Raw genomic sequence first — 115,343 nt, 5'->3', positions numbered from 1 at the left:
AAACCTGATGCCGGATGGGCAGGTGCATAACTACCTGTACCACGGCGATGATAACCTGAAGTTTAGCGATGTATCTGCAAGTAACGATATGCAGGATGCTTCTATCTCTGCCGGCTCGGTAGCGGTGGATCTGGATAACGATGGCGACCTGGACCTGGTGACCAATAATATGGATGAGGCGGCTTACATCTACCAGAACACCACGATGGAGAACTGCGGGGACGATAAACCGTTGTTCCTCAAACTCAGTGTAAAATATACCAAAGCCAACCCGGATGGTATCGGCACAAAGCTGTACCTGCGCTCCGTTAAACAGGTAGACCATCAGGAGATCCAAACCAGCACGGCTTATGAAAGTACGCAGGGCAATAACCTGTTGTTTACCTTTTTACCCGGCGATAAGCCGGTAGAACTGCTGGTGCTTTGGCCAGACAACAGCTATCAGATCATCAAAAACTTTTCGCCGGGTAAAAAAGCGGTCATCGCTTATGATAAAGGCAAAACACAGGTAGCCGCTGATGTTGCCGGGCTTATTAACAATTATATAAAAGCTAAACAGCAGTTTAGCTACGCACCTGTTTCTGCACGGGTTTTAGCTGCCATAGCACCTTTTGAAACGCCCGATTTTAATTATTACAACCTGCTGCCGCACACTTATTTGCCGCATACGCCCGCCATTGCGGTTGCCGATGTAAATAAGGACGGGATAGAAGATATTTACGTGGGGGGCATAGCGGGCGAAGAGAAATATATTTTGGCCGGGGATAAGGCCGGGAAGTTTACAAAAATAGCCGTAGATGCCTTTACACCGGCTAAAGAGCAGGGAGATATAGAGGCACAATGGGCAGATGTAAATAACGATGGCCTGCCAGACCTGGTGGTGATCAACACCAACCATCCTTTTATCGAGATGGAGAAGGCCGTGCAGCCACGCTTGTACCTCAACAGGGGGAATTATAAATTTGAGTATAAGGCCTTGCCAAAAATAAACACCCTGGCATCAAAAATACTGGCTTATGATTTTGATGGCGATGGCTTAAAAGACCTGTTTTTTAGCAGCAGCATCAATTTTAGGGATTATACCATGGCGGCAACATCGGCCGTACTGCTCAATAAAAATAACGGCAATTTTGCGCTTGCGGCAAAGGCCGATTACGCCGAACTGAAAAGTATCCGTTTTATCACCAACATTTCTACAGCAGATATTGACCATAACGGGGCAGATGATATCATCATTAGCTCGGAATGGCAGCCGGTACAGATCTTTTTGAATAAGGGTAAAAGGCTGGTGAAATTCTCGTTGCCGCTGCTGGATAATGAGAAGGGCTGGTGGCAGGCCGCAACCATTACCGATGTGGATGGCGATGGCAAGGCAGACCTGATTGCCGGTAACTGGGGCGAAAACAATAAATACAACGTAAACAGCAGGCAGCCCCTGTATGCTTATAATAATGATGTGGATGACGATGGTAAGAACGATCTGATCGTATCTTATTTTTATAAAGATAAATACTATCCGTTCCGGCCTAAAAACGATCTGGAGCAGGAGTTGCCCTATCTTAAAAAGGAGTTTTTAAGCTTTCAGAAAATGGCAGATAAAACCACCGATGAGATCTTTAAGGATAATATTAAGCAGGATGGCCGCCTGGAAGCCAACCAGTTTGCCAGTGTTTTTATCAGCGATATCCTGAATGCCAAAACAGTAAAGCCGCTGCCATACCTGTATCAGCAGGCACCTATCCGTAACATTATTGCGCTTAACAATACCCGCGGCGATGTTTTACTGAACGGTAACTTTTGGGGCGTGGTGCCTTACGAAGGCAAGTACGATGCCTTAGGCCTGGTTACCACCCATTACGATAAGCAAACCAAACAAATGGCTACGCCCGAGTACTGGATAAACGGTATGATAAACCCGCAGGAGATAACGCATCTTTATCCATATAAAACCGCAGCAGGTACCAGCTTTATCATAACCACTTATGATGGCAGACTGATGCAATTAACCAAATAGTAACCTTAAAATATGGGCCAGAATATGCGGGTTACCCATTTTGCCGTATCTGGCTGGGCAAGCCTGTTGGTAACCAGCACCTCATAAGGCATAGCCGGTGATATTAAATGATGGGCCTTTTGGTAGTTTTTGAGCTGGGTATAGGCATTTAAAATAGTTTTTGGGCCGCCTTTAACGGTAGCATCCAGCAAATTGCCGCCTTTAACCAGTTTATTGATCACCATATTTTTGCCGGGTGTAATTACTTTGTTAACAGGAATGGCAACCATTACCTGGTAACCATCTGCCTCGCCCTGATGAACGTTAAGCATGGGCGAATCTAAACCGGTTGCGTTTTGCGCTTTAATTTGCTGCCTAAGCTTGGCTACCAGGCTATAAACAACCCCGGGCGTAGGGTAATCATGTGTGCCGGTAGTTGAAGCCAGCACTACAGGGTTTTGTATTTGCGATATCTTTACATCCATGCCATATATATTGCTATCGGTTTGCATGAATTTTTTAAACCCTTTTAATAAAGTATCAATATCTGTTTTAAGGCTTTTAACCTTTATAAATTCGGCCACCCGCGTAAAAGGGTTTAGGCTGCTTTGGGTTTCGTTGGTCCAGGTTACTTCGCACATGCCATCCCCGGTTGCGGCGTAAGTAATGTGGCTGTATAGTGTAATGTTATCCCGCTTTATAGCCGCTTTCATTTCGCTGTTGGTGCCTTCCAGCAAGGTGTAGCGGGCGGTGTTAAATATATAAAGGTTGCTATCGGCGGGGGTATGCTGCCCCGGCCACCATTTTGCCCATAGCGCCTCACTAACTAAAAATCTTGCTACGTTAACATCGGTAGCATCTATTTCTATTGCCTGGCTGGTTTTTATTTTTTGAGGGATAATAAAGTAAACGCTTATCAACGCTAAAAATAACAGGCCTAATATAATAAGAACAGGTTTTTTCATAATATCACAAATCTTCTCGATGCAAAATAAAACAGAAAGCGAAGGGTATTTTGCCGTGCAAAAGTAAGTATTTAAGCGGGTTAAAATCAAACAATATATGTGCTTACCTATGGCTAAAAATCCTTACATTAGCCAGTGATTCAATAAAAACGATGGCCCAGGCACTCTGTTTTTTAAGCCAATTTTAAATTTATGAACCGTTTCCTGTTTTTGCTTGCAGGTGCACTTTTTGTATTTGCATCCTGTAAAAAAGCCGACTACCAAAAAGTTACCCACAACCCCGAGCTTTATCGTGTTACCGTAAAAAAACTGAATGATATTGTACTGGAAAATAATTTCCCGCCGGTTATTGCATCCCGTAATTATGTGTATGCCAATATTGCCGCCTATGAGGTTATTGCCGCCGGCGACCCAAAACATTACCGATCTTTAGCCGGGCAGATAAAACATTTGCCCAAAGCCCCCCAGCCGGATAAAGGCAAAGAGATTGATTTTCAGTTCGCTTCCCTGTTGGCCTTTTGTTATGTGGGCAATGCGGTTACCTTCCCCGAGGGCAGCATGTCTATATACGTTGATGAGCTGAAGCAAAAAGCAAAGGATGCGGGGATGCCCTCGGATGTGTTCGATAACTCGGTTGCCTACTCGGATAGCGTGGCCAAATACATCCTTAACTGGAGCAAAAAAGATAATTACGCGCAAACGCGGTCGGCCAGCAAATACACGGTTAACCGTAAGGATGGCCGCTGGATCCCTACGCCGCCGATGTATGCCCAGGCGCTGGAGCCGCACTGGGGCGAGATCCGCCCGATGGTGTTAGATTCGGCATCACAGATCCCCGCCCCCGAGCCGCCGCCGTACAACATGACGGATAAAAACAGCGTGTTTTATAAAAGCCTGATGGAGGTAAAAAAATTGGGCGACAGCCTCACCGCCGATCAAAAAAATATGGCCGATTTTTGGGACGATAATGCTTTTAAGCTGAATGTGATAGGCCATGCATCATTCGCTACCAAAAAGTTTGGCCCCGCCGGCCACTGGATGAATATTGCCGGCATTGGATCCCAGCTTACCAAGGCCGACTTCGGCACAACGGTTGCAGCCTACACCCAGGCATCCATCGCCTTGTTTGATGCCTTTATCAACTGCTGGTATGTAAAGTATAAATCTAACAGTGTGCGGCCCGAAACCGTGATCACCAAGCTGATAGACCCCGAGTGGCGCCCACGGATCCAAACCCCGCCCTTCCCGGAATATATTAGCGGCCATGCGGTAATATCTGCTGCCGCTGCCGAGGTGCTTACCCACGCTTTTGGCGATAACAGGGCCTACACAGATTCTTCTGAATCGGAGTTTGGCATTCCTGCGCGTACCTTCCCCTCGTTCAGGGCGGCTGCGCAGGAGGCGGGCTTATCGCGCGTTTATGGTGGTATCCATTATAAAAATGCCTGTGTAGCGGGCAATATGTCGGGCCGCAGGATAGGCGATCTGGTGAACGAAAAACTTAAACTGAAGATAAAGTAACCACACTTTTATGAGAAGAGCAGCTACCCTGTTTGTATTAGCAATTTTATTTGCTGCCGCGCATGTATCGGCACAAAATATTAGTCCGTGGATCATCAGGGCAGATAAAATTGACCCTAATAATTACTACGGCATCACAGTGGCCAATGGCATGATAGGTATCGTATCCTCGCCCGAGCCTTTTAAGGTGAAAAATGTAGTATTGGCCGGCGCTTATGACCTTTACGGCCGCGGCCGGGTAAGCAATTTCCTCAACAGCTTTAACCTGCTGAATATGTACCTGGAAGTGGATGGTAAACGCCTCGACGCCAAAATGGTGAGCAATTTTAAGCAAGAGCTGGATATGCAGCACGCCGCCATGACCACTACCTTTGATTATGGCGATAAAGCAACCATTAAATACACTTATTACTCGTTGCGCCAGCTGCCTTTTACCGTGTTGATGGACGTGGCTATCACCGCCAAAAAAGCCATTAACATCACCGCAGCCAGCGTAATGGAAGCGCCGGATGCACTTAAAGAAGTACAAAATTACTATAACGAGATAGACAGGCCGCATGTAACCATCAGCCTGTTAACGTCCACTGCAAAATCACCTACGGGTAAGCTGCAGTTATGCGCCTCTACATCGTTTTTGTTTAACGAGGAGCATGGCAAAGAACCGCGCGTTATTCATGAAATGTGGGATAATAACATGCACCTGATGAAGTTTAGCCGTGTTATGGCTGCCGGGCAAACCTATAAATATGGTGTAACGGGCTCGTCTATAACCTCAGCCCACCATGCAGACCCGCTGAACGAGGCCGAGCGCTTAACCATCTTCGCCAAGCTGGAGGGTAAAGACAGGCTCATCCAGTTTCACAATAAGGCCTGGAATGAACTTTGGAAAAGCGATATCCATATAGAAGGTGATGCACAGGCGCAGCAGGATGTGCATAGTATGTTGTATCATTTATATTCTTTCTCGCGTGCGGGTACTGCTTTGTCGCCATCGCCAATGGGTTTATCGGGCCTGGGTTACAACGGCCATGTATTTTGGGATACGGACCTGTGGATGTTCCCGGCTATGCTGGTGATGCACCCGGAGATAGCCAAATCTATGGTAGAATACCGTTTTGAACGTTTGGAGAATGCACGTAAAAATGCCTTCTCGCATGGGTATAAAGGCGCCATGTTCCCTTGGGAGAGCGCTGATAGCGGGGTAGAAGAAACCCCGGTTTGGGCCTTAAGCGGCCCGTTTGAACACCATATCAGCGCCGATGTTGCCAACGCTGCCTGGGCTTATTATTGCGTAACACAGGATACACAATGGCTGCGCGAAAAGGGCTGGCCGCTGCTATCTGCCACCGCCGATTTTTGGGCAAGCCGGGTAGAGCGTAACGGCCCCGGGCACTATGATATTAAAAATGTAGTTGCTGCTGATGAATGGGCCGAGAATATCGACAATAATGCATTCACCAACGCTGCCGCACAGGCCAACCTGATGAACGCTACCGCGGCCGCCAAAATATTGGGCATGCAGGCAGATACCGATTGGGTGAACGTAGCTAATAATATCCCGATCCTGAAGATGGCCAATGGCGTAACACAGGAGCATGCCCAATACAAGGGCGAAGGTATTAAACAAGCGGATGTTAACCTGTTAGCCTATCCGCTTAAAACCATAACCGACCCCGCCCAGATCAAAAAAGACCTGGAGTATTATGAAACCCGTGTACCCAATGAAGGTACCCCTGCCATGACACAAGGCGTTTTTGCATTGCTTTACGCGCGTTTAGGCGATGGCCAAAAAGCCTACAAATGGTTTAAGGAAGCATACGAGCCTAACCTTAACCCGCCGTTCCGGGTAATTGCCGAAACTAAGGGTGGTACCAACCCTTATTTTGCTACAGGTGCCGGTGGTATCATCCAGGCGATGTTAATGGGCTTTGGTGGCTTGGATATTACGCCAGCCGGTATCGTACAGATCAAAAGTAAATTACCCGCCAACTGGAAATCTTTAAAAATAACCGGAGTAGGAGTAAAGAAAGAAACCTATACAGTTAAATAAATTGTAGCGGCGCGATACTTCGCGTATCTAATTTAAATCTGGTTCGAAGAATAATTCTTACCCGTCCTAAAGGAGACGCGAAGTATCGCGTTTCTATAGTGGTTAAAATCTTCAACAAAAAACTTACAAATACGTTAATTAAGCATGAGCAAACCAGCTATTATCACTAATCTATCTGCAACAGATACCGACCGCATCATAGAAATGGCATGGGAAGACCGCACGCCCTTTGATGCGATAAAAATGCAGTTTGGCTTAAGCGAGCAAAACGTGATAGACCTGATGCGCAGGCAAATGAAACTATCCAGTTTTAAAATGTGGCGCGCAAGGGTACAGGGCAGGCAAACCAAACATAGCAAATTACAGGTAGATGGTACCGACAGGTTTAAATGTACCCTGCAAAGGCAGATAACTTTAAATAAAATAAGTAAGCGATAAAGTATTTATAAATTGCTTTATGAAACGTATCTGCCTGCTTATCATCTCCCTCATAACTGTAGCTGCATCTGCTCAAACCACTGTTAAGCAAGATGCCGGTATTAAACAAATGATTGATGAGGTATCTGCCAAAAACATAGAAACCATTGTGCGCAAACTGGTAAGCTTTAAAACCAGGCATACCTTAAGCGATACCATCAGTAAAACCGAAGGCGTAGGTGCTGCCCGTAATTGGATAAAAGCTGAGTATGAAAGATATGCCGCTGCATCAAACGGCCGTATGCAGGTATCATTTGATGAATTTACACAACCCCAGGGCGACCGGATAGACAAGCCTACACCTATGAAGAATGTGCTGGCGATACTGAAAGGTACAGATACTGCAGATAAGCGGATCTATATCGTATCCGGCCATTATGATTCCAGGGTGACGGATGTAATGAACGTAAAATCGTTTGCGCCGGGCGCGGTGGACGATGCTTCGGGCACGGCTGTATCTATGGAACTGGCCAGGGTGATGGCAAAACATTCATTCCCGGCTACTATTATTTTTATGGCAGTGGTAGGCGAGGAGCAAGGCCTGTACGGATCAACAAACGTAGCTAAACGCGCTAAAGCCGAAGGCTGGCAGGTTGATGCGATGCTTAATAACGATATTGTAGGTAATACGGTTGGTATGGAAACGGGCCTTAAAGATAATCGCAGCGTGCGTGTATTTAGCGAAGGGGTGCCCGCTGCCGAAACACAAAAGCAGGCAGCCACCCGAAATTCAATAGGCGGTGAAAATGATAGCCCGGCCCGTGAATTAGCCCGCTACACTAAAGAAATTGCCGAGCGCTATGTAGAGCAATTGGACGTAAAGCTGATCTATCGCCGCGACCGCTATCTTCGTGGTGGCGACCACACACCCTTTTCTCAGCAAGGTTATGCCGCGATACGTATCACCGAAATGAATGAGGATTTTAACCGCCAGCACCAGGATATCCGTAAAGAGAAGGGTGTGGATTACGGCGACCTGCCTGATTTTGCCGATTACGATTATACCCAAAAAGTGGCCCGGATGAACCTGTCTGTACTGGCAAACCTGGCCCTGGCGCCTGCGTCGCCGCTAAATGTGGGTATTGTAACCAGCGGCCTCACCAATAAAACGCAGCTAAAGTGGGATGCACCAAAAGGCAAATCGCCCGCAGGTTACTACGTTTTAATGCGCGAAACCATTAGCCCCTATTGGGAAAAGAAATTTTATGTAACCGGTACCAACGCCAACATCGGCTACTCTAAAGATAATTACCTTTTTGCCGTGCAGGCTGTAGATGCAGATGGGCACGAAAGTTTGCCGGTATTCCCTAAGCCGGTGAGGTAAGATTGTCAATGTGCAATTCCTCCTCTGGGAGGGTGCAGGGAGGGGTTAACAAAGCGTATAACTTAAATTCGGCACTGGTATAAGTTTCCAACTTATACCCAAAACACAGCAAGCTTCCAGCTTGCGAAACCATGCGCTACACTTTACAATCTTATTTTAGTTAAGCTGAAAGCTTAACACATTTTAGGTCTAAGTTAAAAACTTAGACCAGGACGAATTGAGAACACCTACACCCTTGTCAGCTTTATCGGTGCGGTATGGTTGGCGTTCCATTGGCAAACGTAAATGCTTTTATCTTCATCTATACATACATCATGGCCGTGCATAAAGGTTGCGTTTGGCGCTTGCAGCGTTTGCTGTAATACACCATTCTTATAGTTGGGTGCAGCGCCGCCGGGGTTAGAGATCACTTTATTGTCTTTATCTAAGATAGTTACAAAGCCCGATCCGTCAAACTGTTTACCCTGGGCATTTTTTGACCAGCAAACACCCGCGTAAATATTATTATCATTGATAACCGCCCTGCAAACGTACATGCCTGGCATATCTATCCGTTTAATGAATTTGCCATCCAGCGTAAAAACTTTAAAGCAATTTTCTTCACGCGAAGTGCAGATCAGCGTAGGGTTGTTCTTGTCGCGCGTATCAACTGTTACGCCGTGGGCATTGCGCAGGTTATGGTCGGGATTGCTGTTATTATGCCCGCCGAAATGCCGGATGTATTGCCCCTTGCTGTTGTATTGAATGATGTAATCAGAGCCGTAACCATCAGCTACATAAATATCGCCGTTGGGGGCAATAGCCGTTTCGGTAGGTTTAAAGGGCTCGTTATCCTTGTAGATACCAATAGTGCGCGGGTGGCCAATGGCAAATATCAGTTTACCATCCACCGTGGTTTTTAATACCTGGCCGGATTGGCCGTAGGTATTGCCGGTACGGTCTAAAGCCCAGCCGCAGTCGGTCAATAGCAAAAAGTCTTCGCCGCCCTCCTTGCTGATGCTCAGGCCGTGCCCGCCGGGCAGGGATGTTCCCCAATAATCAAGCAACTTGCCCGATTTATCGAAAACCAACACATTGTTATGCGTATGGTCGCCCAGCATGATCAGGCGGCCCTGGCTATCCTGCACCATTTCGTGGCAATTAGCCAGCGGCGTGTTATTGATGCTGATCTTTGCCCAGTTTTTATCAACCTTATACGTATAGCCGTTGTGGCCAATGGTTTGTTCATCCGGTTGTTTATCGTTATGCAATATCGCAAAACCTTTTGCCGGAGCAGCTGCTACTGCCAAAGAAGCTACTGCCGTATTTTTGATGAAGTTTCTTCTTGAGTTTTCCATTGAATTATAAAATAATGCCGGGGATTACCTTACTCGCCCTGTTTTTCTTCATAATGATACCTGTTCATCAGTTTCAGCAACACCCCGTTTGTCCAGCCAAAGCCATCCTGCAGCGGGTATTCGCCACCGCCTGCGGTTAAGCTCGTATCAACCACATTGTATTTTTCCAGCAGTTTCCCCGTCTTTTTAAATACGCGAATATTTAATTGGAGCCAACGGGTAGCAATATCTTTAGCCAGTTCGCTATGCCCGTAATTTTCCAGGCCGTCTATAGCCATATACTGCAAAGGTGCCCAACCGTTTGGCGCATCCCATTGCTGGCCGCTAAAGTTTAAGGTGGTAACCAGGCCGCCCGGTTTTAAAAAGTTAGCTTTTAAACCATCTGCCACTTTTTGTGCCTGCGCAGCTGTGGCAATTTTAAACGCCAGCGGGAAAACTGCCGCAAGTGTAGGTATGTTAGCCTGTTTGTTAGTGGCCCATTTATAATCCTGAAACCAGCCGGTTTTTTCGTCCCAAAAGTATTTCAGGATGGCTTTTTTGCGGGTTTGGGCTTTGGCGGTATAGGCCATATAAAGCTTGTTGTTGCCTTTAAGCTGGTAACTGCGGGCAATGGTCAGCTCCAGGTTGTAGAGCAGGCAGTTCAGGTCTACCGGTGCCAGGTCGGCAGTTTCTATGGTGCTCAATGTACTTGCATCGCTAAACCAGCGGCTGCTAAAATCCCAGCCGCTTGCCGCAGCCGCGCGGATATGATGGTAAAAATCAGGCAGGGTCTGTTTGGTGGTTTTAGCGGCATCCACATCTTTAATATAGCTTTCCTCGCGTGGCTCGTCGCTTTCGTCCCAATATCGGTTAAGCAGGGTGCCATCGGCCATACGTACGGCACGGTGTATGGCCTGGTTTTTTGCCAGGGTTGTTCCGCCCAGCATCCAGTAGTTATATTCTTTAACCAGTTGGGGCTGATATTTAAGCAGGATCTTGTTGCCCTCGCTTTTGGCCAGCAGGCTTACCATCAGCGAAAAGAATGGCGGCTGAGAACGTGTTAAATAATATGCCCGGTTACCGTTTGGGATAAAACCGTAGGTATCTATCAGGTAGGCAAAGTTATCAATCATGTTACCTATAACTTTGGTTTGTTTGCTCTCTTGCAGGCCCAGCATGGTAAAGTAGCTATCCCAGTAGTACACCTCGCGGAAACGGCCACCCGGTACAATATAGGGCTTGGGTAAAGCCGCCAGTGATGAAAGCTTTGAAGCCTCATCGGGCTTGCGCTGCAATACCTGCCACAGGGTATCGATATGCTTACGGATGCCATCCTCTACATTGGTTTGGAAGGCATGTGTAACACCCGATGGCACTGTGAAATTATCCGTCACAAATTCTTTCAGGTCAAAGCCTGCCTTGCCTAATTGCTCGTTATAGGCCTTCATGATCCGGGCCGGCGGGTATTTGGGCGTACAGTCTACAAAGATTTTATTATCCGGAAAGAGATCTGAGGATTGTACCGATTCGAACAAACCGGGAAACAACTGGCGGGGCGTTTTCTGCTGTGCGTTTACACAAACACTTAACAGCATAAACGCTGCTATTATCCATTTTTTATTCATGTAGTAAAGGCTATTTATTGGCAAAAACAGTCCTTAAATGTAAGCTTTTGCAGATGTAAAAACAAACAGGTTAACGTTGGCGGGCAGGCGATTAATTTTCGCTGTTCTTCAGCTTATCCAGTTTCAGGAATTTTTGCACCAGTAAAAATATCAGGTACACTAAAACGGGGGCGGCTACTACATCTATGGTATAATGAATATGCTGTACCAGTAGTAACATCATTACGGCTACAATGGCAATAAAGCCCAGTATTTTATCATTACGTTTTTCGAGGCATAAAAATATCAGTACCAGGGTTGAGGTATGGCCCGAAAAAAACAGGTCGCGGGTGATGACGGTGTTGCCGTAAAATACGCCGGTAAGCGGGTCAACCAGGTGTATAAGGCCAACGGGCGGGTCAAGCGCAATGCAGTAAATGGTGAGCATCCGGGCAAGGTTGATGAAGATCAGCGTCCACACATAATTGATGTAGATAACCGGGTTGTACAAGGCTCGCACAAATATCAGCAAGGCCATTCCCCATATAATGGTAAAAATCAGCAGCGAAACATCATAGGCAGGGATGTGTGCCAGTACCCAATCATGCAATACCACGCCCTGGCGTTTTTGTATAAAATTAAAAAAGATGGGCAGGGTAGGCAACAGTATAGCAATAATAAACGAACCAATAAGCAGTTTATCACGTTTTTTGGGCGATTGCAGGGCAGTAGTCCAGGCTTGTTTAATAGAAGGTTTACCTAATTCTAACACTTATACAATAATTAAAAGCGCGCAAATTTACTAAAACCCCTAATATTAAGCAGGAGTTAACAGAATATTGCATTATTGTTAGAATAGATGCTGATAGGAAATATTTGTTACTAATTTGACTGATAAAAGTTGTATTTGTTTAAATATTTTTAATACCTATATTAAGGCGTTGTAAAATTGATAAATTACGCCATTGGAAAATACAGACGCCAAACAACTTAAACGGGTTTTAAAGCCCATACATCTTTGGGCCATTGCTGTTGGCCTGGTCATATCCGGCGAATATTTTGGATGGAACCTGGGCTGGGGGGTATCCGGCACGATCGGGTTTTTAATAGCTACGCTGATAACCACGGTAATGTATGTTACCTTTATTTTTAGCTATACCGAACTCACCACCTCCATACCACATGCAGGCGGGGCCTTTGCTTATGCCTACAGGGCTATGGGGCCTTTTGGCGGTTTAATAGCCGGTTACGCCACGCTGATAGATTTTTTATTTGCCACGCCTGCCATTGCTTTTTCCTTGGGGGCTTACCTGCATTTTTTGCACCCGCAGATAGGGGTGTTACCATCGGCCATGGCATTTAATGTAGTTTTTATTTTACTGAATATCTCGGGCGTAAAGGAGTCGGCAACATTTTCGGTATTTATTACCATACTGGCCGTGCTGGAGCTGCTGCTGTTTATGGGGATAGTTGGCCCATCGTTTAAAATGACTAATTATGTGGCTAACCCCATGCCTTTTGGCTGGGGCGGTGTATTTGCGGCATTACCTTTTGCCGTTTGGTTTTATCTGGCTATAGAGGGGGTTGCCATGGTTGCCGAAGAGGTTAAGGAGCCCAAAAAGAATATCCCCCGCGGTTATATCTCGGCGTTGGCAACCCTGGTATTTTTAGCTTTAGGGGTGATGATATTAACCGGCGGTATTACCGATTGGCGCAAACTAAGCAACCTGGATTACCCGCTGCCCGAGGCAATTGCCATTGTGCTGGGCAAAGCCAGCGGCTTAACCAAGGTATTTGCCAGCATCGGCCTGTTCGGGCTGATAGCGTCTTTCCACGGTACCATACTGGCATCGTCCAGGCAGGTATTTGCCATGGCCCGTAGCGGTTACCTGCCGCGGGGACTGGCATCGGTCAATCAAAAATTTAAAACGCCGCATTGGGCAATCATAGCGGGCGGAGCAGTTAGTTTTATAGCCTTATTTACCGGCACTACAGGGCAAATCATTATCCTGTCGGTACTGGGGGCGGTGGTAATGTACATGATGAGCATGATCAGCCTGTTCATCCTCCGTAAAAAAGAACCTGGTATGGAGCGGCCCTTTACAGCGGTGTTATATCCGGTTTTTCCGGCTGTAGCGCTGGCTATATCTACTGTTTGCATGCTTGCCATTATGTATTATAACTTTCAACTCAGCCTGATATTTTTTGCCGGGCTGGCTGCTGCCATCGTGATTTTTATATTACTGGGTAAGCACAAAGCAAAAATTATGGACGATGCACTGCTTGAAAAAGGCGGCGTTGTAAATAACTAACCGGCTTGGCCAAAATAAATTCTTAAAATTTTATACAACCAAAGCAACCATCCGGTAAATGCGGGCGTAATCATATTAAACACATTAAAACATTTAATATGAAAAAGTATATCTTAGGGCTATCGGTGCTGTTCGCCGTGGTGGTGATGGCATTTGCAGCCTGTTCAAAGTCGTCATCAGGCAGTAATCCCGAACCTGCGCCCCCGGCAACGCCGCCCGCTGCTTCGGTATCCGTCGAGATCAAAAATTTTGCGTTTTCCGCCTCATCGGTATCCATTAAAAAAGGAGGTACGGTAACCTGGACAAACGCCGACTCGACACCGCACACCGTAACGGATAACGCAGGCAGTTTCGACAGCAACAGCATGGCAACAAGCGCAACCTACAGCCGTAAGTTTGAAACCGCAGGTACTTACACCTACCACTGTAATTTCCATTCCTCTATGACGGGTACTGTAGTTGTATCTAACTAATAAAGGCAGATTAAATGAGGAGCGGGTGCCTGCCGGTTTGGGCGGTGCCCGTTTTGTTTTAATTACAATTTTGATAAAAGTTGTTTCCTGCTGATTTTTTAACGCCGAACGGATTATCTTAGTAGAAAAATCATTTGAGCGATAAATTATGCCGTATCAGCATACCATTCTTGGTAAGGTTTACAGGTTTGATAACCTGCGGATACTGCTGGCCAGGGCATCGCCATTCCGCACGGGAGACGCGCTGGCAGGCTTAACTGCCGAAAGCTACGAGGAACGGGTTGCCGCACAAATAACCCTGGCAAACGTGCCGCTGAAGGTTTTTTTGACCGAGGCTGTAATTCCTTACGAAGAAGATGAGGTAACCCGGCTCATTATAGATAACCACGATGCCGCAGGTTTTGATCTGATAAGCCATCTTACCGTTGGCGAGCTGCGCAACTGGCTGCTAAAACACGAAACCGGTACCCAGGTTTTAAAAACCATAGCCGATGCCCTAACCCCCGAGATGGTGGCTGCCGTATCCAAGATCATGCGTAACCAGGACCTGATCGCGGTGGCCAAAAAATGCAGTGTGGTTACCCGTTTCCGCAACACGATAGGGCTTAAGGGGCATTTTGCTACCCGGCTGCAGCCTAACCACCCCACAGATGACCCCCGCGGTATTGCCGCCAGCTTAATTGAAGGCCTGCTTTATGGTAGCGGGGATGCCGTTATTGGTATTAACCCGGCAACGGATAGCCCGTCGGCAGTTTACAAGATCTTAACTTTGATAGATAACCTTAGGCAGCAGTTTGATATACCTACCCAAAGCTGTGTATTAAGCCATGTAACCACCACGCTTGATCTGGTGAATAAAAACGCACCTGTAGATCTTTGCTTTCAATCTGTTGCAGGTACGCAAAAGGCTAATACCGGTTTTGGTATTAGTTTGGGCTTGTTGCAGGAGGCTTATGAGGCAACGCTGTCGTTAAACCGTGGTACGGTTGGCCAAAATGTAATGTATTTTGAAACGGGGCAGGGCAGCGCATTATCTGCCGATGCCCATCACGGGGTAGACCAGCAAACCTGCGAGGCAAGGGCCTACGCGGTGGCAAAAAAATTTAAACCGTTACTGGTTAATTCGGTAGTTGGGTTTATCGGGCCCGAGTACCTGTACGATGGCAAGCAGATCATCCGCGCAGCGCTGGAAGATCACTTTTGCGCCAAACTGCTTGGCCTGCCCATGGGTATGGATATTTGCTACACCAACCATGCCGAGGCCGACCAGGACGATATGGATAACCTGCTTACCCTGCTGGGCGTGGCGGGCTGCAGCTTTATGATGGGCATACCCGGCAGTGATGATATTATGCTGAATTACCAAAGCACTTCGTTTCATGATGCTTTGTATCTGCGTAAAGCGCTTGGCCTTAAACCCGCGCCGGAATTTGAACAATGGCTGATCAAACAGGGGATATTTGATGAACAAGGCAACCGGGCGGCAACTGCTGCTGCCGGCTTGCTTAAAAATACCGGGAACCTATGGATAAAATAACCCATGTTGTAGAAGAACAGCCCTTAAATTTTTTAAAAGAATTTACGGCCGCGCGTATTGCGATAGGCGCCACGGGGAATAGTATCCCTACCCGGCAATCGCTGGAGTTTAAGCTGGCCCACGCGCATGCCCGTGATGCCGTGTACTCTATAATGGATACCGAACGGCTGGAGGATGAACTGGCGCAGTTCCATCGCCCGGTGTTACAGCTGCACAGCATGGCCGATAACCGCGCCCGGTACCTGCAGCGCCCGGACCTGGGCCGCAAACCCAACCAGGAATCGCTAAACCGCCTGGCCGACCAGATAACCGGCGACGATATAGTGATTGTGATAGCCGACGGCCTGTCGGCCATAGCCCTTAACCAGCATATTATGGCTTTGCTGCAGGTACTGATACCTAAATTACTGGCTGCTGGTTTAAAAGTTGGCCCTCTGTGTTTGGTGCAGCAGGGCAGGGTAGCCATAGGGGATGATATAGCGCACGAATTGCAGGCAAAGCTATCTGTAGTATTAATAGGCGAACGCCCCGGCCTTAGTGCAGCAGATAGCATGGGCGCTTATTTAACTTATCAGCCCAGGCCCGGTTTAAAGGATAATTCGCGTAACTGTATCTCTAACATCCGCCCCGGTGGGCTCGGCATTGCCACCGCGGCCGATAAGATATTTTACCTGGTGCAGGAAAGTTTCAGGCGCAAATTATCCGGTGTGCAACTGAAGGATAACCAAGGTTTATTAGGCAGCTAAAACTTGCAGCCATTATTGCTTAACTTCATCTTTACGCATCGGCATAGCATCTATAGTGCTGTAAAGTTTTTGCAGTGTTACGGGTTGTGTGCTGCGGTACTTTTCGCCGCCATCTTTACCGGTAAGTGTAATGGTAAAATAACCTTTAATGCGGCTTTCTTTAAATTTATCTGCCGTTTGGTCGCTGTAAATATAGGTTTTGATGATCACGTCCCTTTCTGTAAGGCCGGCTTTATCTTCATTCAAAAGTTTAATTTGCTGTTGATAACTGGCATTATTGGCATCAATTGTATAAACAGAAACTACACGCTTGTTACTGGTTTGGATGAGCGTAAAGATAGAGAGCAGCATTATCCTGATCATGATATGTTTTTTTATTAAAAGCTATAAGGGTATAAAATTGTTTGCTTTATTTACATTACGAAAGATGTTTTTAAAACCAATAGGAATATTGTAAGGTTTTGGACGATTTTTTGACAAGTAATTATTATCATTATACCTGCTTTAGTTCCGATACTATATTTAAACTAAATGAATAACCAACCGATCCCTGATAACGAAATGGAAAGGATCATCAGCCTTTCTGATTACGACCTTGATTACAGCAGTTTCCAGGAAAATTTTAAAGACCTGGCCAAGCTGGCTGCTAAAGTTGCCGGTACCGAAATAACGCTGATTAACCTGATAGATTCTTTTACGCAATGGACCATAACCAACCACGGCCTTGACCTGGACCAGATGCCGCGCGAAGATTCTGTTTGCCAGTACACCATTGCTACCCCTGCCGACCACTTTGAGGTAACCGACCTGAAAGCCGACGAGCGTTTTAAGGATAAGTTTTACGTGGCCGACGGGCCAAAACTGCGATACTATTACGGCATCCCGCTAAAAACCGATGAGGGCCATAATCTGGGTGCTTTATGTATGCTGGATAAGGACCTTAAAACCCTATCGCCGGAGAAGGTTGAACTTCTGAAAATAATTGCCGACGAAATAGTTAACCGCTTAAATGCACACCGGCTTATACTGGGGTTAAAAAACAAACTGCACGAAGCTAACGAAACCAAAAAGAAGGTAGCGCATGATATCCGCGGCCCGCTGGGTGGGATAATCGGCCTGGCGCAGGTGATCAGCGAGCAAGGGCATGAAAATGAGATAGAGGAGGTGCTGGAATTTATCAATCTGATCCAGCGTAGCGGGCGGTCGTTACTGGAACTTGCCGACGAGATCCTGACAATGGATAAACCGCAGCGCGATCTTAAGGCCGATGAGTTTAACCTGGTTGTATTTAAAGATAAATTAGAAAAACTTTATACGCCGCAGGCCATCAATAAAAAGATCCAGTTTACAATAAACACCTCTGTAAATTCATCGAAAATTCCGTTCTCTAAAAATAAATTGCTGCAAATAACCGGCAACCTCATCTCAAACGCCATGAAGTTTACCCCCGTAAGCGGTAAAGTAACGGTAGATTTGAGCCTGAAGATAGAAGCCACCCAAAACCTGCTGCAAATAAATGTAACAGATACCGGCGTTGGTTTAAACCAGCAGGCTATTGATACTATTTTGAGCGGTAAGGCCGAATCTACCAACGGCACCGGGGGCGAGCAGGGGTACGGTTTTGGCCTTGCCCTGGTAAAGCACCTGGTAGATACTTTAAAAGGCACCATGCAAATTTATTCGCACCCGGGTAACGGGGCCAACTTTGAAGTTAGCCTGCCGCAGGTGCAGCCGTAGTAATTACCTTTTTATATTGATTTATGGAGTTGCTGCACGCAACTAAGCAAAAAATAAGGTGTCTGTTGTTTTATAGACACCTTATTTTTTAAACATCAATTCTCTACATTCGAAACATGAAAAAACTTATTTACCTGCTATTGATCTCAGTTGTGGCCGCCGGCTGCAGTTACACCACCTACAACATGAACCGCGGTGCGTTAAAGATTCCGCAAAAACCAACCTACCAGGTGGAGTATATGGCCGATATCCCTGCAGGCACTGCAGCTACCATTACTTATATTAATAAGGGCAATGTTAAATACATCGAACAAAAGTACACCGGTAAATTCAATAAAATTATCGAACTGCCATCCGGCCAGGATGTAAAATTTACAGTAGACGTTAGCCTGCCAAAAACCACACCTGCAAGCCGGTTAGCTACCTTTGTAAAGGTGGATGGCGAAATAGTATCCGAACAGATACAGACCGGTAAAAATGTTAAGTACAGGTTTGAATTTAAACTGCCATAAGTAGTGTTAAAATAACCGGAGAGCAATACATGGATATGGGCAGGGCTACCCGGCCGTGGCATAGCCAAATATGAATTTTCCACAAAAAAAGCCATTTGCAAAATGCAAATGGCTTTCTTAATATATGGCTATTGCTTATTTATAGGCAGATACATGTGTGGTTTTTATAGTAAGTAAAAAGGATTTACCTACGCTTATTTTTATGTTCTTATCCTGTATAAAGTCTTTAATAGCCTCGTCGTTTTTTAGGGCTTCAAAAAGGTCGCGGGCTACTGCAGAGCCGCTGATGTTGTTGGTTACTTTGCCGTTTTCCATTGCAAGGCTAAATGTGTAACCTGATTTCCCCCTGTCGCCGGCCGACTCAAAATCGGTGATGTTGAGTTTAAAACTTTGGTCCTCATTCAGGCTCCTCTTCAAATGAAGGCGAATCACCGGGATATATTTCCTCCAGGTTGTTAAGTATTTTCTTTCTTCCATGTGTGTGCGTAAAGGTAGACTAATTAATCGGTTACTATAATTATTCTATATTTTATAGGTAAATAACCCTAAAAAAACAAAAACCGCCTTATTTTACTTAAAGCGGTTTTATCAGTGTTCTCGATGAGATTCGAACTCATATCGACGGCTTCGGAGGCCATAATTCTATCCATTGAACTACGAGAACATTTTGCAAAGGTATTTATAATATTGAATATTGAATGTCCAATTTCGAATGTTGAAGTATTTCGTTATTCAACATTCAAAATTCGGTGTTCGTTATTACAGTATAAACGATGCTTTATACGTTAAACCTGAAGTGCATAATATCGCCATCGGCAACAATATAGCTTTTACCCTCTACGCTCATTTTGCCGTTCTCTTTTATCACTGCTTCAGATCCGTTAAATTTCACAAAATCATCATACTTGATAACCTCTGCACGTATAAAGCCTTTTTCAAAATCGGTGTGGATAACCCCTGCAGCCTGTGGCGCTGTAAAGCCCTGGGTAATGGTCCAGGCCCTAACTTCCTGCACACCGGCAGTAAAGTAGGTAGCCAGGTTAAGGAGGCGGTAAGCCGCCTTGATCAGCTTGTTAACGCCTGATTCGGTTAGGCCCAGGTCGTTCAAAAACTCCTGGCGTTCTTCAAATGATTCCAGTTCAGAGATCTCTGCCTCGATCTGTGCAGAAATGATCAGTACCTCGGCGTTTTCATCCTTTACGGCTTCTTTTACCCTTTCTACATAAGCGTTACCTGTAGCAACAGATCCTTCGTCTACATTACAAACATATAGTACCGGTTTTGCGGTTAGCAGGTGCAGGTCTTCTATATATTCTTTATCCTCTTCGGCCACGGGCGCAGTACGTGCCGATTTGCCCGAAAGCAGGTGGCTTTTATAAACCAGCGCTACTTCATAAGCTTTTTTAGCATCCTTATCGCCGCCGGTTTTGGCCATTTTTTCTACCTTCTGAATCTTCTTATCTATCGATTCTAAGTCCTTCAGCTGTAGTTCGGTATCGATGATCTCTTTATCGCGGATGGGGTCTACCGAGCCGTCGACATGTATCACGTTATCATTATCAAAACAGCGCAGCACATGGATAATGGCGTTGGTGGCACGGATATTTCCCAGAAACTGGTTACCCAAACCCTCGCCTTTACTGGCGCCTTTTACCAGGCCGGCAATGTCCACAATCTCTATGGTGTTGGGCACAATGCTTTTAGGGTTAACAATCTCTGTAAGCTTGGTAAGGCGCTCATCAGGCACCGTGATAACACCTACATTCGGTTCAATAGTACAAAACGGAAAGTTAGCCGCCTGTGCCTTAGCATTTGATAAACAGTTAAAAAGTGTAGACTTGCCCACGTTTGGCAAACCCACTATACCACATTGTAAACCCATTTGTTATTATTTAGTTGATTGGTGAGTGGTTGATTGGGTGAGTAGTTAACCACTCACTACTTAACTTAATCAACTACTCACTTTTTTAAGCCGCAAAGATAACAGAAAAAAAGCCTTGTAATTTGAAAAAATAAACGACTTTTGCCAGCGCAACAAAAGGGGGCAAAATAGGTTAATTACATGTAAAAAAAGGCTTATGGAAGAGATGGTTGAGCAAATAGAATTGTTACTGAAGCAGGATGACACTACGCAGCTGCAGGAGTTTCTCAATAACCTCAACATATCTGACGTGGAAGAGCTTATTGACGAGCTGCCCGAGCATGGCCCCAAGTTCATCGAGATCCTGTCTATTAACCGCGCGGTTAATGTTTTCCGGATCCTGGATTTCCCTACGCAGGAGCGGATCATCAAAAAACTTTCGGGCAAAAAGGTGAGCGAGATCATTAACGAATTGCCGCCCGATGACCGTACCGCTTTTTTTAGCGAATTGCATGGCGATGCGGTAACCAAGCTGATCCTGCACCTGTCGCCGGATGACCGTAAAGAAGCGCTGTCGCTGTTAGGCTATAAAGAGGATAGCGTTGGCCGTTTAATGACACCCGATTATATTGCGGTTAAAAAAAGCTGGGATGTTAACCGGGTGCTGTCGCACATACGCCGTTACGGTAAAAACTCCGAAACCATCGATGTGATTTATGTAATAGGCGATAACGGTATCCTGCTGGATGATATCCGCATCCGCGAGATCTTGCTGGTGGCACCGGAAACCAAAATAAGCGACCTGATGGACGGCCGCCTGATAGCCCTTAGCGCCAACGACCCGCAGGAGGAAGCCATCAATGTATTCCGGATGAATAACCGTACCGCATTGCCGGTAACCGATGATGATAATATTTTGCTGGGCATTGTTACGGTAGATGACATTCTTTGGATAGCCAACGAAGAATATACCGAAGACATCCAGAAAATTGGGGGTACCGAAGCTTTGGACGAGCCTTACCTGGATATCAATCTTTTCCGCCTGGTAAAAAAACGTGTAGGGTGGTTAATTATACTTTTTTTGGGCGAAATGCTTACCGCTACGGCCATGGGCTATTTTGGAGATGAGATAGGTATTGTGGTTGCCCTTGCATTCTTTTTACCCCTTATCATATCAAGCGGGGGTAACAGCGGTTCGCAGGCATCAACGTTAATTATTCAGGCTATGGCCCTGGGCGAAGTTACCGTGGCCGACTGGTGGCGTGTAATGCGCCGCGAACTGCTTTCGGGGCTGATGCTGGGCGTAATTTTGGGTATCATCGGGTTTTTACGCATTACAATATGGAGCGAGTTTAGCAATGTTTATGGGCCGCATTGGCTGCTTATTGCGTTCACCGTTGGCTTTTCGCTCATCGGGGTAGTGTTGTGGGGGTCGTTATCAGGCTCTATGCTTCCGCTTTTGCTGAAAAAACTTGGCGCGGATCCGGCCACTTCTTCGGCGCCGTTTGTAGCCACGCTTGTTGATGTAACCGGGTTGATTATATACTTCTCTATCGCATCCATCATTATGCACGATATTTTGCACCCTGCAGCGCCCCTGCATCCGGTAGTATCAAAGCATGTTGCCGCGCTGGCCCGTTAACAGTGATATTTAAACTATATACAGCAAACACCTTGTTTTTTAGCGGGGTGTTTTGTTATAAATTTCCTTGTTTCGGTTTAGATAATTAATATCTTTAATAAAATTTAAACACCTTATCAATACAATGGAAATTGAAGAAACAATCCCCCAGGCGGCTCCAGAGCCACAAATGATCATAACAGAACAAGCGCAGTATTACTTACAAAAGGCCGGGCAATGGGCTTATTTTTTAGGCATATTAGGTTTCATAGGTACTGTATTTATTGGTTTAATGGCTTTGTTTGTAGGCACTATGTTTACAACAATGGCCGCAATGAATCCTCTTTTAGCGGGGGCAGCAGGCATGGGTGGCGTAGTTACCGCCGTGTATTTGCTTTTGGCGGCAGTAAGCTTTTTCTTTGCCTTATACCTTTACCAGTTTGGTGATCGCATTAAAAAAGGTATCACTTATAGTAATTTAGTAGATGTAACATCGGCTTTAGGTAAGCTAAAATCATTTTTTAAGCTTTGGGGTATTTTTAGCATCGTATATATCGCATTTATGATATTATTCTTTTTTGCGATGATATTTGTTGGTGCAAATGCAGCACATTTGGCCCAGTAATATATTTATAAAATATCTGTAAACAACAAAACCCCGCTTTTTAAAGGCGGGGTTTGTTGTTATAAGTTAGGTTTGTTTGTGCGTGGTTATTAGTAAGAGAAATCTTCGTCTGCTTTAGCTACTTCGGCATTTTCGCTAAATTCGTAACGCTTTTCTACCACTTCCTGGTGGTCTTTAATATAATCTACGGTGTCTTTTAACCCCTCGGCAAATTTTTCAAAATCCTCTTTGTAAAGGAAAATTTTATGTTTTACAAAAACGCCATCCTCTAAACGTTTTTTGCTCTCTGTAATGGTTACATAATAATCGTTAGACCTGGTTGCCTTTACATCAAAAAAATAAGTCCTCTTCCCGGCCCTCACTTTTTTGGAGTACACTTCTTCACGCTCTCTGTTGTCAAAATCTCTCATAAGTTTTTTTCTTGTAATAGTTTTGGTGGCCTAAATATATATAAAAATACAATTGCAAGTATTTAATTAAGCAATAATTAAATACTTATAGAAACTTTTACGCGTATAAACTGTAAAGAGTTGCGTTTAGGCTTATTCTTCTTCTTCAAGCAGTTGTTTTTCATACAGTTCAAAGTACGGGCCTTTGTTATTCATCAGTTGGGCGTGGGTGCCTTGTTCAACTATTTCGCCGTTATCAAGCACTAAAATATTATCGGCGTTTTTGATGGTAGATATGCGGTGCGATATAATGATACTGGTTTTACCATGCATGATACGGCCAAGGTTGCTTAGTATCTCCTCTTCGGTGCGGGTATCCACAGCCGACAGGCAATCATCAAATATCAGTACCTGCGGATGCTTTACAATGGCCCTTGCAATACTTACACGCTGTTTTTGCCCGCCCGAAAGTGTTACGCCACGCTCGCCTATCAGCGTTTCGAAGCCTTTTTCCAGCTCCATAATGTTGTTGTAAACGGCAGCATCTTTGGCGGCTTGTTCTACCCGCGGCATATCCAAAACATCGGCGCTGAAGGCTATGTTATGCGATATGATATCCGAGAACAGGAAAACCTCCTGCGGCACAAAGCCGATCTGCGAGCGGTAGTTGTTAAGGTTTAGCCTGGTTAAGGGTTTGTCGTCTATCAGGATCTCGCCGCCGGTGGTATCGTACATGCGCATAATTAAATTGGCGATGGTGGATTTGCCCGACCCTGTACGACCAATAATCGCCACTATTTCGCCCGGGTTCGCCCTAAACGAGACGTTTTTTAACGCCGTAATGCCCGTATCCGGATAATTGAAGGTAACGTTGCTAAACTCTATTTTACCGGTAAGCATATGGCCGGCAACTATCGGCGATTGGATCTCCGGCTCCTCATGCAAAAATTCGTTAATGCGTTTTTGGGATGCCGCCGCGCGCTGTATCAGCGAGGTTACCCAACCCAGGGAGATCACCGGGAAGGCCAGCATATTCAGGTAAACAATAAATTCGGCGATATTGCCCGGGGTGATATTGCCCTTCATCACCTCTACGCCGCCAATATACATGGTAATAACATTGCTAAGGCCTATCAGCAGCAGCATAGATGGGAAGAAGAGGGCCTGCACCTTAGCCATGGCCATGCTTTGAGTTTTATAATCTTCGCTTTCGGCGGCAAACTTTTCTCTTACAAAAGCCTCGCGTACGTATGATTTGATGACGCGGATACCCGAGAAATTCTCCTGCACGAAGCTGGATAAGCCCGACAATCGCTGCTGGATCTTCTCGCTGCGATGCTCGATAATGGTATTTACATAAAATATAATAACCGCCAGCACGGGCAGGGGCAATACCGAAAATACCGCCAGCCTTACATTCACCGTTAGCATAGCATATATCACCAGTATAAACAGGATAACCGTATTGATGGTGTACATAATGCCCGGCCCCAGGTACATGCGCACACGGCTTACATCCTCGGTAACGCGGTTCATCAGGTCGCCGGTGTTGTGGCGGCGGTAAAAGGCCAGGGATAAAAGCTGGTAATGTGCATAGATCTCGTTCTTCAGATCATACTCGATATGCCGCGACATCAGGATGATGGTTTGCCGCATAAAAAACAGGAACAAGCCCCGCAGCAGGGCAAGTATCAGCACCAACAGGCCAAAAAGCAACAGGCTGGAGCCAAAAATATCGTAGATAACCTGCTGCCTGTTAAAGCCGTCGAACAGCTGGTAAACACCAATGTTTTCGGTAACCAGGTCAAACGCTACCCGGATAACCTGCGCGGGCAACACCCCGAATATATTGGATATAATTACAAACAGCACGCCCGGCACCAGGCGCCAGCGGTATTTATAGAAGAACTTATTGAGGTATGCGAGATCTTTCATGAGTATTAGTCCGGAAAGGCAGTAAAGTCCGAAAGACTGGAAGATACCGCCTTGTTTTCCAAAAGTACAGGTTTAATGGTAACTCTAAAGTAAAAATAGCTACAATCTAAGTTCTATTGGCTTCCGGACTGTAGACTTTCCGACTTTAACTTTGCCACAATAAAAAAAACCTCTACTTTTGCAGGGCAATTAAATACACTTGCCGTATCTCAATGTCCGTTCAGCAACCAACAGATCAAATTTTTAACCAGCTCGATGTTTTCGGGCACAAAAAAGTTGTTTTTTGCAGCGACCCTGATACCGGCTTAAGGGCAATTATAGCCATACATGATACCACACTGGGCCCTGCTTTCGGCAGCACGCGTATGTGGGCCTACAAATCTGAAGGGGATGCGCTGAACGATGTGCTGCGCCTATCTAAAAGCATGACGTATAAGTGTGCGATTGCCGGGCTTAACATGGGCGGCGGCTATTCGGTGATCATCGGCGACTCGCGCAAAGACAAAACCGAGGCCATGATGCGCAAGTTTGGCCGCTTCATTAAAAATCTTAACGGCGAGTTCATCACATCCGAAGATGTGGGTACCAACCCGCGCGATATGGAGTACATCCGCATGGAAACCCAGCATGTTACCGGCATCCCCGAGAGCCTGGGCGGCAGCGGCGACCCATCGCCAATTGCGGCTAAAGGCGTTTATATGGGCATTAAAGCCTGTGTAAGGGAGCAGTTTGGTACAGATAGCCTAACGGGTAAATCGGTAATTGTGCAGGGCATCGGCCACGTGGGCGAAAACCTGGTTAAGCTGCTGCGCGATGAGAATGCTAAAGTTTACATCAGCGATATTAATGACGAGCGCACCCGCCAGGTATCTAAAAAATACGGGGCAGAAGCGGTTTCAAATAACTCGATATTTGATATTGATGCAGATATTTTTTCGCCCTGCGCGTTGGGGGCCATCATTAACACCGAAACCATTGGCAAGCTTAAATGCAGCATTATTGCAGGGTCTGCCAATAACCAGTTGCAGGACGAGCATCAGCATGGCGAAATGTTGTTGGAAAAAGGCATACTATTTGCGCCGGATTACGTTATTAATGCCGGTGGCATTATTAATTGCTACTCGGAATTGATGGGCTTTAGTAAGAAACGTACCCTGCAGCTTACCGAAAATATTTACGAGGCAACGCGTAATGTTTTAAAATTATCTAAGCTCGAAAAAATTTCTACTACCGATGCCGCAAACAAAATTGCCGAAAAGCGTATTGCTGATATTAAAAAAGTAAAATCAACCTATTAAAAATTTATCATAGCCCGGGTTTTAACGGGCCATAATCGTTCTTACAACATGTTAAACAGAAGGCACCTTAGGGTAAAAGTGTTACAATCGCTGTACGCGTTCCACCAGTCGGATACTAAAGACATCAAATCTCATGAAAAGCATTTGCTGCACAGTATAGACCAGGTTTTTGAAATGTATATCTGGATGCTATCGCTGATAAGCGAGGTTATTGATTATACCGAAACAGATGCAGCCGAGCGGGCCAACAAGCATTTACCAACAGCAGATGATCTGAACGCCAGCGTTAAGATCTTGAGCAACCGTTTCATCCTGTCGTTAAAGGATAACAGGGACTACCTGATAGCCCTTAAAAAGTATAAAGTGGAGTGGTCCTTTGACCCCGAACTGGCAAAATCATTATTCACTACCCTTAAAAATTCGCCCGAGTATGCCGAATACGTGGCAAAAACGGATGATACCTTACAAACCGATAAAGACATCATTAAGTTCATCTTTAAAAAGGTGATCCTTAAATCGTCATTAGCCGAGCAGGTTTTTGAAGATAAGTTTATTTACTGGCCGGTAGACCGCGAAGTGCTGCAGGCCTTAATTGCCAAAACTTTTAAAAACTTCTCGTCGGATAATTACAAAGAGAATAAACTGGCCGAAATTAGCGGTAACTGGGTAGAGGACAGGGAGTTTGTAGTGAACCTGTTTGAGCAAAGCATTCGCCACGATGCCGCTTATCAGGTGCTTATTGCAGAAAAAACCCAAAACTGGGAGCCCGACCGGATCGCCATGATGGATACTCTGCTGATGAAGATGGCCATTGTAGAATTTATTAATTTTACGTCTATCCCGGTTAAGGTTACCATTAACGAGTATCTGGAGATCTCTAAAGAGTTTAGCACGCCAAAAAGTAATTCGTTTATAAACGGTATATTAGACAAGATTTTGTTTGAGCTTAAAGCCCAAAACAAAGTTAAAAAAGCAGGCAGGGGCTTGATAGAATAAGGAAGTGTGGGCGGTGAATTTAAGTGGAGAATAAACTTATTTGAAACGTTAATATTCCCTAAAATTTAATAAACCAACAATCCGGTACTTTTATCGGGACAGTAAATTAATATTAAATGAAAAAGTTGTTTTTATATGTAATAGTTGCCGGTTTGTTTTTTACAACCGCCTGCAACCAAACGGGCCAGCGTGCTTCTGCCGCCGTATCTGATGCGGGCAACACAAGCGCTACCAATGCACCGGTAATGAAGTTTGAAAAGGAAACGCACGATTTTGGTAAAATTACCGAAGGCGCAAAAGTTAGCTACGCCTTTAAATTTACCAACACGGGTAAATCGCCTTTAATTATTAAGGATGCCATTGCAACCTGTGGCTGCACCAAGCCCGAGTGGCCAACAGCGCCGATACCGCCCGGTGCCAGCGGCGAAATAAAGGTAACCTTTAACAGCGCCGGTAAAATGGGTTTGCAGGATAAGCAGATCACCATTACATCAAATACAGTACCTGCGCAAAGCATGGTGCATTTAATTGGCGAAGTAACCACAACAACTCCTAATAAATAATATAATAGGAGTGCATGCGGTTTAACCGCTCATTCAATCAATCACAAATTCAATAATTAAGTTAAATGATAGCAACAGTTTTATTACAGGCCGGAGGAATGGGCATTCAGCAATTGATCATGTTCGGTTTAATTGCCGTAGTGTTTTACTTTTTCATGATCCGCCCGCAGGTTAAAAAACAAAAGGACCAGAAAAAGTATGTAGAGGAATTAAAAAAGGGCGACAAAATAGTTACCACTGCCGGTATCCACGGCAAGATCTATGAAGTGGCCGATACCACCTTTTTAGTAGAAACAGAAGGCGGCGGCCGCATCCGTTTCGATAAGTCTGCTGTGTCTTTAGAAGCCTCCAAGCTGCTTAACACACCTGCACCGGCAGCAAAAAGCTAAAGCCCCGTAAAAATTATATTAAGCGAAAAGCTGAAGGCTGCGTAAAAAAGATATATCTTTTCACTAATGCTTTCAGCTTTTCGCTTTCTGCTTTACCTCAAAAAATGGCAATAATCAAATTATCAGCAATTGAACGCCGGCGGTTATCAGCCTTTGTTACCTGCCTGGTATTTGCCATTTTTGCCTGGTTGTTTACAGCTTTATCCAACCCCTACAAGTTTACCATTAAGCAGGTGGTAACCTTCAGGAACGCCCCGCAAAAGCGCGCTTTTCATCCTTTACAGTCAGATACCGTAAACACCATTGTACAGGGCACCGGCTGGCAATTGTTATTTGCCAAGTTTAACGAGGATAAAAAAGTAATAAATGTTGACCTGCACACCCTGGATGCCAAAAATTATGTGGTGCTTACCGCGCAGCTTAAACAGATCAATGCCAAAAAAGATCTTGATCACGAGATCATATCTGTAAGCCCCGATACCTTGTTTTTTGATTTTAGCAGCCGCACGGTTAAAAAAGTACCGGTAGAGCTGGTTAGCGCCATTAGTTATCAAAAGCAGTTTGCACAATCAGACCATATTATTATTAAGCCGCGTTACGTTACCATTAGCGGCCCTGCAGAAATGCTGGCCAGGATCACTTCCTGGAAAACCGATACCGTAAAGATGAACGGCGCCAACGAGGATTTTAGCGGGCGGGTAAGCCTGCAGAACGTTAGGGAAGGTAATTTAGATATTTTGCCTAAAAGTGTAATGGTAAATATCCCCATTGATGAATACACCGAAAAAACGGTGGAGGTGCCGGTTAAGCTCATCAACAACCATAATTATTATGATGTAAAGGTGTTTCCGCAAAAGGTAAAGGTTACGCTTACCACATCGCTTACCAATTACCCAGACCTGAACGAAGACGATTTTGAGGCCGTAGCCGACCTTGACCAATGGCGCCACAACGGCTACAGCACTTTGCTTGTAAAGGTAACCCGCCTGCCATCATACAGTAAAGTGGTGAAGATAATACCGCAAAATGTTGATTTTATTGTTAAAAAGTAATGTTTAAAGTAGGCATCACCGGTAATATAGGCAGCGGTAAAACAACGGTTTGCAAGATATTTGAGGTATTGGGCATCCCCGTATTTTACGCGGATGACGAAGCCAAAAAAGTGATGATTGAAGATAGCCTGCTGATTACAGGTATTAAACAAACCTTTGGCAATCAGGCTTACTTTGCCGATGGCAGCCTGAACCGCAAATATATAGCCGGTATTGTATTCAATAACCCTGATGAATTGATAAAATTAAATGCTTTGGTGCATCCGGCTACATTCAGGGCGTTTGATAATTGGATGGCAGGGCAAAAAAATGTGCCTTATGTACTTAAGGAGGCCGCCCTGCTTTTTGAAAGCGACTCCTACAAAATGTGTAACAGGGCGGTAATGGTTACGGCGCCTTTAGATCTGCGCATCAAGCGCGTTACCCGGCGCGACGGCATAACCGCTGCCGAAGTGAACAGCCGCAACGACCGCCAGTTTACCGAACAGAAAAAACTGGCCCTGGCCAATGATGTAATTATAAATGACGATACGCAGCCGGTAATACCGCAAGTGCTGAAACTGCACCAACTGTACCTGTCGCTCGCCCAGCAAAATTCATGATCTTAGACGATTTTATTGCCTTTAACACCAACGGCCTTTATTGCCGTTATGCCGATTTTTATCTGGATCCGCAGCAGCCGGTAAGCAATGCTGTGATCTCGCACGCCCATGCAGACCACGCCGTAAGCGGTAACATAAACGTTTACACTACCCCTGCTACCTACGCCTTTATGCAATTGCGATATGGCAAAGGCGCGGCTAAAACAAGCCGTATGGCGGCTTATCACTCGCCGTTTACCGTTGGCGATGTGCAGATAACTTTTATCCCGGCGGGCCATATGCCGGGCTCTGCACAGGTTTTAATGGAATATAAAGGCACACGCTACCTGTACACCGGCGATTATAAACTACAGCCCGATGCTACCTGCGAACCATACCAGTTTGTAAAGGCCGATGTGCTGATCACCGAAAGTACCTTTGCCGACCCCGGTACTGCCCACCCCAACCCGGTAGCGGAGATCAAAAAACTAAACGATATTAAAATAAACATTTTGCTGGGGGCCTACAGCCTGGGTAAAAGCCAGCGGCTCATCCGGATGATCAATGAACATGCCCCGCAAAAAAAGATACTGGTGCATCATCGTATTATGCCTGTTAATGCCATCTACCAAAAAATGGGGTTTGAATTGGGCGATCATCAGGTATATGGCCGCAAGCTGATGAAAACGCAGGAGGAGTGGGTGTACATTGTGCCGCCGTTTACGTTTGAAAGCTATATAAGGGCCACGGGGGTGAAACGCCTGTTTGCATCCGGCTGGAAAAACCTGCAGGTAAACAGCCAGGATACCCTTTTCATATCCGACCATGCCGACTGGAACGACATTATCAAAACCATAGAACAAACCGGCCCACAACAGATCTGGACGCTGCATGGTAACGGCACCCATCTTAAAAATTATTTTAATAACCGTATTTTTGTAAAATTGCTAAACTGATGCTGCAGGAGAACGTTGATTATTATGTTAACGCCGATGGTAACTTTGTTTTTACAAAAGAATATCACTTAAAACGCGGATATTGCTGTAAAAATAAGTGCCTGCACTGCCCCTGGAATTACCGTGGAGAGCAGCCGCATAAAAAAGAAAAAAATAAATAGGTTATATTTGCCGCATAGTTAAATCATGGGAATAGAGGAAGATATAAAAAGTACCAATTTTGAAGATAATTACCATAAAATGGTGATCAATCTGGCCTATACCTCTGGTTGGATCAACAACCACATGCGCCCTAAATTCGAGAAATTTAATCTTACCCAACAGCAATTCAATATCCTGCGTATCCTGCGGGGGCAATACCCCAAGCCGGCCACCGTTAATTTATTAAAGGATAGGATGGTAGACAAAATGTCGGATGCATCCCGTATTGTAGACAGGTTGGTTCAAAAAGGCCTGGTGTCGCGCTGCACCAACTCCCGCGACCGCCGTGCCGTTGATATCCGCATCAGCGATGAAGGCCTGGCAATCCTGAAAAAAATGGATGCAGAACTAAAAACCAAAGATTTTTTTAAGCAAAACCTTACCGAAGAAGAAGCAGGCCAACTAAGCGATCTGCTGGATAAGATGAGAGGGTAAGCTGAGAGGATCAGGGGTTTTAGAATCAGGAATCAAGAAAATTATATGGCGCTTAATAAGCGCTTTTTTTATGTCAGTCGAGCTTATAAAATACTATAACCGACAAATGGTTAAGGACGCTTACCATAAGATTATGAGTTTACTTCTTGATGTAAATGCTTGATCTACGCTTTGAACCCGGGCACAACCTTTCTAAATCCAAAAGCAAACAGCACACCAATTAAGCTGCCATAAATAGCCCCGCCTGTAACATCCAGCGGGTAGTGTACGCCTACATATACCTGGGCAAAGCAAATAATGGCTGCCCATAATATAGCGGCAGGTAACACCCATTTCCATCGCTTATAAAATAACAAGCCTAAAAACAAGGCTATGGCAAAGTGGTCGGTAGCATGGGTAGATGGGAAGCTGTAGCCCGTGCCGCAGGCAACGCGGTTTATATCGGTTAATGCGGTTAGCGGGTCGCGGCAGGGGCGCAGGCGTGTAATATAAGGTTTAATGATGCCGGCGCTGGTAAAATCTGCAAAGCCAACGGCAAGGGCCAAAAAAATAACCAGTAGTATGCCCTGTTTTTTATATCGCCAGATGCTGAAAATGATGATGAACAGATACAGCGGGATCCAGAATTTGGGGTTGCGCATCAGGGGCATCAAGCCGTCAAAAAACGGGTTCGACAGGTTGTGGTTAATGAGGTAAAATAAATGCCGGTCAAAGTTTAGCAGAAAATCGGGCATCAGCTTATGATAGTGTTATACTTAGTGTTTTCAACTGGCTGTAAATATAGCCAATAAAATGACGCATAAAGTGCTGGTTTTTTACAAGCTATCACTTAATATTGTTACTTTTGCGGCTCAATAATTAGTACGTTTTGACACTTATAAAATCAATTTCGGGCATCAGGGGTACCATAGGCGGCGCAGCCGGCGATGGCCTAACCCCCTTGGATATTGTAAAGTTTACATCTGCATACGGCAGCTGGGCGGTTAAGCGTACCGGTATCAAAAAAATAGTTTTGGGCCGCGACGCCCGCCTATCCGGCAGTATGGTGAATAACCTGGTTATTGGTACACTGCAGGGTTTGGGTATAGATGTGATAGACCTGGGCCTTTCTACCACGCCAACTGTTGAGGTTGCCGTGCCTGATGAAAATGCTGCCGGGGGCATTATCCTTACCGCAAGCCATAACCCCAAGCAATGGAACGCCCTTAAGTTATTGAACGAAAAAGGCGAATTCATCAGCGATGTGGATGGCAAGGAAGTTTTAGAAATTGCCGAAAACAGCGATTTTATTTATGCCGATGTGAACGACCTGGGCAAGGTTACTAATGATGACAGCTATCTGCAAAAACATATCGACAAGGTTTTGGCCCTGCCTTTGGTAGATGCTGCAGCAATTAAAAAAGCCAATTTTAAGGTGACTATTGATTGTGTGAACTCTACAGGCGGTATTTTTATACCTGCTTTGCTAAGGGCCCTGGGCGTAGAAGTTATCCACGAGCTTTATTGCGAGCCCGACGGGCATTTTCCGCATAACCCCGAGCCGTTGCCCGAGAATTTGGTTGCCTTGTCGCAAGAGGTTTTAAAAACAAAATCTGACCTCGGTATAGCCGTTGACCCTGATGTTGACCGCCTTTGCTTTGTTTGCGAGGATGGCAGCATGTTTGGCGAAGAATATACCCTGGTTGCCGTTGCCGATTATGTTTTGAAAAACACAAAGGGTAATACGGTATCCAACCTGTCATCTACCCGCGCCCTGCGCGATGTTACCGAAAGCGCCGGTGGCGAATATCATGCTGCAGCAGTAGGCGAAGTGAACGTGGTAAATAAAATGAAGGAAGTAAATGCCGTTATTGGCGGCGAAGGCAATGGCGGGGTGATCTATCCCGAACTGCATTACGGCCGCGATGCTTTGGTGGGGATTGCTTTGTTTCTTACCCATCTGGCTAATTATGGCAAGCCTGTATCTGTGCTGAGGGCATCTTACCCGGGGTACTTTATCTCTAAAAATAAAATAACCCTAACGCCCGAAATGGATATTGATGCCTTGCTGTTAAAGGTGGAAGAAAAGTATCAGAAACAGCCGCACTCTACCATTGATGGGTTAAAAATAGAGTTTGATAAACAATGGGTACACCTGCGCAGATCAAATACCGAGCCTATCATCCGCATTTACTCCGAAGGTGATTCGGAAACGGTTGCAGATAACCTGGCCAACAAGATCATAACAGATATAAAAGAAATATTGAATTTAAACGAATAGTTGAAAGAGCTGAAAAGTCGGGAAGACGACATGTCTGAAAGATAGGAATCACTCACCAATCAACCATTTACTAATAACTACAACCATGCGTGTTTATTTTGACAATGCCGCTACTACCGCTCTTGATCCCGAAGTATTAAAAGAAATGTTTAAGGTGATGGAAGGCCAGTTTGGAAACCCCTCATCCATCCATTCGCACGGGCGCGAAGTGCGTACACTGATAGAGCGTTCACGCAAAACCATCGCCGGTTTACTGCATACTTCGCCTGCCGAGATATTTTTTACCAGCGGCGGTACCGAAGCCGATAATACGGCCATCCGCTGCGGTATTGTAGATCATAAACTTACGCATGCCATTACCACCAAGCTGGAGCACCACGCTGTTTTACATACCTTGCAGGCGATGCAAAGATCTGGCGTTATTAAGTTAAGCTATGCAGATGTTGACAGCAAAGGCAATGTTGACTATAACCATGTAGAAACGCTGCTGAAAAATAACGACCGAAGCTTTGTATCCCTGATGCATGCCAATAATGAGCTGGGTACCTTAACCGATATCGAGCATGTAGGCGAGCTTTGCGAGGCCTACAACGCCATGTATCACAGCGATACGGTGCAAACAGTTGGCCATTACAAGCACGACCTGAGCAAGCTTAAATTGCATTTTATGGTTTGTGCGGCACACAAGCTGCACGGGCCAAAAGGCGTAGGCTTTTTACACATCAACCATAAGGTTAAAATCAACCCGATGATCTACGGTGGCTCTCAGGAGCGTAACATGCGCGGCGGTACCGAAAACGTTTATGGTATTGCAGGCCTTGCCAAAGCGCTTGAAATGGCCTATGCAGAAATGGATGCCCATCAAAGCCATATTCAGGATCTGAAGGATTATATGAAGGCACAACTGGAGCAAAGCGTTCCGGGTGTAAGCTTCAACGGCGAAACAGACTCTTCTAAAAGCCTGTACACGGTGTTAAACGTTTCCTTCCCGGAAATGGAAATGGCGGATATGCTGCTGTTTAACCTGGATATTGCCGGCATCTCGGCATCGGGTGGCAGCGCCTGCAGTTCGGGCACGGATATTGGCTCGCACGTGTTAACGGCTATCGGTGCCAATCCCGACAGGCCATCCGTACGGTTCTCTTTCTCCAAATATAATACCAAAGATGAGGTGGATTACACAGTTGCCAAGCTGAAAGAGCTTTGTGCTGTTGTAATTTAAATTAATTTATTTTCATATTTAGAAAAATTGATTAAACAATTAGTCGGTTTTATAGGTTATTAATGTACATTTAAAATTAAACCTATGATAACTACTAATGAAAATGCCTTGAATGATGATTTGAATAATCAGGATCAGGGCGGAGGCTCAAATTCTTTTGGTACAGCTGATAATGGCGACACCACCAACCAAAACTACAGCGACGATACCGATACAGGTTCGGGTATTGATGAAAATGCGCTTGATGATACCGAAGGCGGTGGTAACATCCCAGGCAGTTACTCATCTAACGAAAGCATGAGCGGTTCAAACAGCCCTGATGATGACGATGATCTGGATTCGGCAACGGGCGACGACCTGGAGGATGATGACCTGGCCGGTGACGAGGATGACTATGATGAAACTGCAGATGATGATACCGATCTGGATGACGATGCAGGGGCAACCACCGGCGGTAATTACTCTGCGGGGGCCGTATAAACAAGGTGTTGTGCTGGGTTTAGGATTTCAGAAGGCACGATGGATTATTTGAAATGAATTTCTTTCTATTAAAAAACTGGCCTTGTTTTTGATTGTTTGTTAATTAACAATTAAAAACTAAATACCATGGAAAACAACGAAAGAAACCCGGAGTACACTCCGGACACTAATCCAAACGAAACGCCTGAAGAACAACAATCAAATAACGAAGGCACCGGATACAGCCAGCATAACGAGCAGGAACATCAGCAGGAGGGAGCCGATACATCATACAGCGAACAAAATGATGTAACGCCGCCCGATCAGCACGAGTTCCCGTCTACAGGTGCGGCAACAAAAACAGATTTCACCAGCCGCCCGCAGGGCCGCACCACCGGCCGTATGGTAGGGCATGAGCCGGGCACAGAAGGGATATAACTTCCTTTTGAATCAGGCAAAGCAAAAAGGCCATTCGTAAAACTAACGAATGGCCTTTTTTGTGGATTGTATTTTCTAATTAAGCCTGTGGCTCAGTTTTTCCTTCTTTAGCGGCAACCGGTGCCAGCATTTTTAAGAATGATGCCAGTTTCTCTTTCATTTCGCGGCGGTCAACTATAAAATCCAAAAAGCCGTGTTCCTGTACAAACTCTGCGGTTTGGAAGCCTTTCGGCAAATCTTTTTTAATAGTTTCTTTAATCACTCTTGGGCCGGCAAAGCCAATCAGCGACCCCGGCTCGGCAATGTTAATATCACCCAGCATGGCGTATGATGCCGTAACACCACCCGTGGTAGGGTCGGTTAATAAAGAGATATATGGAATTTTTGCCTGGCTAAGTAGCGCCAGTTTAGCCGATGTTTTGGCCATTTGCATTAACGAGAATGCAGCCTCCATCATACGTGCACCACCCGATTTAGAGATCATCAGGAAGGGTACTTTGTTGGCAATGCTAAAGTCTATAGAGCGGGCAATCTTTTCGCCCACCACAGAACCCATAGATCCGCCGATGAAGTTAAAATCCATACAGGCTATCATTAAATCCTGGCCGTTCATTTTGCCATGCGCGGCCCGGATGGCATCAGTTAAACCGGTTTTATTTTTAGTTTCCCGTACCCTGTCGGTATATTTTTTGGCATCTGTAAAGTTTAAAGGGTCGCCAGAATGCAGGTTGCTAAACAATTCGGTAAACTGGTTATCATCAAACAAAACAGAAAAATACTCTTTAGAGCCGATACGCAAATGATAACCACAATAGTGGCAAACATATTGGTTTTCAACCTGCTCTGAGTAGTGTAAAGGCTTTTTACAGTTTGGGCATTTATTCCAGATGCCGTCAGGGGCTTCCTTCTTTTCCTCCGTAGTCGTAATTATCCCTTTAATTTCTCGCTTAAACCACGCCATGTCTATTTCTAAGTCTTTCAAGTACTGCAAAGAAACAAAATATTTTAGATATGAGACGTGAGATATTAGATTTGAGAGAGAAGTTTAGTAAATAATAAGCAGATGTGGGAACTAAAAAAGTATAAAAAGCTAAAAATCTTACATCTAATATCTCAAATCTCATATCTAAATGATAACTTCGAGCCCCAAACATACGCTCATGGATTTAAAAAATATTAAAGGTGTTCTGCACGGTGACCAAGTGCAGGAACTATTTGAAGCAGCTAAAAAACATCAGTTTGCTTTACCTGCCGTTAACGTTATCGGCACAAACACTATCAACGCGGTAATGGAAACGGCTGCGGCTGTAAAGTCACCTGTTATTATTCAGCTATCAAATGGCGGCGCGCAGTTTTACGCGGGTAAATCATTAGATAACTCAAAATTACAGGCTTGCATTTTAGGCGGTGTATCTGCGGCTAAACACGTGCATTTATTAGCCGAGCATTATGGTGTTGCGGTTATTTTACATACCGACCACGCCGCAAAAAAATTATTGCCCTGGATTGACGGTTTGTTAGAGCATGGCGAAAAATTCTTTGCAGAAACAGGTAAGCCGCTGTTCTCATCGCATATGCTGGATCTTTCTGAAGAGCCTATCGAAGAAAATATCGAAATATCTGCTAAGTACCTGGAGCGCATGGCCAAAATGGGTATGACCGTTGAAATTGAACTGGGTGTAACCGGCGGCGAAGAAGACGGCGTAGATAACTCTGACGTAGATAGCTCGCGTTTATATACCCAGCCCGAGGAAGTTGCTTATGCTTACGAAGAACTTTCTAAAGTTAGCCACCGTTTTACCATTGCTGCTGCATTTGGTAACGTACATGGTGTGTACAAACCGGGTAACGTAAAATTGCAACCGGTTATCTTACACAACTCGCAGGAGTTTTTGAAAGAGAAGCATAACCTTACTGCCGATAAACCGATCAACTTTGTATTCCACGGCGGTTCTGGTTCCAGCCAGGAAGAAATTCGCGAGGCGATATCTTACGGTGCTATAAAAATGAATATTGATACCGATATGCAGTTTGCATTTTGGGAAGGTATAAGGGATTATTACCAGGCCAAAGAAGGCTACTTGCAAACACAAATTGGCAGCCCCGATGGTGACGACTCGCCGAACAAAAAACATTACGACCCGCGCGTGTGGTTGCGTAAAGCCGAGGAAAGCTTTGTTAAAAGGCTTACAGAGGCGTTTGGCGACCTTAATTGTATTGATGTAAACAGCAAGTTGTAATTACTGCAGCTTATAACCATAAAAGGCGCCTGTGTTAAATAACATTGGCGCCTTTTTTTAGTTATTATGTAAATTTTAAAAACAATGGCAAGGGGTAAAAAAAATTTATTTGAAAGATTTGCTAACTGGGCCACAGCTGCTACAGGTAGTTCGGCAGCGTTTATTATAGCTATTTGTACCATTTTAATATGGCTGGTAACCGGGCCTATATTCAAGTATTCGGATACGTGGCAACTCATCATCAACACGGGCACAACCATTATTACCTTTTTAATGGTGTTTTTGATCCAAAAATCACAGAATAAAGACTCGAAGGCTATTCATCTGAAGTTGAATGAACTGCTTGCCTCGCACCAGGGGGCCAGCAACCGCATGGTTGATATTGAGGACCTTACCGAAAAGGAACTGGATCAGCTGCATAAATTTTATGTGCAACTATCTGATCTGGCAGAAAAAGAAGACGATATCACCTGCACACACTCCATAGATGCAGCAGAAGAGAACCATAAAGAAAAATTATCCGGGTTAAAATCAAAATCTCATTACCAGCATGCCATCAAAAACAGAAGTAAAGCAAATAAATAACCTTGCCGATCTGGAAAAGGCGTTTGCCATCAGGCATGAGGTGTTTGTTTTGGGGCAAAACTGCCCTGCCGAACTGGAAAGAGCTAATGAAGAAGAGTCTGTACATTATTTGGCAACTGTTGATGATGAACCAGCAGGTGCTGCAAGATGGCGCAAAACAGCGGATGGCTATAAGTTAGAACGATTTGCAGTTTTAGCAAAGTACCGGGGCTTTGGGGTAGGGCAGCAATTGGTAAAAACGGTTCTGGCCGGTTTGCCGGCAGATGCTAACTATATCTACCTCAACTCGCAAATCCCCGCGGTAAGCCTGTACGAAAAATTTGGTTTTGAAAAAACCGGGCCGGAGTTTACCGAAGCAGGGATACGGCATTATAAAATGGTGAAGAAGTAGACTCAGGATTTTAAAGTCGGGAATTAAGATTATATACCTAATTATCAAGTATGAAGCTATTTTTTAAGTAGATCCCATACAGTTAAAGGCCAGCTTTAAACAGATCGCTTCAATAAGGGCATTATTATCCAAACACTCTTCCGGAATACGCCATAGCCTCGCCAAGTTTATCCAGATCAAGCCCCAGGTTGATGTTTTGATGCAACAGGAATGCTACGAGGTTTTCGGTAGCGATGTTGCCTGTAAGATCATCTTTGGCCATTGGGCAGCCACCGTAGCCTTTTAATGCCACATCAAATTTAGTGCAGCCACTTTCATAAGCGGCGGCTATTTTTTCCTGCCACGTATCGGGGGTAGAATGCAGGTGTAGCCCAAATTCAGTTATTGGCGATTGATTTTTAAGGGTAGGGTAAAGGCTGCTGATCTGCTCTGGTGTGGCAATGCCTACCGTATCTGACAGGGCGATGTACCCAATCCCCTCATCTGTCATTTTTTGAGCCCAATGCTGTACAATATCTGTGTTCCATTCATCCCCGTAAGGGTTACCAAAACCCATTGACAGGTAGATTAACAGGCTTTTATTATTTGCGCCGCACAAATTGTTGATGCGTTTTACGTTATCAAAAGCCTGCTCCACAGTAGTGTTGGTATTACGCAGCTGGAACGTTTCTGAAATGGAAAAAGGATAGCCCAGGTAATGGATCTCCGGATGGATCACCGCATCTTCTGCGCCCCTGTAATTAGCTATAATAGCTAATAATTTAGATGGGCTGGTGCTTAGGTCAAGCCCGGCCAAAACTTCGGCCGTATCCCGCATCTGCGGAATGGATTTGGGCGATACAAAGCTGCCAAAATCAATGGTGTCAAAACCCACCTGTAACAGCAGGTTAATGTAAGCCGCTTTAACATCAGTAGGTACAAAATTATGCAGGCCCTGCATGGCATCGCGGGGGCATTCGGTTATTTTAAAATGTTCGGCCATTGGTTAGTCGGGTTTAGATACCTGCTCGTCCTTTTGCACCAGTTCTTCGCGCTTAAAGTTACGTATAATCAACCTGCTACCGCCATTATAAGTAACATAGCTGGCTACCCAGTTAATAAAAACAATAACGCGGTTGCGGCCGCCCATCAGGGATATCAGGTGCACAAACATCCATATCAGCCAGGCAAAAAAGCCCTGGAATTTTAGTTTGCCTATATCGGCAATGGCTTTATTGCGGCCAATGGTAGCCAACGATCCTTTGTCGTTATACTTAAACGGAACGGCAGGCTCGCCTTTGATCAGTTTGTAGATGTTTTTGCCGGTAGTTTCGCCCATTTGTATGGCTACCTGCGCTACACCGGGGTGGCCTTTTGGTGTTTCTTCGGTTATCATGGCTGCCACATCGCCAATGGCAAATATATTGGGGCTGCCCACCAGGCGGCAAATGGTATCTACCTTAATACGGTTGCCACGCTCAATAGCGTCTTTAGATACACCATCGGGCACCACGCCCATCACCCCGGCAGACCAGATCACGTTTTTGGTAAGGATGCTTTTGCCGCCCTCAAACTTTATCTCGTGGCCATCGTAGCTTTCTACTTTTACGTTTAATAATAGCTCAACGCCCATTTTGTGCAGGTAATCTTCGGCAGCCTTTGATCCCTCGTCAGAGAATGGGCCTAATACTTTAGGCAAAAAGTCTACCAGGTAAACTTTCATCTCTTCTTTCATCAGTTCGGGATAATCCTTGTTCAGTACGTGGTTGCGCAACTCGGCTAAGGCGCCTGCAAGCTCTACACCGGTAGGGCCGGCGCCAACCAATACAAAGGATAGGTAAGGTGCGCGTTCTTCCTTAGCGGGCTTTAAAATGGCCTCTTCCAGGTTTTGCAGCACCATATACCGAAGGTTCAGTGCTTCGGGGATAGATTTCATCGGCATGGCATAATGCTCTATATCCTTATTGCCAAAAAAGTTGGTGGTTGAGCCTGTAGCAATCACCAGGTAATCGTAGGGTATCTCGCCAATAGTGGTTACAACGGTATTCCGTTCGGCATCAATACGCGTAACCTCGGTATTCCGGAAACGCAGATTTTTTTGCCCTTCAAAGTTTTTACGAAGCGAAAAGGCGATAGACTCGGCCTCCAGGCTGCCGGTGGCTACCTGGTACAACAGTGGCTGAAACGTATGGTAATTGTGTTTATCTATCAGGATAACTTCAACGGGTTTCTCGGCCAGTTGTTTGGCCACCTGCAGGCCACCAAAGCCGCCGCCTATAATAACTACTGTTGGGAATTTTGATTGATCAACGGGGTTCATGAGCACTATTGTTTTTTGTTTGAATAAAAGCCGGCTCTAAATCTCCTCCCGAAAGGGAAACTTTAAACCCTGCCTTCCGGAGGGAGTGCAGATAGTGGCTATAGTTGTAAAACAAAAAAGGCTCCAAATGTTCTTTGAAGCCTTTTAAAAAATAATATTATGAGTGATGGGTTAATTAATCACTGAATCAACCCATAGCAGTTTTATGCTATTTCAGGTCTTTCTTTCCAAAATCTATGATAACAGGTGTTGCTACACAGATAGATGAATAAGTACCGAAAATTACACCAATTAACAATGCGAATGAGAAACCGCGGATAACGTCACCACCGAAGATGAACAAGATCACTAATATCAATACCACCGTAAATGCAGTGATAATGGTACGGCTCAAAGTATTGTTGATGGCATGGTTAATTACCTCTTTAGGATCATCGGTTTTTGCATGGTGATGATCCAGAAACTCGCGGATACGGTCAAACACTACCACGGTATCGTTAATTGAATAGCCAATAACGGTAAGCAATGCTGCGATAAACGCCTGGTCGATATCTAAAGAGAACGGAAGGATATCTTTAAAGATCGAGAAGAACGATAGTACCAGCAATGAATCGTGCGCGGTAGCCACCATAGCACCCAAGCTGAACTGCCATTTACGGAACCTGATCAATATATAGGCAGAGATTACGATGATGGCCAGGATGATGGTCCATTTTGCCGACGCCTTTACCTCGTTAGCAATGGTTGCCTCTACTTTTTGGTGGCTTAGGATGTTTTTGTCATCAATTTTAGTTGCCGGGTTGGCAGATAGCGCTTTGATCAAAGCAGTTTGTACTTTGTCGTCAGCATTTGCCGAGTTATCGTCAATCAGGTAATTGGTATTGATGCTGATCTTATCAGTACCATAAGTTTTAACTTCGGTACCGCGGCCAAGCGTTGCGTCAACAGCCTCGTGTACCTGTTCTGTCGTAACAGGCTGGTTAAACTTCACTACATAAGTATGCCCGCCGCCAAAGTCTACACCGTAGTTAAAACCTTGTGTTGCCATGGAGATTAAACCGGCTACAATAAATATACCCGAGAAGGCGTAAAATTTAAAGCGGTTTTTAACAAAGCCGTAATTGGCGTTTTTGAAAGTATGTGAGCTCCATGGGCGAGAGAAGGTGATATCCCAGCCTTTTTCAAGCATGTATTCAAATATCAGCCTTGATATCAGTAACGAACAGAACAGGGTAGTAACGATACCGATCATCAAAGTGGTTGCAAAACCCTGTATCGGGCCTGATCCGAATAAAAATAAGATCACACCGGTTAAGAATGTACTGATGTTGGCATCAAGGATAGATGGTAAAGCATGTTTAAAACCATCGGCAACTGCTATACGGATAGATTTGCCCAAGCCAAGCTCTTCGCGAACACGCTCGTAAACCAGTACGTTGGCATCTACCGCCACACCTAATATTAAAATGATACCGGCTATACCAGGCAGTGTTAATACTGCGCGGATACTTACCAATACACCCATCAGGAAGAATACGTTGATCAATACCGCAATTACAGCTACAGTACCTGCACGTTTGTAGTAGGCCACCATAAAGATCAGGATAACTACTAAACCCAGGATACAAGAAAGTAAACCTGCGCTGATGGCTTCCTGGCCTAATGACGGGCCTACAACTGCCTCGCCAATAATGTGTACAGGTGCCAGTAAACGGCCTGCCTTTAAAATATTAGCTAAATCTTTGGTGTCCTCCTGGGTGAAATTACCGCCCGAGATTGATGATACACCGCCCGAGATCTCGTTTTGAACGTTAGGGGCAGAATAAACGTTGTCATCCAACACAATAGCGATAGCCCTTTTGTTGGTACCTGCAGATGCTTCGGCTGTAACGGTTTTCCATTTTTGGGCACCTTGCGAATTCATGTACATGGTAACCTCAAAACCACCTTTTTGCTGGTCTACATCGGCACGTGCATCATTAATCACGTCGCCCTGTAATACCGGGCCATTTTCTGCACCGGATAATTTGATCGCATAAAGTTCAAATATTTTAGTGCCTTTCTCTGGTTTTACCCCCCAAAGGAATTTTAAGTTTTGCGGAATAACAGATTTGATATCTGCACTGTGCAGGTAGTTGTTAACTTTTGCTGTATCTTTTTGCGCAGCACGGCCAACAATAGGGCCCGGTGCTAATTGCGCCTGTCCATCCTGTCCCTGGTAAACCATAGGGGCAAGTACCGCAAATAACGGTGCCTGGTCTGCCAGTTGGCTTTTGTTATTTAAGCCTGCAGAATCTTTAGCGGTGTTATTTTTTAATTTGTTGATTAATGAGTTTGCCTGTTTTGCAGCAGCAGTTGAATCTTTTGGTGCAAGTGCGGCAGTTTTTGTCGCTTTGGCGGTATCAGCCTTGGCAACTGCGGTATCTTTTTTAGCAGCCTTGTTTTTAGCGGCTATAATGCCGTTAATGTTGTTAAGCAAACCATAAACTTCGCTGTTATCAAAAGTTTGGTAAAACTCAAGCTTTGCCGTACCGGATAATAATTTACGTACACGCTCGGGCTCTTTTACACCCGGTAATTCAATTAAAATGCGGTTGGTGCTTTTTTGCAGTTGGATGTTTGGCTGCGTAACACCAAATTGATCAATACGGGTATGCAACACGGTATATGACTGCTGTACCGCCGTATTGGCCTGGTCTTTCAAATAAGCCTCAACATCGCTGTTAGATGAATTGTATTTTAATTTATCCTGGTTGCTGCTGTTTGCAAATATAGAAGCAAGCTTGGCATTAGGGGCCAGCTTTTCGTATTCATCAACAAACAGGGTAATGTAGTCTTTTTGCTCGGTAACGCTTCTTGCCTGCGCATTGGTTAATGCCTGGTTAAAGGCAACATCGGCGCTGTTGTTGGATAGCGTGGTAACCAGCTCACGTAACGAAATTTGCATCGTAACGTTCATACCTCCCTTTAAATCTAAACCCAGGGCAAGCTCCCTGTCAACACAATACTGGTAAGTATGGCCGAGTACCGGGTAAACCGGCAGTGTAGAAACAGAATCAAGATAGGCCTTCTCCTTTTCAAGATTGCCTTTAGAATACGCTTTGGCATCATTCTCAACTTTGTGGGCCACCCAGGTGAATGAAAGCTGGTATAAGCACACAACAGCCAGCAGAATGGCGAAAAATTTAATAACCCCTTTACCTTGCATCGCGAATTAAATATGTAATTAATTAGTTTATAAGCTTTTTAAATAAGACGGCAAATCTAATAAAATTTCACAAGCATGAAATTTTTAATTGAAACAAAATAATCTGAGTTTTTGTTACCGGCGGTTTAGTGTGATAAATGAATAAGGAAGCGGGTTTTTCTCGTCCGGCTCATGATACTCCCGGCTCACTTCATCCCAGTGCATATAATCAATTTCGGGGAAAAACGTATCTGCCTCAAAATCCTGATGAATAATGGTGAGATAGATGCGGTCGGTTTTATCCATTGCCTGCCGATAAATTTCGGCGCCGCCGCCAATAAACACCTCATCCTCGTGTGCGCATAGCGCCAGGCCTTTGTCAATTGACTGTACCACCTCGCAGCCGGGTATCTGGATAGGTTGCCGGGTTACCACAATATTGCGGCGGTTTGGCAAAGGCTTACCCACCGACTCGTAGGTTTTCCTCCCCATGATGATAGTGCGGCCTGATGTGATCTCTTTAAAATGTTTCAAATCCTTCGGCATGTGCCAAAGCAGCTGGTTGTTTTTGCCTATAGCGTAGTTTTGGGCTATGGCTACGATGATGCTTATTGTCATTGGGTCATTGGGTCATTGAGTCATTGGGTCATTGATGTACCAAGCATCTCAAGTAATTTATCAGAAAGTTTTTTTAGTAATTCGTTATCGTCTTTTATAATTTCTTCTACAAACTTTTTACGATTGGCGGCTTCTTTTATTTTTGATTTGCACTAATATATCTGGCATTATCTCCTCTCTCAGTTCATCAATTAATTTTGTAATTGCTTTTTTGATTTCGATAATATTCATAGTTTTCTAATAAAAGCATTTTATGACAATGAATTGCTTGTGGCTTATTCATTGTTTGGCTGCTCAATACTTTTTACTGATGTATTTTATGTAGATGTTTAGTTTATGATGGATGATTTCCAATTCTTTAATAAGTTCGATATGCTTTTCTTTGCTAATTAAACTTTTTACCAGGCATTTATTAAGCCATCCTTTTGTTTCTATTAATGATCCCCTGCTAAAGTAGCAGAAGTTTTTATTTTCCTTATAATGAAATCTTCCAAAATCCTTCGGCAATATTAGCACTAATGGAATCTGCTGATCTTGTAATTTGTTTGCCGATGGTATCTTTAACAAAGTAATTCCACTCTAAAACCAGGAACCAAACTTTGTTGGAGAAAGCATCCGCCAGATTGTAAATTTCTAATCTTCAATTCTATTACTCATCATTATACATCAATATGTAATAAAGAAACAAACTCTTCCGTACATTTCAAATTCATTTAATGACCCAATGACCCAATGACCCAATGACCCAATGACCCAATGACCCAATGACCCAATGACCTAAACCGCAACCACCCCTTTAATGTGCGGGTGCGGGTCGTAATTCTCTAGGGTAAAATCTTCAAACTTAAAGTCGAAGATGTTTTTGATGTTGGGGTTGATCTTCATGGTGGGCAGCGGGCGTGGGTCGCGGCTTAGTTGCAGTTGGGCTTGCTCCAGGTGATTGTTGTAAATGTGGGCATCGCCAAAAGTGTGTACAAAGTCGCCATAATCCAGGTTGCATACTTGGGCCATCATCATCGTGAGCAACGCATACGATGCAATATTAAAAGGCACCCCCAAAAATATATCGGCACTGCGCTGGTAAAGTTGACATGACAACTTGCCCTTCAGTTCCCCCTTCAGGGGGTTAGGGGGCTGCACATAAAACTGGAATAAGCTATGGCAGGGTGGCAGGGCCATCTGGTTCACATCGGCAACGTTCCAGGCCGATACCATGATGCGGCGCGAATCGGGATTGTTCCTGAGTTGCTCTACAACCTGCGTAATCTGGTCGATGTGGCCGCCATCGGGTTTTGGCCAGCTGCGCCATTGGTAGCCATATACAGGGCCAAGGTTGCCGTGCTCGTCGGCCCACTCATCCCAAATGCGTACGCCGTTATCTTTTAAATACTGGATATTGGTATCGCCGGTTAAAAACCAGATCAGTTCATGGATGATAGATTTCAGGTGCAGCTTTTTGGTGGTCACCATCGGGAAGCCATCCTGCAGGTTAAATCGCATCTGGTAACCAAAAACGCTTAAGGTGCCTGTACCGGTGCGGTCATGCTTTTGCGCTCCGTTCTCCATCACATGCTGCATCAGGTCGAGGTACTGTTTCATTTTTGTTGTTTGATTAAGTTGATAGTTGATTGGATGAGTAGTTAATGGTACTAATGAACTAATGAGCCAATGAACAATTCTGACACAAATAAAAAAAATCTATTTTTGGTATCCTACTGATGTGCATAAATACATGGTAGTGTTAATTGAATTTGATGATAGCTTTCCCTAACGCAAAAATAAATATCGGCCTTAATGTTATAGCCCGCCGCCCCGATGGTTACCACGACCTGGAGACCGTTTTTTATCCCATTAAAATTAATGATGTGCTGGAGGTGGTAGAAGCCGATAAACTGAGTTTTGAATCGTCGGGATTGGAGATACCCGGAAGGCCCGAGGATAACCTTTGCATTAAGGGTTACCACCTGCTGAAAAAAGACCACGACCTGCCGCCGGTAAAGATCCACCTGCATAAAAACATCCCGATAGGCGCAGGGTTGGGAGGGGGGTCTGCCGATGCCGGGTTTTTTATTAAGCTGATGAACGATAATTTTGGACTGGGCCTATCTGATGACAGCATGGAAGAATACGCCCGCATACTGGGTGCCGATTGTGCTTTCTTCATCCGCAACAAGCCGGTATTTGCCTTTGAGAAAGGTGACGAATTTGAACCTATTAACTTGGACCTATCGGCCTACAGCATTGTTTTAGTGATGCCGGATGAGCATATATCAACTGCTGAGGCTTACAGAGGCGTAAAAGCCGCGCCGGTTAAAGAAACCCTATACGACCTAATAAAAACGCCCCTTACGGCATGGAGAGGGCATATTAAGAACGATTTTGAAGGCCATATCTTTCGCGATCATCCCGCCATACGTGGCATAAAAGCAGAGTTGTACGAGCATGGCGCGCTATACGCCAGTATGAGCGGCAGCGGCGCATCGGTTTTTGGCATTTTTGAGGACACCCCAAACCTGGAGGTGATGGAAGAATTTAGCCAGGTTTTTTACAACGTTTAATTAAGATCAGGAGAGCGCTGTCTCAAATCTCCAATCTAAGCAGGTGTCTAATCCCGGCTGAGGTAATCCCGGTCTTCGTCACTTAGTGTATTTTTGTCTTCATCGGCGTGCAGCTCATCATAGTGCCCGCCGATGTTATATTTTTTGTTTTTTGGGCGGGCAACCAGCACGCCCAAAATAAACCCGCCCACTGCTACCGCCGTAAGTACCGCCACCTTTGACAGATATACCGTGCTAAACAAAAGGGTGAATTTCACTTCGTCGGTATTTTGCATAATTACTACGGTAAGCAGCACTACAATTACAAGTGCAAAAATGGTTCTGATGCTCATGATAGACTGATATTGATTTGGTACTACAAGATGCACTTTTTTAATCTTTTTTAAAAATGGCAAATCTGCAGCCATCAATCTGATCTTGCAAAGATCCGGTTGCAGCAATTTAGGTGAAGCCGGCTGGTGGGCCGGGAAGAGCAGTTTATTTAAGATGTCATTCACCAAGCCCGGTTGTCATCATCAAAAAAATCTAACGTGCCTTAACGGCTTAAAAAACGCCTCATATATTTCGGCATTAATGGATGCCTGCCGAAATTATCCGCATCGTTTTTAAGCGCTATTTTTCGTTCCAAAATTCGATTTTGTATGCGCAATTGCTACTCCCGGCAATTAATAACAAATCCTGATTTCTGACTTCGTTACACTTTGATAGAAAAATACAACATTTTAAGCAATAGGAATTACAACTTAATATAATATGATTCAAATAACTCATTTACATGATAATATAGATGTAATTAACGTATTAATAATATAATTGCTATTATTTTTAGCATTTTAATTTTTTAAAAGTTTAATTTATCTATATTTTAGAAGTAGTTAGTTGTCATAAATAGCAGATTATCAATACTTAATATATTTAAAATAAATTGATTAATATAGCTGATGAGTTTGATTTTGATGATGTATTAAGGGATGTTTATAAATAAACATACTTTTCATTTTAAATACACTAATTAAAATTTGAATTGCCCTGTATTTGCTCCGGATATTAATTACGGGGAATTGGCGCTCTAAAAATAATAATGCCTTAGCGGGCTTTAAAATGCGTAATATGAGAGGCGCACTTTGCCCCTACCCGCATTAAAACAGGGGGTATTTTTAGATATATAAAGGAAAAATAAAGCTTAAAAAATTAGCGGTTACGGCGTTTAGCCACCTGCTTTTGGGCCACAGGGAAAAGGAAGATGGTAGACAAAATAATGACCGAGCCTACCCAAAAACCTGCCGACATTTTATTCATATCGCCAAAAAAAAGAAAGGCCATCATGATACCGTACACCGGCTCCAGGTTGGTGATGAGCGCCACCCGGAAGGCAGAAAGTTCGCGCATTACAGATACCCCTGCCACGTACGCCAGCGATGTGCACACCGTGCCCAGCAGGAATAAATAGCCCAGATCTGTTGCTTTAGGGATGATGAAATTGCTGGTACCGCCGGTAACAAAAAGGTACAAAGTGATCCAAACAAAGGCGCCGGATAATTCATAAAATGCAATTACCGGGGCCTCGTGATGCTTCACCTGGCGGCCGTTGATGATGGCAAAAAGGCTGGCCAGTATGGCGCTGATAAGGCCTGCTATGATACCCTTAGTGTATTGTGTTTCGAATTTAAAAATGAGGATAATGCCGATAATGATAAAAATTCCGGCTACGATCTCCATCTTAGAGATAGGTTTTTTGTTGATGACCGGCTCAAAAATAGCAGTAAAAAGCGTGATGGAGGAGAGGCAAACCAGCGTTACCGGCACGGTAGAAAGCTTGATGGAAGCGAAAAAAAGCACCCAGTGGCCGCCCACCAAAGCCCCCGTAAACACCAGTTTTAGCATCGTATTACGGCTCACTTTGAACGCAGTTTTGTTAAATTTAAAGTATAAAAACAGCGATAAACTGGCAATAAGTACCCGGTACCAAACCAAATTTACCGCCGAAATTGAAATTAACTGACCCAAAATTCCGGTAAAACCCCATACAAAAACGGTAAAATGGAGGATAATCAGGTTCTTATTGAGACCATTTTTCGCCCCCGAAACGTCTTTTAACGGCTCTAAATCGCCCTTATTTATGCCAGAAATGGTAGTGTCGGTATTGGATTTAGCGCCTGTTTGGGCCATTATTTTGGTGCTTTAATAATTAAAATGTAGCCCAAAATACCAAAAATAACGTTAGGGATCAGCACCGCAATGAGGGGTGGAAAGCCCCCTTTTATGGCAAATACCAGGGCAAATTTGTTTACAACAATATACGTAAAACAGATGAAAATTCCAATGCCGAGGGGTAAACCAACCCCGCCGCGCACCTTGCGCGATGCTATGGCAACACCGATACAGGTGAGCACAAACGAGGATAAGGGCTCGATAAAACGGCGGTATTTTTCGAATTGCATATCAACCACAACGCCGGTGCTGCGTAGTTTTTCCTTCTCAATTCCCTTGTTTAGGGTGGCCAAACTCATGGCCCCATAGATGTTGCTCACCACGTTATCATGGGCCTCAAAGTCTACCGGGCGCATGTCTAAAACGGTATCTAAATTAGGCAAATTCGTCTTAAAAACCTCCTTTAAACCGTTCACATAACGTATAGAAGGGGCATTAATAGTCCACCTGGTTTTAAGCGAATCAAACTTAATACTGGTAGCGGTAAGGCGCTCCTTCATTTCGTCGCCGTCAAATTTCTCGAGGGTGAAATTATACCCGGATTGCAGGCTTGGGTCGTAGCTTTGCAGGTACACAAACGTGCGTTTATCCAGCTGGATATGCACCTCGCTTTTGGATGGATCATCGTTTTTAAAGAAGTGCGCACCCTCAAAAGTTACCTTTAATTTATTAGTATATGGTAGTAAATACAGGTTGGCAAACAGCGATACGATGAATATTAAACCCGCAGAAAGCGCATAAGGGCGTAAAAACCTGTAGAAGCTGGCCTTGCTGGTAAGTATCGGCACAATCTCGGTTTGGTTGGCCATTTTAGCCGTAAAGAAAATTACCGCCAAAAAGTTGATCAGTGGCGATAAAAGCATCAGGTAAAAGGGGATAAACCCGGCATAATAAACAAATATAATGTCGTTTAAAGAGGCATTATCGCCCAAAAAGTTATCCAGGTGCTCAGATATATCAAACACTACAGATATCACCATAAAAATACCCAGCGTAAATACAAAGGTGCCCAGGTATTTACGGATGATATAGGAATCTATAACGGTTAAATATTTATCTAAAAAGCGCTTCATTTATAATCTTTGGCCTAAACGGTTCACCATAACTTTCTTCCAGTCGTAAAACTCACCGCTTATAATTTTATTGCGCGCTTCTTTAACTAACCACAAGTAAAAGTGCAGGTTATGTAAAGTAGCGATCTGTGCGCCCAGCATTTCGCCGCTGTGTATCAGGTGGCGCAGGTAAGCTTTGGTATAGCAAACATCGGCATACAGGTCGCTATCAGCCTCAATAGGGCTAAAATCGTTTTTCCACTTTTCGTTACGCATGTTAATGATGCCGTTTTTGGTGAACAGCATGCCATTACGGGCGTTACGGGTAGGCATTACGCAATCAAACATATCTATGCCTAAAGCAATGTTTTCCAGCAGGTTAATAGGTGTGCCTACGCCCATCAGGTAGCGGGGCTTGTGCTCGGGCAGTATATTACAAACCACTTCGGTCATGGCGTACATTTCTTCGGCCGGTTCGCCAACGCTAAGGCCGCCAATGGCATTCCCTTCGCGCTCAAAAGAGGCAATTACTTCGGCCGACCGTACCCGCAGATCTTTATATACCGAACCCTGCACAATCGGGAAGAATGTTTGGCTGTAGCCGTATTTAGGCTCGGTAGTATCAAAGCGGTCGCAGCAGCGTTTAAGCCAGCGGTGCGTCATCTCGATGGATCTTTTTGCGTAATTATAATCGCAGGGATAGGGGGTACATTCGTCAAATGCCATAATGATATCGGCACCTATGGTACGCTGTATATCCATCACATTTTCGGGCGTAAACAGGTGTTTGGAGCCATCCACATGCGAGCGGAAAGTTACGCCCTCTTCTTTTATCTTGCGTACTTCGCTTAACGAGTACACCTGGTAGCCGCCGCTATCGGTTAAAATAGGGCCGTCCCAACCGTTAAATTTATGCAGGCCGCCGGCCTGTTCAATCGTATTTAAACCGGGGCGCAGGTACAAATGATAGGTATTACCCAATATGATCTGGGCCTTAATATCATCCTTCAGCTCGCGCTGGTGTACCGCTTTTACGGTGCCGGCTGTGCCCACGGGCATAAAAATAGGCGTTTGTATCACCCCGTGGTCGGTAGTAAGTTCGCCTGCGCGGGCTTTAGAAAGCGGGTCTTGTGCTGTTAAATTAAATTTCATTTATCCGGGCAAAATTAGCAAAAGCGTTTGGCATTGGGTATGGTTAATTAATGGATTGTTAGATTGTTGCAGCGGGTTAAAGATGCGAAGTATCGCATCTCTACATTATATATCAGTAAAGGCGCGATACGTCGCGCCTTTTTGCATGCAAGGAGGCGCGTTAAAAGACGCGAAGTATCGCGTCTCTACATTAATCATGTTGTTCGTAGAGGCGGGATACTTCCCGCCTCCTTGCATGCAGGGTTTGCAGGTACACCGGGTTTTACCTCTTATTAACGGTGTTTCGGCGTAAAGTAAAGCGGGTAAACCCCTCCCTGCCATTTCACAACCCTACGCACCCCTCCCCAAGGAGGGAATTTTTAAATGCAATAGTAATAGCCATGAGTATATAAAGTAGGGCCTCGTGCGATTCCCTCCCAACGGGAGGGTGCAGGGAGGGGTTTTGGCTTAAAGTAAGGCTGATAAAACCCCTTCCCATTAGAGGAATTTTAAGTTCCAAATTCATTAAAGACGCGAAGTATCGCGTCTCTACATTATTATGTTATTCGTAGAGGCGGGATACTTCCCGTCTCTTGCATGCAAGGTTTGCAGCGGATGCCGGTTTTACCCCTTATTAACGGTGTTTCGGCGTAAAGTAAAGCGGGTAAACCCCTCCCTGCCATTTCACAACCCTACGCACCCCTCCCCAAGGAGGGAATTTTAAATGCAATAGTAATAGCCATGAGTATATAAAGTAGGGCCTCGTGCGATTCCCTCCCAACGGGAGGGTGCAGGGAGGGGTTTCGGCTTAAAGTAAGGCTGATAAAAACCCATCCCATTAGAGGAATTTTAAATGCAAATTCATAAAGACGCGAAGTATCGCGTCTCTACATTAATTATGTTATTCGTAGAGGCGGGATACTTCCCGTCTCCTTGCATGCAAGATTTAGACGCGAAGTATCGCGTTTCTACATTATTATGTTATTCGTAGAGGCGGGATACTTCCCGTCTTTTGCATGCAAGATTTAGACGCGAAGTATCGCGTCTCTACATTAATTATGTTATTCGTAGAGGCGGGATACTTCCCGTCTTTTGCATGCAAGATTTAGACGCGAAGTATCGCGTCTCTACATTAATTATGTTGTTCGTAGAGGCGGGATACTTCCCGTCTTTTGCATGCAAGATTTAGACGCGAAGTATCGCATCTCTACGGTTATTTTGCGTGTATGGGCGTGTCACTTCGCGAAAACTGATCTAAAGCAGGCGATATTATAAAATATGTTAACATTTCAACCTTTAAACGTTACAACATTACAACCTTTTTTATCAAATTTGCACCTTATTATCAAGGGGTTTGGAAGCTTATATTCAAGATGCGTTATTTGTTCTGTTTCAGCTATGTTTTATTGTTCAGCTGTATTACCTGCTAAGTAATCATACTAAGCTTACCCGCTATATACCGCAGGATGAATTGCCGGCCCCGATTGTACCCGTTTCTGTTATCATCAGCGCCCGTAACGAGGCTCGTAATTTAACCCAAAACCTACCTTATATTTTACAGCAAAACTACCCGGATTATGAGGTGGTGGTGATCAATGATTGCTCTACAGATGATTCGGACATGATCCTGCTGGGGATCCAGCAAGAGTTTCCGCACCTTAAAATTGTTACCATAAATGAGCATGCCCGTTATAAAACAGGTAAAAAGTTTGCGCTTACCCTGGGTATAAAGGCCGCTAAATACGAGCATCTTTTGTTTACCGATGCCGATTGCAAACCCGCCACGCTAAACTGGGTAACCCGTATGGCAGCAGGTTTTACCGGCCATACGCAGATAGTTTTGGGCTACTCGCCTTACACGCGCACGGGCAATTTTCTGAACCCTTTTATCCGGTTCGAAACCTTGAAAACTGCCGTTAACTATCTGTCGGCCGCCTTAACCGGCAACGCTTACATGGGCATTGGCCGCAACCTGGCCTATACTAAAACCCTGTTTTTTGGCGCAAAAGGCTTTGCCGCGCATATGCACGTATTATCTGGCGACGACGATTTGTTTGTGAACCAAAACGCAACAGCAGATAATACCACGATACAGATACACCCCGATACCTTTACTTATACCGATGCTAAAACAACCCTGGGCAGCTGGTTCAGGCAAAAAAAACGCCACATGGGCGTGGGTAAATTGTATAAAAACAGCCACCGGCGCATGCTGAGTTTTGATGCGGTTAGCGGCTTTTTATTTTATGTTTTATTTATATTGTGCCTGGTATTTAAATTTGAGCCTTTGTGGGCCATTGGGGTGGTGGTATTTAGGTGGGCGCTACAATTAATTATTTACCGCAAGGTGTTTAAACGGCTGGATTGCGGCGACCTGGTGTGGCCGTTGCCATTTTTTGATATGATATATTATATATACTTAAACGTATTTGGATTGATAGGTACCTTTATTAAAACCACCAGATGGAAGTAAATAAGAATTTTACCGAGAACGCAAAAAACGATTTTCATTTGGTTGTAAAGGCAAGGCAGGGTAACCAAAAAGCCTATGCCGACCTGATGCACCGCTATAAAGATTCGATTTACTTTATGGTGCTGAAAATGGTGAACAACAAGGAGGATGCTAACGACCTTACGGTTGAAACTTTTGCCAAAGCGTTTGAAAAACTGGATAAATACCAGCCCGAGTATGCTTTTAGCACCTGGCTTTTTAGGGTAGCTACTAACAACTGTATAGATTTTATCCGCAAGAAAAAGCTGAATACCCAATCTATCCACGGGATGATGGATGAGGATGGGGAAGAGAAGCCGCTGCAGATCAAATCTGACGTGCTGAACCCCGAGGAAACATCCATCAAAAAACAACAAACAGAAGAACTTAAACTACTGATAGAAAGCCTGCCTATACGTTACCGTAACCTGATAACCCTGCGCTATTTCGACGAATTATCTTATGAAGAGATTGCCCAGCAGCTTGATTTGCCCCTGGGCACTGTAAAAGCGCAGTTATTTAGGGCAAGGTTCCTGTTAGGCAATATCATAAACCGACATAATAAGGATGACATCTGATATCCTGCTTAAATATTTCCCGGAAATAACGCCGGCACAGCAAGCACAATTTGGCCGCCTGCAGGAGCTTTATACGCTATGGAACAGCCAGATCAACGTCATATCCCGTAAGGATATCGATCTGCTGTATGAGCGCCACGTGCTGCATTCGCTGGGGATAGCCAAAGTAATGGCCTTTTTACCTGGCGAAAATGTGCTGGATGTAGGCACAGGCGGCGGTTTCCCGGGCATACCGCTGGCTATGTTATTCCCCGATACCAACTTCCACCTGGTAGATTCGATAGGTAAAAAAATAAAGGTGGTAAACGAAGTGGCAGCCGCTTTGGGCCTTAACAACGTAAAGGCCACCCATGCACGGGCCGAAGAAATTAAGCAGCAGTTTGATTTTGTGGTATCGCGCGCGGTTACGCAGCTGAAGGATTTTTACCCCTGGGTAAAGGGCAAATTCAGCAAAAAAAGCAACAATATATTACCTAACGGGATACTTTACCTTAAGGGGGGCGACCTTACACAAGAAATTGCCGACGCGGGTTTAGCCGTGCAGCAATATCATCTCAAAAATTACTTTGAGGAGGAGTTTTTTGAAACCAAACAGGTTATCTATGTAAAAGGCTGATTTGCCGGATAAGATAACCAGCCCAGATCTAACAGTTACTTCCTTTTTTTAGCTGATAATTTTTATCAAACGGAAATATGATACGTTTTACAGATAGCGAGCCGTCAAGCAACCGGCTCATGGCTGTTGGTTTAACAGGGGCATCAGATTGGGCTGTTTTGGCTGGTTTGTTACGCGCTTTTGGATCAACGGCCGGTACAGGTTCTATGTCAATTTCAGGCACTTTAGCTGTAGATTTTGGCGGTGCAGGCGGAGGAGGAGGTACTTTACCTGGCTTTGCTGGTTTACCCGGCCTGGCCATTGGCGGCGGTGGAGGCGGCATCAACTTTTTGCGTTGGGCATCTGTTAAGCCTAAAACGTGTACCTCACCTACATAATTAGTTGCTTTGGTAACAGCTGGTTGTGGGAAATTAACACCATCAACCCCGGGTATAATAAAGCTTACGCCTAATTTATAATCGCCGGCTTTGTCTTTAATTTTACCCCGGTAAGCATTGGCCGCGGCTAATATGGCATCATCAAAACTTGTTCGGGATTGGCCTGATAGCTTCACGTTGCTAACATTTCCGCTGCCATCTACATGGAAGCTGATAATAAGGCCACCTTGTTTTTTACCCTCCAGGGCATCTTTAGGATACACAGTTTTTGTTCTGATAAAACGCCCAAAATCAAGAAATTGATCTTTTAATATGGTTGGTGGGGGCGGCGGGGGGAATTTGGTGGTATCCTGTTTAGCATCTGCTTTAATAACCATGGGTACCTGCATTTTAGTTTTGCTATCTACCTCTATTACCTCCACCGCTATTTTGCGTACTTTTTTGATATAGGCGATATCTGCATCCGTTATAGTGGTTGCCAAATAGGTTTTTTTAATGCCGTTTTCGGTGAACGACAGGTTATCCGAATAAGCGGTTATATCCCTGTCCTTTATCTTAAAATACTTGATAAGGGTGGGTTTAACAGTCGGTTTTTCGGGGCGTGGCAGCAGGTCTATCACCCCATAATCTTTACTAAACACCAGGGTTGATGCGCAGAGCATGCCCGCGCAAAGGGGCAGCGCTGCCAGGTACTTTAGCCTTGCTAACTTACCTGATCGGTTTTTGTTTAACATAATGATCCGTTTTTTTAATAAGTTATAATTGAAAAATGAATGCGTAATTGTTGTGCCCTGTATGCCATAAGCGTTGTTCAGTAAAAAAGAGGAGTAGCTGAGGGCATCCTGTTCGCGGGCCGCTGTTTGGTCGTCGGCTATATATTCGTGTATGGTTTTAAGGCTGCGCTGCAACAGGTAAACGAATGGATTAAACCAGTTGATCACTTTAACAAGTTCTAAAAAGATGATATCTGCCGAGTGTTTTTGGCGAATGTGCACCATTTCGTGCGCTATAATGGTTTCGGCTTGTGGGATGTTTTTGCCAATAAACAGGTAGTTAAAAAAAGAAAAGGCGGTGTGCTCATCCTCCAGATTAATCAGCTTATACTGACCCTGGTATAAGGCGTGCTTGTTGCGTGTAAGCAGATACAGTTTGCGCAAACGGAAGGCAAACACCAGCAATGCGATAACAGCACCCGTTATATATAGATAAATAAGTACATCATTAAAGGTAAACCGGGTTACAGGCTCGGCAGTTTGCAGCTGCGGAACGCTGGCCTGCATGGTTTTTACTTGTACGGGCAGTTCTACAATCTCCATTTCGGGCAGTACGGGTTTTAAAATACTTACCTGGGTAAGCGGCAAAATAAAGGCTGCAATACAGCTAAATATCAAATAAAACCTGCCCAGCGTGTAGTGGGTATCGTTATTCAGAAACAGGCAATAGCACAAATAAAATACGCCCAGGTAAATATTTGCCTCGATAAGGTAATGCAACCAGTTCATTTTTTTTGAGATTTAAGTTTGTTGATCAGTTCAGTTAGCTCGTCCAGTTCTTTCAGTCCCAGGTTCTGTTCATCAGCAATAAAGGATACCAGGCTTTTGTAGGAGTTATCAAAATAATTGGTCATCAGCTTATCAAACGTAAATTTCTTATAGTCGTCCTCACTGATAAGCGCAAAGTACAAATGCGAGTTGCCGTAGGCTTTGTGGTCAATAAATCCCTTACCTTCCAGCACCCTTACCACGGTTGATACGGTGTTGTAAGCGGGCTTTGGTTCCGGTATTTTCTCCAGGATATCTTTTACAATAGCCTCTTTTAATTGCCACAGTATCTGCATGATCTGTTCTTCGGCCTTGGTAAGTTCTTTTAGTTTCATAGCAAACTATTTTTATAGTTAGACTAAGGTAAAACTATTTTTATAGTTTGCAAACTATTTCTGTAGTTTTTGAGAATTATTTATTTATTATTAGTTTAAAGCCTGTTGAAGAAAATAGCAAGGCGGCCAATGGTTCGACAGGCTTACCATGACATGCTCCACAAAATGTCAGTCTGAGCTTGTCGAAGAATAGCAACGCGGCTAATGGTTCGATAGCTCACCATGACATACTCTACAAAATGTCAGTCTGAGCTTGTCGAAGAATAGCAAAGCGGCCAATGGTTCGACAGGCTTACCAGGACATGCTCCACAAAATGTCAGTCTGAGCTCGTCGAAGAATAGCAAAGCGGCTAATGGTTCGACAGGCTCACCATGACATGCTCCTTAATGTCAGTCTGAGCCTGTTGAAGAAAATAGCAAAGCGGCTAATGGTTCGACAGGCTCACCATGACATGCTCCTTAATGTCAGTCTGAGCCTGTTGAAGAAAATAGCAAAGCGGCTAATGGTTCGACAGGCTCACCATGACAGGCTGAAACGCCATAACAATCCAATCATGTCAGTCTGAGCTTGTCGAAGACTTAGCAAAGCGGCCAATGGTTCGACAGGCTCACCATGACAACGGCCATTATTACGAAGAGTAAATATATTTCACCTATAAATGCTAATTATTTTAGGATTATTTATACTTTAGGGCATCTTAATATTATGTCGTTACATCACCAGGTTGCCTTAACATTCCTAAAAAATATTGGCCCGGTGCTGGCCAAATCAATGATAAGCCGGTTTGGCAGCGCCGAAGAAGTATTTAAAAAATCGAAGGATGCCTTAACGCAGGCAAGGGGCATTGGTACCAAAAAGCTGCAGATGACCGACTTTGCCGAGGCCCTTAAACGTGCGGAGCAGGAGCTGAAGTTCATCGAAACCAACAAGGTTGATGTATTATTTTATACGGATGCACGGTATCCGCGTAAGCTAAAAAATTGCCACGATTCGCCTTTGCTGCTCTATGCCAAATGTAACACCGGTTTGAATACACAGCGCATCATCAGTATTGTAGGCACACGCAACGCTACAGACTACGGCCGTAATTTATGCAAGCAACTGATAGAAGAATTACAAGAATACCACGTAACAATTGTTAGCGGGCTGGCTTTAGGTATAGATACCGCCGCACATCGCGAAAGTTTACGGTTAAACGTACCAACTGTTGGTGTGCTTGGCCATGGTTACGATAAAATGTATCCCAGCCAAAACCGTAGCCTGGCCGAAAAGATGCAGGAAAACGGTGGACTGCTTACCGAATATCCATCCGGCACCATACCCAACCGCGAGAATTTCCCGCAGCGAAACCGCATTGTGGCCGGTATGGCCGATGCCACGGTAGTGGTAGAGGCGGGTTTAAAAGGCGGTGCATTAATAACTGCCGAAATTGCCAATACCTATAACCGCGATGTATTTGCTTTCCCCGGAAGGCTGGGAGACGAGTATTCGGAAGGGTGTAACTTCCTGATAAGGAATAATAAAGCCGCCCTGCTTACCTGCGTGGCCGACCTGGCCTACAGCCTGGGATGGGAAAAGAATACCAGCGCAAAAGGTGCACCCGAGCAGTTATTGCTGCCGATAGACCTATCGGCAGAGGAGCGTTTTGTTTACGAGATCATTCAGCAGCACAAAGCGCCACTGGCTATTGATGAATTATCTATCAAAGCCAAGATGCCCATGAGCCTGCTGGCCATGACTTTACTGGATATGGAGTTACAGGGTTTTATCCGGTCTTTACCCGGTAAAACTTACCTGGTAAATTAACAGCCCCCCGAAGGATAGGGCTTCAGCATATAAAAAGTTTCCCCTAAAGGGGGAGATTAGAGGGGGCTTGGGGTATCGTAAAAGGTAAGCTTGCCGGTTTGTTCAAATATCTCCGCCCAGGTATCCAGTTCAAATTCAATTAAGGCCACAGCGCAGGGCGGTACATCTTTAATGGCGCCGCTAAGGTAATAAAGCACCTGGCTGATGCCGGGGTTGTGGCCTACCAAGGCAATAAAATCTTTGTCTTGCGGCAGGTTGTCAATCACTTTCAACAAGGTACTCTCACTGGCATCATAAATAGCCTTATCGGTAACGGCCTGTTGTAAACCCAATACCTGGCTAAAAACATTTGCTGTAGAAAGCGTCCGCAAGGCAGGGCTTGCTACTAAAAGCTGTGGTTTTAAGTTATTTGCCAGTATGCGGGTAGCTATTGTTTCCGCTTGTTTAAGGCCTTTATGGGTTAGGGGGCGTTCAAAATCTGTAAAGCCGGTTTCGTGGGTTGCTTTGGCATGGCGTATCAGCAGTAGTTTTTTCATGGCAGCAGTTATTGTTTATTGATAAACGCAGTAATAGGCTCTTCCGGCATATCATACATACATTTAAAATGGCCCAGCGGGCATTTTTCCAATCCGAATTTTGAGCAGGGGCGGCAGCTCAGATCAATACCCGAAACCAAAACATCCTTTACCATGTAAGGCTGCACGCCCAAAAGCTCGGGCACGGTACCACCCCAAACAGATACAATAGGCTTATTAAATGCTTCGGCAATATGGGTTAGGCCGGTATCGAAACCTATAATACTTTTTGCCTGCGATACCAGGTAAACAGACTCATCTAATGTGGTAACGCCGCAGGCGTTGTAAATACCGGTGCCGGCAGCCGCGGCTATTTCTTCGCCGTTTGCTTGTACATCTTTACCGCCTAACAGTACAATTGGCATGTTAATTTGCCTGCAAATACTAATGATCTTTACATTCGGCATGCGTTTGGTAAAGTGCGTGGCGCCAATTACAAAAGCTACATAACCGTTTTGATGCGATGCCGGCAGCAGTGCAGATAGCCGGTAATTGTTTTTAATATAATAATCTATCGGTTTGCCATCGTTAACCACACCTAAAAAGGCAACGGCTTTTAAATAGCGGTCTACTAAATGCGTGGGTGGCACCAACTTAAGCCTAAACTTTATACTAAGCCATTTAAGCACCGTTTGCTTTTTATAGGCAGATGATTTGATGCCGGTACGCAATTTTAGGATAGCCGTGCGGAGGTTATTATGCAGATCGATAATGTGATCGTACTCCTCGGCTTTGATATCTGCAATGGTTTCAGCTAACGTAGGTTTTAACAGCAACAGCTTATCAACGTATGGGTTGTTATCGTAAATGTATTTAAAGGCGGGCTTGGTTAAAAAGTGTATTTCGGCATCCGGCAGTTGCTTTTTTAGGCAGCGTACAACGGGCGTGGTATAAATAATATCACCCATCGAACTAAAGCGGATAACCAATATCTTCATTCAATTAGTGAATTAGTGATTTAATGAATTCCTTGAACAAAGCCTTTTAATTAATGGTTTATTTAATTGGTAATTAATTTAATAGTTCTTTTTTCTGCTATTCACTACTCACCGTTCACTAATCTCCACTTTCTAACCCTTAACCTCATTCTGCACCTTTATCCTGTTGATGATAGAGGTGGAGGAGTAGCCGTTAACCAGGGTAATTGTTTTTACTTCGCCGCCGTTTGCCAATACTTCTGCAGCGCCGGCAATCTGGTCGACCGTGTAATCGGCACCTTTTACTAATACATCAGGCAGTAAACTGGTTATTAATTCCCGCGGGGTATCTTCCTCAAATAGTATTACAGCATCCACAAAAAACAAGGCGGCTAATAACGCTGCGCGATTATTTTGATCATTTATAGGGCGGCTTTCGCCTTTTAACCGCTTAACCGATGCATCTGCATTTAAACCGATAATCAGCTTATCGCCCAATTCTGCAGCTTTAACCATATAGGTGATATGCCCAAGATGAAGCAGATCAAAAACGCCATTAGTAAAAACCACTTTTTTACCCTGATTTTGCCATTCGGCCATGTGAGCTTTAAGCTGGGGCAGGGTAGTTATTTTATTTAGTAGTGTTTTTTCAAGATCGTAACGCATGGGTATAAAATTAGGAAAAAAATAATTATTAAATCCTTTTTCCTAAAGGTGTGTATTGATTTGCGAAACGGCGGATCCGGTTTCATAGCCGCTTTGCTAACCCCTCCCTGCACCCTCCCGGTGGGAGGGAATCGCACGAGCCTCTGCTTTTTTCAACTTCCTTGCTTGGGAGGGGATTGCAAGAGTACCCCAATTATATAAATCAATAAGCATCATCCACAGCCTTGCACAAGATATGGCCAATTAGGATGTGCATTTCCTGGATGCGGGCGGTAACATCAGATGGTACGATGATATTCAGATCGCAGATGCCGTTCATTTTACCACCATCGCGGCCGGATAGGCCCAGCGTTTTACAGCCAATTTTGGCAGCTGCCTCAAAGGCATTCAGGATGCCCTGGCTATTGCCGCTGGTAGAAATACCGATAAACAGATCGCCGGGTTGTGCCAGTGCTTCTACCTGGCGAGAGAATACATGGTTGTACCCATAATCGTTAGCAATGGCTGTAAGTGCCGAGGTATCAACAGTTAAGGCAATGCCCGGCAGGGCTATCCGTTCTTTTACAAACCGGCCGCTCAGTTCGGCAGCGATGTGCTGGGCATCGGCCGCACTGCCTCCGTTACCGGCAATCAGTACTTTTTTACCATTCTTTAACACGCTTACCATTGTATTACAGGCGGTTTCGATATCGCCCGGCAGGTTTTGGATAACCTGCTGTATCACTTTTTGATGCGCGTATAGTTCTTCAATAACCATATCTTTTTAATTAGTGAGTTAACGAATTAGTGATGGATTTTATAGTGCTTGTTTATTATTCACTACTCACCACTCACTACTCTCTACCTTCTTTAATCTCTGGCGCCCATATCTTCCAGAATTTCTTCAACAGTGGTAACGGCGCTGCCCGTTTGCCTGATTACGATGGCTGCGGCGTGGTTGGCCAGTTCGCAGGCTTCTTCCACATCTAAGCCTTGTGCCATAAAATAAACCATGGTGGCAATTACGGTATCGCCTGCGCCGGTTACATCAAATACCGATGTGGCTTTTACCGGCAACAGCTTATAAGCCAGCTGGCTGATGATAGCCATGCCTTGTTCAGACAGGGTCACTACAATATATTCAGCATCTGTTTGTTTTAAAATTATGCGGGCTGCTTCCAGCAGTTCGGCCGTGTTGGTGATCTTTTCTGTTTTGGCGGCTTCTGCCAGCTCCTTGCGGTTAGGCTTTATAATGTAGGCGCCTTTGTATTTGCCATAGTTAAGCCCTTTGGGGTCTATCACTACTTTTTTGCCTTGCCGGTTAGCCTGGCTGATCAGCTCCTGCGTAAGATCTTCAGAGAAAAGGCCCTTGTTGTAATCGGACAAAATAACCAGATCTGCCTCTGCTATTTTGTTTTTTATCTGCGCTAAAAAATCTGCCTGCATATCCATCCCAAGCGGGTGGGTAACTTCCCTGTCTACCCGTACCAGTTGGTGGCTGCCTGCCATTACACGGGTTTTTACCGTGGTGGGGCGGGTGGTATCTTTAAAAATACCATCGGTGTTGATCCCTTCCTGTAAAAGTATATCCGTTAGGCGTACGGCATCTATATCATCCCCGGTAATACCGGCCAACGAGATCCGGGCACCTAACGACAGCAGATTTTGGGCTACGTTTGCAGCGCCGCCGGGTGTGGTAAATTCCTTTTTAACATTTACAATAGGTACCGGCGCCTCGGGCGAAAGCCTGGTGGCGTCGCCTATAATGTATTGGTCTATCATCAGATCGCCTATTACCAATAGGTTTGGCACAGGGCCCGATTGCTGTAGCTTGCGTACTTTATCTGTTAACATATTTATTTATTGGGGCATTGGCCATTGAGCCATTAACTCTCTGGTCCGGTCATGCTGAAAATTCTTAGTCCTGAAATTTCAGGTTCATACAATTCCCGGTATTACTTACCGCTTTTTTTCTTCTCAAAAACTTTTGTTATCTCTGCCAGGGGCAGTGCATTTAAGCACATTTCTTTTGTTAAACCACCTTTGCGGGCAATGTTTGTACCATAATGCATATCACTAAAACCGCTGTTACGGTGCGCATCGGGGTTAATAGAGAGCATTACGCCTTTATCCAGCGCATACTGGTGCCAGCGCCAGTCAAGGTCAAGCCTTACGGGGTTGGCATTTATTTCAATCACCACGTTATTGGCGGCGCAGGCATCAATCACCTTTTTATGATCAATTTCATACCCCTTTCGGCTAAGTAACAGCCTGCCGGTGGGATGGCCTAAAATTGTTGTAAACGGGTTTTCAATAGCCTTTATTAAACGGGCGGTAGCCTTATCTTCCTGCATTTTAAGGTTGGCATGGATAGATGCAACAATAAAATCAAACTTCTTCAGGATCTCGTCCGGGTAATCCAGCGAACCGTCATTCAAGATGTCTGATTCTATCCCTTTAAAGATATGGAAGCCGGTTATCTTTTTATTCAGATGATCTATTTCTTCCTGCTGCTGCAAAACCCGCTCGATGCTGAGGCCTTTGGCATAAAAGGCGCTTTTACTATGGTCGCTAATGCCTAAATATTCCAGTTTTAGTTCATCGCGGCAGTATAGGGCAATTTCTTCGAGTGTGTTTACGCCATCGCTCCAGGTGCTGTGGTTGTGCAGGCTGCCTTTCAGGTCGTAATAACTGATGAGCGTAGGCAGCTTATTTTCTGCTGCTTTTTGAATAAAGTTCTTGTCTTCGCGCAACTCGGGCTGCATCCAGGCCAGGCCGGCTTTCTGGTAAATGATCTCTTCGGTTTCGGGTTGTTCTAAGGGGATATTAATGCGGGATAACACCTCTTCCACATGTTCGGTTGTGCCGGTATTTACAAACAACTCGTAATAATAATCGGCTTTATCTACGCATATCATATCAACCAGCAGGCCGTTCTTTAATTCGGCATTAATATGCGTGCCGTTCAACACAACGTTTTGCAGGGTATCCAGTTCCGCTAAAGCTTTAAAGGCAACATCCTGGTTTAAGCTGCCGATAACAATAACCAGTTCGCTAATGATCTCGTTCAGCCTCCTAAATTCGCCTGCAACATGCTTTAAGGCATCCGGGAAGATTCCTTTGATCTCTTCCATCAGGTCTTTAACTTCCTGCTCTACCTGCGAGTACAGGAATTTGCCGTTACCGGCCATCCGGAATTCGATCAGCCTTTTAATCTCTTCCTGGGTTTTTAAACCGAAGCCTTTGGCTTCTATCAGGCGGTTCTCGTTGCAGGCGTAATAAAGCTCGCCGATGTTCTCGATGCCCAGTTCTTTCCAGATGATGGCTACCTTTTTTGGGCCTAAGCCTTTGATGCCCATCATTTCTACAATGCCTTCCGGGGTTTGGTCCAGCATCTCCCGCAGTTCTATCATGGTGCCGTTCTCCAGCAGTTCCACTATTTTGGCGGCGATGCTTTTACCAATACCATCTATTTTTTCCAGTTCGGCCAGCGGTTTACCGGCAATAGGGAAGGGCAGCTTATCTACCTTAAGGGCAGCATTGGCAATAGATTTGATTTTGAACGGGTTAACTCCGTGCAATTCCATCAATTGCGATAGTAAACGAAGCGTACGCGCTATGGGTTTGTTCTCCATAATTTAGTTAAGGCGTAAAAATACAAAAGAGGCGGTTGAGTTCATAGATAATAGATAATAGTTAATGGTTCATAGTTTCAATAGCACATTATGTACCATTAACTATGAACCATTAACTATAAGCTTTGTGTTATTTGATCACCACCTCATAAGGCATGCGCATTTGCGGGGTGCGCATCATTTGGGTTACGCCTTTTATCTGTTGGTAGTAGCGGTAGTTTTCGCCAAGCTCGGCTTTTACAAAACGGGCTTTTATCTGGGCGCTTAAGCCCTCGCCAAATTTGTTTAAAAAGCTTTTTTGCTCGGGGTAGGCTACTATTTTGTAATCTTTTACACCGGCTTTTTTAGCTGCAGATTGTATGGCATCGTTAATATTGCCCAGGCGGTCAACCAGGCCAATTTTTAGCGCCTGGGTGCCTGTCCATACGCGGCCCTGGCCAATGCTGTTAATATATTGCTGGGTTTTACCGCGGCCGTTGGCCACAGCTTTGGTAAAATCATCGTAGCCACGATTTACGCTGTTTTGCAAAATGGCCCTTTCTTCGGGGGATAAGGGGCGGCTTGCATCGCCCAGATCGGCATACTTGCCTGTTTTTACACCATCAAAAGTAATACCCAGCTTATCATTAAATAGTTTTTGCATGTTGGGCAGTATGGCAAAAATACCTATCGAGCCGGTAATGGTATTGGGTTCGGCTATGATAGAATCTGCAGCACAGGCAATGTAATAACCGCCGGATGCGGCCACATCACCCATAGAAACAATAATGGGTTTTACTTTTTTGGTGAGCATTACCTCGCGCCAGATCACATCTGATGCCAGCGAACTGCCGCCCGGTGAGTTTACACGCAGTACAATGCCCTTAACTTTAGTATCCAGCCTTAATTTGCGGATAGCCTTTGAAATGTTTTCAGACCCGATACTGTTATCGTCGCCTTCGCCGCCGCTGATCTCGCCCGAGGCATAAACAATGGCAATGCGGTTATTAGAAGTCACCTCGTCCGGGTTCGACGGGGCGGGGGCTGCACTTTTGCGATACTCATCCAGGTCAACACTGGCAATGTCTTTACTATCGGCAATACCTGTACGCTGCTTAAGGTCAGACAAAATCTCGTCCTTATATTTTAGCCCGTCTACCAGTTTGTATTTAAGGGCGTCTTCCGGCTGTTGTATGCGGCCGGTGTTGGCATAGTTAAATAACGAATCTTTGCTGATGCCCCTACTTTTACTGATGCCGGTAAGGAAATAATCATACATCGACCCTAAGTAGGAGTTAACTTGCAGGCGGTTGGCATCGCTCATTTTAGTAAGGATGTAGGGCTCAACAGCGCTTTTGTAAGTGCCTACTTTAATTACCTGTGCTTCTATGCCCAGTTTATCAAGGGCGCCTTTCAAAAAGGTAATATTTGAACTAAAACCCCTGAATTCAAAAATACCTTTGGGGTTGATGTAAACTTTATCTGCAACAGATGCCAGGTAGTAAAAGCCCTGTGTATAAATTTCGGAATAAGCCACCACGAATTTTTTAGACCTTTTAAAATCGATCAGCGCATTGCGGATCTCTTCGGTAGTGGCCTGGCCGCTCATCATATAGCTTTCATCCAAAAATATGCCTTTAATGTTGCCGTCGGTTTTGGCTTTTTTAATGCTGGCCAGTATATCGTTCAGCCCAAGCGATTTTTCGCCGTCTAACCCTAAAAAGCCCAGGTTGGCAAGCGGGTTATTTGGGGTACGCTCGGTTATGGGGTAATCAAATTTAATATGCAGTACCGAGTTTGGAGAAACATCCACAGCTTTGTCGCTACTGGCTGCCGCAATAATAAATGCAATAAATATAAGGGGGATGACGCTTGCTATAATAATACCAACTACGGTAGCCAATACAAATTTGAAGAATTGTTTCATTAACTGTTATAAATCATTTATATATGCAAACTTAGTAATTCGGTGCACTATTAAGAGCCTTATACCTAATATTTGTTACAACAATGATTGATGTTTTTTTATTACTTGGCAGTAACCTGGGCAACCGGCAATTGTTATTACAGCAGGCTATTGCGCATATTGGGGGCCGGGTTGCCCCGGTGATAAAAGTATCGCCGGTTTATGAAACGCAATCATGGGGTAAAACCAACCTGCCCGACTATTTAAACCAGGTTATTATGCTGCAAACCACACTTACCGCAAAGCAGGTACTGGATAGGGTATTGGCAATTGAAACAGAGCTGGGCCGCAAGCGCGAAGAAAAATGGGGATCGCGGACGATAGATATCGATATTTTATTTTATGGCGATGCTGTTATTAACCAGCCCGACCTGGTTGTGCCGCACCCGCAATTGCACCACCGCAGATTTACTTTAGAGCCTTTGGGAATGATAGCGCCGGATTTGATACATCCTGTGTTAAATAAAACGATATTAGATTTGAAAAACAACCTTAACGACAACTTGATCGTAAAAAAGTTATAATTTTGATTTTAAACCCAGCATAATGCCTGATAATTTACCTACCCCCGACCTTGACCTGGCCTTTTTATACGAAATTGCCGACGGCAGCGATGAATTTATTGTAGACTCGATAGGGATGTTCCTGGAGCAAACCCCGCAATTACTTGATGCCATTAATACTGCCATCACCGGGCAGGATTGGGCTACCGCAGCCTCGGCATCGCATAAATTAAAACCTAACCTTGGTTTTTTTGGGATGCCCCAAAGCCAGGCTACCATACAGGAAGTAGAACTTGCCTGCAAAGCCGGCGGCGATAATCCCGACGAAATTATAGCCAAATTTAACCAGGTTAAAGAAACTGTAAACACCAACCTGGTAGAGCTGGAAAAAATTAAAAAAGAGAAAGAAGCGAGCCTTTAAAAGAGGTAAAATAATACAGGCAAAAGCTTAAAGGTTTTGCCCGGCAACTGTAAAAGCAAAAGGCAACCGATTGGGTTGCCTTTTGCTTTTATATATTTTTAAATGAGTAAAGCTTTTAACTCTCAGCCTAACTAAGCTACTTCTTCCAGCTTAAAGGTATAGCTTTCCATAATCAGGTTGGCTAACAGGTTTTTGCAGGCTTCGTCAACTTTGGCGTTGGCAGTTTCGGTGCTGTCGGCTTCAATTTCAAGTGAAATGTGTTTGCCTATGCGCACATTTTGTATTTCTGATAAGCCCAGGTTTTTCATGCTGCCGGTAACGGCTTTACCTTGCGGGTCAAGGATCTCTTTTTTGGGCATTACATCAATTTCGGCCAGGAATTTTTTCATCTAATGTTGTTGTTAAGTGATGACAGGGTAGGGTTAGCTGTTTTTATGCGAGCTGCCTATTACGGTATCATCTGCAAATTTAAGTTGAATTAACGATAGGGTGATGTACATTACGATAACCACCGGTACCGCCGCAAATTTAAAAAATAGAATGAGTATTGACGAAAACAACAGTAATAAATAGCGGTAGAAATTTTTATTAAAATCGCGGTTCTTGAATTTTAACGACATCAAAGGTATCTCGGCCACCAGCAGGGTACACATCACAATAATAAATACCGATAAACCGTAAGGGTTTAAGATATAGCGCGCAATGCTGTTGTATTGCAGTAATATAAGCGGGATAGAAGCGATGAGGATAGCGTTTGCCGGGGTAGGCAGGCCTATAAAGCTTTCGGCCTGGCGGGTATCCGTGTTGAATTTAGCCAGCCTTAGGGCAGAAAATACCGGGATCAAAAAAGCTATAAAATTAAGGTATTCGCTTACATGCGGTATTTGCGGGGCCTGCAGCAAAAGCTCATACATAATGGCCGATGGCAGTACGCCAAAGCTTACCATATCTGCCAGCGAATCCAGATCCTTACCTATGCCCGAAAAGGATTGTAAAACGCGGGAGGCAAAACCATCAAAAAAATCAAATATCGCTGCCAAAAATATGGCATAGGCCGCAAACTTAAGGTTATCCTGAAAAGTAAAAACAATACCAATGCAGCCGCTAAATAAATTTGCACACGTTATAGCATTTGGAAGATGTTTTTTTACCCGTCGCCTCATAATGTCATGAAGGTATCATAAATTTTACAATAACCAAAGGGAGTTATAATAAGCTTACGTTATTTATAACTCCCGCCGGTGTAAAGATATTATGAATTCATAGAGATCAAAAATTCTTCGTTTGTACGGGTGCCTTTAATTTGCGCCTGTAAAAACTCCATCGATTCTTGTGAGTTCATGTCTGCCAGGTGGTTACGCAGTATCCAGATGCGTTGCAGGGTGTCGCGGTCAAGCAGCAGATCGTCTCGGCGGGTACTTGATGCCGTGATATCGATAGCCGGGAAAATACGTTTGTTGGATAGTTTACGATCCAGCTGTAACTCCATGTTACCGGTACCTTTAAACTCTTCAAATATCACCTCGTCCATTTTTGAACCGGTTTCTGTTAAGGCAGTAGCAATAATGGTTAATGAGCCGCCATCCTCGATGTTACGGGCAGCACCAAAAAAGCGTTTGGGTTTATGCAGCGCGTTGGCATCCACACCACCCGATAAGATTTTGCCGGATGCTGGCGCTACCGTATTGTAGGCGCGTGCCAAACGGGTGATAGAATCCAGCAGGATAACTACATCGTGGCCGCACTCAACCATGCGTTTTGCTTTTTCAAGCACAATGTTGGCAATTTTTACGTGGCGGTCTGCAGGTTCATCAAAGGTTGATGATACTACCTCGGCGCGTACGCTGCGGGCCATATCGGTCACCTCTTCGGGGCGTTCGTCTATCAGTAAAATGATGAGGTAAACTTCCGGGTGGTTTTTGGCTATTGCGTTGGCAACATCCTTTAGCAACATGGTTTTACCCGTTTTTGGCTGGGCTACAATTAAACCGCGCTGGCCCTTGCCAATAGGCGAAAACAGGTCCATGATACGGGTAGAGTAGTTACCGGCATCTGTAAACAAGTTTAATTTCTCTGACGGGAAAAGCGGCGTTAAGTGGTCAAAGGGCACACGGTCGCGCACTTCTGCAGGTATGCGGCCGTTAATGGCCTCTACGCGTACCAGCGGGAAATATTTTTCGCCCTCTTTTGGCGGGCGGATGCTGCCGCGAACGGTATCGCCGGTTTTTAAGCCAAACAGTTTTATTTGCGATTGTGATACGTAAATATCATCCGGAGAGGTTAAATAGTTATAATCTGACGAACGCAGGAAACCATAACCATCCGGCATGATCTCTAAAACGCCCTCATTCACAATAACGTTGTCAAAATCAAGGTTAATAGCCGGCTCCTGCGATTTTTGCTGCTGTTGCGGTGAACGGCGCTCAAATTTTTGCGGGCGGCTTTCGGTAACCGGCTGGTCTGGCTGGCCTGCCTGTTCCGTTTTTTCCTCCGTTTGCTCAGTTGCTTCGGTGGCTGGCGCTGTTGCAATGGCAGTAGAATTACCGTTATCTCCAGCCTGATCTTCTTCTTCTTCCTGGTTAAACAGGTTAGTATCATCCAAAGGCACTTCTACGCGGGGCTGCTCTTTGGTTTTTATGGTACGGGTACGTTTGCGTGTTTTTTCGGTATTTTCGGCAGCGGGTTCGGCCGTTTTTTCAGCATAGTTATTTTCAACAACACTTTGCTGGTTCCTGGCGGCTTCTATTAGCTGCTGTTGTTGTACTATTGCAGTAATAAGCGCAGCTTTTCTCAGCTCGTCGGCCTCTGCAATACCCAAACTTTTAGCAATTTCGCGCAACTCAGAAACGAGTTTGTCGTTCAATTCGATTGTATCAGACATGATATGAATTATAGTTCAAAAGGATTTTTTATTTGAAAGATTGTTTTGAAACCCTGATTATGCAATTAAATAAGCCCAGGTAATGTATTAGCTAATAAAGTACGTGGAGATTAAATTGTTTCTTTAGTGCAAGAAATAATGCAGGAAAACAATGCAATTTTAATGAAATTATATTAAAATGCAAATTTATTAAAAAAATAAAGGGTTGCTTTTAATTTTTTAGTTTTGCCTGTCATCATAAATTCATAATCTACATGATATCACGCCGGCAGCTCATCGAACAGATCAAACAGAAAAAATCCTTTTTATGCGTTGGCCTGGATACCGATATTGATAAGATCCCAGAGTTTTTAAAACACTACCCCGACCCGGTTTTTGAGTTTAATAAACGCATTATAGATGCCACGCATGACCTTTGTATAGCCTACAAGCCCAACGCCGCCTTTTACGAAAGCCGCGGTTTAAAAGGCCTGCAAAGCCTTATCAGCACAGCGCAATACACCCCAAAGCACATCCTGAATATTATTGATGCCAAACGCGGCGACATCGGTAATACATCTGATAACTACGCCAAGGCCTTTTTTAACGAAGCAACATCGGGCATGAGCTTTGATGCCATTACGGTTACGCCTTATATGGGGAACGACAGCGTTACGCCTTACTTAAAGTACGAGGGCAGGTGGGTGATCATACTGGCGCTAACGTCTTCGGTAGGCAGTAAAGATTTTCAGTACCTGGAAACCGGGAACGGCTTTTTATATGAGGAAGTGATACAAAAGGCCAATACCTGGGCCGGTGCCGACAGGCTGATGTTTGTAGTTGGCGCTACCAAAAGCACCGAATTTACCAACATCCGTAAATACGCGCCCGATAACTTTTTGCTGGTACCGGGCGTTGGTGCGCAGGGTGGTAGCCTGGAGGATGTTTGTAAATATGGTATGACCAAGGATTGCGGCCTGATCGTCAATTCATCCCGCGGAATCATCTACGCAAGTAACGGCGAAGACTTTGCCGATGCGGCCCGTGCAGAAGCTTTAAAATTACAGCAACAAATGCAGGCAGAGTTGGAGAAGTCGGGAGTTATATAAAGAGATTGGAAATGAATTAGTTAGAGATGAGGTAGCTCCTAATTGTTAAGACTTGTGATTAGAGATCAGGACAAACCTGATCTCTAATCACAAGTCTCTAATTTCTAAATTTCCAGTTTCCCTTCTATAGAATCATCCAAGGTTTTGCCGATGGCTGCGCCTACCAGTTGTTTAACAAAGGCAACGGCGTTGCCATGTTTATTATCCCAGTAGTAGCCTTGTGTAGGCGTGATCTTGATAACAGAAATGCGTGGGTCATCTTCGCCCTCGGTAAACCATGTTTTTAAGATGGGTTCCCATAGTTCTTTAATTTTTTCTTTATCCTCGCTAATTTCAGCAATGCCGTAAACGGTCAGGAAATCAGAATATTTAGAGCCCTGGAATAACAATTGCACCATTGGGTCCTGCGCTATTTCGGCATTTTTGTGGCTATCATTAGCACTCAAAAACCAAAGGTCGCCATTATCATCAATTTTTTGCGGCGACATGGGGCGGGTAGAAAACGGCAGCCCTGTTTTGATATTACTGCAAAAAAAGCAGCTGGTGCCTTCGGCCATTTCCTTTAATTTTTTCCAGGCTTTATCGCCTTCCAGGTTCTCAAAATTATCTTCGGGTTGATTTTTATTAATACTATCCATAACAGGTTTTATAATTAAATGATAATATATTAACCTGTCAGAAATTTATTTGTTTGGGAAGGTGGGAAATATATGTACCGAGATATTTGTCGTAGAGACGCGATACTTCGCGTCTTTAGATAATATTTTGCTCGCGCAAGTTTAGTGTAGCGTAACTTGTGTGGGTTATAAGGCAAGCTTTCAGCTTGCGTCAGCTGAAAGCTGACCTTGTTTTAGGCACAAGCTGAAAGCTTGCGCCAGCTAAGGTAAAGGCGGTCATTAGACGCGAAGTATCGCGTCTCTACATTATTTTTTTCCCGTAGAGACGCGATACTTCGCGTCTTTTTACGCCGGGTTAATTATGCCGAAAAGCTCACTTTCCGCTGCGGAAACCTGTCTGCATAGCCTGCTACAATGTTGCGGATATAGTCATTACCCGGGTAGGGCGTAAGATAGTTTTTTAGCGCCTGGATATTATCCACATCATAGTAATGCGAAATATAGCCCATACCGTAAAAACGGCCTTCTTCTATCAATATGCAGCTATGCTCATCGTCCGTGCGGCCTTCATCGCGTATGGCGAAGGTGGGCAGGGTTTTCTTTAACTCATTCAGCGCATCCTGGATGCGCTCGTTATAAACCTCCGGCAATTCGTTTCCTTCGCAGGCGCATCTGCCAACATGTGCGCCATTACAGGGCTGGTCATTTTTTTGGATAAAGCATAATTTAGGGCAAAGGCCAAAGGTATCTATCAGGTTTAATAAAAGGCTGCGCCCCTCAAACAGGGTGTTGCAGGCATATACCGATGGCATGTGCTTACGCAATTTATCCACCGCCAGGCGGATGTACCCGCGCTGATCCTCATACATATAAATGCCGTAGGTATTCTCAAAGCGCTTTAACGATCGGTTGTATTTTGGCCATAGCCGTTTGATCTCTACTGCTTCGGTCACCAGGGCTATTAACTCGTTACCGCAAACCTGGTGACTAACACGATAAATATTCTTCAAAAACTCCTGCCTTTGCAGGTTGGGGTTGTTGCCGGTAAAGTGGCTGCAAACGCGTTTTTTAATATTTTTGGCTTTCCCCACATATACCACCTTGCCCTTTTGATCGTGAAAGTAATAGATCCCCGGCGATGATGGCAAGGCCTCAATATCTGCTTTGGGCAAATTGGCGGGCAGTACCTGTTCCTTGCTGTTTTGCTTTAAGGCCTGTTTAATATGGTCGTGGGTATCGTTTTTTAGATACAGGCCAAATAGCTGGGCGGTAGCTTCGGCATCGCCCATGGCACGGTGGCGGCTGTTATTCTGGATGCCCAGGTGCGTACAAAGTTTACCCAGGCTGTATGATAGCAGCCCCGGCATTATTTTACGGCCTAAGCGTACCGTGCAAAGTTTGTTGGCATTCAATTCGTAACCGGCTGCATTCAAATGATAGCGCAGAAAAGAATAATCGAAATTTACGTTGTGGGCTACAAATATCTGGCCTTTTAACAGGTGATAGATCTCGTGCGCTACATCCTCAAACAGCGGGGCGGTTTGCACCATTTCGTTGGTGATACCTGTTAGGGCACGGATATAAACCGGGATATCCCGCTGCGGGTTCACCAGTGTTTCGAACCGGCGGGTAACCTTTTTACCATCGTGGATACAAATAGCAATCTCTGTAATGCCGTTTGCACTGGCATGCCCACCCGTCGTCTCGATATCCACAATTGCATACATGGTTTCAAATGTAAAAAATATTTGCTAATATATTTAGTTATTATTTGATAAAATAGAATGAATTAACGGGTAGCTAATTGTGTAATTACATTCTTGTGTAGGTGAGCTTTATAAGCGATGCATGGGGTTCAAACCCCTCCCTGCCACCGCACCTTCCAGCCGCACCCCCCCCCTGCGGAGGGAATGATGTATCCCAACAAAAAACCCACAGCTTTTAACTGTGGGTTTAATATTAGGTAACTAATCTCTAATCACCAATCTCTATTCACTATTTACCCTTCTTCGCCTGCACTTGTTGTTGCTGGCGCATCATTTCTTCCAGTTTGGCACCGAAGCCTGATTTTTTCTTTTTAGGGTCTTCCGGTTTCTTTTTGTTCTCCTGGATCTGTGCATGGATCTTCTTGTCATCAACCATAAACTTAATTAAGTACTGTTGGGCAAACGTAAGCATGTTGGCCAGAAAGTAGTAATAGTTTAAGCCTGATGGGTAGCTGTTCAGCGTAGCCAGGAAGATGATAGGGGTGATGTAACCTATATATTTCATCTGGCCGGTAGCGCCCGAGATCTGGTTGTTGAAATAGGTGTAGATCAAGGTAGATATGGTCATCAACAAACACATTAAACTGATGTGGTTACCAATGAAAGGTATTTTAGCGAAGGTGATCACCGCATCGTAGGTAGATAAATCATGCATCCACAAAAAGCTTTCGCCCCTCAGCTCAAACAAGCTTGGGAAGAAACGGAAGAATGCAATTACGATAGGCATCTGTATCAGTAAAGGCAAACAACCACCCAGCGGGTTTACGCCGGCTTTTTTGTAAAGCTTAAGATATTCCTGCTGTAAAAGAGTAGGGTTATCTTCGCCAACTTTTGCTTTTATCTCGTCCATCTCCGGCTTCAGCACACGCATTTTTGCCATGGATAGGTACGATTTGTAGGTAAGCGGGGCTAATACCAACTTTAACACAATCGTTAGTATCAGAATAATGATACCGTAGTTCCAGTTGAATTTGTTTAAGAAATTAAACAACGGCAGTACCGCAAACTGGTTAATGTATTTTAACGGACCCCAGCCCAGGTTTACCAGCTTTTGCAGATCGTAGCCCTGATCTTTTAACGTGTTGAAACGGTTAGGGCCAAAGTAAAACTCCAACGGAATGGCGCCTGCTGCATTAGGCATCAGCACCAGGTTAGCCTTCATTTGTTTTACATCGGTGGTATCGGCAACATCGGTAGCTACTTCAAAATCAGATTTTGAAATGCCGTCCTTCGCAATCAACACGTTAGAGAAGAAGTGCTGCTTAAAGGCAACCCACTGCATTTTTTTATCGGCAATGGTTTTCTTGTCGTCTTTGGTTTCGCTTAAGTAATCCACCTCGTTATCCGTATTTTTATAATACACGGTGCTGTACTGGCGCTCCTGCGTCATATCCTTTTCCTTTTTAGGCAAGCTGGCGCTCCAGTTAAGGTTATAACCGGTTGTTACCGGTACAATTTGCTCCAGCCCGGTAGATTTAATGTTTAAGCCAACTTTAAAACCGGTGCCTTTAAGCGAGTAAACATAATCTACAAACTGCGTTGTACTGTAGCTTAAACGCATGGTGATAGACGATGAATCTTGCCCGGCAACCTGCAACGCAGTACCGCTTGGGGTAAAGTACAGATCGTTGGTGTTCAGCGTTCTGTCGCCCGTTTTAAGGGTTAAGCCAAATTTATTATCGTTACCATCAAATAAAATCAACGGTTTTTTATCGAAGGTTTTGTAATTCTTCAGCTCGGCAGAATAAATGCGGCCGCCTTTGGTAGACAGCTTCAGGCGCATTTCTTTATTTTCGATGGTCACAAATTGCTCGGTGCCCATGGTAGCAGCGCCAAAAGGTGTTTTTAAAACGGCAGAATCTACAACGCCGGCTTTTTTTGCCGTATCGGTTTTAGCCGCAGTTTTTGCAGCAGCGGTAGCCGCCGGGTCTTTGATCAGTCCTTTTTTTATCGAATCGAGGTGAACGGAAAGCTGTTCTTTTTTGATATCAGCCTCAGAAGGTTTCATGAAATATATGGACGCGCCCATAATGATCATGATCAGGAATAACCCTGTAAACGTATTTTTATCCATTATCTGTTGTATCGTACTATTAATCAGTTCTTGCGGGCATAAGCCAGCGAAGCGGCGACAAAGTTAATAAAAAGAGGATGCGGATTAGCAACTGTTGATTTTAATTCCGGGTGGAATTGCGCACCCACAAAAAACGGGTGGTTTTTTAATTCAACAACCTCTACCAAACCGTTTTCGGGGTTAATGCCCGATGGGGTTAAGCCTGCTGCCTCGTAATCTTTTAAATATTGGTTATTAAATTCAAAGCGGTGCCTGTGGCGTTCGGTAATGTGTGTTTTGCCATATGCTAAAGCCGCCTTGCTGCCTTTTTTAAGGTCGCATGGGTAAGATCCTAAACGCATGGTGCCGCCTTTGTTCACCACGTTCTTTTGGTCTTCCATCATATCTATCACCGGGTGAGGGGTATCGGGGTGCATTTCGGTACTGCTGGCGCCTTTTAAGCCTAAAACATTGCGGCCAAATTCCACTACCGAACATTGCATGCCCAGGCAGATGCCGAAGAATGGGATATTGTTTTCGCGCACGTAGCGGATGGCCTCTATCTTGCCTTCAAAGCCACGTTCGCCAAAGCCGGGTGCAACCAGTACGCCGTGCAGGCCGCGCAGTTTTTCAACAGCATTCTCGGGTGTTAACTGTTCCGACGGGATGTATTGCACCTTTACCTTACACTCGTTTTTAGCACCTGCATGGATGAAAGATTCGATGATGGATTTATAAGCATCGGGCAGCTCTACGTATTTACCTACCAGGCCAATCCTTACTTCGGATGTAGGGTTTTTTAAGCGGCCCAAAAAATCTTTCCAGTTATCCAGGTTAGGCTCGTTCTTATGGGATAGCTTTAATTTGGTCAATACCGTTTGATCCAGTTTTTCTTTCAGCATCAGCAATGGTACATCATAAATGGTTGATGCATCCATCGATTCGACAACCGCATTGATGTTAACGTTACAAAATAGTGCAATTTTTTTTCTGATGTCCATATTAATATGGTGCTCGGTACGGCAAACCAGTATATCCGGCTGGATACCATACTCCAACAGCATTTTAACCGAGTGCTGCGTAGGTTTGGTTTTTAGCTCGCCTGCTGCAGCCAGGAAGGGGATAAGCGTTAGGTGGATCACCAGGGCATTGCCCGGTCCGGCCTCCCATTTAAACTGCCTTACGGCCTCTACAAATGGTAAAGATTCGATATCGCCCACGGTACCGCCAATCTCGGTAATTACAATATCGTAATCGCCGGTTTCGCCCAGTATGCGCATGTTGCGTTTTATCTCGTCGGTAATGTGGGGTACAACCTGTACGGTTTTACCTAAAAATGCACCTTCGCGTTCGCGGTTGATCACATTCTGGTAAATACGGCCGGTGGTAATGTTATTGGCCTTTGAGGTAGGCGTGTTCAGAAAACGTTCGTAGTGGCCCAGGTCAAGGTCGGTTTCGGCGCCATCCTCGGTCACGTAGCATTCGCCATGCTCGTAAGGGTTTAAAGTTCCCGGATCAATATTAATGTAAGGATCGAATTTTTGGATGGTTACGCGGTAGCCGCGTGCCTGTAAAAGTTTAGCTAATGAGGCCGAAATAATGCCTTTTCCTAACGATGAGGTAACTCCACCCGTAACAAAAATGTATTTAGTCATGATTTTTTTGAAATCCGGTAAGCGGTTTTTAGGCCGAAACCAATTGTTTGTGTACGGGATACAAAAGTAGGAAAATTTGCGGGATTTGAGGAGCGAATTTAAGATTGTGGAAAAGGTTTTTAATCTTTCCAGGCGTCATTGCGAGCGATAGCGTGGCATTCCCGATAGAAAAGTCACCGATCCGTTCTCCGTTAGGAATGGCAATAAGGTATATGAATCGTCAGTGGGTGTAACTTTCCTTTTTTTTCGCTAAAAAGAAAAGTCACCATAGAAAACCGACCATAGGAAGCTCATTAACACAAATAAAAACAAATAACATGTTAATAAAACTTGCGGCTTGGTTCCGCACTATTTAAGTTAGTGCTTTATTGGTGCCTGTGCCACCCGTGCGTTACGCTATGCCGCATTTTGCGCTAATCGTTACGTTCTTCAGGCTAAGTTTATATCTGCACTTACAATAATTGAATTGCTCAAGGTAATACTAATGAACAATCAACAGCAATATCTTACTCGCTTATCCAACCCGTTTCCGGCCATTACTCACCAGCAAATAATTACAGTAAACGCCCAACACGCCAATCTTATCACCTGCGGTAAACATTTTGCGCGGGCATTTGCACGACCTGGCGCGTTGTAGATTAGATATGAGAAATTACATTGATGAATATTGCCCCGTTAGGGGTTACCGCTTGGTAGCAGGGTTTACAATGGTAGTTTTGCTCCGTAGGTGCAACCCAATAAACCATTTAAGGGTAGCCTCTACGAGGCAGAATCAATATTTTTTACGTTTGCTACAAAGCGATAGCTCCTAACGGAGCATGAGTAGAAACAGGAATTAATAATAATACTAATTAGTTACTCGCTTATCCAACCCGTTTCCTCACCATTACTCACCAGCAAATAATTACGGTAAACGCCCAACACGCCAACTTTATCACCTGCGGCTACAAGTTTTTTGCGCGGGGCATTCGCAGTATCCGGCGCGTTATACAGCGGATGGTTTGTTTTTAGGGTGATGTTACGGATGTTATCTGCAGTGGTTACATTTTTACTGCTGATGTAACCTGTCTGCCCATCTGGCAGGGATACTTTGTACCAGCTATCTGTTGCGGCGCTTACGGATAGCGGCGTATTAACAGACATGGTTTGCACGGCAAAACCTTTATCTGACGGAAGGTTGTATAGCCTGCTGCTTTTGGCTGATGTGCGTACCGTGGCGTTCAGATATTTTAGCGGGGCAGATACAGGGGGCGCTTGCCTTAAATCCTTATCCACAAAAACCAGCGGATCTATCGCGCCACTATTCGTATAAATACCGAAATGCAAATGGGGTGGGGTGTTGCGGGCATTGCCGGTGTTACCTACCAGCCCTATCGTATCACCTGTAATAACATTTTGCCCTTGCTGCACAGTTTGTACATCCAGATGGGCGTAATACAGGGTGTAATCTGCATTATCTGGGCGCATAAATACTACGTTGCCACCCAGATTGTTTACTGTAACACCGGTTACTGTGCCGTTTGCGGCGGCAATGGCAGGCGTACGTTTGGGCGCAAAAATATCTATACCCTCGTGCTTGCGGCCACCTTCATCGCGGCCATCGCCCCAAAAGCTGCCTATATGTGGTCTGCCGGATGCCGATACCGGGAAGCTAAGAGATGGGCCTGCGCTAATGGTAAGTGTATATTCGCCGCTGCGCAACAATTCGGGCTGCAGGCGCAGAATGTATTTGCCGGTTTGTTTTACTTCATGCTCCAGTACGGCGCCGGTGGTATCTGCAAAGGCGGTTAGTTTGGGCTGGGTGCCATTTTCCTGAAACAGATCGGCATAGATAGCAAAATTGCTAACCGGTTTTTTGGTAATGCTAATGCGCAGCTTTTGCCCGCGTTTAGCATCAAAGCGCAGCGCGGTGCTACTCACTTTATCGTCGGCAAAATAGCCGGTTTCTTTGTAAGGGATATTGATGTTTAAGGGGGCGCTAACCACTTTATCGGCATTTAACAGCCATGTGCTGCCCATGGCGGTGCGGTCGAACCCATTATCTTTTAACCGTTGTGCATAGGCATCATGCGGGGATAGCTTTTTAAATATAGCCAGCGGTCCGCTGCTTTTGCTGCAGGCAGAAGCCATAATGCCAAGCGTTATAAAAAGTATGGGTTTGTATAGATGTTTACGCATGTTAGTTTCTTGATGATAAAGAAACCTGTTGGGCGGGTGGAAAGTTTTAAGGAAGATATATTAACGATGAATGTCCTGGTGTAGCTGTCGAACCATTGCCGCTTTGTTATTCTTCGACAAGCTCAGACGGACATGGTGTTTGTGTTATGTGAGCCTGTCGAACCATTATACGCTTTGCTATTCTTCGACAAGCTCAGACGGACATGGTGTTTGTGTCCTGGTGAGCCTGTCGAACTATTAGCTACTTTGTTAAGTCTTCGACAAGCTTAGACGGACATGGTGTTTGTGTCCTGGTGAGCCTGTCGAACCATTTTACGCTTTGCTATTCTTCGACAAGCTCAGACAGACATGGTGTTTGTGTCCTGGTGAGCCTGTCGAACCATTAGCCGCTTTGCTATTCTTCAACAAGCTCAGACAGACATGGTGTTTGTGTCCTGGTGAGCCTGTCGAACCATTAGCCGCTTTGCTATTTTTCGACAAGCTTAGACGGACATGGTGTTTGTGTCCTGGTGAGCCTGTCCAACCATTATACGCTTTGCTATTCTTCAACAAGCTCAGACGGACATGGTGTTTGTGTCCTGTTGTACTGTCGAACCATTAGCCGCTTTGTTAAGTCTTCGACAAGCTCAGACAGACATGGTGTTTGTGTCATGGTGAGCCTGTCGAACCATTATACGCTTTGCTATTCTTCGACAAGCTCAGACGGACATGGTGTTTGTGTCCTGGTGAGCCTGTCGAACCATTAGCTACTTTGTTAAGTCTTCAAAAAGCTTAGACGGACATGGTGTTTGTGTCCTGGTGAGCCTGTCGAACCATTATACGCTTTGCTATTCTTCAACAAGCTGTCAATATTGATAAAGAAACCTGATGGCCGGGTGGGAAGTTTTGAAGTAGGTTAATTGGGGTTATTTAAATTTTGCCATATTTACTATATACGTGATCACCAGTAAATACTTGCGACTAAAGCCATATACTCTAATACAAAAATGTGCTCCGTTAGGAGCTACCGCTTTGTAGCATTTAATAAATGTGTTTTTTGCTCCGTAGATGCAACCCTAAATAACAAGTTGGTAAAGGGTAACCTCTACGAGGCAGAATAATGTACCGTCTTCTTCTACAAAGCGGTAGCTCCTAACGGAGCAGATTAATCATCCTCTAAAACAACCCGTTTATCTCGCGCTCTATCTTCTCTACAATGGATGCCATGTCTTCGGTGTTATTGGCAAAGTCCAGGTTGTCTTTATCCAGCACCAATAGTTTACCCAGCTTGTAGCCGTTTATCCACTTGTCGTATTTCTCGTTCAGTTTAGACAGGTAATCTATCCGGATGCCGATCTCGTAATCGCGGCCGCGGCGTTGGATGTTGTTGACCAGGGTGGGCACGCTGGCTTTAAGGTACACCAGCAGGTCGGGCGGTTTAATAAATTCGGTAATATTATCAAACATGCTTTGGTAGTTCTCGTAATCGCGGGTGGTCATCAGGCCCATATCGTGCAGATTTTCTGCAAAAATGTAAGCATCCTCATATATGGTACGGTCCTGAATGATGTTGCGGTTGCTTTTTTGGATATCGATGATCTGGCGGTAGCGGCTGTTCAGGAAATAGATCTGCAGATTAAAGCTCCAGCGTTTCATTTCGTTGTAAAAATCTTCCAGGTAGGGGTTGTTATCCACTGCTTCGTACAGCGGTTCCCATCCGTAATTTTTCGCTAACATTTCGGTAAGGGTGGTTTTACCGGCGCCAATATTTCCTACAATAGCTATGTGCATATATAATCTGAATCAGAATTTTCCGAATTTACAGAATTAAGAGAATTATTTGAGATGACAATGTATGAATTCTGAAAATTTACGAATTCCGTAAATTCTGATTCAGACTATGAGCCCTCTAAAAATTCCTGAAACCAATAATTTCCCTAACTTCCCTGATGGTTTTTTGTGCGCTTTCGCGGGCTTTGGCAGCGCCATAGCGGGCCACCTGCCTAAGGTAAGGCGCATCGTTTGCAATATCGGCTATCTTTTCGCGGATAGGGGCGGTTGCAATGATCATATCCTCGGCCAGTTGTTTTTTCAGGTCGCCGTAACGGATAGCGCAGGTGTTGTACAGGTTATCAAAATGCTCCAGTGTATCTGGTGTGGATACCACCTTCATCAGGTCGAACAGGTTTTGAATTTCCTGAGGTTTGGCCTGGTTATCCTGGGTAGGCCCTGCATCGGTAACGGCGCGCATTACTTTTTTGCGGATAGCTTCCGGCGTATCAGATAAAAAGATCGCATTGCCTTCGCCCTCGCTTTTACCCATTTTGCCTTTACCGTCAAGCCCGGGTATTTTTACCAGGCTCTCACCGAAAGAGAATGCGAATGGCTCGGGGAAGTAATCGTTATTATAAAGCCTGTTAAAGCGGTTACCAAAGGTGCGCGCCATTTCCAGGTGCTGCTCCTGGTCTTTACCCACAGGTACTTTTGTTGCTTTGTGGATGATGATATCTGCCGCCATTAAAACCGGGTAGGTTAATAAACCAGCATTCACATTATCGGGATTGGCGCGTACTTTATCTTTAAAAGATGTTGCGCGTTCCAGTTCGCCCATGTAGGCGTTCATGTTCAGGTAGAGGTATAGTTCGGTAACCTCCGGTACGTCGCTTTGTACGTAAATGGTTGCTTTTTCAGGGTCTATACCGGCTGCAAGGTACTCTACCAGCACCTGTTTAACGTTGCCGTGCAGGTTGGCGGGGGTAGGGTGTGTGGTTAACGAGTGCAGGTCGGCTATGAAAAAATAGCATTTGTACTCGTTCTGCATTTTTACGAAGTTTTGAATAGCCCCGTAGTAATTACCTAAGTGTAAATTTCCGGTAGAGCGTATGCCGCTAACAACAGTTTCCATATTGGGGGCGAAAGTAAGGATTTTTAGCCTCACCCCAAACCCCTCTCCGAGAGAGAGGAGTTTTTTTTAAAAAAAGTATTCCCTATTGGGGGAGATGAAGAGGGGCCTGATAGCCTCACCCCAAACCTCTCTACGAGGGAGAGTGACTTTTTTAAAAGTCTCCCCTATCGGGGGAGATTTAGAGGGGGCCAAATAGTTACTATTTTTTATATTTTTGAGGGCGATGAAAATGATATTGAAGAAAGTGCACCTTTACCTTTACCAGGGGAGTGTAGCATTTTTTTATTTTCTGTTTTGGCCCTTCCTGTACTACTTTTCGCGTAAGCCGGAGCGTTATAAACACATGAACGCCGTTCGGCGTATATGGGGTTTTATAAGCTCGCTTACTGTGGGCATGCGGTATCATTATCATTTTGAGCAGCCTGTCGACTGGACTAAAACCTACATCATCGCCCCAAATCATACCTCCAACCTGGATATTACGGCCATGAGCCTGCTGGTAAAAAGCAACTGCTGTTTTATGGGCAAGCAGGAACTGGTAGATGGTTTGGTAACCGGGCTATTCTTCCGCACGGTGGATATCCCTGTAAACCGCGAAAGCAAAATGGCATCGTTTAAAGCGTTTAAACAGGCTATGGAGCGGTTGCAGAGCGGCATTACGGTAATCATTTTTCCCGAAGCTACCATCCCTGATCATTACCCGCCCGAGTTGCATGCTTTTAAAAATGGACCGTTCCGCATGGCTATCGAGCTTAAGGTGCCTATTATCCCCGTAACATCTGTAAATACCTGGAAGATTTTGTGGGACGATGGCAAAAAATATGGCAGCAAACCGGGCGTATGTGATATATTTGTACATCAGCCTATAGAAACGGCCCACTTAACCATAAATGATGCCGATGCCCTGCGCGACCAGGTACACGGCATCATCAGCAAAAAGATTGAAGAACATGACCATAGACGAGCAAACAGTTGATAAAATAGCCCACCTGGCACGCCTGGAACTGGCCGCCGGCGAAAAGCAGGACATGATCAAAGACATGAACAAAATTCTGGGCTTTATGGATAAACTGAACGAGGTAAATACCACCGGCGTGGAGCCCCTTGTGTACATGACCGCCGAACCAAACGTTTTGCGCGAGGACGTAGTTAAGCAGGATATTACCACCGCCGAAGCACTTGAAAACGCCCCGGACCATGACGAGAGCCATTTTTTAGTGGCCAAGGTGATAAAGTAAGAGCGGCAGGAAGTCAAAATACAAGAATTAAGAAAGAGCAAGATCTTGATTCCCCATCCTTGTCATCTTTTATCTCTTTGCTCTGTAACATTTACCATCCCTCTGCTGTCAAATAACAAAAACGGAACATGCCAATTGCTACCAAAAAGGAAGAGCCTCTGATCACCATTAAAGATATCGGCCGGAAATACGTCATCGGGTCAGAAATTATCCATGCGATAAAGTCGGTATCATTAACCATCAACAAGGGCGAATTTGTGGCGTTAATGGGTCCTTCTGGGTCGGGTAAATCAACATTAATGAATATCCTGGGCTGTTTGGATACCCCAACCAAAGGCGAATACATCCTTAACGGTATCAACGTAAGCCACATGACGGATAACGATCTGGCCGAGGTGCGCAATACCGAGATCGGCTTCGTTTTCCAGACGTTTAACCTTTTACCGCGCAACAGTGCCTTAGATAATGTTGCATTGCCGTTAGTTTACGCAGGCATCAGCAAAGAAAAACGTAACGAGCGTGCCCGCATGGCCCTGGAGAATGTAGGTCTGGGCAACCGTACAGATCACCGCCCCAACGAGCTTTCGGGCGGGCAGCGTCAGCGTGTGGCCGTAGCCCGCGCACTGATCAATAACCCTTCTATCATCCTGGCCGATGAGCCCACCGGTAACCTGGATACCAAAACATCTATAGAAATTATGGGCCTGATGGAGGATATCCACGCTAAAGGCAACACCATTATACTGGTAACGCACGAAGAAGACATAGCCATGCATGCCCACCGTATTGTGCGCATGCGCGATGGCCTGGTAGAGAACGATTACATTAACGAGCACGTACAAACCGTTAGCAGGCGAGCACCAGAAACTGTCAATTCAGAAAAAGAATAGTTTTTCGGTTTATATAAAGCAAAAAGCCATCTTCGCATTGCGAAGATGGCTTTTTTGGCTAATCTCACTACCGCGCAATGCCAATGCAGGGATTTAACACTTCAACTCGGCAAGCCTTGCTACAAAATCGGCCAGGTAAAGAGCGTTTTCAGGAGAAATGGGCTTACGGTTGCCGATGATGAGCGTATGCTCGAAGATCTCCACTACAAAGTCGGTTTCCTTAATGGCCATCATGGCATCCCTGAATTGTTGGACCATGGCCTGCTCGGTTTTGTGTTTGTCATCGGTTAAAACATAAAACCTGTCGCTAAAGGGTTTATCTTCCTTAAAATCAAGCTCTATCGGGAATATGATCTCGCGGATCTTGTCTATTATGGTTTCGGTGCGGATGAATACACGGCCAAAGTCGCGTTTTAAATAAGCCAGGGCCCAGGGCTGGTACTCTGTAAAATAGGTTTTACGGCCTTTAACGGGTGTGTGTTCGGTATGTGTATCTATAAACAAAAGATAACTGTCGCCGCAGGGGTTTTTAATGGCGTAGGTATCGCGTATGTTAACCGCCCGGTGATGATTAAGGGCCTCAAACTGCTCCAGTTGGAAATCTATATAACCGGGTACTTCAATATGGTGCCTTTGCCGTAATGCCTGGTATGTGGCGTCAAAAGCGTCGGTTTCGATTGATGATAAACCCGCGGTATCAAATAAAAGATCACTCATTTTGATGTTCAAAAAAATATCAGACTAAATATAGCAACAGATGTTACAATGGGCGATATTTTAGTATTAAACTGCCGGTAAATTAGTTAAATTCTAAATTAAACGTACTTTTGCGCCACTAAATCATATCATTAAAAATGAAAAGAATTTCTCTTATTGTTGTTATGTTGCTTTCCGCAACGTTTATATTTCAATCTTGTAAAAAAACAAAAGTTGCCGTAGTAAAAACAGTTGATGTTAGGGGCTTATTTTCTTTAACAGGCAACTGGTCGTCATTAGGGCTTACCTCAAAGGCTGCGTTAGAAATAGCCGCCGAAGATATTAACACCTACCTGGCAGGTAAAAACCAGCCATTTAAGCTAACGGTTAGCTTTACAGATACCAAGCTGGATGCCGAATTGGCCAAAACCCAATTTGCACAGGCTAAAGCCGCAGGCGTACACTTTATTGTAGGCCCGCAAAGTAGCGCAGAACTGGCCGCATTAAAACCATTGGTTGATGCATCAGAAATTATTTTGGTAAGCCAAAGCAGTACGGCGGGCAGCCTGGCCATCGCAGGCGATGGGATCTTCCGTTTTTGCCCGTCAGATAAAATTGAAGGTGCGGCCAGCGCCAACACCATTTATAAGCAAGGCATGCGCGGGCTGGTAGCCGTATCCCGTAATGATGCGGGTAATATGGGCCTGCAGGTATCTACAAGTAACGCATTTGTAGCCAAAGGCGGCACGGCAAGCAGTATTGTTTACAGCACCGGCATAACAGATTATAGCTTGCTTATTGCTAATATAAAAAGCCAGGTAGCAACGCTTACAGCCACACAGGGCGCAGGCAAAGTAGCGGTTTACCTGTCGTCTTTTGATGAAGGTGTACAGATATTTAAATTAGCAGCTGCCGAGCCAGCTTTAAGCGGTATTAAATGGTATGGCGGCGACGGTATTGTTTTAAGCACTGCCGTTACTACAGATGCTGCTGCGGCAGATTTTGCTATAAAAACAGGCTTTTTTGCACCATCGGTAGGTTTGCCAACTGCTTTTGAAAACCAGTGGAAACCCGTTGCTACCCGCATAAAAGCCAAAACAGGGGTAGAGCCGGATGCTTTTGCCCTGGCCGCTTATGATGCGCTTTGGGCCATTGCCTATACCTTAGAGGCCACTAACGGCGATGTTACCAATTATACCAAACTAAAAACCACTTTTGTAGAGCAAGCCAACAAGCACCAGGGTATTAGCGGCAGCGATGCGCTTGATAGCGCCGGCGACCGGTCAAGCGGTACGTTTGATTACTTTGGTATTGTAAAAGAAGGCACTGCCTATGTGTGGAAACTGGTAGGCAAATCTGATGATTAATTATAGTTGACAAGAAACACCTTGTTCTGAAATAACAAAAGAAGCCGCCCTTTAAGTTTGGGGCGGCTTCTTTTGCTTATGGATGTGCGGTATTTACGGCTAATACTTATACGGCTCCATTTTGCCGCAGCTACAGGCGCAGTTATTATCGGTTACGCCCAGCTTTTTCAAAAAGAACTGGTAAAAGCCTATACGGTCTTTCATGCTGTAATTATCTTCACCTTTGTTGCATTCCAGGTCGCCGTTAACAATTAATATCGTCATGCCGAAGCCTGGGGTACGGCCTTTAGCCTTGTCTGTAGCGTTTGGCTGCCATTTGCCAATCATTACATCATGTGCCGATGGTTTGTGGGTTTCTGGTGTCATCCAAAAATAAATGGCGGTTTTAAAGGCCACCACCGGGTCGGTTTCTACCAGGCCGGGGTTGTTCAGCAAAACTTTTTTATCGCCAAAAATACAGTCGGATGCATAGCCGTAATTGCCGTTATAGCTTATTTGCATAGGGCCGCGGCCATAATATTTTTGCCCTTTAACGGGCGGGTACTCGTCGCTGTCGCTAATATAATTTAATGCGGTGTTATCCTCATGTATCAGCATCAGGCCGTCGGTATAGCTTTCGTTTTGGCCGTGGCGGGTTTCGTGTGCTATCTGGGCAAAAAATGCCGCCAGCTCGCGTTTGTTGGTTGTAGCATCCTTTTCGGTGCAAAAAGCGCCGTAATCAACCGTGTAAGTGCTATCCGGTTTAACCTTTGCCCATTCCTCGTTCCAGTCGCCATCCTGGCGCACAACGGTGGCTTTGCCTGTAGCTTTATCTGTGCGGGTAAACTGGTAAACAGATACCGCCCTGCGCTTTACCTGCACCTTTATCTGCGCCAGCTGGTTAACGGCTTTGATAAAAGCCTGGTAGCTGTAAAATTTATCACGTTCGGGGAACAGGGCATTAAACTGCTGCTCGGTTAAAAATGCCGAAAAATTTGCCGGGGGTTTTGGCGCCCCGGGCCTGGCTGCCGGTTGCTTTGTATTACCGTTGCTGCATTTAAAACTTAGTAACGCAACTGTAAATAAACATATAAGCGATGCCCTGGCCGATGATATAATGGGTTTCATAATTTGTAAATAATATATTTGAACAAAACAACACCGTACAAGTTTAGCACAATATGTTTAAACGTTCCCCATGTTGTTAAATTGCTTATGAAGATATACACAAAAACCGGCGATAAGGGCTATACATCGTTAATTGGCGGTACCCGCGTGCCCAAGCACCACCTGCGGATAGAGAGCTATGGCACGGTAGACGAGCTGAACTCGTACATCGGGCTGATACGCGACCAGCAGATGAGTGAATACGACAAAGATGTACTGAAACAGATACAGGACAGGCTGTTCACCATAGGTTCGTCGCTGGCGGCCGATCCCGAAAAATCAAAAATGCAGATCCCTGACCTGCATTTAGCCGATATTGAGTTGCTGGAGCAGGAAATGGACCGGATGAATGAAACGCTGCCCCAACTACGGCATTTTATTTTGCCGGGTGGTAATAATACCATATCTTACTGCCATATAGCCCGTTGTGTATGCCGCCGTGCCGAAAGGCTGAGTGTGCACCTGGCCGAAGAAAGCACCGTAGATGAGAAAGTGAATATTTATCTGAACAGATTGAGCGATTACCTGTTCACCCTGGCACGTATGGTAGCGCATACGGATAAAGTGCCTGAAAATCAATGGATACCGCGGCTATAAAAAAATTACAAAAAAATATTGATAATCAATTTAAAAATATTATACTTTTGCGAAAAAGCAATATTTACCATTTTAATATAAAAACATGTATTGGACACTTGAATTAGCATCTCACCTTGAGGATGCGCCATGGCCTGCCACAAAAGATGAATTAATTGATTACGCGATACGTTCTGGCGCACCTGTAGAGGTTATTGAGAACCTGCAAGCACTTGAGGATGATGGCGAACCGTATGAAAATATAGAAGAGATATGGCCGGATTACCCTACTAAGGACGATTTCTTTTTTAACGAGGACGAATATTAATACAGCCCTTTATTTAGCATTTTAAAAGCCCTGCATGCGGGGCTTTTGTGTTTTTAATGTTTTTGGAATGATTTTAGTATAGGCAGTTAAACAAACATTTACTTAAACATTAAATACATTTAACATGAGAGGCTTATTGTACATTATTGCCGTTATCCTGGTTATAGGTTGGGCATTCGGATTTTTTTATGCAGGTTCTACAGGTATCATCCACATCCTGCTGGTGATAGCGATCATAGCATTGCTTTTAGGCGTAATAAGAAGGGCCTGATCTTAAAGGTAATCAATAATATAACCCGGTTTGTGCCTGGTTTTTTTATACTCCAAAACTTTTTAGAATAATGTTGGTTTAATACTTACATCTATAATAAAAACATTAACTAAACACACAACACTATGAGAAGCTTATTGTACATCATCGCAGTTATTTTGGTGATAGGGTGGATCTTCGGATTCTTTGTAAACCACGCGGGGGGATTAATTCACATTTTACTGGTAATAGCCATTATAGCATTACTGTTAGGCGTGATAAGAAGGGCTTGATAATAATTACTAAAAATAATCAAAGCCATCATTTGTTAATTAACAGATGGTGGCTTTTTTGTTGATAAACGCCCCGGCAACAATAATATCATCAGGAAAAGTGATCTTGATATTGCTGTAACTACCCTCTACCAGTGTTATTACAACGCCGCTTTGTTCTACTACAGATGCATCATCCGTAAAGTTATCGGTATAGGGTTGTTGGTAAGCTTTTTTGAGCAAAGCTGATTGAAATGTTTGCGGGGTTTGCACCAGGTAAATACTGTCGCGGTTTAATGCGGCAGATACGCCGTTTGCAACCTGCCTTACCGAGTCGCGGCTTTTAAGGGCTACTACAGCCGTTCCGTTTTTGGCGGCACATTCGTACGTCTCGTCTATAGTATCGGGGCTTACAAGCGGCCGTACGGCATCGTGTACGGCAATAAGTGCATCCGCATCATCAATGGTGCCCAAAGCGTTTTTAACGGAGTGGAAACGGGTTTTGCCGCCGGCAATTACTGTATGGGGTATTGTAAAATTGTGTTTGCTGCATAACTCAGCCCATAGCTCATGATAGCCGGCATTTAAGGCTAATATAATTTGGGGCGATGATTGGCTGTTATAAAAAGCCTTAATGGTATGCATCAGCACCGGCTCGCCGCAAAGCGCTATAAACTGCTTAGGCAACGCCGACTGCATCCTGCTGCCCGAACCACCGGCAACGATGATGGCGTAGGTAGATTTAAGATTTGAGATTTGAGATTTGGGATCAATTGTCGGCATTGGGTATAAGTTATGCCAAACTTGTTTCGGCATTTCACATGCAAATCTAATGAATAAAGTTTACCGTTTTGAGTGATATTAAGGCAAGTTCAGGCTGGCCTGTATTATTTATAAACAAAAAAGAGATATAAGCCCTGCCTATATCTCTCCATATAATTAACGAGAATAATAACTACTCTCTATTCTCCATTCACTACTCACTAAATAATTAGCATCGCATCCCCGTAGCTGTAGAAACGGTATTTTTCTTTAACTGCAATTTCGTAGGCGTTCATTACATGTTCGTAGCCACCAAATGCGCTTACCATCATCAGCAGGGTAGATTCCGGCGTGTGGAAATTGGTGATCATGCTGTTAGCAATGCTAAAATCATACGGCGGGAAGATGAACTTGCTGGTCCAGTCGTTAGCGGCTTTCAGTGTTTTACCGGCAGATACGGCAGATTCAATGGTACGCATGGAAGTAGTACCTACGGCGCAAATACGGCTTTTTCTTTCGATAGCGCGGTTTACGATGTTGGCCTGTTTTTCTTCGATGATAAACTGCTCCGAATCCATCTTGTGCTTGGTTAGGTCCTCTACCTCAACCGGGCGGAAGGTACCTAAACCCACGTGCAGGGTAACCTCGGCAAATTCAACACCTTTTAATTCCAGGCGTTTCATCAGCTCGCGGCTAAAGTGCAGGCCTGCGGTAGGGGCTGCAACAGCACCTTCGTGCTTGGCAAATATGGTTTGGTAACGCTCTTTATCTTCGGCAGTAGCCTTGCGTTTTATATATTTTGGCAGTGGTGTTTCGCCCAGTATCTCCACATTGCGGCGAAATTCCTCGTCGGTACCGTCAAACAAAAAGCGGATGGTACGGCCGCGTGATGTGGTGTTATCTACCACTTCGGCAATCAGCAGGTCGTCATCGCCAAAGTACAGTTTGTTACCTACGCGTATTTTACGGGCAGGGTCAACCAGTACATCCCAAAGGCGTAATTCTTTGTTCAGTTCGCGCAGTAAAAAAACTTCGATGGTAGCGCCTGTTTTTTCTTTATTACCATACATACGCGCAGGGAATACTTTGGTATTGTTCAGGATCATTACATCCTTATCATCAAAGTAATCCAGTACATCCTTAAATATTTTATGCTCAATTTTGCCCGAATCGCGGTGTAAAACCATTAAACGCGACTCATCGCGGGTATCTGATGGTGTGTGCGCAACTAACGACTCAGGTAAATTGAATTTAAATTGAGATAATTTCATGCTTATATATATGAATTTTCAGGGCGCAAATGTACGGATTTTTTATTATTTTCCACGCCCTTTTTTGGCGCGGCTTACGGTTAACATTAATAATGTAAAATTACTGTAACTTAACTGCTTTAACACCGTCTAACAAATACTGTTTCATGCCGGGGGCAAAAATCATTGCGCAGGGTATGCCGGTACATCAATAAAGCAATATGATCATACTTAAACTTATCCGCGAAAGTTTTTTATTTGCGTACGATGCATTAAGGCAAAATAAGCTGCGTACCATGCTTTCCTTATTGGGGGTAACCATTGGTATCTTTACCATTATCGCGGTATCGTCAGCCGTGGATACCTTGCGTAATAACTTGCAAAAAAGCGTTGATAAACTGGGCAGCAACAGTATTTATGTGCAAAAGTGGCCCTGGGTAGGCGAGGATAATTTCCCCTGGTGGAAATATATGCAAAGGCCCGTACCCAAACTGCGCGATTTTGAACAACTGGGCCGCCGCAGCCAAACCGCCAAAGCCATCTCTTACGAAATAAGTATAGATAACCGCACCGTAAAATACCTGAGCAATACGGTAGACGGCGCACAGATCGATGCGGTATCGCACGATCATGATAAAACCTGGAATTTTAACTTTCAGGATGGCCGGTACTTTACCGAAATAGAATCGCGCACGGGCGCGCCGGTTACCATTATTGGGGCCGATATTGCCAGTGCCCTTTTTCCGGATGGTACCGGTGTGGGCAAACAAATAAAAATTATGGGCCGCAAGGTTACCATTATCGGCGTTTTTACCAAAGAGGGGAAAGATATGCTGGGCATTACCAGCGATAACGAGATCTTGCTGCCCCTGAATTTCGCCAAAAACATCATCGATATCGAGAATGAAAAGTATGGCCCGCAGATCGTTATTCGCGGGCATGATAACCTGTCGGATGTAGAGGTGGAGAGCGAAGTGCGCGGCCTGATGCGGTCTATCCACAGCATCCGCCCGGGTGCCGAGGATGATTTTTCGCTCAACAAATCAACCATTCTTACCAACCAGCTCGATCAGCTTTTTGGCATCATCAACAAGGGTGGTTTTATTATCGGTTTGTTCTCGGTACTGGTAGGTGGTTTCGGTATTGCCAATATCATGTTTGTATCGGTTAAAGAGCGTACCAATATCATCGGGATCCAAAAATCATTGGGGGCAAAAAACTACTTTATTCTATTGCAATTCCTGATAGAGGCTATAGCCTTATGCCTGATGGGTGGTTTTATCGGTTTATTTTTGGTTTACCTGGTTACCCTGATCGTAAAAGCATCGGCAGATATAGAGGTAGTGCTTGATGCAGGCAATATTATTTATGGTATAGGCATCTCGGTTACCATTGGTATGCTTTCGGGCTTTTTACCGGCATATTTTGCATCCAAGCTCGACCCGGTAGAGGCGATCAGGACAAACTAATTTTTGTAAGCTAACATTTCTTGGCAAAGCCTTATTCAGTTAGGTTACCGGCAGGGATATTGGCCTTGCGGTACTTGGATACTTTTTCAAAAAGCACCTCGGGTACAAAGGGTTTGGTGAGATAATCGCACATGCCGGCTGCAAAAGCTTTCCCCTGTGTTTCGGGCATGGCATCGGCCGTAAAGGCAATAATAGGGATACCAGGATGGGTTTGCTTAATCAGGGCAGTTGCTTCAAAGCCATCCATCACCGGCATCTGCAGATCCATAATGATCATATCATAGCTATCTGTGTTTGCCATATCCACTGCTATCTGCCCATTTATGGCCTCTGCTACATTAGCTTTCCACTTTTTCAGAAACTTTGATGCGATCATCAGGTTCATTTTATTATCATCAACCACCAAAATATTCATGCCGTTAAGGTTGGGCGGCAACAAAATATTGTCATCTGTGTTTGAGTTGGCAATGGGGCCGGCTATTTTAAAGCGGATACTAAAAGTAAAGCGTGTGCCCTGGCCGGGCTCGCTAAATACGTTGATGCTGCTTTCGTAAAGTTCGATAAGGCGTTTAGTGATGGCAAGGCCAAGGCCTGTACCGCCATAACTATGCGTAATGGTTTGCGGCCCCTGTATAAAGGGGTCAAAAACAATAGCCATATTTTCTGCAGCAATGCCGATGCCGGTATCGCTTACGGTAAATTTAATAAGCACTTCGGTGTTGTTTGCCTGTTCTTGCTCCAGTACAATGCTCACCTTGCCCCGGTGGGTAAATTTAACCGCGTTACTTACCAGGTTTATCAGTATCTGGCCAAGGCGGGTTTGGTCGCCCATTAAAAATTCAGGGATGCCGTTATCTGCAATCAGTTCAATATCCAGGTTTTTTTCAATCGCCTTTGCGAAAAAGGACTGCCTGATATTTTGCACAAGCTGATGGATATTGAATGGTATATTACTTAGCTGCAGCTTACCTGCCTCAATTTTATTATAATCTAAAATATCGTTAATAATGGCCAGCAGGTTCTCGCTGCTAAACTTAAGGGTGTTTAAATATTCTAACTGCTCGGGCTTGGGGCTGTCTTCCAGCAGCAGGTTGGTTGTGCCAATTACCGCGTTCATCGGCGTACGGATCTCGTGACTCATGATAGACAAAAACTCCGATTTAAAGTGCGATGACCGCTCTGCCTGTTCTTTGGCAGAAATCAACTCCTGCCTTACCTTTTGCTGCACGGTAATATCTTCGCCAATGCTGGTAGTTTCTTTGATCCTGCCGTTCTCGTCATAACTCACCGTGTTTTGCCAGCTAATGGTGCGCAGTTCGCCGTCGCGGCATATCAGCGGGTTAATGTAATGGGCCCGTAAAGTGTTATTTTTAAACCATTCTTTTAACACACCGCGATGCTCATCAGTAACAAAGTTTGCCATCCAGTCCATACCCAGCATTTCCATCTGGCTGTAGCCCAGTAAATTGGCCAGGTATTTATTGCAAAATATCACCTTGCCGTCGGCACTTAATGATACTGCCGCCAGCTTAATGGTTTCCAGCACCAGGCGATATTTGTTTTCGGTACGGCGGTAATCGATCTCGGCTTGTTTGCGCTGGGTGATATCCTGCAGGGTGCCTATTATTTTGCGTACGCTGCCATCTTCGCGGTACATCAGTTTACCCGTAATTACGCTGATGTGTTTGATATTGCCCTTTGGGGTAATAATACGGTATTCGTAAGATGAGCCGCTGTTATCACCGCCTTTAAACAAGTGGTTGATCATACAGCGGTCGTCCGGGTGTATGTATTGTAACAGCAGCCTGCCAAAACGCGATGCCGACTGGATGCTGTTGATCTCTATCTCGTAAATGGAGTTCACCTCTTCGCTCCACGATAGCATATTTTGGGTGCTGTCCCACTTCCAGTTACCAATTTTGGCAATGGTTTGTGCCTCCAGTAATTCTGCCCGGCTTATCTTAATAGCCTTTTCGGTTAATTTTTCTTTGGTGATGTCCTGAATAATGCCAACCACACGCTCAAGGGTGCCATGTTCATCCATTAGCAGGTCGCCCCGCAAGATCCGCAGGTATTTAAGGTTTCCTTTTGGGGTGATGAATTTATGCTCGAAGTTTTCGGCGATAGAGTTAATGTTGGTAAAATAGTTTGCCGCTGCCTCCTGGTCGTCCGGGTGTACCAAACTCATGTAATATTCAAAGCGGGATATATGGCCCGGCACGTTATCAATCTCCAGGATCTTAAGCAAACTTTCCGACCAGTAGTTCTGTCCCGAAGAACTTTCGTACCACCAGTTACCAATTTTGGCAATATCCTGGGCCTGCAGCAGCAGGTTTTTGTTTTCTGTAACGGCATCTGCATGCTTTTTTTGTTCAGAAATATCCGATACCGAAACAGATATGCGTTTCGTATAGTTGCCGTTAATATCCACCACAGGGGATGCCTTTGCCAAAAACCAGCCGGGCTCGCCGTAGATAGATTCAAACTCTATACTCGTGCTTTTTTTGTGGTGTAAAACATGGTCATAAACTTGCAGAAAGGGTTTGGCGCGCTCTTCGCCAATGGCCTCTATCAGTGTTTTATTCAAAAAGTGCTCGGCTTTTATATACGCGGGGGTTTTTACGCCAAACCAAATATTGATACAAATGCCGCTTTCGTCAATCTCAACAATGGTGTCGTTGATGGAGCTTATCAGCGCGTGCAGCTGCTGCTGGCTGTTGCTCAGTTTTTCTGTATTGGCAATTAACGATTCGTTTAGGGCTACAATATTACTTACCGCCTTTTTAAACTGCATTTTATAGGCCAGCATCACCAAAAACGATACATAGGCTATAAGCGTAAAAACCCCCAGCAATACAATAAGTATGTTTACAGATATGCTGACTTTTGGTGCGTTGTAATAAGCAGCAATAACAGCAATAAAGTTTACCAGGCTTACCATTACAAATTCGCGCCGCTGGCTGCAAAATAAGGTTACCGATATAAAAATAGTGATGGCGCTAAAAACATAAACATGCGCAAAGCCGTTAAAACTAAGCAGTAAAAAGTTGTTTACAAAAATGTAAGAGCATATGGTTGCAAACACCATGGCTTTAAACAGCACTTTGTTTTTTTGAAATGATAAGCCAAGTGTAACCAGGCAAAAGGCGCAGTTTACGGCGCGCAGCCAAACCGGGTCATAAGATTTTTGGAAACACAGGTAATGGAGCGATGGGCTGGCTATTAATAAGCCCAGTAAAATAAGCCTGTAAATAGTAATGTCGTTTTCAACTAATAGCAGCGCCCTGTTTTTAAAAGACATATACGATAGACAAAGGTTTATTTATACCAAACAATATTGGGGCGATGGCCATAATTACTTAATAAGAATTTTACAAAGAGTAAATATATCTTAAAGGCTATTAATACGCAGATTTATTTACATTTGTTGCAAATACTATTTATTCTATGTCTGAAACTGCACAATTAAAGATTGGTGATAAAACCTATGATTTGCCGGTGATAGAAGGTACCGAGGGCGAAAAAGCTATTGATATTTCTAAACTGCGCGACCAGAGCGGTTATGTTACATTAGATATTGGTTACAAAAACACCGGCGCAACAAAAAGCGCTATTACGTTTTTAGATGGCGAAGTTGGTATATTAAAATATCGCGGTTACCCTATCGAACAACTGGCAGAAAAATCAACCTTTATAGAGGTTGCCTATTTGCTGATATATGGTAAACTGCCCACTACCGATCAGTTACAGGCGTTCGAGTTTGAAATAAGCCACCATACCCTTGTACACGAGGATATGAAAAAGTTTTTTGACGGCTTCCCTTCCGGTTCGCACCCAATGGGGCAGCTCTCGTCATTAATCGGCGCTTTGGCTGCTTTTAATCCTTCGTCGTTAAAACAGGGCTTATCTGCCGAAGAGATCAATATCGAGATCATCAAGCTGATCGCCAAGATGAGCACCATCGTATCCTGGATCTATAAAAAATCACTGGGCCACCCGGTTATTTATCCGCGCAACAAGTACGATTACGTAACCAACTTTATGCACATGACCTTTGGGCAGCGTACCGAGGATGTGGAGATTGACCCGGTTGTAGTAAGCGCGATGAATAAATTGCTGATACTGCATGCCGATCATGAGCAGAACTGCTCTACATCAACCGTGCGTATTGTAGGCTCGTCAGACGCTAACTTATATGCTTCCATATCTGCAGGGATCTCTGCACTTTGGGGCCCGCTGCATGGCGGCGCCAACCAGGCGGTGGTAGAGATGCTGCAAAAAATTAAGGAAGATGGCGGCGACGTTGATAAATGGGTTGCCAAGGCAAAAGATAAAAATGATCCTTTCCGTTTAATGGGCTTTGGCCACCGGGTATATAAAAACTTTGATCCGCGCGCAAAGATCATTAAAAAGGCATGCGATGATATCCTGGAGAAATTAGGCATCAATGATGAAACTTTAGAGATTGCCAAAAAACTGGAAGAGGTAGCCTTAAGCGATCCTTACTTTGTGGAGCGTAAACTTTACCCTAACGTTGATTTTTACTCGGGTATTATCTACACGGCATTGGGTTTCCCTACCGAAATGTTTACGGTATTATTTGCCTTAGGCCGCCTGCCGGGATGGATTGCCCAATGGAAAGAAATGAAAGCCAACAAAGAGCCTATTGGCCGCCCCCGCCAGATCTATGTGGGCGAAACCAATAAGGACTACACAGATATAAAAACGAGGTAGTTAGATCGCCTCTTCAAGGTAACTCACCCCGGCTACGCTGCGCTGCTCTACCCTCTCTGCTTTGCAAATAGTGTGAGAAAGCCTCTCTGAAGGGGGGGGATTAAAAAACCCTCTTTCTGCGCAGCGAAGAGAGGGTGGTCGAGCGAAACAAAGACCGGGTGAGTAAATTGCCCGCACATGATACCTAATTAAAAGCCCGCCGCACGACGGGCTTTTTTTATAAAAACAGATGACACCACGCGAGATACTTAAACAATACTGGGGGCATGATAATTTCCGGCCGTTGCAGGAAGAGATCATTACATCCGTATTAGAAGGTAGGGATACCCTGGCTTTGCTGCCTACGGGTGGCGGTAAGTCGGTATGTTTCCAGGTGCCTGCGCTGGCCATGGAGGGGATCTGTATTGTGGTATCCCCACTGATAGCCCTGATGAAAGACCAGGTAGAGAACCTGAAGGCGAAAGGTATCGAGGCTATGGCCATTGTATCGGGCATGGGCAGGCGCGAGGTGGATATTGCTTTGGATAACTGCGTGTATGGCCCGGTAAAATTTTTATACCTGTCGCCCGAGCGTTTACTGTCTGAACTGGTGCGCGAGCGGATCCGGTATATGAAGGTGAACCTGTTTGCGGTTGACGAGGCGCATTGTATCTCGCAATGGGGGTATGATTTTCGCCCGCCATATCTGCACCTTTCCGATCTGCGCGAACTGCATCCTAAAGTGCCCGTGCTGGCCTTAACGGCAACTGCCACCGCAGAGGTGCGTGAAGATATACAGCACAAGCTGCTGTTTAAGAACGGGATAGTTTATCAGCAAAGTTTTGAAAGGAAAAATCTGCGTTATGTAGTGCAAACCACCGAGGATAAGTTTCGCAAACTGCTGGATGTTGCCCGTGGTATTGGCGGCAGCGGTATTGTATATGTACGCAGCCGGAAAGAAACGTTTGAGATCGCTAAGTTTTACCAGCAAAATAATATTAAAGCCGATTATTATCATGCAGGTTTGCCCGCCGAAGAGCGGTCGGCTAAACAGGATGCCTGGAAAAGTAACAGCATACAGATCATCGTAGCCACTAATGCCTTTGGTATGGGGATAGATAAACCCGATGTTAGGTTTGTGGTACATAAGGATATGCCCGATAGCCTGGAAGCCTATTATCAGGAAGCGGGCAGGGGCGGGCGCGACGAGAAACGGGCTTACGGCGTACTGCTGTATAACCCAACCGACAGGTTACGCCAGGAGAAAAAATTCCTGCAAAATTTCCCCTCGGTAAACGAGATCAAACAAATATACCATCACCTGGCCAATTACTGCCAGCTGGCTTATGATGCGGGCGAAGGTGCCGGCTTTGAGCTTGATTTGGGCGAGTTTTGCAGCAGGTTTCAGCTGGATGCCATTAAAACCTTAAACGCCCTTAAGTTTTTAGAGCAGGACGAGTACGTGGCCTTTAACGAAAGTGTTTTTTTGCCATCGCGTTTTAGGTTTGAAGTATTGAATGAAGAGCTGTACAATTTCCAGATCCAGAATAAAGGGTGGGACCTGTTCATTAAAACCCTGCTGCGCTCGTACGGCGGATCGTTTGAAAATTATGTGCGGATCAGGGAATTTGATATAGCCCGCCGTACAGGTATGAATACCCAGCAGGTGGTACAAGCCCTGCAGCAACTGCAGGGTTTTAACCTGTTAAATTACCTGCCGCAAACAGATAAGCCGCAAATAACCTGGTTAAAGCCAAGGCAGCATGCCGATAACCTGTATATCAATAAAGCGTCTATAGATCAGCGGAAAGAAACCTACCGGAGAAAAATGATAGCCGTTTTTGCTTATGCCGAGCATAAACGCTGCCGCAGCCAGATGCTGTTGAGCTATTTTGATGAATTAAACGCACCAAAATGTGGGGTGTGTGATGTTTGCCTGGAAGAGCGCCGCCAAAAAAATGCCGACGAGATATTAGACGATATCACCAATGAGATAGTGCAGTTACTCAGTACCGATACCCACACCCTTGCCGGCCTGATCACCTCCCTGAAGCTGGGCACCGAAAAAGAACGCATAGAAACCCTGCGCCTGCTGCTTGATGCCGGCAAAGTAAAAACAGATGGCGGTAATTATTATTTATAAAGAGTTACGATTGGATTTACGATTTGACAACTTTTAAAAAGTTGTCCAATCTGTTTAAAAGTTGTTGAATGTGGTTTAGTTCCACGCGCCATTACTGTAAACAGTTACGATTGGACAACTTTTAAAAAGTTGTCCAATCTGTTTAAGGTTGTTGAATCTGATTTAGTTCCACGCGCTATTACTGTAAACAGTTACGATTGGACAACTTTTAAAAAGTTGTCAAATCTGTTTGAAAGTTGTTGAACCTGATTTAGTTCCACGCGCTATTACTGTAACAGTTACGATTTGACAACTTTTAAAAAGTTGTCAAATCTGTTTGAAAGTTGTTGAACCTGATTTGGTTCCACGCACTATTACTGTAACAGTTACGATTTGACAACTTTTTAAAAGTTGTCAAATCTGTTTGAAAGTTGTTGAATCTGGTTAAAGGTTGTTGAATCTGGTTAAAGGTTGTTGAATCCGGATAAAAGTTGTAGAATCTATTCATTCATATCAATCATAAGTTTTTCCTGTATCATATTGTTTCGGTATTCATGATGATAATCCTGATAAGCTTGTTTACTGCCAAACCATTCTATTAATTCAATTTTCTTTAATTTACTTGGTTTATCTGACAAAATACTATGGTAGGAGCTCCATTCCCAGTTTCTGAAATCTTCAGTCAGATTATGGCTTTGGGGATTTGCATGTATGTAATAAACAAGTTGACTATAATAACTGCTATCATTAACTAAAGCCCTTTTAAATGGCGTTTGGAATAAAGTGCCAACCCGTTTATACTGCTTATTAAAAGCCATAGAGTAGGATTGAAAGAACTTTCTAAATTGATGGCTTATGATATCATGGGTGGATTTTGACGGATCGATGTTTTTTGTTTCTTTAAAATCCGTTAGATTTTCATGCACATGAATAAGTAAATGAAAATGATTGCCTAATAAACAGTAGGCATAGGTATCGATAACCGATGATAAATACTGATCGAACTTTTTTAAAAAGTATCTACAATTGGCATCGCTTTTAAACATTAATTGCTTGTCGATACTGCGATTATAAATATGGTAAAAGCAGCCTTCTTCAAATTTTGTGTAATAATGTTCGGATTTTGCCATTTGTTATTATTGCTTAAATATATTGATAAGTCGGATAAGATTTGTAATCATAGTCAAGATTCGACAACTTTTTAAAAGTTGTCGAATCTGATCTCAAAAATTCTTCAGCATTCACCGTCATAAATCCGGCGTTTACCGACATAAACAGCCTGTACATCTATTCCCCACAAAACTGCTGTAACGTTTGTTGAGCGGGGGAGTCATATTGGTGTATTTAAAAACAAGAAAAAAATAATTCACTCACAATCAAAATATTAGTATCATGAAAACTTCAATTTTAACAATAGCAACCATCTTTACTTTAGCATTAGGTACTGCAACTTCATCCTTTGCCTCAGCAAATAACAACAACGAAGAAGCAAGCACTGTATTAACAAACATCAGCAAGATCAATAAGATCGAGTTACACGGAAACGTTGAGCTGTATGTATCAGACGGTGCTACCGACCAGGTGAAGGTTTATAATAAGTACTATTCCGAAAGTGCACTGGTACAAAGCCAGAACGGTACCCTGCGCATCTCATCCTATTCTGATAAAAAATTAGTGGTTTGGGTAACCGCTAACGATCTGCAAACCATCATCGCAAATGATAATTCGCAGGTTAGATCATTTGGTAACCTGGCAAAACTCGACCTGGAAGTAACGCTGAACAATACTGCCACAGCCGATCTTAAGATCAACGCTTACAAAGCAAGCATTGTGGTAAACGACCGTGCTAAAGCCAACATTAGCGGTACTGTAAACGATTACAGCTTAAAGCAAGACCAATCTGCAACGGTTAACCACTCGCAACTGGCAACCGTAAACGGTAATAAAACCACCATCAGCCTGCCTGCTAACGTTAAGGTATCAGAACTGGCCACCTTATAAGCACACTTTGCAAAAGTTCAATATATATCAGAGGAACCACCGCCGGCGCGGTGGTTTTTTTGTGCTATAAACTTTAAGTTGTACCAACCCTTATCAGCCATCCATCAAAAAACAGCCTCAAAATAACAACAACGAATTTCTTAATTCTTGCATCTTATTTCTTGTATTTTACATCCTGACTCTTATTTCCTGATCCTTATCTCTCTTCAACAAACTGCTTTCGCCGCCTTGTTTCTGCCGTTTACCGACATAAACCCGCACTGTGTCTAATATACACTAATTGGCTGTAACGTTTCGGCGGCCTGTTCGTCATATAGATGTATTTAATAACACAACTTATAGTATTCATAATCAAAATATTAATATCATGAAAACAACAATCTTCACCATCGCAGCCGTAATGATTATGGCAATGGTAACCACCAAAAATGCTGATGCAAACGTTAAAAATAACAATGGCGAAACCAGCACCGTATTAACCAACATCAGCAGGATCAATAAGATCGAGATCCACGGAAATGTTGAACTTTATGTATCAGACGGTGCAACCGACCGGGTTAAGGTTTATAACAAGTATTATGCAGAAAGCGCACTGGTACAAAGCCAAAACGGCGTATTACGCATATCATCTTACAAGAACGAAAAGCTGGTAGTTTGGGTAACCGCTGCCGACCTGCAGGCCATTACCGCTTATGATAACGCAGCGGTAAAATCATTCGGTAACTTAGCCAGGCTGGATTTGGAAGTAAACCTTTACAACACCGCAACCGCCAACTTAAAATTGGATGCATACAAAGCAACTATAACTGTAAATGATAATGCCAAGGCAACATTAACCGGCAACGTAAACGATTACAGCTTAAAGTATGCACAGGCTGCAAACGTTGATCAGAAAGATTTTGTAGCCGTAAATGCTTCAAAAAGCCAGATAGCCGATAATACAATTGCCAAAGCAAAACAAAATGAGTTGGCCGGTTTATAACCATTAACCCTGCAAAGCCTATCATACATCAAAAGCCATCAGATAAATTAGATGGCTTTTTTTATTTTTACTGTAACTTCATCCCGTAAACCATCGTCAAAAAATAAAACCAAACACACTATGAAAAAGATCGACTTTAAAATACTTATACTGATAGCAGCCGTATCAGTTACCTTATTCTCTTCATGCCGCCGTTTCAGGTGTATAAAAGGCAAGGGAGAGATCCGCACCGAAAGCCGTAAAATGAAAAGCTTTACCAAAATAGATGTGTCTGGAGGTTACCGGGTAGTTTTAAAGCAGGATAGTTCAGAGGCGATCTCTATCAGTATTGATGATAACCTGATGAAATATGTAGAAACAACTATTGAGGGCAACACCTTAACCGTTCATTCACGTAAAAATATCTGCCCAAGCGGGGAAGCTACGCTTACCATAGGCGTTAAAAACCTGGATGGTATAGCAGCAGCAGGTGCTGTAGATTTTAAGTCGGACGGGCGTTTAAACACCAAAGACCTTGATATTGATCTTTCCGGTTCTACCAAAATAGATATTGAGCTTAACGCAGCTAAGGTGCATACAAGTGCCAGCGGTTCCAGCGAGATCTATCTGAAGGGGCAGGCAGCATCGCACGATATAGACATGAGCGGATCGGGCAAGGTAGAGGCGCTTGATTTTGTGGTTGGCAAATATAAGATCAGCACATCGGGCGCCAGCGAATGCAAAATAAATGTACTGAACGAATTGGATGTGCATACCAGCGGTTCATCAGATATCCAATACCGAGGCAACCCCGGCAAGGTGAACAATGATCAGTCCGGCGCTTCGTCGGTTAAAAAGATAAATTAACCTTTAAAAGTATTACACAGCATTACAATGACGGCTTCTGGCCGTTTTTGTTGTTTAAAAAGGCGTTTTAAGGGCGAAAATGTGCGCTGCTATGTATGCTTATCTTAAATTACTTAAACCTGAATTTTAAAAATAAATTCATACTTTTGCGCCTCGAATTTTGTACAGCCAAACGGCGGTACTTTCAAAAAAGATAAATTAATACCAGGTAAAAAGATGAATATATCACAGGAAAAGATTGATAACCTGAACACAGTTGTTAAGATCAATATCAACCCGGAGGATTACCAGCCGAAGGTTGAAAAAGCAATGAAAGACCAAGCTAAAAAAGCAAAATTACCAGGTTTTCGCCCGGGTATGGTACCGGTTGCACATATTAAAAAAATGTATGGTAAAAGCATCCTGGTTGACGAGATCAACAACATGCTGTCTGATACATTAAACAAATATCTTGACGAAGAAAAACTGGAAGTATTGGGCCAGCCTTTACCTAAGGTTGATGAAACCAAAGAGTATAACTGGGATTTTGCCGATAACTTTGAGTTTAATTACGAAGTTGGTTTGGCACCGCAGTTTGATATTGATTTTTCATCAAAAGATAAACTGACCCAGTATGTGATAAAAGTTGATGATGAGACTTTGGAGTCTCGTATCAAAAACATCCGCAGAAGCTATGGCAAAATGACAAATCCTGACGTATCGGCAGACGATGATGTGCTTTATGCCGAATTAGCGCAGCTTTCTCCGGATGGTTCTGTTTTTGAGGGAGGCATAAACAATATCACTTCAGTACGTTTAGATCAGATCAAGAATGAGGAGATCAAAAAATCGTTAATTGGTTTGAAAAAAGACGATGAGGTGGTATTTGACATCAACGCTGCTTTTGATAATGATGCAGCCAAGGTTGCAGGGTTATTAAAAATTGAAGAGGATGAAGCAGCAGATCTTAAATCAAACTTCAAACTAACGGTTAAAAATGTTAACCGTTTAGAAGAGGGTGATTTAAACCAGGAGTTCTTTGATAAATTATTTGGTGAAGGTGTTGTAACCGACGAAGCCGGTTTCAGGGCTAAAATAACCGAAGAGTTAGAAATGATGATGACCCAGGATGCCGAGCGCAAACTGCAGGACGAAATTTATACTTACAGCATAGATAAAGTAAGTTTTGACCTACCGGATGCATTTTTAAAACGCTGGTTAAAAGCTACTAACGAAAAACTGACCGACGAAGAGTTGGAAGGTGGCTACGCTGATTTTGCTAAGAACCTGAAATGGACACTGATTGAAAATAAATTGATGAAGGATAACAGCATCGATATTAAATACGAGGAAGTGTTTGAATTTGCAAAAGGCAGTTTAGAGCAGCAATTCAGAATGTACAGCCCGCAGGCTTTAACAGAAGAGCAGCTGGGCCAGTACACGGTACAATACCTGCAAAACAAAGAGAATGCTAACAAAATATTTGAACAGGTAAAAGCGCTTAAGGTGTTTGATTACATCAAGAGCGTGATTACGCTTGATAAAAAAGAGATCCTGTTCTCTGATTTTAACAAGCTTGCTGCATAAGCAATAAGAGTTTTAATACCATGTTTACCAAAAGCATTTGCCCAACAGCAAGTGCTTTTGTGTTATAAAGCCTCACCCAACCCTCTCCAAAGAAGAGGACTGTATAAAATTAAAAAATTTCCCTTTACGGAGGAGATTTAGAGGGGGCTCATGGGGGCCGGCTGTTTTTTTACTTTTATCAAACTAAATAGTTTAAAATCTATTCAACTAAAAACTATATTTATCGCGGGCAACCGCCCCAACCCTAACAAATAAAACATACACACATGAACAGTAATCCAGATAAAAACGAATTCAGAAAATATGCTGTTAAACATCATCGTATCAGCAGCACTTATGTAGATAGGTTTATTGGTGGTGTAAACCGCAGCAATACCCCAACAGGTATTGTAACCCCGCCAATGGGTTATACACCTTATATTATTGAAGAACGCCAGTTAAATATCTCGCAGTTAGATGTTTTTTCGCGTTTGATGATGGACCGCATCATTTTCCTGGGCGATCCTATTTATGATCAGAATGCGAATGTGATACAGGCGCAGTTGTTATTCTTGCAATCGGCCGATGCTAAACGCGATATTCAGCTTTACATCAACTCACCGGGCGGCTCGGTTTATGCAGGTTTAGGTATTTATGATACCATGCAACTGATCTCTAACGATGTGGCCACTATCTGTACAGGTATGGCAGCATCCATGGGGGCCGTATTATTATGCGCCGGTGCAGAAGGTAAACGCGCTGCTTTGCCACACTCACGCGTCATGATCCACCAGCCATCAGGTGGCGCGCAGGGCCAGCAATCTGATATCGAGATCTCTTACCACGAGATCACTAAATTGAAAAAAGAATTATACCAGATCATTGCAGATCATAGCGGTGCATCTTATGAAAAGGTTCACTCAGCATCAGACCGCGACTACTGGATGATCGCTGAAGAAGCTAAAGAATTTGGTATGATCGACGAAATATTAAAAGGGAACAAAACAAAATCAAAATAAATTTATTAGTAGTGAATATTGATTAAGTTGGTTGCACAGAAGCTACAAAACTTAGTCGTAAGCAACTTAATCAACCACTCACTTATAAATTAATTGGTTTATAAAAAGCCAATTTCCTATTTTTGATTAAAGCAGAGAAAAGATGAACAAGAACAGCAAGGAGATCAGGTGCTCGTTTTGTGGCGCAGGTAAGCAGGACTCCCTGATGCTGATAGCCGGCCTGGATGCTCACATTTGTGACAAATGCGTTGATCAGGCAAACGAGATACTGGCAGAAGAATTAAAGGTGCGCAAGGTGAAAGCCTCGCCGGCAGTGCCTTCTGTACTTAAACCAGCCGAGATCAAATCGCACCTCGACCAATATATCATCGGGCAGGACGATGCTAAGAAAGTGCTTTCTGTTGCTGTTTATAACCACTACAAAAGGTTAAACCAGCGCGTGGATAAGGATGAGGTAGAGATTGAAAAATCTAATATCATCATGGTAGGCGAAACCGGCACCGGTAAAACTTTGCTGGCCAAAACGCTGGCCAAAATATTAAACGTTCCGTTTTGTATCTGCGATGCTACTGTGCTAACAGAGGCCGGTTACGTAGGCGAGGATGTGGAAAGTATCCTGACCCGTTTACTGCAATCTGCAGATTATGATGTAAATACTGCCGAGCGCGGTATTGTTTATATTGATGAGGTAGATAAAATTGCCCGCAAAAGCGATAACGCATCTATTACCCGCGATGTAAGCGGCGAAGGTGTGCAGCAGGCATTACTGAAAATACTGGAAGGTACTATGGTTAACGTACCACCACAAGGCGGCCGTAAACACCCGGACCAAAAGATGATAACCGTAAATACCAGTAACATCCTGTTTATTTGCGGAGGCGCGTTCGATAGCATCGAGAAAAAGATAGCTAACCGTTTACGTACCCAAACTGTGGGTTATAAAATGAAACGCGACGACAGCGAGATAGATATGAAGAACCTGTACAAGTATATTACCCCGCAGGATCTTAAATCTTTTGGGCTGATACCCGAGCTGATAGGCCGTTTACCGGTGCTTACCTATCTTAACCCGCTGGACCGCGAAGCTTTGCACAACATCTTAACCGAGCCTAAAAATTCTTTATTAAAGCAGTATAAAAAACTGTTTGAATATGAGGGTGTAAAGCTGGAATTTGACACCCAAGTGCTTGATTTTATTGTAGATAAAGCAATGGAATTTAAACTGGGCGCACGTGGTTTGCGATCTATCTGTGAGGCCATTATGATTGATGCGATGTTTGAGTTTCCGTCTAAAAAAGATGTGAAGCGCCTGAATGTTACACTGGACTATGCCAGGGAGAAATTTGAGAAGAGCGACCTTAAAAAGTTAAAGGTGGCTTAACAATTATTTGATAGTATAAAATTATTTTCGTATATTACACACTAACCCTGGTGAAAGCACACCGGGGTTTGCTGTATAAAAGGGTTTTGTAACCCTTGAATGATACACATACACACAAAAAAAGAGGACAAAAAAGATGAACGAAGAATTAGATGTAAAGAAAGATGACAACACCATCCCTGCAAAAAAAATCAAAGAAGTTTCTACCCCGGTAAAATCGGGCTTAAAAACTAAAGAAGCCATTGTGGCCAACTGGCTGCCGCGTTATACGGGCAGGCCGCTTGATGCCTTTGGCGAATATATTATACTTACCAATTTTTCTAAATACCTGCAGCTGTTTTCAGAATGGAACGATAACGCGCCTATAATGGGCTTAGACAAACCGATGCAAAGCGTAACGGCCAATGGCATTACCATTATTAACTTTGGGATGGGTAGTTCCGTTGCCGCCACCGTAATGGATCTGCTGACGGCCATACACCCCAAGGCCGTAATTTTTTTAGGCAAATGCGGCGGTTTAAAAAAGAAGAATAACGTGGGCGACCTGATATTGCCGATAGCCGCGATAAGGGGCGAGGGGACATCTAACGATTACCTGCCGGCAGAAGTGCCTGCCCTGCCATCATTCGCGCTGCAAAAGGCCATTTCAACCACCATACGAGATCAATCACGCGATTACTGGACAGGTACCTGCTACACTACCAACCGCCGTGTTTGGGAGCATGATAAGGAATTTAAAAAATATTTGAAAGAACTGCGCGCCATGGCGGTAGATATGGAAACAGCCACGATATTCACCACAGGCTTTGCCAACAAGATCCCGACTGGTGCTTTGTTACTGGTATCAGACCAGCCAATGATACCCGAAGGCGTAAAAACTGCCGAAAGCGACAGTAACGTTACCACCCAGTATGTAGAAACCCACCTGCGTGTAGGGATAGAATCATTAAAGCAACTGATAAATGGCGGGCTTACGGTTAAGCACCTTAAGTTTTAAGGTTAGTGAGTGGTAAATTAACTAAGTGATAAAAGTTATTGATCTGTTTGTCGCCTGCAGGTAACTACTTTCTTAATCAACCACTCATTATTCACCATTTACACAATATTTGCTAATTTTGCCCGGTATCCTGTTAAGCATACAGGATAAGTAGACAATAAATTATGTGGTACAATAATATACTGGAAACCATAGGCAATACGCCTATGGTAAAGCTTAATAAGATAGCTAAAGAGATACCTGCAACGGTTTTAGCTAAGATAGAAACTACCAATCCCGGTAACTCTATAAAGGATCGTATGGCCCTTAAAATGATTGAGGATGCCGAAAAAAGCGGTAAGCTAAAACCGGGCGGCACTATTATAGAAGGTACATCCGGCAATACGGGTATGGGGCTGGCTATAGCCGCGGTTATTAAGGGCTATAAATGTATTTTTACCAGTACCGATAAGCAATCCAAAGAAAAATTTGATGCCCTGCGTGCCTTTGGTGCCGAAGTTATTGTATGCCCTACCAATGTAGAGCCGGAGGATCCACGGTCTTACTATTCTGTATCATCACGCCTGGAGCGCGAGGTGCCCAACTCCTGGAAACCTAACCAATACGATAACCTGAGCAACTCGCAGGCGCACTATGAGCAAACCGGCCCCGAAATTTGGGAACAAACTGAAGGTAAGATCACTCACCTGATAGTAGGTGTGGGCACAGGTGGCACTATCAGCGGTACTGCCCGTTATTTAAAAGAAAAGAACCCTGCTATACAAGTTTTGGGTATCGATACTTATGGGTCGGTATTTAAAAAATATAAGGAAACCGGCGAGTTTGATAAGAATGAGATCTACCCTTATATCACCGAAGGTATTGGCGAAGATTTTTTGCCGCAAAATGTTGATTTTAGCCTGATAGACCACTTCGAAAAAGTGACCGATAAGGATGCAGCCCTGATGACCCGCGAGATTGCCCGTAAGGAAGGCATCTTTGCAGGTAATTCAACAGGTTCTGCAGTGGCAGGTTTACTACAGATGAAGGACAGGTTTAAAGAGGGGGATGTAGTAGTGATCATCTTCCCGGATCATGGTACCCGTTACCTGGGCAAAATGTATAACGACGACTGGTTGCGCGACCGTGGTTTCCTGAAAGAAGAGAAACTTACCGCACGCCATATCATCAGTAAAAAAGAGAACCAGGAGATTGTGACCATTGATTGCGAAAAAACGGTGCTGGAAGCTATAAACACCATCAAATCGCTTAACATAAGCCAGATCCCCGTTACCCAACAAGGTATGGTTATCGGCAAGATCACCGAGAGCGATATCCTGGATTCGCTGATAGAAAACCCCGGCATTAAATCACAGCCGGTAAAAAATATCTCCACAGCGCCATTTCCTTTTATCGATCTGAATACCGGTATTGATAAAATTTCGGGCATGATCAATAAGGATAATATTGCTGTGCTGGTTGAGGATGATAACGGTAAGATAGAGATCATTACCCAATACGATATTATCAACGCGATATCGGCTTAATCGAATTAAGGCGATATTCGGATAAATGATTTACAGAGACGCGATATTTCGCGTCTTTGTTTTTGTTTATTGCAGCGCTTACTGTAACCTCTTCTTAGCCAGCTCCGCTTTGTAAACTTCGTTTAATTTGGGGGATGGGTTGATAAGGATATAGATCCTGGAATTGTGCTCGCGTGCCAGCGGGTTTGTTACATGGCCGGTTTCCCGGTAGCTCTCTATCAGCGGGGCAAGCCTGCGTTCTACATTGTCATCATCATCCACATAAATAATGTAATGCGCGCTCAAACTATCGGCTGCCCAAAGCTGGAAACTGCTGTTCAGGCTCGTTACTTCGGGCAGGTTATATTGATGCCTGTAATGATGCAGGGCACCTGCCTGGCCATAATTATCGGCATATAGTTGTGTGTGTTTCTGCTGTTCGGGCGTTAAGCTATGGTAAGCTTCCCCGGCTTTTTGGGCCATTTCATCCCAGCCCAGCATATCGGCATAATCCTGCGTTAAAGGGTGCTGCTTCTGGTCCTCCCATCTGGTCAGGAATTTTAGGAATGGTAAGCGCTCATTGGTGCTTTTAATGAAAGTAACGGTTTTATTGAGCGAAAGAATAGGCAGCACCAAAGGCAGCAGCAATACGTTGGGTACCACAAACAGTAAAATGGCTGTGGTGCGCAGCACATAGTAATTGCGTTTAAGCATCCGCTCGAAAGCAAAACCACCCGCAGCAAACAGCATAGGGTAGGCCCCAAAAAGGTAATAATCTTTTCCGTTCATCTGTAACAGAAACAGGAAGATGAGGATGTAAGCGATAGACAAGTACCTGAAACGCCTGAGTTTAAATGAAAATAGCAGGAAACAAAAGCCGGTAAGCCACACAAACAATGCTACGCCATTTACCAGTACCTGTTCTATAATAAAGTCTGCAGGTTTTACATAATCCAGCTGGGTTTCGCGCAATTCCTGCATGTGGTGTATAACCGGCAGGTGATGCACAAACTGCCAGATAATATTGGGCAAAAATATCAGCAAAGCCACTATTGCCGAGTAGATAACGTGTTTGTTAAACAGCAGTTTGCGCTCGCGGCTGATGAGTATGCCTACAATAAGCGATGCAGTAAAAAACGCCATGGTATATTTGGTAAGCATGCCCACCCCAACGGCCACACCCAGCCAGTAAAGGTATTTTACATTAGCCGTATTTAAATAGCGTGCAAATAACCAAACGGTTACTACCCACCAAAGCTGATCGAACACAACAGGCTGAAAAAGATACCCGCTGGCGGCAAATGCAGGAGAGAAAATAAGCGCCAGGCAAGCTAAGGTAATGGCAAACCTGCGCCCGCCCAATTCCACGGTTATCTGGCCGGTAAGCCAGATGATCAATCCGCCGGCTATGGTCGAAAATATTCGCGCAGCAAAAACAGAGTCGCCAAAAACGTTAAGTGTAATTTTCGCCAGTAAGGCTATAAACGGAGGGACTTCCTTATATCCCCAATCCAGGTGATCGCCTAAAACTAAATGCAGCAATTCATCCCGGTGGAAACCAAAATGACTAATAGCGAATAGGTTAAGCACTATTTTTAATGCAACAAAGATCAGTATAAAGGTGGAATACGATGATCTCCGGTTTTTGTATGGCATTACAGGTTCTGTTGGTTGATCGCCATAAAAGTAATAATATTTTGAATGAGGTAAAAGGTAAAAGGCGAAAGGTAAAAGGGCAGACAAAAAATCTTTAACCCTTTACCTTTCGCCTTTTACCTTAAAATTATACCCGTTTTATATCAGCACCAAGTGCTTTAAGGCGTTCGTCGATATTTTGGTAACCACGTTCTATCTGTTCGATATTGTAAATGGTAGATTGGCCTTGTGCCGAAAGTGCGGCGATCAGTAAGGATACACCCGCGCGGATGTCAGGCGAGGTCATGGAAATACCGCGTAATTGCACCATTTTATCTAAACCGATAACGGTGGCGCGGTGCGGATCGCAAAGGATGATGTTGGCACCCATATCCAGCAATTTATCCACAAAGAATAACCGGCTCTCAAACATCTTTTGGTGGATCAATACCGATCCCTTTGCTTGTGTAGCAACTACCAATACAATGCTCAACAGATCCGGCGTAAAGCCCGGCCATGGAGCATCTGCCACGGTTAGTAAAGATCCATCGATAAAAGTATCTATCTCGTAATGGTCTTGCGACGGGATGTAGATGTCATCACCGCGGCGCTCCAGTTTAATGCCCAGGCGTTTAAAAACGTCTGGTATCATGCCCAGTTCATCGTAATGAACATCTTTAATGGTGATCTCAGAACCCGTCATGGCAGCAAGGCCAATGAACGAGCCGATCTCTATCATATCAGGCAGCATGCGATGGTCTGTCCCACCTAATTCTGTAACACCTTCAATAGTAAGCAGGTTAGAGCCAACGCCGGTAATTTTAGCGCCCATGCGATTAAGCATTTTACAAAGCTGTTGCAGGTATGGCTCGCAGGCGGCATTATAAATGGTAGTAGTGCCTTTTGCCAGTACGGCAGCCATTACAATGTTGGCAGTACCGGTTACAGATGCCTCGTCAAGCAAAATGTAAGTGCCCTGCAGGTTAGATGCATCTACATTATAAAAGCCGTTATCGGGGTTGTAATCAAAGCGTGCGCCCAGTTTCTCGAAACCCAGAAAGTGGGTATCCAGCCTGCGGCGGCCAATTTTATCGCCACCCGGTTTTGGGATAGATGCCTTACCGAAACGCGCCAACAGCGGCCCCAGTATCATAATAGAGCCGCGTAAGCCACCGCCCTTGGTTTTAAAAGCTTCAGAATTGAAGAAATCCTGATCGATCTCTTTAGCTTCAAAGGTACACGTATCGCGCGAGATGCGGTTAACCTCAACACCCATGTCGCCCAGTAACTCTATTAGTTTGTTCACATCCTGTATATCCGGGATGTTGCTGATGGTCATTTTTTCGCCGGTTAATAATACGGCAGATATAATTTGTAATGCTTCGTTTTTTGCTCCCTGGGGGATGATCTCGCCTTTAAGCTTCTTACCGCCCTGTATCTCGAATGCGTTTTTCATTGTAGTTAGTTTTTGTTGTAGCCCATAGACGATGGTCCATAGTGCATAGTTTGGCAAAGATTAGAAAAGTATCCTACTTATCCAATCTTCATCTATGGTCCAGGGTCTATTATCTATCGACTAATACTTCTTAGCCCCGCCGTTGTTACGGTTGCGGTTATTTTGGTTGTTGTTGTTATTATTGTTACGCGGGTTATTGTTGTTATTGGTACGGCTACCACCGCCGCCGCTACCGCCACGGTTGTTTTGATTATTGTTGTTGGTACGGCCGCGGTTATTGTTATTATTTTGATTGTTGTTATTGGTGCGAAACTCAACGCGGTTAAGGTTGATGTTCTCTTCCAGTTTTAGGGTGCCGCCTGATAAGGCGTAAAGATCAGATAGTATCAAATCGTCGGCAACCGAATCTTTGTTCCATTGTACATAGGCCATTTTCATAAAATTCGCAATGGCTTGCACCATGTGGCGCTTACGGTCAGGCTCCTCGATGCTTTTGGCTTTTTCTATCATCATTTCGATGGTTTTGCCATAGTGCTTGTAGCGGATGCGCTGGTTAGGATATTTAAGCGGCTCGGGTTTTAAGTGGATAGCTTCCGGGCTTGGTTTTGGATAAGGCGAATCTACATCCAGCTGAAAGTCTGAAATGATGTGCAGGTGATCCCAAAGCTTGTGTTTAAAATCGGCCACATCGCGCAGGTGCGGGTTTAAAAAGCCCATCAGGTCTATCACCACCTGTGCATATTTGTTGCGTTCTTCTTTAGTAGGTAACGCCACAATGTATTTCACCATGTTTTGCACGTTACGTCCGTATTCGGTAAGTAAAAGTTTATTCCTGGTTGAGTTATAATCAAACGGACCAGGCAAATTTGTTAATGCCATGTATATTTTTAATTAAATAAAATTGTCTTGAAGATGCTTCCCGGTGCATGGACAGTTTCTTAGAACAGAAGGCAGAAACCGGAGAACCGAAATGAAATAGTACGACGTACTAACGCAAATATAAGCTAAATGTGTTAATGTGCAAATTTTGTTAAAGCAACGGTTAATTCGCTTATTTTAGCGTTTAAGCAATTCTACTATGTCAGTTATCATCACCTCAATAGATATATACCGCTTCAGCATCCCTATGGAGCCTTTCACCATTGCCACCGGCACGATGGACCATGCGCAGAACGTGTTTATCCGCATCCATACGGATAAGGGCTTTTATGGTGTAGGCGAGTGCTCGGCCTTCCCGATGATCGTAGGCGAAACACAGGATACCTGCCT

Annotated in this window: 107 protein-coding genes and 1 tRNA gene (2 of these 108 running past the window's edge); 57 read left to right on the top strand and 51 right to left on the bottom strand. The window is 44.4% G+C overall.

Annotated elements, in window-relative coordinates; translation table 11 throughout:
• On the top strand, positions 1-2,014 hold the 3' portion of the coding sequence (locus E2R65_RS16860; RefSeq protein WP_134337658.1) for an FG-GAP repeat domain-containing protein. 1,340 nt of this gene lie to the left of the window's left edge; 2,014 of the gene's 3,354 nt are visible here — the last part of the coding sequence; the start codon falls outside the window, past its left edge; its stop codon occupies positions 2,012-2,014.
• 5 nt (positions 2,015-2,019) lie between these two features.
• On the opposite strand, the gene E2R65_RS16855 is transcribed toward E2R65_RS16860, so the two are convergent.
• Positions 2,020-2,958, bottom strand: coding sequence for a GyrI-like domain-containing protein (locus E2R65_RS16855; protein ID WP_134337657.1), 939 nt, complete (start codon positions 2,956-2,958; stop codon positions 2,020-2,022).
• A 192-nt stretch (positions 2,959-3,150) separates the two neighbouring features.
• On the opposite strand from E2R65_RS16855, the gene E2R65_RS16850 reads away from it, so the two are divergent.
• The 4 genes from E2R65_RS16850 to E2R65_RS16835 all read left to right on the top strand — a co-directional run bounded on the left by E2R65_RS16850 (position 3,151) and on the right by E2R65_RS16835 (position 8,330).
• On the top strand, positions 3,151-4,479 hold the full coding sequence (locus tag E2R65_RS16850) for a vanadium-dependent haloperoxidase (protein WP_134337656.1): 1,329 nt from the start codon (positions 3,151-3,153) through the stop codon (positions 4,477-4,479).
• Positions 4,480-4,489: 10 nt separating this feature from the next.
• Positions 4,490-6,529, top strand: coding sequence for a glycosyl hydrolase family 95 catalytic domain-containing protein (locus E2R65_RS16845; protein ID WP_134337655.1), 2,040 nt, complete (start codon positions 4,490-4,492; stop codon positions 6,527-6,529).
• A gap of 144 nt (positions 6,530-6,673) precedes the next feature.
• The gene (locus E2R65_RS16840) at positions 6,674-6,967 is read left to right on the top strand and encodes a TIGR03643 family protein (RefSeq protein ID WP_134337654.1); all 294 of its coding nucleotides are present in this window, start codon (positions 6,674-6,676) and stop codon (positions 6,965-6,967) included.
• Positions 6,968-6,986: 19 nt separating this feature from the next.
• Positions 6,987-8,330, top strand: coding sequence for a M20/M25/M40 family metallo-hydrolase (locus E2R65_RS16835; RefSeq protein WP_134337653.1), 1,344 nt, complete (start codon positions 6,987-6,989; stop codon positions 8,328-8,330).
• A 227-nt stretch (positions 8,331-8,557) separates the two neighbouring features.
• On the opposite strand, the gene E2R65_RS16830 is transcribed toward E2R65_RS16835, so the two are convergent.
• The 3 genes from E2R65_RS16830 to E2R65_RS16820 all read right to left on the bottom strand — a co-directional run bounded on the left by E2R65_RS16830 (position 8,558) and on the right by E2R65_RS16820 (position 12,022).
• Positions 8,558-9,667 (bottom strand): twin-arginine translocation signal domain-containing protein, encoded by a 1,110-nt coding sequence (locus E2R65_RS16830; protein WP_134337652.1) that lies wholly within the window; start codon positions 9,665-9,667, stop codon positions 8,558-8,560.
• A 29-nt stretch (positions 9,668-9,696) separates the two neighbouring features.
• On the bottom strand, positions 9,697-11,271 hold the full coding sequence (treA, locus tag E2R65_RS16825) for an alpha,alpha-trehalase TreA (RefSeq protein WP_134337651.1): 1,575 nt from the start codon (positions 11,269-11,271) through the stop codon (positions 9,697-9,699).
• Positions 11,272-11,362: 91 nt separating this feature from the next.
• Positions 11,363-12,022, bottom strand: a complete 660-nt coding sequence (locus E2R65_RS16820; protein ID WP_134337650.1) for a phosphatase PAP2-related protein — start codon at positions 12,020-12,022, stop codon at positions 11,363-11,365.
• Positions 12,023-12,215: 193 nt separating this feature from the next.
• Between E2R65_RS16820 and eat the strand changes: the two genes are divergently transcribed.
• From eat to eutC, 4 genes are all read left to right on the top strand, one after another.
• Positions 12,216-13,562, top strand: coding sequence for an ethanolamine permease (gene eat / locus E2R65_RS16815; RefSeq protein ID WP_134337649.1), 1,347 nt, complete (start codon positions 12,216-12,218; stop codon positions 13,560-13,562).
• 98 nt (positions 13,563-13,660) lie between these two features.
• Complete coding sequence (locus E2R65_RS16810; RefSeq protein ID WP_204986325.1) at positions 13,661-14,035, top strand: cupredoxin domain-containing protein; 375 nt, start codon at positions 13,661-13,663, stop codon at positions 14,033-14,035.
• Between the two features lie 148 nt (positions 14,036-14,183).
• Positions 14,184-15,572, top strand: a complete 1,389-nt coding sequence (locus tag E2R65_RS16805) for an ethanolamine ammonia-lyase subunit EutB (RefSeq protein ID WP_134337648.1) — start codon at positions 14,184-14,186, stop codon at positions 15,570-15,572.
• Positions 15,560-16,318: an ethanolamine ammonia-lyase subunit EutC gene (eutC, locus tag E2R65_RS16800; RefSeq protein WP_134337647.1), complete on the top strand. Its 759-nt coding sequence runs from the start codon at positions 15,560-15,562 to the stop codon at positions 16,316-16,318. Before E2R65_RS16805 ends, eutC begins: the two co-directional genes overlap by 13 nt.
• A gap of 12 nt (positions 16,319-16,330) precedes the next feature.
• Here the strand turns inward: eutC and E2R65_RS16795 are convergent, their stop codons facing one another.
• Complete coding sequence (locus tag E2R65_RS16795; RefSeq protein ID WP_134337646.1) at positions 16,331-16,681, bottom strand: DUF4174 domain-containing protein; 351 nt, start codon at positions 16,679-16,681, stop codon at positions 16,331-16,333.
• 168 nt (positions 16,682-16,849) lie between these two features.
• Here E2R65_RS16795 and E2R65_RS16790 point away from each other — a divergent pair, with 168 nt between their 5' ends.
• Together E2R65_RS16790 and E2R65_RS16785 are read left to right on the top strand one after the other, a co-directional pair.
• Positions 16,850-18,055 carry a GAF domain-containing sensor histidine kinase gene (locus E2R65_RS16790; protein ID WP_134337645.1) on the top strand — a complete coding sequence of 402 codons (1,206 nt, stop codon included), beginning with the start codon at positions 16,850-16,852 and terminating at the stop codon, positions 18,053-18,055.
• A gap of 116 nt (positions 18,056-18,171) precedes the next feature.
• Entirely contained in the window at positions 18,172-18,567 is a 396-nt protein-coding gene (locus tag E2R65_RS16785) for a hypothetical protein (protein WP_134337644.1), read from the top strand.
• Positions 18,568-18,702: 135 nt separating this feature from the next.
• Here the strand turns inward: E2R65_RS16785 and E2R65_RS16780 are convergent, their stop codons facing one another.
• The 3 genes from E2R65_RS16780 to ychF form a co-directional block, all read right to left on the bottom strand.
• Entirely contained in the window at positions 18,703-19,044 is a 342-nt protein-coding gene (locus E2R65_RS16780) for a hypothetical protein (RefSeq protein ID WP_134337643.1), read from the bottom strand.
• A 115-nt stretch (positions 19,045-19,159) separates the two neighbouring features.
• Positions 19,160-19,231, bottom strand: a tRNA-Arg gene (locus E2R65_RS16775).
• 114 nt (positions 19,232-19,345) lie between these two features.
• On the bottom strand, positions 19,346-20,449 hold the full coding sequence (ychF, locus tag E2R65_RS16770; protein ID WP_134337642.1) for a redox-regulated ATPase YchF: 1,104 nt from the start codon (positions 20,447-20,449) through the stop codon (positions 19,346-19,348).
• 196 nt (positions 20,450-20,645) lie between these two features.
• Between ychF and mgtE the strand changes: the two genes are divergently transcribed.
• A complete protein-coding gene (gene mgtE, locus E2R65_RS16765) occupies positions 20,646-22,070 on the top strand; it encodes a magnesium transporter (protein ID WP_134337641.1) in 1,425 nt (474 codons plus the stop codon).
• A 124-nt stretch (positions 22,071-22,194) separates the two neighbouring features.
• Complete coding sequence (locus E2R65_RS16760) at positions 22,195-22,674, top strand: DUF5362 family protein (protein ID WP_134337640.1); 480 nt, start codon at positions 22,195-22,197, stop codon at positions 22,672-22,674.
• A gap of 89 nt (positions 22,675-22,763) precedes the next feature.
• Here E2R65_RS16760 and E2R65_RS16755 read toward each other — a convergent pair whose 3' ends face one another.
• Entirely contained in the window at positions 22,764-23,084 is a 321-nt protein-coding gene (locus tag E2R65_RS16755; protein ID WP_134337639.1) for a DUF3276 family protein, read from the bottom strand.
• Between the two features lie 132 nt (positions 23,085-23,216).
• Positions 23,217-24,998: an ABC transporter ATP-binding protein gene (locus tag E2R65_RS16750; RefSeq protein WP_134337638.1), complete on the bottom strand. Its 1,782-nt coding sequence runs from the start codon at positions 24,996-24,998 to the stop codon at positions 23,217-23,219.
• Between the two features lie 212 nt (positions 24,999-25,210).
• Between E2R65_RS16750 and E2R65_RS16745 the strand changes: the two genes are divergently transcribed.
• The 9 genes from E2R65_RS16745 to E2R65_RS16710 all read left to right on the top strand — a co-directional run bounded on the left by E2R65_RS16745 (position 25,211) and on the right by E2R65_RS16710 (position 31,469).
• Positions 25,211-26,296, top strand: a complete 1,086-nt coding sequence (locus E2R65_RS16745; RefSeq protein WP_134337637.1) for a Glu/Leu/Phe/Val family dehydrogenase — start codon at positions 25,211-25,213, stop codon at positions 26,294-26,296.
• A gap of 48 nt (positions 26,297-26,344) precedes the next feature.
• Positions 26,345-27,292 (top strand): transcription antitermination factor NusB, encoded by a 948-nt coding sequence (gene nusB / locus E2R65_RS16740; RefSeq protein ID WP_134337636.1) that lies wholly within the window; start codon positions 26,345-26,347, stop codon positions 27,290-27,292.
• A gap of 116 nt (positions 27,293-27,408) precedes the next feature.
• A complete protein-coding gene (locus E2R65_RS16735; RefSeq protein WP_134337635.1) occupies positions 27,409-27,855 on the top strand; it encodes a DUF1573 domain-containing protein in 447 nt (148 codons plus the stop codon).
• A gap of 65 nt (positions 27,856-27,920) precedes the next feature.
• On the top strand, positions 27,921-28,244 hold the full coding sequence (gene yajC / locus E2R65_RS16730; protein ID WP_134337634.1) for a preprotein translocase subunit YajC: 324 nt from the start codon (positions 27,921-27,923) through the stop codon (positions 28,242-28,244).
• Positions 28,245-28,348: 104 nt separating this feature from the next.
• A complete protein-coding gene (locus E2R65_RS16725) occupies positions 28,349-29,296 on the top strand; it encodes a YbbR-like domain-containing protein (protein ID WP_134337633.1) in 948 nt (315 codons plus the stop codon).
• Positions 29,296-29,898, top strand: coding sequence for a dephospho-CoA kinase (gene coaE / locus E2R65_RS16720; RefSeq protein ID WP_134337632.1), 603 nt, complete (start codon positions 29,296-29,298; stop codon positions 29,896-29,898). Before E2R65_RS16725 ends, coaE begins: the two co-directional genes overlap by 1 nt.
• Complete coding sequence (locus E2R65_RS16715; protein ID WP_134337631.1) at positions 29,895-30,833, top strand: MBL fold metallo-hydrolase; 939 nt, start codon at positions 29,895-29,897, stop codon at positions 30,831-30,833. The genes coaE and E2R65_RS16715 overlap by 4 nt, the downstream gene beginning before the upstream one ends.
• Positions 30,833-30,994: a DUF5522 domain-containing protein gene (locus E2R65_RS19670; protein WP_158285290.1), complete on the top strand. Its 162-nt coding sequence runs from the start codon at positions 30,833-30,835 to the stop codon at positions 30,992-30,994. Before E2R65_RS16715 ends, E2R65_RS19670 begins: the two co-directional genes overlap by 1 nt.
• Before the next feature lie 25 nt (positions 30,995-31,019).
• Positions 31,020-31,469 carry a MarR family winged helix-turn-helix transcriptional regulator gene (locus E2R65_RS16710; RefSeq protein ID WP_134337630.1) on the top strand — a complete coding sequence of 150 codons (450 nt, stop codon included), beginning with the start codon at positions 31,020-31,022 and terminating at the stop codon, positions 31,467-31,469.
• 164 nt (positions 31,470-31,633) lie between these two features.
• Here E2R65_RS16710 and E2R65_RS16705 read toward each other — a convergent pair whose 3' ends face one another.
• Positions 31,634-32,203: a phosphatase PAP2 family protein gene (locus tag E2R65_RS16705; RefSeq protein ID WP_134337629.1), complete on the bottom strand. Its 570-nt coding sequence runs from the start codon at positions 32,201-32,203 to the stop codon at positions 31,634-31,636.
• 134 nt (positions 32,204-32,337) lie between these two features.
• On the opposite strand from E2R65_RS16705, the gene glmM reads away from it, so the two are divergent.
• The 4 genes from glmM (at position 32,338) to E2R65_RS16685 (ending at position 35,848) form a co-directional block, all read left to right on the top strand.
• Positions 32,338-33,729 carry a phosphoglucosamine mutase gene (glmM, locus tag E2R65_RS16700; protein WP_134337628.1) on the top strand — a complete coding sequence of 464 codons (1,392 nt, stop codon included), beginning with the start codon at positions 32,338-32,340 and terminating at the stop codon, positions 33,727-33,729.
• A gap of 85 nt (positions 33,730-33,814) precedes the next feature.
• Entirely contained in the window at positions 33,815-34,951 is a 1,137-nt protein-coding gene (locus E2R65_RS16695; RefSeq protein ID WP_134337627.1) for a cysteine desulfurase family protein, read from the top strand.
• Positions 34,952-35,035: 84 nt separating this feature from the next.
• The gene (locus E2R65_RS16690; RefSeq protein ID WP_134337626.1) at positions 35,036-35,431 is read left to right on the top strand and encodes a hypothetical protein; all 396 of its coding nucleotides are present in this window, start codon (positions 35,036-35,038) and stop codon (positions 35,429-35,431) included.
• A gap of 126 nt (positions 35,432-35,557) precedes the next feature.
• A complete protein-coding gene (locus E2R65_RS16685) occupies positions 35,558-35,848 on the top strand; it encodes a hypothetical protein (protein ID WP_134337625.1) in 291 nt (96 codons plus the stop codon).
• A 79-nt stretch (positions 35,849-35,927) separates the two neighbouring features.
• Here the strand turns inward: E2R65_RS16685 and accD are convergent, their stop codons facing one another.
• On the bottom strand, positions 35,928-36,809 hold the full coding sequence (gene accD, locus E2R65_RS16680; RefSeq protein ID WP_134337714.1) for an acetyl-CoA carboxylase, carboxyltransferase subunit beta: 882 nt from the start codon (positions 36,807-36,809) through the stop codon (positions 35,928-35,930).
• Positions 36,810-37,008: 199 nt separating this feature from the next.
• Between accD and fbaA the strand changes: the two genes are divergently transcribed.
• The 3 genes from fbaA (at position 37,009) to E2R65_RS16665 (ending at position 39,064) form a co-directional block, all read left to right on the top strand.
• Positions 37,009-38,088 (top strand): class II fructose-bisphosphate aldolase, encoded by a 1,080-nt coding sequence (fbaA, locus tag E2R65_RS16675; RefSeq protein WP_134337624.1) that lies wholly within the window; start codon positions 37,009-37,011, stop codon positions 38,086-38,088.
• An 84-nt stretch (positions 38,089-38,172) separates the two neighbouring features.
• A complete protein-coding gene (locus E2R65_RS16670) occupies positions 38,173-38,673 on the top strand; it encodes a low affinity iron permease family protein (protein WP_134337623.1) in 501 nt (166 codons plus the stop codon).
• Positions 38,639-39,064, top strand: coding sequence for a GNAT family N-acetyltransferase (locus E2R65_RS16665; protein ID WP_134337622.1), 426 nt, complete (start codon positions 38,639-38,641; stop codon positions 39,062-39,064). The genes E2R65_RS16670 and E2R65_RS16665 overlap by 35 nt, the downstream gene beginning before the upstream one ends.
• Before the next feature lie 124 nt (positions 39,065-39,188).
• On the opposite strand, the gene E2R65_RS16660 is transcribed toward E2R65_RS16665, so the two are convergent.
• The 7 genes from E2R65_RS16660 to E2R65_RS16635 all read right to left on the bottom strand — a co-directional run bounded on the left by E2R65_RS16660 (position 39,189) and on the right by E2R65_RS16635 (position 46,767).
• Positions 39,189-40,046: a hydroxymethylglutaryl-CoA lyase gene (locus E2R65_RS16660; RefSeq protein WP_134337621.1), complete on the bottom strand. Its 858-nt coding sequence runs from the start codon at positions 40,044-40,046 to the stop codon at positions 39,189-39,191.
• Positions 40,047-40,049: 3 nt separating this feature from the next.
• Positions 40,050-41,363, bottom strand: coding sequence for an NAD(P)/FAD-dependent oxidoreductase (locus tag E2R65_RS16655; RefSeq protein ID WP_134337620.1), 1,314 nt, complete (start codon positions 41,361-41,363; stop codon positions 40,050-40,052).
• Between the two features lie 208 nt (positions 41,364-41,571).
• A complete protein-coding gene (secDF, locus tag E2R65_RS16650; RefSeq protein WP_134337619.1) occupies positions 41,572-44,571 on the bottom strand; it encodes a protein translocase subunit SecDF in 3,000 nt (999 codons plus the stop codon).
• A 114-nt stretch (positions 44,572-44,685) separates the two neighbouring features.
• Positions 44,686-45,168: a dihydrofolate reductase gene (locus E2R65_RS16645; RefSeq protein ID WP_134337618.1), complete on the bottom strand. Its 483-nt coding sequence runs from the start codon at positions 45,166-45,168 to the stop codon at positions 44,686-44,688.
• 294 nt (positions 45,169-45,462) lie between these two features.
• Positions 45,463-45,684: a four helix bundle protein gene (locus E2R65_RS20035; RefSeq protein WP_373867802.1), complete on the bottom strand. Its 222-nt coding sequence runs from the start codon at positions 45,682-45,684 to the stop codon at positions 45,463-45,465.
• A complete protein-coding gene (locus E2R65_RS20030; protein WP_373867801.1) occupies positions 45,644-45,757 on the bottom strand; it encodes a four helix bundle protein in 114 nt (37 codons plus the stop codon). Before E2R65_RS20030 ends, E2R65_RS20035 begins: the two co-directional genes overlap by 41 nt.
• 188 nt (positions 45,758-45,945) lie before the next feature.
• Positions 45,946-46,767 (bottom strand): thymidylate synthase, encoded by an 822-nt coding sequence (locus E2R65_RS16635; RefSeq protein WP_134337617.1) that lies wholly within the window; start codon positions 46,765-46,767, stop codon positions 45,946-45,948.
• A gap of 155 nt (positions 46,768-46,922) precedes the next feature.
• On the opposite strand from E2R65_RS16635, the gene ispE reads away from it, so the two are divergent.
• On the top strand, positions 46,923-47,726 hold the full coding sequence (ispE, locus tag E2R65_RS16630; protein WP_134337713.1) for a 4-(cytidine 5'-diphospho)-2-C-methyl-D-erythritol kinase: 804 nt from the start codon (positions 46,923-46,925) through the stop codon (positions 47,724-47,726).
• A gap of 47 nt (positions 47,727-47,773) precedes the next feature.
• On the opposite strand, the gene E2R65_RS16625 is transcribed toward ispE, so the two are convergent.
• The 4 genes from E2R65_RS16625 to tgt form a co-directional block, all read right to left on the bottom strand.
• The gene (locus tag E2R65_RS16625; RefSeq protein ID WP_134337616.1) at positions 47,774-48,058 is read right to left on the bottom strand and encodes a LapA family protein; all 285 of its coding nucleotides are present in this window, start codon (positions 48,056-48,058) and stop codon (positions 47,774-47,776) included.
• 859 nt (positions 48,059-48,917) lie between these two features.
• Entirely contained in the window at positions 48,918-49,895 is a 978-nt protein-coding gene (locus tag E2R65_RS16620; protein WP_134337615.1) for a DMT family transporter, read from the bottom strand.
• The gene (locus E2R65_RS16615; protein ID WP_134337614.1) at positions 49,895-51,010 is read right to left on the bottom strand and encodes an LptF/LptG family permease; all 1,116 of its coding nucleotides are present in this window, start codon (positions 51,008-51,010) and stop codon (positions 49,895-49,897) included. Before E2R65_RS16615 ends, E2R65_RS16620 begins: the two co-directional genes overlap by 1 nt.
• Positions 51,011-52,141, bottom strand: a complete 1,131-nt coding sequence (tgt, locus tag E2R65_RS16610; protein ID WP_134337613.1) for a tRNA guanosine(34) transglycosylase Tgt — start codon at positions 52,139-52,141, stop codon at positions 51,011-51,013.
• A 1,333-nt stretch (positions 52,142-53,474) separates the two neighbouring features.
• On the opposite strand from tgt, the gene E2R65_RS16605 reads away from it, so the two are divergent.
• The 3 genes from E2R65_RS16605 to rsmG are packed head-to-tail and all read left to right on the top strand — an operon-like array spanning position 53,475 to position 55,805.
• Positions 53,475-54,593 carry a glycosyltransferase gene (locus E2R65_RS16605; RefSeq protein WP_134337612.1) on the top strand — a complete coding sequence of 373 codons (1,119 nt, stop codon included), beginning with the start codon at positions 53,475-53,477 and terminating at the stop codon, positions 54,591-54,593.
• Positions 54,584-55,189 (top strand): RNA polymerase sigma factor, encoded by a 606-nt coding sequence (locus tag E2R65_RS16600; RefSeq protein WP_134337611.1) that lies wholly within the window; start codon positions 54,584-54,586, stop codon positions 55,187-55,189. The genes E2R65_RS16605 and E2R65_RS16600 overlap by 10 nt, the downstream gene beginning before the upstream one ends.
• Positions 55,179-55,805: a 16S rRNA (guanine(527)-N(7))-methyltransferase RsmG gene (gene rsmG / locus E2R65_RS16595; RefSeq protein ID WP_134337610.1), complete on the top strand. Its 627-nt coding sequence runs from the start codon at positions 55,179-55,181 to the stop codon at positions 55,803-55,805. The genes E2R65_RS16600 and rsmG overlap by 11 nt, the downstream gene beginning before the upstream one ends.
• Positions 55,806-55,833: 28 nt before the next feature.
• On the opposite strand, the gene E2R65_RS16590 is transcribed toward rsmG, so the two are convergent.
• Positions 55,834-57,684 (bottom strand): M56 family metallopeptidase, encoded by a 1,851-nt coding sequence (locus E2R65_RS16590; RefSeq protein WP_134337609.1) that lies wholly within the window; start codon positions 57,682-57,684, stop codon positions 55,834-55,836.
• Positions 57,681-58,058 carry a BlaI/MecI/CopY family transcriptional regulator gene (locus E2R65_RS16585; protein ID WP_134337608.1) on the bottom strand — a complete coding sequence of 126 codons (378 nt, stop codon included), beginning with the start codon at positions 58,056-58,058 and terminating at the stop codon, positions 57,681-57,683. The genes E2R65_RS16590 and E2R65_RS16585 overlap by 4 nt, the downstream gene beginning before the upstream one ends.
• A 706-nt stretch (positions 58,059-58,764) precedes the next feature.
• Here E2R65_RS16585 and dprA point away from each other — a divergent pair.
• Positions 58,765-59,865: a DNA-processing protein DprA gene (gene dprA, locus E2R65_RS16580; protein ID WP_134337607.1), complete on the top strand. Its 1,101-nt coding sequence runs from the start codon at positions 58,765-58,767 to the stop codon at positions 59,863-59,865.
• A 56-nt stretch (positions 59,866-59,921) separates the two neighbouring features.
• Here dprA and E2R65_RS16575 read toward each other — a convergent pair whose 3' ends face one another.
• The 7 genes from E2R65_RS16575 to sppA all read right to left on the bottom strand — a co-directional run bounded on the left by E2R65_RS16575 (position 59,922) and on the right by sppA (position 67,543).
• Positions 59,922-60,401, bottom strand: a complete 480-nt coding sequence (locus E2R65_RS16575; protein WP_134337606.1) for a SixA phosphatase family protein — start codon at positions 60,399-60,401, stop codon at positions 59,922-59,924.
• Between the two features lie 8 nt (positions 60,402-60,409).
• Positions 60,410-61,378 carry a glycosyltransferase family 9 protein gene (locus E2R65_RS16570; RefSeq protein ID WP_134337605.1) on the bottom strand — a complete coding sequence of 323 codons (969 nt, stop codon included), beginning with the start codon at positions 61,376-61,378 and terminating at the stop codon, positions 60,410-60,412.
• 132 nt (positions 61,379-61,510) lie between these two features.
• The gene (gene rfaE2 / locus E2R65_RS16565; protein WP_134337604.1) at positions 61,511-62,023 is read right to left on the bottom strand and encodes a D-glycero-beta-D-manno-heptose 1-phosphate adenylyltransferase; all 513 of its coding nucleotides are present in this window, start codon (positions 62,021-62,023) and stop codon (positions 61,511-61,513) included.
• Between the two features lie 202 nt (positions 62,024-62,225).
• The gene (gene gmhA / locus E2R65_RS16560) at positions 62,226-62,780 is read right to left on the bottom strand and encodes a D-sedoheptulose 7-phosphate isomerase (RefSeq protein WP_134337603.1); all 555 of its coding nucleotides are present in this window, start codon (positions 62,778-62,780) and stop codon (positions 62,226-62,228) included.
• 92 nt (positions 62,781-62,872) lie between these two features.
• Positions 62,873-63,856, bottom strand: coding sequence for a D-glycero-beta-D-manno-heptose-7-phosphate kinase (gene rfaE1, locus E2R65_RS16555; protein WP_134337602.1), 984 nt, complete (start codon positions 63,854-63,856; stop codon positions 62,873-62,875).
• A 101-nt stretch (positions 63,857-63,957) separates the two neighbouring features.
• Complete coding sequence (locus tag E2R65_RS16550; RefSeq protein WP_134337601.1) at positions 63,958-65,637, bottom strand: DNA polymerase/3'-5' exonuclease PolX; 1,680 nt, start codon at positions 65,635-65,637, stop codon at positions 63,958-63,960.
• 130 nt (positions 65,638-65,767) lie between these two features.
• Complete coding sequence (gene sppA / locus E2R65_RS16545) at positions 65,768-67,543, bottom strand: signal peptide peptidase SppA (RefSeq protein ID WP_134337600.1); 1,776 nt, start codon at positions 67,541-67,543, stop codon at positions 65,768-65,770.
• Between the two features lie 83 nt (positions 67,544-67,626).
• On the opposite strand from sppA, the gene folK reads away from it, so the two are divergent.
• Together folK and E2R65_RS16535 are read left to right on the top strand one after the other, a co-directional pair.
• Complete coding sequence (folK, locus tag E2R65_RS16540) at positions 67,627-68,106, top strand: 2-amino-4-hydroxy-6-hydroxymethyldihydropteridine diphosphokinase (RefSeq protein ID WP_134337599.1); 480 nt, start codon at positions 67,627-67,629, stop codon at positions 68,104-68,106.
• Positions 68,107-68,128: 22 nt separating this feature from the next.
• The gene (locus E2R65_RS16535) at positions 68,129-68,506 is read left to right on the top strand and encodes an Hpt domain-containing protein (protein ID WP_134337598.1); all 378 of its coding nucleotides are present in this window, start codon (positions 68,129-68,131) and stop codon (positions 68,504-68,506) included.
• 131 nt (positions 68,507-68,637) lie between these two features.
• On the opposite strand, the gene purS is transcribed toward E2R65_RS16535, so the two are convergent.
• The 3 genes from purS to rho form a co-directional block, all read right to left on the bottom strand.
• The gene (purS, locus tag E2R65_RS16530; protein ID WP_134337597.1) at positions 68,638-68,895 is read right to left on the bottom strand and encodes a phosphoribosylformylglycinamidine synthase subunit PurS; all 258 of its coding nucleotides are present in this window, start codon (positions 68,893-68,895) and stop codon (positions 68,638-68,640) included.
• A gap of 33 nt (positions 68,896-68,928) precedes the next feature.
• Positions 68,929-69,669 (bottom strand): CDP-diacylglycerol--serine O-phosphatidyltransferase, encoded by a 741-nt coding sequence (gene pssA, locus E2R65_RS16525; protein WP_134337596.1) that lies wholly within the window; start codon positions 69,667-69,669, stop codon positions 68,929-68,931.
• Positions 69,670-69,758: 89 nt separating this feature from the next.
• Positions 69,759-71,387 (bottom strand): transcription termination factor Rho, encoded by a 1,629-nt coding sequence (rho, locus tag E2R65_RS16520; RefSeq protein WP_134337595.1) that lies wholly within the window; start codon positions 71,385-71,387, stop codon positions 69,759-69,761.
• 257 nt (positions 71,388-71,644) lie between these two features.
• Between rho and pyrF the strand changes: the two genes are divergently transcribed.
• Positions 71,645-72,475 carry an orotidine-5'-phosphate decarboxylase gene (pyrF, locus tag E2R65_RS16515; RefSeq protein WP_183500410.1) on the top strand — a complete coding sequence of 277 codons (831 nt, stop codon included), beginning with the start codon at positions 71,645-71,647 and terminating at the stop codon, positions 72,473-72,475.
• 104 nt (positions 72,476-72,579) lie between these two features.
• Here pyrF and E2R65_RS16510 read toward each other — a convergent pair whose 3' ends face one another.
• The 7 genes from E2R65_RS16510 to trpS form a co-directional block, all read right to left on the bottom strand.
• Positions 72,580-73,113, bottom strand: a complete 534-nt coding sequence (locus E2R65_RS16510) for a pyridoxamine 5'-phosphate oxidase family protein (protein ID WP_134337593.1) — start codon at positions 73,111-73,113, stop codon at positions 72,580-72,582.
• A gap of 338 nt (positions 73,114-73,451) precedes the next feature.
• Positions 73,452-74,819 carry an exonuclease domain-containing protein gene (locus E2R65_RS16505; RefSeq protein ID WP_134337592.1) on the bottom strand — a complete coding sequence of 456 codons (1,368 nt, stop codon included), beginning with the start codon at positions 74,817-74,819 and terminating at the stop codon, positions 73,452-73,454.
• 268 nt (positions 74,820-75,087) lie between these two features.
• Complete coding sequence (gene yidC / locus E2R65_RS16500) at positions 75,088-76,932, bottom strand: membrane protein insertase YidC (protein WP_134337591.1); 1,845 nt, start codon at positions 76,930-76,932, stop codon at positions 75,088-75,090.
• 23 nt (positions 76,933-76,955) lie between these two features.
• On the bottom strand, positions 76,956-78,566 hold the full coding sequence (locus tag E2R65_RS16495; RefSeq protein ID WP_134337590.1) for a CTP synthase: 1,611 nt from the start codon (positions 78,564-78,566) through the stop codon (positions 76,956-76,958).
• An 855-nt stretch (positions 78,567-79,421) separates the two neighbouring features.
• On the bottom strand, positions 79,422-80,744 hold the full coding sequence (locus tag E2R65_RS16490) for a M23 family metallopeptidase (protein ID WP_134337589.1): 1,323 nt from the start codon (positions 80,742-80,744) through the stop codon (positions 79,422-79,424).
• Between the two features lie 1,155 nt (positions 80,745-81,899).
• Complete coding sequence (locus E2R65_RS16485) at positions 81,900-82,514, bottom strand: deoxynucleoside kinase (protein ID WP_134337588.1); 615 nt, start codon at positions 82,512-82,514, stop codon at positions 81,900-81,902.
• A 118-nt stretch (positions 82,515-82,632) separates the two neighbouring features.
• Positions 82,633-83,628, bottom strand: coding sequence for a tryptophan--tRNA ligase (gene trpS, locus E2R65_RS16480; RefSeq protein WP_134337587.1), 996 nt, complete (start codon positions 83,626-83,628; stop codon positions 82,633-82,635).
• Between the two features lie 229 nt (positions 83,629-83,857).
• Between trpS and E2R65_RS16475 the strand changes: the two genes are divergently transcribed.
• The 3 genes from E2R65_RS16475 to E2R65_RS16465 all read left to right on the top strand — a co-directional run bounded on the left by E2R65_RS16475 (position 83,858) and on the right by E2R65_RS16465 (position 85,756).
• On the top strand, positions 83,858-84,604 hold the full coding sequence (locus E2R65_RS16475; protein ID WP_229704684.1) for a lysophospholipid acyltransferase family protein: 747 nt from the start codon (positions 83,858-83,860) through the stop codon (positions 84,602-84,604).
• Complete coding sequence (gatC, locus tag E2R65_RS16470) at positions 84,579-84,866, top strand: Asp-tRNA(Asn)/Glu-tRNA(Gln) amidotransferase subunit GatC (RefSeq protein ID WP_134337585.1); 288 nt, start codon at positions 84,579-84,581, stop codon at positions 84,864-84,866. The genes E2R65_RS16475 and gatC overlap by 26 nt, the downstream gene beginning before the upstream one ends.
• A gap of 128 nt (positions 84,867-84,994) precedes the next feature.
• Positions 84,995-85,756 (top strand): ABC transporter ATP-binding protein, encoded by a 762-nt coding sequence (locus E2R65_RS16465; RefSeq protein ID WP_134337584.1) that lies wholly within the window; start codon positions 84,995-84,997, stop codon positions 85,754-85,756.
• Positions 85,757-85,849: 93 nt separating this feature from the next.
• On the opposite strand, the gene E2R65_RS16460 is transcribed toward E2R65_RS16465, so the two are convergent.
• Positions 85,850-86,473, bottom strand: a complete 624-nt coding sequence (locus E2R65_RS16460) for a hypothetical protein (RefSeq protein ID WP_134337583.1) — start codon at positions 86,471-86,473, stop codon at positions 85,850-85,852.
• A 137-nt stretch (positions 86,474-86,610) separates the two neighbouring features.
• Between E2R65_RS16460 and E2R65_RS16455 the strand changes: the two genes are divergently transcribed.
• Complete coding sequence (locus E2R65_RS16455; RefSeq protein WP_134337582.1) at positions 86,611-87,819, top strand: ABC transporter substrate-binding protein; 1,209 nt, start codon at positions 86,611-86,613, stop codon at positions 87,817-87,819.
• A 99-nt stretch (positions 87,820-87,918) separates the two neighbouring features.
• Here the strand turns inward: E2R65_RS16455 and E2R65_RS16450 are convergent, their stop codons facing one another.
• Positions 87,919-88,926: a chitinase gene (locus tag E2R65_RS16450; RefSeq protein WP_134337581.1), complete on the bottom strand. Its 1,008-nt coding sequence runs from the start codon at positions 88,924-88,926 to the stop codon at positions 87,919-87,921.
• An 87-nt stretch (positions 88,927-89,013) separates the two neighbouring features.
• Here E2R65_RS16450 and E2R65_RS16445 point away from each other — a divergent pair, with 87 nt between their 5' ends.
• The 4 genes from E2R65_RS16445 to E2R65_RS16430 all read left to right on the top strand — a co-directional run bounded on the left by E2R65_RS16445 (position 89,014) and on the right by E2R65_RS16430 (position 90,412).
• Positions 89,014-89,562 (top strand): cob(I)yrinic acid a,c-diamide adenosyltransferase, encoded by a 549-nt coding sequence (locus E2R65_RS16445; protein WP_134337580.1) that lies wholly within the window; start codon positions 89,014-89,016, stop codon positions 89,560-89,562.
• Positions 89,563-89,647: 85 nt separating this feature from the next.
• On the top strand, positions 89,648-89,869 hold the full coding sequence (locus tag E2R65_RS16440; RefSeq protein WP_002996718.1) for a DUF2795 domain-containing protein: 222 nt from the start codon (positions 89,648-89,650) through the stop codon (positions 89,867-89,869).
• A gap of 124 nt (positions 89,870-89,993) precedes the next feature.
• The gene (locus E2R65_RS16435) at positions 89,994-90,140 is read left to right on the top strand and encodes a lmo0937 family membrane protein (protein ID WP_134337579.1); all 147 of its coding nucleotides are present in this window, start codon (positions 89,994-89,996) and stop codon (positions 90,138-90,140) included.
• Positions 90,141-90,265: 125 nt separating this feature from the next.
• Positions 90,266-90,412: a lmo0937 family membrane protein gene (locus E2R65_RS16430; protein ID WP_121249096.1), complete on the top strand. Its 147-nt coding sequence runs from the start codon at positions 90,266-90,268 to the stop codon at positions 90,410-90,412.
• Between the two features lie 39 nt (positions 90,413-90,451).
• Here E2R65_RS16430 and E2R65_RS16425 read toward each other — a convergent pair whose 3' ends face one another.
• Entirely contained in the window at positions 90,452-91,174 is a 723-nt protein-coding gene (locus tag E2R65_RS16425) for a 2-C-methyl-D-erythritol 4-phosphate cytidylyltransferase (protein ID WP_134337578.1), read from the bottom strand.
• A 200-nt stretch (positions 91,175-91,374) separates the two neighbouring features.
• Entirely contained in the window at positions 91,375-92,424 is a 1,050-nt protein-coding gene (gene queA, locus E2R65_RS16420; protein ID WP_134337577.1) for a tRNA preQ1(34) S-adenosylmethionine ribosyltransferase-isomerase QueA, read from the bottom strand.
• A 200-nt stretch (positions 92,425-92,624) separates the two neighbouring features.
• On the opposite strand from queA, the gene E2R65_RS16415 reads away from it, so the two are divergent.
• Positions 92,625-93,872: an ABC transporter permease gene (locus E2R65_RS16415; RefSeq protein WP_134337576.1), complete on the top strand. Its 1,248-nt coding sequence runs from the start codon at positions 92,625-92,627 to the stop codon at positions 93,870-93,872.
• A 31-nt stretch (positions 93,873-93,903) separates the two neighbouring features.
• Here the strand turns inward: E2R65_RS16415 and E2R65_RS16410 are convergent, their stop codons facing one another.
• Complete coding sequence (locus E2R65_RS16410) at positions 93,904-97,173, bottom strand: PAS domain S-box protein (RefSeq protein ID WP_134337575.1); 3,270 nt, start codon at positions 97,171-97,173, stop codon at positions 93,904-93,906.
• A gap of 146 nt (positions 97,174-97,319) precedes the next feature.
• Here E2R65_RS16410 and E2R65_RS16405 point away from each other — a divergent pair, with 146 nt between their 5' ends.
• Together E2R65_RS16405 and E2R65_RS16400 are read left to right on the top strand one after the other, a co-directional pair.
• The gene (locus E2R65_RS16405) at positions 97,320-98,606 is read left to right on the top strand and encodes a citrate synthase (protein WP_134337574.1); all 1,287 of its coding nucleotides are present in this window, start codon (positions 97,320-97,322) and stop codon (positions 98,604-98,606) included.
• 229 nt (positions 98,607-98,835) lie between these two features.
• Entirely contained in the window at positions 98,836-100,728 is a 1,893-nt protein-coding gene (locus E2R65_RS16400; RefSeq protein WP_134337573.1) for a RecQ family ATP-dependent DNA helicase, read from the top strand.
• Between the two features lie 479 nt (positions 100,729-101,207).
• Here the strand turns inward: E2R65_RS16400 and E2R65_RS16395 are convergent, their stop codons facing one another.
• Entirely contained in the window at positions 101,208-101,837 is a 630-nt protein-coding gene (locus tag E2R65_RS16395; protein WP_134337572.1) for a hypothetical protein, read from the bottom strand.
• Between the two features lie 262 nt (positions 101,838-102,099).
• Here E2R65_RS16395 and E2R65_RS16390 point away from each other — a divergent pair, with 262 nt between their 5' ends.
• The 8 genes from E2R65_RS16390 (at position 102,100) to E2R65_RS16355 (ending at position 111,004) form a co-directional block, all read left to right on the top strand.
• On the top strand, positions 102,100-102,708 hold the full coding sequence (locus E2R65_RS16390) for a GIN domain-containing protein (RefSeq protein ID WP_134337571.1): 609 nt from the start codon (positions 102,100-102,102) through the stop codon (positions 102,706-102,708).
• A gap of 367 nt (positions 102,709-103,075) precedes the next feature.
• Entirely contained in the window at positions 103,076-103,690 is a 615-nt protein-coding gene (locus tag E2R65_RS16385) for a GIN domain-containing protein (RefSeq protein ID WP_134337570.1), read from the top strand.
• 120 nt (positions 103,691-103,810) lie between these two features.
• On the top strand, positions 103,811-104,536 hold the full coding sequence (locus E2R65_RS16380; protein ID WP_158285289.1) for a head GIN domain-containing protein: 726 nt from the start codon (positions 103,811-103,813) through the stop codon (positions 104,534-104,536).
• Positions 104,537-104,752: 216 nt separating this feature from the next.
• Positions 104,753-106,102, top strand: coding sequence for a trigger factor (gene tig, locus E2R65_RS16375; RefSeq protein ID WP_134337568.1), 1,350 nt, complete (start codon positions 104,753-104,755; stop codon positions 106,100-106,102).
• Positions 106,103-106,368: 266 nt separating this feature from the next.
• Entirely contained in the window at positions 106,369-107,100 is a 732-nt protein-coding gene (locus tag E2R65_RS16370; protein ID WP_134337567.1) for an ATP-dependent Clp protease proteolytic subunit, read from the top strand.
• A 142-nt stretch (positions 107,101-107,242) separates the two neighbouring features.
• Complete coding sequence (clpX, locus tag E2R65_RS16365) at positions 107,243-108,481, top strand: ATP-dependent Clp protease ATP-binding subunit ClpX (protein WP_134337566.1); 1,239 nt, start codon at positions 107,243-107,245, stop codon at positions 108,479-108,481.
• A 136-nt stretch (positions 108,482-108,617) separates the two neighbouring features.
• Complete coding sequence (locus E2R65_RS16360) at positions 108,618-109,478, top strand: AMP nucleosidase (RefSeq protein WP_134337565.1); 861 nt, start codon at positions 108,618-108,620, stop codon at positions 109,476-109,478.
• 164 nt (positions 109,479-109,642) lie between these two features.
• The gene (locus E2R65_RS16355) at positions 109,643-111,004 is read left to right on the top strand and encodes a pyridoxal-phosphate dependent enzyme (protein WP_134337564.1); all 1,362 of its coding nucleotides are present in this window, start codon (positions 109,643-109,645) and stop codon (positions 111,002-111,004) included.
• 78 nt (positions 111,005-111,082) lie between these two features.
• On the opposite strand, the gene E2R65_RS16350 is transcribed toward E2R65_RS16355, so the two are convergent.
• The 3 genes from E2R65_RS16350 to E2R65_RS16340 form a co-directional block, all read right to left on the bottom strand.
• Positions 111,083-112,639: an ArnT family glycosyltransferase gene (locus E2R65_RS16350; protein WP_134337563.1), complete on the bottom strand. Its 1,557-nt coding sequence runs from the start codon at positions 112,637-112,639 to the stop codon at positions 111,083-111,085.
• A gap of 127 nt (positions 112,640-112,766) precedes the next feature.
• A complete protein-coding gene (gene murA / locus E2R65_RS16345) occupies positions 112,767-114,074 on the bottom strand; it encodes a UDP-N-acetylglucosamine 1-carboxyvinyltransferase (protein ID WP_134337562.1) in 1,308 nt (435 codons plus the stop codon).
• A gap of 120 nt (positions 114,075-114,194) precedes the next feature.
• A complete protein-coding gene (locus E2R65_RS16340) occupies positions 114,195-114,953 on the bottom strand; it encodes a DUF4290 domain-containing protein (RefSeq protein ID WP_134337561.1) in 759 nt (252 codons plus the stop codon).
• A gap of 199 nt (positions 114,954-115,152) precedes the next feature.
• Between E2R65_RS16340 and E2R65_RS16335 the strand changes: the two genes are divergently transcribed.
• Positions 115,153-115,343: the 5' portion of a mandelate racemase/muconate lactonizing enzyme family protein gene (locus E2R65_RS16335; RefSeq protein WP_134337560.1), read on the top strand. It continues 913 nt past the right edge of the window; the window shows 191 of its 1,104 coding nt (coding positions 1-191); it begins with the start codon at positions 115,153-115,155; its stop codon lies off the right edge, out of view.

This window comes from Mucilaginibacter phyllosphaerae (assembly GCF_004378255.1).
Lineage (GTDB): Bacteria > Bacteroidota > Bacteroidia > Sphingobacteriales > Sphingobacteriaceae > Mucilaginibacter > Mucilaginibacter phyllosphaerae.
Note: the sequence above shows the minus strand (reverse complement) of the source record. Positions and strands in the feature narration are given on the sequence as shown.

Excerpts from the sequence above, each read along its gene's own strand:
- E2R65_RS16370 (WP_134337567.1), top strand. The coding sequence starts at position 106,369 with ATGAACAGTAATCCAGATAAAAACGAATTCAGAAAATATGCTGTTAAA.
- E2R65_RS16570 (WP_134337605.1), bottom strand. The coding sequence starts at position 61,378 with ATGAAGATATTGGTTATCCGCTTTAGTTCGATGGGTGATATTATTTAT.
- E2R65_RS16465 (WP_134337584.1), top strand. The coding sequence starts at position 84,995 with ATGCCAATTGCTACCAAAAAGGAAGAGCCTCTGATCACCATTAAAGAT.
- E2R65_RS16745 (WP_134337637.1), top strand. The coding sequence starts at position 25,211 with ATGTCCGTTCAGCAACCAACAGATCAAATTTTTAACCAGCTCGATGTT.
- purS (WP_134337597.1), bottom strand. The coding sequence starts at position 68,895 with ATGAAAAAATTCCTGGCCGAAATTGATGTAATGCCCAAAAAAGAGATC.
- E2R65_RS16415 (WP_134337576.1), top strand. The coding sequence starts at position 92,625 with ATGATCATACTTAAACTTATCCGCGAAAGTTTTTTATTTGCGTACGAT.
- E2R65_RS16620 (WP_134337615.1), bottom strand. The coding sequence starts at position 49,895 with ATGGCCCAAACAGGCGCTAAATCCAATACCGACACTACCATTTCTGGC.
- rfaE1 (WP_134337602.1), bottom strand. The coding sequence starts at position 63,856 with ATGTTAACAGATAAAGTACGCAAGCTACAGCAATCGGGCCCTGTGCCA.
- E2R65_RS16340 (WP_134337561.1), bottom strand. The coding sequence starts at position 114,953 with ATGGCATTAACAAATTTGCCTGGTCCGTTTGATTATAACTCAACCAGG.
- murA (WP_134337562.1), bottom strand. The coding sequence starts at position 114,074 with ATGAAAAACGCATTCGAGATACAGGGCGGTAAGAAGCTTAAAGGCGAG.
- E2R65_RS16805 (WP_134337648.1), top strand. The coding sequence starts at position 14,184 with ATGCCGTATCAGCATACCATTCTTGGTAAGGTTTACAGGTTTGATAAC.
- E2R65_RS16665 (WP_134337622.1), top strand. The coding sequence starts at position 38,639 with ATGCCATCAAAAACAGAAGTAAAGCAAATAAATAACCTTGCCGATCTG.
- tgt (WP_134337613.1), bottom strand. The coding sequence starts at position 52,141 with ATGAAATTTAATTTAACAGCACAAGACCCGCTTTCTAAAGCCCGCGCA.
- E2R65_RS16670 (WP_134337623.1), top strand. The coding sequence starts at position 38,173 with ATGGCAAGGGGTAAAAAAAATTTATTTGAAAGATTTGCTAACTGGGCC.
- E2R65_RS16725 (WP_134337633.1), top strand. The coding sequence starts at position 28,349 with ATGGCAATAATCAAATTATCAGCAATTGAACGCCGGCGGTTATCAGCC.
- gatC (WP_134337585.1), top strand. The coding sequence starts at position 84,579 with ATGACCATAGACGAGCAAACAGTTGATAAAATAGCCCACCTGGCACGC.
- E2R65_RS16735 (WP_134337635.1), top strand. The coding sequence starts at position 27,409 with ATGAAAAAGTTGTTTTTATATGTAATAGTTGCCGGTTTGTTTTTTACA.
- E2R65_RS16485 (WP_134337588.1), bottom strand. The coding sequence starts at position 82,514 with ATGCACATAGCTATTGTAGGAAATATTGGCGCCGGTAAAACCACCCTT.
- E2R65_RS16355 (WP_134337564.1), top strand. The coding sequence starts at position 109,643 with ATGTGGTACAATAATATACTGGAAACCATAGGCAATACGCCTATGGTA.
- E2R65_RS16440 (WP_002996718.1), top strand. The coding sequence starts at position 89,648 with ATGTATTGGACACTTGAATTAGCATCTCACCTTGAGGATGCGCCATGG.
- E2R65_RS16410 (WP_134337575.1), bottom strand. The coding sequence starts at position 97,173 with ATGTCTTTTAAAAACAGGGCGCTGCTATTAGTTGAAAACGACATTACT.
- E2R65_RS16435 (WP_134337579.1), top strand. The coding sequence starts at position 89,994 with ATGAGAGGCTTATTGTACATTATTGCCGTTATCCTGGTTATAGGTTGG.
- queA (WP_134337577.1), bottom strand. The coding sequence starts at position 92,424 with ATGAAATTATCTCAATTTAAATTCAATTTACCTGAGTCGTTAGTTGCG.
- E2R65_RS16590 (WP_134337609.1), bottom strand. The coding sequence starts at position 57,684 with ATGAACTGGTTGCATTACCTTATCGAGGCAAATATTTACCTGGGCGTA.
- E2R65_RS16625 (WP_134337616.1), bottom strand. The coding sequence starts at position 48,058 with ATGAGCATCAGAACCATTTTTGCACTTGTAATTGTAGTGCTGCTTACC.
- tig (WP_134337568.1), top strand. The coding sequence starts at position 104,753 with ATGAATATATCACAGGAAAAGATTGATAACCTGAACACAGTTGTTAAG.
- E2R65_RS16385 (WP_134337570.1), top strand. The coding sequence starts at position 103,076 with ATGAAAACAACAATCTTCACCATCGCAGCCGTAATGATTATGGCAATG.
- yajC (WP_134337634.1), top strand. The coding sequence starts at position 27,921 with ATGATAGCAACAGTTTTATTACAGGCCGGAGGAATGGGCATTCAGCAA.
- E2R65_RS19670 (WP_158285290.1), top strand. The coding sequence starts at position 30,833 with ATGCTGCAGGAGAACGTTGATTATTATGTTAACGCCGATGGTAACTTT.
- accD (WP_134337714.1), bottom strand. The coding sequence starts at position 36,809 with ATGGCGTGGTTTAAGCGAGAAATTAAAGGGATAATTACGACTACGGAG.
- rsmG (WP_134337610.1), top strand. The coding sequence starts at position 55,179 with ATGACATCTGATATCCTGCTTAAATATTTCCCGGAAATAACGCCGGCA.
- E2R65_RS16510 (WP_134337593.1), bottom strand. The coding sequence starts at position 73,113 with ATGGATAGTATTAATAAAAATCAACCCGAAGATAATTTTGAGAACCTG.
- E2R65_RS16600 (WP_134337611.1), top strand. The coding sequence starts at position 54,584 with ATGGAAGTAAATAAGAATTTTACCGAGAACGCAAAAAACGATTTTCAT.
- gmhA (WP_134337603.1), bottom strand. The coding sequence starts at position 62,780 with ATGGTTATTGAAGAACTATACGCGCATCAAAAAGTGATACAGCAGGTT.
- E2R65_RS16400 (WP_134337573.1), top strand. The coding sequence starts at position 98,836 with ATGACACCACGCGAGATACTTAAACAATACTGGGGGCATGATAATTTC.
- sppA (WP_134337600.1), bottom strand. The coding sequence starts at position 67,543 with ATGAAACAATTCTTCAAATTTGTATTGGCTACCGTAGTTGGTATTATT.
- E2R65_RS16710 (WP_134337630.1), top strand. The coding sequence starts at position 31,020 with ATGGGAATAGAGGAAGATATAAAAAGTACCAATTTTGAAGATAATTAC.
- E2R65_RS16495 (WP_134337590.1), bottom strand. The coding sequence starts at position 78,566 with ATGACTAAATACATTTTTGTTACGGGTGGAGTTACCTCATCGTTAGGA.
- E2R65_RS16695 (WP_134337627.1), top strand. The coding sequence starts at position 33,815 with ATGCGTGTTTATTTTGACAATGCCGCTACTACCGCTCTTGATCCCGAA.
- E2R65_RS16455 (WP_134337582.1), top strand. The coding sequence starts at position 86,611 with ATGAAAAGAATTTCTCTTATTGTTGTTATGTTGCTTTCCGCAACGTTT.
- E2R65_RS16790 (WP_134337645.1), top strand. The coding sequence starts at position 16,850 with ATGAATAACCAACCGATCCCTGATAACGAAATGGAAAGGATCATCAGC.
- E2R65_RS16810 (WP_204986325.1), top strand. The coding sequence starts at position 13,661 with ATGAAAAAGTATATCTTAGGGCTATCGGTGCTGTTCGCCGTGGTGGTG.
- mgtE (WP_134337641.1), top strand. The coding sequence starts at position 20,646 with ATGGAAGAGATGGTTGAGCAAATAGAATTGTTACTGAAGCAGGATGAC.
- E2R65_RS16850 (WP_134337656.1), top strand. The coding sequence starts at position 3,151 with ATGAACCGTTTCCTGTTTTTGCTTGCAGGTGCACTTTTTGTATTTGCA.
- E2R65_RS16535 (WP_134337598.1), top strand. The coding sequence starts at position 68,129 with ATGCCTGATAATTTACCTACCCCCGACCTTGACCTGGCCTTTTTATAC.
- E2R65_RS16390 (WP_134337571.1), top strand. The coding sequence starts at position 102,100 with ATGAAAACTTCAATTTTAACAATAGCAACCATCTTTACTTTAGCATTA.
- E2R65_RS16715 (WP_134337631.1), top strand. The coding sequence starts at position 29,895 with ATGATCTTAGACGATTTTATTGCCTTTAACACCAACGGCCTTTATTGC.
- nusB (WP_134337636.1), top strand. The coding sequence starts at position 26,345 with ATGTTAAACAGAAGGCACCTTAGGGTAAAAGTGTTACAATCGCTGTAC.
- E2R65_RS16785 (WP_134337644.1), top strand. The coding sequence starts at position 18,172 with ATGAAAAAACTTATTTACCTGCTATTGATCTCAGTTGTGGCCGCCGGC.
- E2R65_RS16505 (WP_134337592.1), bottom strand. The coding sequence starts at position 74,819 with ATGTATGCAATTGTGGATATCGAGACGACGGGTGGGCATGCCAGTGCA.
- E2R65_RS16350 (WP_134337563.1), bottom strand. The coding sequence starts at position 112,639 with ATGCCATACAAAAACCGGAGATCATCGTATTCCACCTTTATACTGATC.
- ispE (WP_134337713.1), top strand. The coding sequence starts at position 46,923 with ATGATAGCTTTCCCTAACGCAAAAATAAATATCGGCCTTAATGTTATA.
- E2R65_RS16690 (WP_134337626.1), top strand. The coding sequence starts at position 35,036 with ATGATAACTACTAATGAAAATGCCTTGAATGATGATTTGAATAATCAG.
- E2R65_RS16490 (WP_134337589.1), bottom strand. The coding sequence starts at position 80,744 with ATGCGTAAACATCTATACAAACCCATACTTTTTATAACGCTTGGCATT.
- E2R65_RS16835 (WP_134337653.1), top strand. The coding sequence starts at position 6,987 with ATGAAACGTATCTGCCTGCTTATCATCTCCCTCATAACTGTAGCTGCA.
- secDF (WP_134337619.1), bottom strand. The coding sequence starts at position 44,571 with ATGCAAGGTAAAGGGGTTATTAAATTTTTCGCCATTCTGCTGGCTGTT.
- E2R65_RS16405 (WP_134337574.1), top strand. The coding sequence starts at position 97,320 with ATGTCTGAAACTGCACAATTAAAGATTGGTGATAAAACCTATGATTTG.
- E2R65_RS16845 (WP_134337655.1), top strand. The coding sequence starts at position 4,490 with ATGAGAAGAGCAGCTACCCTGTTTGTATTAGCAATTTTATTTGCTGCC.
- E2R65_RS16830 (WP_134337652.1), bottom strand. The coding sequence starts at position 9,667 with ATGGAAAACTCAAGAAGAAACTTCATCAAAAATACGGCAGTAGCTTCT.
- E2R65_RS16380 (WP_158285289.1), top strand. The coding sequence starts at position 103,811 with ATGAAAAAGATCGACTTTAAAATACTTATACTGATAGCAGCCGTATCA.
- dprA (WP_134337607.1), top strand. The coding sequence starts at position 58,765 with ATGTCGTTACATCACCAGGTTGCCTTAACATTCCTAAAAAATATTGGC.
- E2R65_RS16425 (WP_134337578.1), bottom strand. The coding sequence starts at position 91,174 with ATGCCGACAATTGATCCCAAATCTCAAATCTCAAATCTTAAATCTACC.
- E2R65_RS16840 (WP_134337654.1), top strand. The coding sequence starts at position 6,674 with ATGAGCAAACCAGCTATTATCACTAATCTATCTGCAACAGATACCGAC.
- E2R65_RS16750 (WP_134337638.1), bottom strand. The coding sequence starts at position 24,998 with ATGAAAGATCTCGCATACCTCAATAAGTTCTTCTATAAATACCGCTGG.
- E2R65_RS16460 (WP_134337583.1), bottom strand. The coding sequence starts at position 86,473 with ATGAGTGATCTTTTATTTGATACCGCGGGTTTATCATCAATCGAAACC.
- rfaE2 (WP_134337604.1), bottom strand. The coding sequence starts at position 62,023 with ATGCGTTACGATCTTGAAAAAACACTACTAAATAAAATAACTACCCTG.
- E2R65_RS16655 (WP_134337620.1), bottom strand. The coding sequence starts at position 41,363 with ATGAACCCCGTTGATCAATCAAAATTCCCAACAGTAGTTATTATAGGC.
- E2R65_RS16360 (WP_134337565.1), top strand. The coding sequence starts at position 108,618 with ATGAACGAAGAATTAGATGTAAAGAAAGATGACAACACCATCCCTGCA.
- clpX (WP_134337566.1), top strand. The coding sequence starts at position 107,243 with ATGAACAAGAACAGCAAGGAGATCAGGTGCTCGTTTTGTGGCGCAGGT.
- folK (WP_134337599.1), top strand. The coding sequence starts at position 67,627 with ATGATTGATGTTTTTTTATTACTTGGCAGTAACCTGGGCAACCGGCAA.
- E2R65_RS16550 (WP_134337601.1), bottom strand. The coding sequence starts at position 65,637 with ATGGAGAACAAACCCATAGCGCGTACGCTTCGTTTACTATCGCAATTG.
- E2R65_RS16755 (WP_134337639.1), bottom strand. The coding sequence starts at position 23,084 with ATGAGAGATTTTGACAACAGAGAGCGTGAAGAAGTGTACTCCAAAAAA.
- rho (WP_134337595.1), bottom strand. The coding sequence starts at position 71,387 with ATGTCTGATACAATCGAATTGAACGACAAACTCGTTTCTGAGTTGCGC.
- E2R65_RS16575 (WP_134337606.1), bottom strand. The coding sequence starts at position 60,401 with ATGAAAAAACTACTGCTGATACGCCATGCCAAAGCAACCCACGAAACC.
- E2R65_RS16615 (WP_134337614.1), bottom strand. The coding sequence starts at position 51,010 with ATGAAGCGCTTTTTAGATAAATATTTAACCGTTATAGATTCCTATATC.
- eutC (WP_134337647.1), top strand. The coding sequence starts at position 15,560 with ATGGATAAAATAACCCATGTTGTAGAAGAACAGCCCTTAAATTTTTTA.
- E2R65_RS16475 (WP_229704684.1), top strand. The coding sequence starts at position 83,858 with ATGATATTGAAGAAAGTGCACCTTTACCTTTACCAGGGGAGTGTAGCA.
- E2R65_RS16395 (WP_134337572.1), bottom strand. The coding sequence starts at position 101,837 with ATGGCAAAATCCGAACATTATTACACAAAATTTGAAGAAGGCTGCTTT.
- E2R65_RS16660 (WP_134337621.1), bottom strand. The coding sequence starts at position 40,046 with ATGGCCGAACATTTTAAAATAACCGAATGCCCCCGCGATGCCATGCAG.
- E2R65_RS16445 (WP_134337580.1), top strand. The coding sequence starts at position 89,014 with ATGAAGATATACACAAAAACCGGCGATAAGGGCTATACATCGTTAATT.
- E2R65_RS16635 (WP_134337617.1), bottom strand. The coding sequence starts at position 46,767 with ATGAAACAGTACCTCGACCTGATGCAGCATGTGATGGAGAACGGAGCG.
- E2R65_RS16795 (WP_134337646.1), bottom strand. The coding sequence starts at position 16,681 with ATGATCAGGATAATGCTGCTCTCTATCTTTACGCTCATCCAAACCAGT.
- fbaA (WP_134337624.1), top strand. The coding sequence starts at position 37,009 with ATGGATTTAAAAAATATTAAAGGTGTTCTGCACGGTGACCAAGTGCAG.
- E2R65_RS16855 (WP_134337657.1), bottom strand. The coding sequence starts at position 2,958 with ATGAAAAAACCTGTTCTTATTATATTAGGCCTGTTATTTTTAGCGTTG.
- trpS (WP_134337587.1), bottom strand. The coding sequence starts at position 83,628 with ATGGAAACTGTTGTTAGCGGCATACGCTCTACCGGAAATTTACACTTA.
- E2R65_RS16450 (WP_134337581.1), bottom strand. The coding sequence starts at position 88,926 with ATGAAACCCATTATATCATCGGCCAGGGCATCGCTTATATGTTTATTT.
- E2R65_RS16430 (WP_121249096.1), top strand. The coding sequence starts at position 90,266 with ATGAGAAGCTTATTGTACATCATCGCAGTTATTTTGGTGATAGGGTGG.
- yidC (WP_134337591.1), bottom strand. The coding sequence starts at position 76,932 with ATGGATAAAAATACGTTTACAGGGTTATTCCTGATCATGATCATTATG.
- ychF (WP_134337642.1), bottom strand. The coding sequence starts at position 20,449 with ATGGGTTTACAATGTGGTATAGTGGGTTTGCCAAACGTGGGCAAGTCT.
- E2R65_RS16645 (WP_134337618.1), bottom strand. The coding sequence starts at position 45,168 with ATGACAATAAGCATCATCGTAGCCATAGCCCAAAACTACGCTATAGGC.
- pssA (WP_134337596.1), bottom strand. The coding sequence starts at position 69,669 with ATGAGGCGACGGGTAAAAAAACATCTTCCAAATGCTATAACGTGTGCA.
- E2R65_RS16780 (WP_134337643.1), bottom strand. The coding sequence starts at position 19,044 with ATGGAAGAAAGAAAATACTTAACAACCTGGAGGAAATATATCCCGGTG.
- E2R65_RS16760 (WP_134337640.1), top strand. The coding sequence starts at position 22,195 with ATGGAAATTGAAGAAACAATCCCCCAGGCGGCTCCAGAGCCACAAATG.
- treA (WP_134337651.1), bottom strand. The coding sequence starts at position 11,271 with ATGAATAAAAAATGGATAATAGCAGCGTTTATGCTGTTAAGTGTTTGT.
- E2R65_RS16705 (WP_134337629.1), bottom strand. The coding sequence starts at position 32,203 with ATGCCCGATTTTCTGCTAAACTTTGACCGGCATTTATTTTACCTCATT.
- E2R65_RS16685 (WP_134337625.1), top strand. The coding sequence starts at position 35,558 with ATGGAAAACAACGAAAGAAACCCGGAGTACACTCCGGACACTAATCCA.
- E2R65_RS16585 (WP_134337608.1), bottom strand. The coding sequence starts at position 58,058 with ATGAAACTAAAAGAACTTACCAAGGCCGAAGAACAGATCATGCAGATA.
- coaE (WP_134337632.1), top strand. The coding sequence starts at position 29,296 with ATGTTTAAAGTAGGCATCACCGGTAATATAGGCAGCGGTAAAACAACG.